Consider the following 85,616-nt stretch of genomic DNA (forward strand, 5'->3'; position numbering starts at 1 on the left):
GGGATTAAATTTATGATCAGTGCTGAGATGGTAAAGGAGCTGCGTGAGAAGACAGGTGCCGGGATGATGGACTGCAAAAAGGCATTGGAAGATGCAAATGGTGATATGGAAAAAGCGATAGAGCTTTTAAGAGAAAGAGGGCTTGCAAAGGCAGCGAAGAAAGCATCAAGAGTTGCTGCAGAGGGTATTGTGGAAAGCTATATCCATGGTAATGGTCGAATTGGCGTTTTGGTTGAAATTAATTGCGAGACAGACTTTGTTGCAAGAAATGAGGAGTTTAGACAGTTTGCAAAGGATATTGCTATGCAGATTGCAGCTGCAAATCCAAAGTATGTGTCGAGAGAAGAAATTCCTCAGGATGTTATTGAAAAAGAAAGAGCAATATTAAGACAGCAGGCGCTGAACGAAGGAAAGCCCGAGCATGTTGTTGATAAAATTGTTGAAGGAAGACTTGAAAAGTTCTTTGAAGAGGTATGTTTGCTTGAGCAGCCATGGATCAAAAATCCTGATATGAAGATTAAGGATTTGCTCACTGAGAAGATTGCAAAGATAGGGGAAAATATTGTCATAAGAAGATTTGCAAGATTTGAGAGAGGCGAAGGGATTGAAAAGGCTGCTTCTTGCTAATGGTTAAATATAGCAGAAGAAGGGAACACTATTTTTTGAAGTGGTGTTCCCTTTTTTTGAGCAAAAACTCTTGATAACCCTGTACTTTTGTTTGTAAAATATTATCATGGAGAAGGAGAAGATAAAAAATGGTTAAGCCCAAATACAAAAGGGTAATATTAAAATTAAGTGGAGAAGCTCTGGGTGGCGAAAAAGGATTTGGCATTGATTGGGAAGTTGTTGAGTCTATTGCTGATGAGATAGCAAAAGTAAGGGAGCTTGGGGTTGAGGTTGCCGTTGTAGTCGGTGGTGGTAACTTCTTCAGAGGAAGGAGCGCTGAACACATCGACAGAGCAACTGCCGACTACATGGGGATGCTTGCAACTGTTATTAATTCACTTGCACTTCAGAGTATACTTGAAAAAAGAGGAGTGCCAACAAGGGTTCAGAGTGCAATTGAGATGAGACAGATTGCAGAGCCCTATATAAGGCGTCGTGCGATAAGGCATTTAGAAAAGGGCAGGGTAGTAATATTCGCATGTGGCACCGGCAATCCGTTCTTTTCAACTGACACAGCAGCAGCATTGAGAGCTGCCGAGATTGACGCTGAGGCAATACTTCTTGCCAAAAAAGTTGATGGTGTTTATGATAGTGACCCCAAGAAAAATCCCAATGCCAAAAAGTATGACTTTATAACCTACCTGGATGTTATCAACCAGCGACTTGAGGTAATGGATTCCACAGCTACCTCTATGTGTATGGACAATGAAATTCCAATTGTGGTTTTTGAGCTTGCAGGAGGAAATATCATTAAGGCTGTTATGGGTGAGAATATAGGAACATTAGTAAATGTAAAGGAGGAAAGGTGATATGGCTGAACCTATACAGGTTGCTGAAGAGAAGATGAAAAAAGCATTGGAAACTTTGAAACAGGAGTTTGCAACAGTCAGAGCGGGAAGGGCAAATCCTCATATCTTGGACAGGGTTATGGTAGACTACTATGGCGTTCCCACTCCAATTCCTCAGCTTGCGAGTATTACTGTTCCAGAGGCAAGGATGATAGTTATCCAGCCATGGGAGGCAAGGATGCTAAAAGAGATTGAAAAGGCAATTCAAAAGTCAGACCTTGGGGTGAACCCATCAAATGATGGCAAGGTTATAAGGCTTATATTCCCTGAACTTACCGAAGAAAGGCGAAAGGAGCTTGTAAAACAGGTAAAAAAGATGGCAGAAGATGCAAAAGTTGCTATCAGAAACATCAGAAGAGAGGCACTTGATGAGTACAAGAAGATGAAGAAAAACAATGAAATTACAGAGGATGACCTGAAGGATGCTGAGGAAGATGTCCAGAAGCTGCACGACAAATACATAGAACAGATTGAGAAACTTTTGAGCGCAAAAGAAAAAGAAATAATGGAAGTATAAATGAAAAGGATTTGGCGGGGTTTTTTCAAAATCCCCGTTATTTTTTTAAACTTTGGACCGGGGTAAAAAAGAAAGAGAGGGTTTTTAGAAGATATGTTTGAATTTCTTAAAAAGAAAAAAATGTACATTGATAAAAGTAAAATGCCAGCACACATTGCAATTATTATGGACGGAAATGGCAGATGGGCGAGAAAAAGAGGACTGCCACGCTCAGCCGGGCACAGGTTTGGTGCACAAAAATTAAAAGAGATTGTATTGTTTGCCGATGAAATTGGCTTAAAGTATCTAACAGTATATGCTTTTTCGACAGAAAACTGGAAGAGACCTAAAGATGAAGTAGAAAATCTTATGAATCTTCTTCGAGAGTTTTTTGACACAGAGATAGAAAATCTCATCAATAAAACACAGATAAAAATTAGAGTTATAGGTGATATTTCAAAGCTTGACAGGGATATTCAAAATAGAATTTTAAGTGCTGAGGAAAGGACAAAGGACAAAACTGGACTTTGTGTTGTTATAGCACTCAATTACGGTGGCAGAAATGAAATCATAAATGCGGTAAAAAATTTGGCTATGGATATCAAGAGTGGTAAAATTGATATCAAAGATATTGATGAAAACCTTTTTAGAAATTATCTTTACACAAAAGATATTCCTGACCCTGATCTTTTGATTCGTCCAAGCGGGGAGATGAGGGTGTCTAATTTTCTTTTGTGGCAGATATCTTATACTGAATTCTGGTTTTCAAATGTCCTGTGGCCAGATTTTAAAAAAGAGCATCTTTTAAAAGCTATTGAGGATTATCAAAAAAGAGAAAGAAGGTTTGGCGGTGTGAAATAGATTTTTGGAGGCATGATTGATGAAACAAAGAATAATTACAGCTATCTGGGGAATAGGTTTGGTTGCTGCAGCTAATTTTCTGGGTGGGATTGTTCTTAAACTTTTCGGAATTGCTGTTGCAATAATTGCTATATATGAGTTTTTGGGGATTTATAAAGTAGAAAAGTACATGATTTATACAACCTGTGCTTTTGCTGTTATTTTTTTTATTGCCCGGTTTGACTTTTTAATAAAACTCTTTATTATTTTCATCGCCCTGTTTTTATTTTCGTTTATAAAGAGCTTCAAAAACGAGATTGCAGCAAAAAGCATAGTCTATTCGATTTTTGCTTTTATATACATTGTTCTGCCTATTTTCTTTTTGGTTTCTCTTTATGAACTCGAAGATGGGCAAAAGCTCATTTGGCTTCCATATCTTGTGTGCTGGGCGAATGACACCTTTGCGTACTTTGTTGGCATAACCTTTGGAAGACGGAGAATATGGAGCAATGTAAGTCCTAAAAAGAGTTTGGAAGGATTTTTAGGTGGTATAACCGGTGGTGTGATTGCTGTTTGGTTTTACTTTTTCATCTTGAATCACAGAAGTTTCAATTTTGATGTCTTTCTTACTGGAATAATTGCAGGTGCAGGTCTTTCGATTGTTGCCCACACAGGCGATTTATTTGCTTCTATGTTGAAAAGAGAGCAAAACAAAAAAGATTTTGGATTTATTTTACCGGGTCATGGCGGTGTTCTGGACAGATTTGACAGTCTTATAATGGTTGTACCGGTAATATACCTTCTTGCAAGAATAGGAATACTTTGATTTTAACCTGTTTCAAAGGAGAGTAAAGATCATGACAAAAAGGATTTGCATCTTAGGGTCAACTGGATCAATTGGCAGTCAGACCATTGAAGTTGCAAAAATGCTGGGAATAGAAGTGGTTGGAATTGCTGCATATAAAAATGTTGATATACTCATAAATCAAGCAAGAGATCTCAATCCTGAAATAATTTGTATAGGTGATGAGAGGTATTATTCAATTTTAAAGCAGCAGTTTCCCGATAAAATAGTGGTGGCAGGCAATAAAGGGTTGGAAGAGGTTGCTACCTATTATAATGCTGACATGATTGTGAATGCACTTGTTGGTATATCGGGGCTGGTTCCTACTATTGAGGCTATAAAGTCGGGTAAAAGGGTGGCACTTGCCAACAAAGAGACACTTGTTGTAGGTGGAGAAGTTATAAAGGAGATGATCTATACAAAAGAAAAAGATTACCAGCAGCAAGTTTTGATTCCTGTTGATTCTGAGCACAGTGCAATTCTGCAATGTCTTGTGGGTGAGAATAAAAATGATGTAAAAAGAATAATATTGACAGCCTCAGGTGGTCCGTTCAGGGGTAAAAAGCTATCTGAACTCAAAAATGTGAAATTAGAGGATGTGCTTTCACATCCCACATGGCGCATGGGAAAGAAAATAACGGTGGATTCTGCCACTTTGATAAATAAGGGTTTTGAAGTTATAGAAGCTATGTTTTTCTTTGAAAAAAGGGTGGATGAAATTGATGTTGTAATTCATCCACAGAGCATTATTCATTCAATGGTTGAGTTTGTTGACGGTTCAATAAAAGCACAGATTTCAAATCCGGATATGCGTCTTGCCATTGAATACAGTTTGACATACCCTGAAAGAAGTAGGTGTCTGATAGAGCCTCTTGACTTTAGCAGGGTAAAGCAGCTTACATTTGAAGAGCCGGATTTTGATACATTCTTTTTGTTAAAGCTTGCCTATGAATGTGCAAAAGAAGGTGGGAGCTATCCAGTTGTTTTGAATGCAGCAAATGAAGAGGCTGTAAAATTCTTTTTGGAAGGAAAAATGGGCTTTATTGATATAATGAATTATGTGAGGGAGATTGTTGAGAATCACAAACCACAAAAAGTTACTTCGGTTGAAGACATCCTGGAGATTGACAGAATGGTAAGATTGGAATTCAAAAAATTGCTGGAAGGTGAGCTGTAGTGGTAAATCTTTTGATAGCTTTGATAGTACTTACAATTGTAATACTTATCCATGAATTTGGTCATTTTATTGTTTGTAAATTATCAGGAGTGATTGTGCAGGAGTTTGCAATCGGTTTTGGTCCCAAGATTTTCAGTATCAAGGGTAAAGAAACAGAATACTCTGTGAGGGCGTTTTTGATAGGTGGGTATGTAAGACCTCTTGGTGAAGATCAGGAAGTGGATCATCCACGTGCACTGAATAATGCAAAAGTTCACAAAAGAATTTTAATGGTTTTAATGGGACCTGTTATGAACTTTGTCCTTGCCATTGTTATCATGATGGGAATAGCTTATTTTGTGGGATTTGGAACCAATACAATTGACAAAACAGAACCGAACTTTCCTGCCCACATTGCTGGAATAAGACCGGGTGACCGCATAGTTGAGATGGATGGCAATAAAGTGTTTGTATGGGATCAGGTTAGTTTTTATTTGGCTGTTCACAATATGCTTTATAAAGACAAACCACTTGAGGTTAAAATTCAAAGAGATGGTAAAGAGTATAAGTTTTATATTACTCCCAAATACGATCCGAATACAAAGAGAAGACTCATAGGTATATCACCGAGGATTTCGAAAAAAAATCTTGTGGATAGTCTTTATTACAGTATATTTGCAACATATGCAGAGATAAAAGAGACAATCTACGGTGTTGTCCTGATGCTATCAGGAAAGGTCTCGGGTTCTGAGATTATGGGACCTGTTGGGATAGTAAAAACAATTGGGCAGGCGGCAAACGCTGGATTTAAGCAAAACTTTGTAAGTGGACTTTTGAACATTCTATGGCTTATGCAGCTTATTTCAGTAAACCTCGGTGTAATAAATCTTATTCCATTTCCAGCACTTGATGGAAGCAGACTTGTATTTTACCTGTATGAAGCGATTGCAGGCAAGCCTTTTAATAGAGAAAAGGAAGCCCTGATTCATACTATTGGATTTGTACTTTTGCTTTTGCTGCTTGTAATTGTTACCTTCAATGATATTAAAAACATAATAATGCCCGGAAGGTGAATTTTTTGACAAAGAAGATAAAAATAGGGAGCATATATATTGGCGGTGGCGAGTCGGTCAAAATCCAGTCGATGACAAACACAAAGACAAAGGATGTTGAAAAGACGGTTGAACAAATATTAAGGCTTGAGAGCCTTGGGTGTGAAATAATAAGAGTAGCAGTACCTGATGTGGAAAGTGCAAAGGCTATTGGAAAGATAAAGCCAAGAATTCATATTCCCATTGTTGCCGATATTCATTTTGATTATAAGCTTGCACTTGAGGCTGTTTACAATGGGGCTGATAAGATAAGGATTAATCCTGGTAACATTGGGGATTCAGAAAAGGTAAAAATGATAGTTGATGAGGCAAAAAAGAGCGGGGTTCCTATTAGAGTTGGGGCGAATTCCGGCTCACTTCCCAAGGAGATTCTGGCAAAATACCATTCGCCTACACCTGAGGCAATTGTTGAGGCAGCTTTGAAGCAGGTTGAGCTTTTGGAGAGTTTTGATTTTGATGATATTGTAATATCTGTAAAGTCTTCTGATGTGCTGACAACCATCAAAAGCTATGAGATTTTATCAAAAAAGACAGTCTATCCTCTTCATGTTGGGCTTACAGAATCAGGTACCTTTATTTCCGGGTGTGTAAAGTCGAGTATGGCAATAGGGTATTTACTCCTTCGGGGAATTGGAGATACAATTAGAGTCTCGCTCACAGATGACCCTGAAAAAGAGGTGATTGTTGCAAAGAAGATTTTACAGGGGTTAAAATTAAGAAAGGGTGTAAATATTATTTCATGCCCAACCTGTGCAAGGTGCAATGTGGATTTGATAAAGATAGCAAATGAAGTTGAAAATAAAGTGGGAAATCTGGACCTTGATATTAACATTGCGATTATGGGCTGTGCGGTAAATGGACCGGGCGAGGCAAGAGAAGCTGATATTGGAATTGCCTGTGGTATTGGAGAAGGGCTTTTGTTCAAAAAAGGAAAGATTGTTAAGAAAGTCAAAGAGGATGAACTTGTTGATGAGCTGATACGGGAGATTTACTCTTTTTATGAAACATGAGGTGAAATTTTATGAAAGACAGGGTTGTCTGTTTGATTCCGGCATACAACGAAGAAGAGAGAATAGGTGCTGTTATAGATGTTGTAAAAAGCTGCAGGTTTGTTGACAGGGTTTATGTTATAGACGATGGGTCATCGGACAGAACAGCAGAAGTTGCTCATGAAAAAGGTGTAAATGTTTTAAGACTTTCTCAAAATATGGGGAAGGCTTATGCAGTTTTTTTTGGTGTTGAAAATACACAAAGTAGCATAGTTTTGCTGCTTGATGCTGACCTTGTAAACCTTAAGGTTAAAGATGTTGAAAATCTTCTTTTACCTGTTTTGGAGGACAGAGCTGACATGACAGTAGGCGTATTTTCAGAAGGCAGATTTTCCACAGATCTGGCTCAAAAAATATCTCCGTTTTTGTCCGGGCAAAGGGCGATAAAAAGATGGGTGTTTGATAGAATACTGGAGTCAAGAAAGGATATTAAAGAATCGGGCTATGCCATTGAGATTATTCTGACAGAATATGCAAAAAAGTTAAAACTTAGAGTTGAAACTGTACAGCTGCCGCAGGTTTCCCATGTAATGAAGGAAGAAAAACTTGGGCTTTTGAAAGGTGCTCAACATAGAATGAAGATGTACAGGGAGATTCTTAAAGGTTATGTCAATCTCAGGAAAAGTAGGGATGAGATATGAGTGAGGTTGCTTTTTTATCACTGAAACCTGTGAAGCTTGAGTTTGACAGATCAAATAAGCTTCTGAAGATATATATGGATAGTCTTGAGGGGCTTAATGAAATCAATCTTATTGAGATTGAAAACAGGATCAAAAGTTCTGTAGATGCTTCTCTGGATATAGAAATTAAACTTTTAAATAATAGGAATTCAAATATGCAGGAAATTTTACAAAATTACAGATGGTTTTTGATGCACAAAATTTTAAAAAAATGTAATGGGCTTAAACCATTTTTGAAAGAGTGTGAGGTTTTCTTTGAAGAAGGAAATCTTGTGTTTATGGTTCCAAACGGAATTAGAGATATAATGCTGGAGAGAAAATTGGATGTGCTAATTGAGGAGATTTTAAATGAGGAATTTGGGATAAAGTGCAATGTCGAGTTTAGAATAAAAGAATTTTATATTCACTTTGAGTTAAATGGTGAAATTGAAAACTATTTAAAAAAGTCCAAAGAGAAGGAAAAAGAAAAGGAATTGAAAGGCACGCAGAAAGAAAATTCCACACAGGATTCAGATATAATATTTGGCAGGAAAATAAACGAAAAAGAGAAAATAACACCTATTTCTTTAGTAAAAGTAGATACCAGCTGCATTATTGAAGGTGAAGTATTTAATATTGAAATAAAAGAGACCAGAAATCAAAATATACTTATCTACAAATTGTATGTAACTGATTACACCACATCAACCTATGTTAAAATTGTTGCCAGAAAAGACAACATTCCCAGTTCCATTTCGGTAGGGGATTATATCAAAGTTGAAGGAAAGGTTGAATTTGACGAATTTGAAAAAGCTATAGTTGTAAATGCAAAGAATATAAACAGGTCTGTAAAGCTTGAAAGGCTTGATACAGCAGAGCAAAAAAGAGTTGAACTTCATGCTCATACAAAGATGTCTGCAATGGATGCTGTGAGCTCGGCCGAGGAACTTATAAAAACTGCTGCAAAGTGGGGACACAGAGCAATTGCAATTACTGACCATGGTGTTGTGCAGGCATTTCCGGAAGCACAGGAAGCAAGCAAAAGTGCCGGAATTAAAGTTATCTATGGGATGGAATGCTATTTGATTGACGATGGTGTACCTGTCGTTTATAATCCGAAAGAAGACCAGGACTTAAATGGTAAATATGTTGTTGTTGATATTGAGACAACAGGTTTTGACAATCAAAGAGATAGAATAATTGAGATAGGAGCTGTCAAAGTAGAAAATGGTGAGATTGTAGACAAATTCTCGACATTTGTCGACCCGCAGGGCAAGATTCCAGTCAGAATATCTGAGTTAACGGGAATTTACCAGGATATGGTTGATGCTGCGCCAAAACTTGAGGATGCTATTTTAGAGTTTGAAAAGTTTTGCAGTGGCAGTATCCTGGTTGCACATAATGCGCAGTTTGATATTGGGTTTTTGAAGAGAGCTTATCAGGAATGTGGTCTTATCTTTGATTATACATATGTTGATACATTGGAACTTTCAAGAAGAGTACTTACTGAATTGTCTTCACACAAATTAAACAAAGTGGCAGATTTTCTAAATATAGAGCTCAGGTCCCATCACAGGGCAGATTCTGATGCCGAAACTACTGCAAAAATATTTATAAATCTTATTGAGAAATTGAAAAGCAGAGGATACAAGTTTTTAAAAGAACTCAATGCTATTGAGACAAACACAAAGGCAGATTTAAAGTCGCACAGTTACCATGCTACAATACTTGTTAAAAATAAGCAAGGTCTTAAAAACCTGTATAAGCTTGTTTCATATTCTCATCTTGAATATTTTTATAAACGACCAAGAATACCAAAAAGTTTGCTGATTCAGTTAAAAGATGGTCTTATTTTGGGAAGTGCCTGTGAATCAGGAGAGGTTTTCAGGGCTATTGTGGAGGGGAAAAGTGACGAAGAGATAGAAAAGATAGCTTCGCTTTATGATTTTCTGGAGATAATGCCGGTTGAGAATAACTCTTTTCTGATTAGAGAAGGATATTTGAAAGACGAAGAACAAATAAGAGAAATCAACAGGAAGATATATCAGCTTGGAAAGAAACTGAACAAATTGGTTGTTGCAACATCTGATGCGCATTACTGCCATCCACATCAGAGAATTTTGCGCCAGATTCTAAAGCACAACCAGGGATATGATGATGTAGATAGTGATCCTTATTTATACCTGAAAACAACTGATGAGATGTTGAAAGAGTTTGAATATCTTGGCAAGGAAGCAGCGTATGAGGTTGTTGTTGAAAATACCAACAGGATTGCTGATATGATAGAAGATGTGAAACCAATACCTGATGAGACATTCCCGCCCAAGATTGAAGGTGCCGAAGAAGAGATTTACAACATGACAATGAAACGTGCACACGAGATTTACGGGGACCCACTTCCGGATATTGTAAAGCAAAGACTTGAAAAAGAACTGAATTCTATCATAAAAAATGGATTTGCTGTTATGTATTTAATTGCACAAAAACTTGTGGCAAAGTCACTTTCGGATGGGTATTTAGTTGGTTCTCGAGGTTCTGTTGGTTCATCGCTTGTTGCTACAATGTGTGGTATTACAGAGGTAAATCCACTGCCACCGCATTATGTGTGTCCAAACTGCAAATATTCTGAGTTTGTGACAGATGGAACTGTTGGATGTGGATATGACCTTGAGGATAAAAACTGTCCAAGGTGCGGAGAAAAGCTTAAAAAAGATGGACATGATATACCATTTGAGACTTTCCTGGGGTTTGACGGTGATAAAGAGCCTGATATAGATCTGAACTTTTCAGGAGAGTATCAGCCGGTTGCACACAAATTCACAGAAGAGCTTTTTGGACAGGGATATGTTTTCAGAGCAGGGACAATTTCAACAGTTGCTGAAAAGACTGCACACGGATTTGTCACAAAATATGCAGAGGAAAAAGGCTTGAGCTTGCACCCGGCAGAAATTTTAAGACTCTCACAGGGCTGTACAAGCGTCAAACGTACAACAGGTCAGCACCCGGGTGGGCTTATGATTGTTCCCAAAGACAAAGAGATTTTCGATTTTACACCCATTCAGCACCCTGCAGATAGCGAAGACAAAAGTGTAATTACAACCCACTTTGACTATCATGCAATTTCAGGAAGACTGCTGAAACTTGATATACTCGGGCATGATGACCCAACTGTGATAAGAATGCTTCAGGACTTAACAGGAGTTGATCCGCGAACAATTCCGCTTGATGACAGAGCGACTTTGTCAATCTTTACAAGCACAGAAGCTCTTGGAATTTCGCCCGAAGATATTGACTGTGAGGTTGGAACTTTTGGAATACCAGAGTTTGGAACAAGATTTGTAAGGCAAATGCTAATAGAGACAAAGCCAAAATCGTTTGCAGAACTTGTAAGAATTTCTGGGCTTTCGCACGGGACAAATGTGTGGACAAACAATGCACAGGACCTTGTTAGAAATGGCATTGCAACCCTAAAAGAGGTAATTTCCACCCGCGATGACATAATGCTTTACCTTATTCAAAAAGGTGTGCAGCCAAAGGATAGTTTCAGGATAATGGAGGATGTTCGAAAAGGTAAAGGTTTAAAGCCAGAAGATGAAGAGCTTTTAAGGGCTCATGGTGTGCCCGAGTGGTATATAGAAAGTTGTAAAAAAATCACATATATGTTTCCAAAAGCTCACGCAGCGGCATATGTTATGATGGCGTTCAGGATTGCATATTTTAAGGTGCATTACAAAGAAGCCTTTTATGCCACCTACTTTACAGTCAGAGCAGATGACTTTGACTATGCAACAATACTAAAGGGAAGAGAATTTATAAGACAGAAGATCAGGGATATGGAGAATAGAATAAATACACTGTCTCCGAAGGACAAAAACCTTCTTACCGTGCTTGAGATAGCAAATGAGATGCTGGCAAGGGGGCTTAAGTTTTATCCGGTTGATTTAAATGAATCGGATGCAGAGAGGTTTATAATAAAAGATGGTGGGCTTTTGATTCCATTCAATGCTCTGCCGAATGTTGGAGTTGCTGCTGCACGCAATATTGTTGAGGCAAGAAAAGAAGGAAGGTTTTTATCGGTTGATGACCTTCAAAGAAGAGCAAAGCTGAACAAACAGGTAATTGAAATACTTGCACAGTACAGGGTTTTGAAAGACTTGCCACAGACAAGCCAGCTGAGCTTTTTTTAAATTACAAACGGAAGGGATATAGAGATGAGAGCAGTTATTATCTCAAGTGGCAATGTAGAAGACAGGGGTTTTTATGAAGAATATATTGAAAATGCAGATTTTTTAGTTTGTTGTGATGGGGGCGCGAATATTGCATACAAGTACAATTTTTTGCCAGACTTAATAGTGGGAGACTTTGACTCTGTTGATGGAAGTGTTCTGGAATATTTTAGAAACAAAAATGTGAAGATTCTGGAATATCCGTGTGAAAAAGACAAAACCGATACACAGATTGCTGTTGAAATTTTAGCAGAAAAAGGATTTGATGAAATTGTCATGCTTTCCTGCACAGGGAAAAGGATAGACCATGTGTTAGCAAATATAACACTTTTATACTACCTTCTTGAGCGCAATATAAGTAGTTTTATTGTTGATAGAAATAACATGATTACAATGACAAAAGATAAAATAAAGATCGAAGGGAAAAAAGGATGTATTTTATCTTTGCTACCATATACCAAAACTGTAAGAGGCATTTCAACAAAAGGATTGTATTATGTACTAAAAGATGGTAGCATGGAGTTTGGCAATCCTTATGGTATATCAAATGTTATTATAGAAGATGAAGCAATTGTTGAAGTAAAAGAGGGAGTATTATTGGTAATATTATCAAATGATTAAACTTAGAGAAAAATAATCATACTAAAAAGTAAAGCTGCTATTAAAAAAAGGTCAAATATTATGATTGGATTTATAATGACCCTGATTGTTGCAGCAATTGCAGGTTATATTGGTGATGCGCTGACCAAATACAAGATGCCTGGCGGCTTTATTGGAGCCATGATTGCAGGGCTTGTTGGTTCCTGGATTGGTGCATATATTCCATTTTTCAGAAGGTTAGGACCTGTTATTGCCGGGATTCCTATTATTCCAACTATACTTGGTGCAGCAATATTTATATTCATACTGGGACTTTTCAGGAAAGGTGCTGAAGAGGTAACCAAATCATAACAATAGTAATAATTGGCTGATAAGGTACAACTCCTTATCAGCCTTTGTTTTTGGTAAGATAGTTTAGACATGTTACCTAAAAGGTTTTTAAAAAGTTTGTTTAAAAAATCAATAGTTTTTGGTCGCAAATAATTGTATAGTCTATATTAGAAGAAAATTTTTGCGAATTTTATATACAATACTATGTAGGAGGTAAAAGAGAAGTGGCAAGTGTAAGATTAAAAGGTGTTTACAAAAGATATCCTGGTGGTGTTACTGCTGTTTCAGATTTTAACCTTGATATTGAAGACAAGGAATTTATAGTTCTGGTTGGTCCGTCTGGTTGTGGTAAAACAACAACTCTTAGAATGATTGCAGGGCTTGAAGAAATTACAGAGGGCGAAATCTATATAGGGGACAGGCTGGTAAATGATGTTCCTCCAAAGGACAGAGATATTGCAATGGTTTTCCAGAACTATGCTTTGTATCCACATATGACTGTATTTGAAAACATGGCATTTGGTCTTAAACTGAGAAAGTTTCCAAAAGATGAGATAAAAAGACGAGTTCATGAAGCTGCAAAAATTCTGGGTATTGAACACCTGCTTGACAGAAAGCCAAAGGCTCTGTCCGGTGGTCAGAGGCAGAGAGTTGCACTTGGACGTGCGATTGTCAGAGAGCCAAAGGTGTTTTTGATGGATGAGCCGCTTTCAAACCTGGACGCAAAACTCAGAGTCCAGATGAGAGCTGAGCTTTCAAAACTTCACAAGAGACTGGGAACAACATTTATTTATGTTACACATGACCAGACAGAAGCTATGACAATGGGTACAAGAATTGTTGTTATGAAAGATGGATTTATCCAGCAGGTAGACACACCGCAGGTATTGTATGAGCAACCTGCAAACTTATTTGTTGCTGGTTTTATTGGTTCACCGCAGATGAACTTCATTGAGTCAAGGATTGAGCAAAAGGACAAGAGCCTTTATGTTGTATTTGGAAACAATGCAATAAAACTTCCGGAAGGAAAGGCTAAAAAGGTTGAAGAGCTTGGCTACGTTGGTAAAGAGGTAATACTGGGTATCAGACCGGAAGATTTACATGATGAGGAGATATTCCTGCAAACAGCTCAGGATGCTGTTGTTGATGCAGATGTTGATGTTGTTGAGATGCTTGGTTCAGAAACACTCCTGTATGTGGTTGTTGAGGGGCTTAACCTCGTTGCAAGAGTTGATCCAAGGTCAAAGGCAAAAAGCGGCGACAGGATCAAACTTGCGTTTGATGTTAATAGAATTCACCTCTTTGATAAAGAGACAGAAAAGGCTATTGTTCACTAAGCAAAAGAAGAAAAAGCCCTTGCCAGGAATTCAATGTGGCAGGGGCTTTTTGTTTTCAAAAACCTTTTACAATTGCAAAGAAAAAAAGTATAATAGATTTATAAAATACTATTATGGAAAAGGGTGAGGTATAGCGTTATGATGACACAGAAGGTTATTGATGTATTGGAGCAGGCAAAGGATATTATAGATGATGAATTCGGATATATAGAAGCTGATGGAAGAGTTGTTTACAGTTCAAATCCACTTTCTCAGAACAGAATCAACACAGTTGCAATTGACATGATAAAGATGGACACCGATCTTGAAATCTTTGAGGGACGCACATATAAAGTTTACAGAGGGCAAACAGACACATATGTGCTGTATATAAACAATACAGAACCACATGCTGAAAAACTTCTGGACATGCTAAACCTTGTTGTGATGAAGGCAAAAGAACCGGCTTCTGCCTATGATAAAAAGCTATTTATAAAGAATCTCCTGTACGACAATATCTTGCCTGGCGAGATTTACACAAAAGCAAGAGAACTTCATATCGCCACAGGTGCTACAAGAGTTGTTTTTGCTATTTATATTCCAAATGCAAAAGAAATCAAGGATATCAACATTGCAGAGATTTTAACAAGTATCTTTCCAAAAAGTACAAAGGATTTCATTATACAACTGGATAATAACATAATTGTTTTCATAAAAGAGTTAAAACCGGGGTCTGGTGACGAAGATGCGTACAAGGTGGCAAGGATTATACTTGATACCCTAAACTCTGAACTTCTTTTGAAAGCATATATTGGGATTGGTTCTGTTGTTGATGATATTAAAGAGCTTTCAATGTCATACAAAGAGGCTGAAGCAGCGCTTAAGATTGGTTATATCTTTGAAAAGGACAAGTATATAGTAAGTTATCATAAGCTTGGGCTTGGAAGGCTTATATATCAAATGCCAACCAAGTTATGTGAGATGTTTTTAGAAGAAGTGTTCAAGGATGTGAAGCTTTCTGACTTTGATCCAGAGCTTATTCAAACTGTTGAAATGTTCTTTGAATGCAATTTGAATGTCTCTGAAACAGCAAGGCAGCTTTACATCCATAGAAATACATTGGTCTACAGGCTTGATAAAATTGAGAGAATGATAGGTCTGGATTTGAGAAAATTTGAAGATGCTATTATCTTCAAGATGGCTATGCTTGTAAATCAGTATCTTGAATATACAAAAGGGAATATCACATTTTAAAAAATATTGCAGGTGAATATAAATGGTAAAATTTATAAATGTGAGCAAAAAGTACCCCAATGGTGTACTTGCGCTCAGTGATGTGACCTTAACAATTGATAAAGGTGAATTTGTCTTTTTAGTAGGTTCAAGTGGAGCGGGTAAATCTACATTAATAAAACTGCTTTTAAAAGAGATTGATCCGACTGAAGGAGAAATAATTGTCGGGGAGTACAATTTAAATAAGCTTCCCAAAAAAGAAATACCTTACTACAGAAGAAAGATTGGCATTGTATTTCAGGATTTTAGACTTCTGCCAAACAAAACAGTATACGAAAATGTTGAATTTGCAATGCAAATAACAGGAGCACCTTCAAAGCTTATCAGAAGGCAGGTCCCTTTTGTACTGTCTCTTGTTGGGCTTGCGCACAAGGCAAAGTGTTACCCGCATGAGCTGTCCGGTGGTGAGCAGCAGCGGGTTGCCTTGGCGCGAGCAATTGTCAACAAGCCCACTTTACTGATTGCTGATGAGCCAACCGGGAATCTCGACCCTGATACCTCATGGGAGATAATGAAACTTTTGGAGGATATAAATAAAAGAGGAACAACAGTGCTGGTTGCAACACATGCAAAAGAAATTGTGGATAGCATGAGAAAAAGAGTTGTTGCAATTGACAGAGGTAAAATTGTTAAAGACCAACCCAAAGGAGTCTACAGCTATGAGGCTTCAGACGCTCAAGTACTTTTGCAAAGATGGATTTAAGAATATATTTTTGAACAAAACTATGGCTGCTGCTTCTATTTCAATTGTGGTGGCAGCCTTAACTGTAGTTGGTATATTCATTGCAGTGGGGATCAATTTGAACTACATTGCTCAGCAAATAGAGAAAACTGTTGATATAAGAGTAATTCTTCAAAAAGGACAGGAAGATAAAGTTCCTGTAATTGAAGAGTTTTTAAGAAAGAATGCTTATATTCGAAATTTTGATTATATAAGTCCTGAGATGGCACTTGAAGATTTCAAAAAAAAGCTTGGGAAAAATTCCTTTCTTTTAGAAGGTCTTGAAAAGGATAATCCGTTGCGGGGCTATTTTATTGTAAGGCCTGTAAAGTTAGAATATACAAAGGATCTTGCAAAGCAGCTGGAAGCTTTAGAAGGAGTTGCACAGGTTTATTTCCCCTCTCAGACAGTTGATAGGTTAAAGGGGATAATAAGAGTACTCAATGTACTTTGTATAGCGTTAATTTTAGGACTGTACATAATAGCAATATTTATAATAGCAAATACCATAAAGATTACCCTTTTTGCAAGAAGAAGAGAAATTTCAATAATGCGATATATTGGTGCGACAAATAGGTTTATAAGTGGTCCTTTTGTAGTGGAAGGTTTTATAATTGGAATACTGGGAGCAACTTTTGCATATGCTATAGTGCTTCTGATATATCACTACTCGATAAAATATCTTTCAGAGACAATTACATTTGTAGACTTTGTCAATATTTCGATGTATAAATACAAGATATTGGGGCTGTTTATTTTAACTGGGAGTACGGTTGGTATTCTGGGCAGTATAATTTCTTTGAGAAGATATTTAAAAGTTTAGGTCAACCTCTTTTTCTTTTTTAAGAGGGGGTTTTCTATTTTGTTTAAAAAGAGCAGTTTCTTAGTGCTGTTTTTGGTTTTTGTTTTAATTTTTGAAGTTGCTGTATCCGACACATTAAGGGATTATCAGAACAAGCTAAAGTCGGTTGAAAAGGACAAAAAGGTAACTCAGAAAAAGATTGTGGAAATAAAAAACAGGCAACAACAGCTGCTTGACCAAATAGATGAAATTGATAAAAAGATTGACAGAACAAAAAATCAGATTGAGTTTTTAAAGAACAATATTCTCATTGTGGAGAACAAAATTAAAAATACTGTAAAGCAGCTTCAAATTCAGCAAGCCAAAAAGGAGGCATATTATCAGAAGTTTAAAGATAGAATCAGGGCAATATATGAGATGAACAACGTCTCGGTTTCGTACGTAGAGATCTTGCTTGATTCAAAAAATCTTTCAGATTTTTTTACAAGAATGTATCTTTTTAACGATATAATTGAGTATGATAAGCAAATACTAAATGAGTATACTAAGACTATTGAGGAAATAAAAAAGAAAAAGACAGAGCTGGTTTTGCTAAAACAGGATTTAAATGAAAAAAAGAAAGAGCTTGAAGTAAATCAGTATTCACTTATTGCTGAGCAACAGGAAAAGAAGAAACTGTTGACTTACCTTGAAAAAGAACAGAACAGGTTGGAGAAGATACTTGATGAACTGGAAGAGATTTCTAATGAACTTTCTAAAAAGATAAAGGAAATCCTGGCAAAACAGAAAACAAAACGAATATATTCAGGTGGTAAACTTTTGTGGCCAGTTGATGGCTACTATGATATAACCTCCTATTTTGGAATGAGATTTCATCCTATTTTGAAGAAAAACAAGATGCACACAGGGATAGACATTGGTGCACCTTATAATGCAAGGGTTTTAGCAGCAGCTGATGGTGATGTGATTTTAGCCGGTTGGATTTCTGGATATGGAAAAACCATTATTTTGGACAATGGAAGTGGTATAAGTACGCTTTATGCGCATCTTTCCTCAATAAATGTTTCTGTTGGGCAAAAGGTGAAGAGAGGCGAATGCATAGGCAATGTAGGTTCAACGGGGTATTCAACAGGTCCACACCTTCATTTTGAAGTGAGAATAAACGGAGATGTTGTTGACCCATTGAATTATCTGAAATAAGGAGCGAAGGTAAGCATGAAAAAAAGACTCAATACCATAGCAATAATTGTGATAACTGCGCTGGCAACATATATTTTTACAACGTATCTTTATTTTGGAAGTCCATTTTATGCTAACAACCCGGTAACAAATCCTAAACTTTCTAAAGTGATTGGACTTTTGAAAAAGTACTATTATGAGCCAAAGGATATTACAGATCAGAAGTTGATAGATGGCGCAATTGATGGAATTGCTGCAAGTGTAAATGATCCTTACACCGAATACTTTACAAAAAAGGAATTTGAGGAATTTATGATACAAAGCAAGGGAACATACTTTGGAATAGGTGTTACCATAGAGCCAGGCGAACATTATATTGAAGTTGTAAATTCGTTTGAAGGTTCACCTGCATATAAGGCAGGTATTAAACCGGGTGACAAGATTATAAGAGTAAATGGGATTAGCTTAACTTCGAAAGATATAGAAAAAGCAGTGAGTCTTATGAGAGGACCGAAAGGTACGCCTGTTACTGTTACAATTCTTCGAGAGGGGAATTCAAAACCAGTAGATTTAAAGATACTCAGAGACGAAATAAAAATAAAGACAGTGAGCACCAGAATTTTTAACAATATCATCGGGTATATAAAAATAACAAACTTTGATGAAAATACCCCGCAGGATTTTATGGATGCATATGATAAGCTCAAAAGTAGCGGATGCAGAGCTTTGATTATTGATCTCAGATTTAACCCGGGTGGGCTTTTGGAGTCTGTGGTTGATGTTGCAAGCAACTTTCTCAAAAAAGGGCAGCTCATAGTCTATCTTAAAGATAGATACAATAACAAGCAGTATTTTAAATCATATAAAAATGGCGATACTGTAACACCTCTTGTTGTATTGACAAATAAATATTCAGCTTCGGCGTCAGAAATTTTAGCAGGATGTTTAAAGGACCAAAAAAGAGCCAGAATTGTAGGTGAGAAGACTTTTGGGAAAGGTGTAGTTCAGCAGATATTTGAACTTGGTGACGGGTCAGCAATAAAGATAACTGTTAGCCAGTACCTTCTCCCAAGTGGCAGTTATATTCACAAAAAGGGCATAAAGCCTGATATTCAGGTTTTACAGCCCAAAGAATATCAGGATAAAATAAATGTGCCACTGGATAAGGATTTGCAACTTAAAAAAGCAATTGAAATTTTGAAAAGCAGTATTTAAAGAAAGGTTTGAGGTGCAGTTTATGTTTAAGTTTTTCTGGCAGATATTTGAGCTGACAGGACTCAATATCTTCAGTCTTCTTTTTAGCTGGAATTTCTGGGTAATAGTTATTTTGATAGCATTTCTATATAAAAGAGAGCAGGAGTTTGAGCAAATTGTCCTGGGTTATAATCGAAGGACTCTTGTTTACAAGGTAGTTGAAGCATCTGTGGCAGGACTTGTAGGCGGGTATATAGTTAGTTTGATTACCTTGCTTTTTGGGGTTGTGGTTGATGTTGATAGCTTTCTTTATCTCTGGTATATCGCTCTTGTGCTTGCTCTTATAAACCCAAGGTATCTTTGCTTTTCATATTCAGCAGGTATTATTTCGATTGTGTCTTTAATATTTAAAAAACCGGCTGTGGATGTTTCGGGAATTCTATTGGTTGTAGCAATTTTGCACCTTATTGAGAGTCTCTTGATATTTTTGGATGGCTTTAGGGGAGCAATACCCGTTGTAATAAAACGAAAGAAAAAGAATGAATCTTCAGAGTATCAAGATAGCTATTCAATCACAGGTGCTTACCTTATGCAAAGGTTTTGGGCTATTCCCATGGTTATAATTGCATTTAACTTTCAGGTATCTGCATTAGCTGTAAAGATTGATTTGTTTGAACCTTCATGGTGGCCTTTGTTCAAACCACAGCAGGTAACTCCTACTACCTTGCTTCTTTTGACACCTATTGTAGCGGCACTTGGTTATGGTGACTTGGCTATTTCTGATGAGCCACAGGTGGTTAGCAAAAAGAGCGCCTTTGTATTGAGCATATTCAGTATTGTACTTTTTGGTTTAAGTGCACTTTCGTATAGGATTTATGCTTTTAAATGGATTGCAGCTTTGTTTGCACCAGTTGCTCATGAGAGCATAATACTTTTTCAGCAAAAGAAACAAAAAGAGGGAAAATCAATATTTGAGGCAGAGGAGAATACAATCAAGGTATTGTATGTTGAAGAAAATAGCGTTGCTGAAAAGATGGGAATAAGACCTGGTGATATATTGATTTCTATAAATGGGATTTTAATTCAATCTGAAAGTGACCTTGAGAGGATATTTTCAGATGCACAGATTTATATGTGGGTGAAGGTAAAGGATAAAAGAGGGAAAGTAAGAGAGCTTTACTATCAGGACTATGAAAACGGGATAAGAAACCTTGGTATAATAGTCATTACCAAAAACGTGATGCCAAACTATGAAATTGAGACTGAAGGTTATTTTATATTTATTAAAAGTATAGCTAGCAGAATAAAAAGATTTTTGTTCAATAAGACAAATTGATATTCAATAAATAAAATTTTTATTTAATTTATACTTTTAATTAAAATAACATTACCCGCAGTCCAGTAAAAAACGCTTTTTATAGAGAAAAGGGGAATGGGGCATTTTTAGCCTACCATTCCCCTTATAAATTCTACAATCTCAATTGATGAATTTGGTTTTGCCAGAAATGTACATGCAAGTTTCATGTGCTCAAGCCTTTGCGGGTTTTTTATTATTTGATTAAAGACTATATCAAAACTATCAACGTTTTTTACATATGCTGCAGCGCCATTGTTGATAAGATAAAAGGTATTTCTCTCCTCTTGTCCGGGTATAGGAGAAATTAAAATCATTGGAAGTTTACGAGAAAGTGCCTCGGCGCAGGTAAGACCACCGGGCTTTGTAATCAAAATATTACTTATTTCCATGAGCTTGTCTATAAAATCGATAAAACCAAATACGCGTATCTTTTTTCCAAAAGCTCCTCCTTCCAGTGACTTTTTTAAGGTTTTGTTTTTTCCGGCAACAACAATTATTTGGTAGCTTTCATCACATATTCTGCAAACCATTTCAACTATATCCTCAATATTTCCAAGACCAAGGCTTCCTCCCATGATTAAGATTGTAGGTTTGTCTTCAAGGTTAAGTTCAGCAAGAATTTGCTTTTTTTCATGACTTATTGAAAAAGATGGATTGATAGGGATGCCCAGAGGTAACACTTTTTTTTCGACAGCTCCTTTTTTAACAGCTTCATATACCAGGTTTTCGTGATGAACAATTATATAGTCGGTATAATCATTAATCCAGTAAGGGTGTATAGTAAAATCTGTAACTACGCTGATGATAGGTATATTAATTTGTCCACGCTTTTTTAGCTGGCTTACCATATCCACAGGTGATGGATGAGTTCCAATTATAACGTCAGGATTTAGCTGGGTGATTATGTTATAGAGTTTGAAGAATGCAAAGTAAAACTTTTCGTAAATTGTCCTGCTAAAGTGTGTAGGCGGGTCTTTGTCTGTTGAGTCATATACAAGCCCGTATATAAAAGGAACTGTTTTAATAGCTTTCAAGTATGTACCAACCGCGAGCCTGTCGAGTATCGGGCTAATAATTTTGAGTGTGTCTATAATTTCTACTTTTGCCTGTGGATCTTTTTGCAAAAATGCTGTTTTTAGTGCGCTTGATGCGGCAAAATGTCCGCCACCGGCATCAAGACTCAATATCAGGATATTCATGCTCTATTCCCTCAAATCTTTCTAAAATTAATTTAAAGTCATGACAAATAAAATGAGAAGCTCCATCAAATAAAGACGAGGATAAACTACCCATGATTATTATATACTATTTCATTGGTAATGTGAAATATTCAGAAAACAAAATAGTAAAAAATTATATTATATGGGAACGGAAAAATAAATAATTAGCCCTACAAATTGTTGCTGATGATGTGATATCAAAATAGAGAAGCAACAGCATATTTGTACACCATTTTATGATAATAAGTGTAGAGTTAAATTATAATAAACTTCTTAAAAAACAGTTTTTAAGATTAGTTGTGATTCACAGTTTTCAATCAATAATCTTTTTGTAAATATTTCATTTAAATAATTGATTGTTGTGCTACTTTTGATTATACTTATTTTGTACTCATTTACCACTAAGGATAGGGTGTTTAGATTTGAAAGCAAATTTGGACTTATTACAGGGTTAGTAATAATAGTGTTAATGTGTATAATAGTAATAATTGATTATATAGGATCAAGGTTTGCATGTACATTGATTTGAAATTTTATAGGATTAATTTCTGGAATCTATAACAAAGAGGGGATTTGAATATAGATGAGTATAATAGAAGTTTTTCATCAGCATTTGCATCAAAAGCAGAGATTTTCGCAAAATACAATAATGTCTTATATAAGAGATGTAAAAAAATACATAGAGTTTTTAGAAAGAATTGGGATTAAAATTGAAAATACTTCTCAAGCTACTGTTATCACATACATAATTGATATGCAAAAAAACGGTAAGTCTAACAGTACGATAGCAAGAGCAATTGTTTCACTGAAGGTGTTCTATGAATTTTTGAAAGAGCAGAGCATAGTGGACATAGGGAAAATAGAGGTTGATCCACCCAAACTTGAAAGAACGCTTCCTCAAATTTTGACAAAAGATGAGGTGGAGAAACTTTTAAGCTGTCCAAAAGAAGATGATATAAAAGGTATCAGAGACAAGGCAATGCTTGAGGTGCTGTATGCAACAGGCATCAGGGTAAGTGAGCTGATTAGTCTTAACCTTTCTGATATCAACCTTGATCATGGATACATTATATGCAGAAACAAAAAAAGAGACAGGGTTATTCCAGTTGGCAGTTATGCAATTGAGGCAGTGGAGAAATATCTAAAATATTCAAGACCATATCTTGCAAGAAATAAAGAGGAAGAAGCTCTTTTTTTAAATTTCAATGGTTCAAGAATGACAAGACAGGGATTTTGGAAGATAGTAAAATTCTATGCTACTGCTGCAGGTATAAACAAGGAGATAACTCCTCATGTGCTGAGACACTCTTTTGCAACCCACCTGATAGAAAACGGAGCAGATGTAAGAGCTGTTCAGCAGATGCTGGGGCATGCTGATATTTCCACCACGCAGCGATATCTTCAGATAGCAAATGTTAAGTTAAAAGAGGTTTATCAAAGAGCGCATCCACGCGCATAGAATTTATAATTTTAACATAAAATAACATATATTGGTTGTAAGAGGTTTGAAAGTTGGCAAGGCTATGCCTTGCTTTTTATCTTTATCAGATAGTATTGGACAGGGAGATGAAGAGTATTGAGAAATTTAAGGTTTTATATTGCCATTTTTGCGGGAAACATGGTTAGATTTTTGCTGAAGCTTTTAAGAAAAGATGCCACAAGTGCGCCTGGTAAAATTGCCTTGAAAATCTATCCAGACATTCTGAAAGAGATTGACAAAAGATGCAAATTGAAAATATTTATATCTGGTACAAATGGAAAAACTACAACCAATAATTTAATACATTGGTTAATAAATGATGATAAAATTGTCCTGTCAAATCTAAAGGGTTCTAATATGGCAAATGGACTTGTCGGAGCTTTTTTAAATAATATTAAAAAAAGCTATGATGTGGGGTGTTTTGAGGTTGATGAGGGGTCACTGCCGAGGGTTACCATGCATTTAAAACCTGACATATTTGTAACAACAAATATTTTCAGAGATCAGCTTGACAGGTATGGCGAGCTTGACAGGGTCAAGGATCTTATCTTAAGTCATATTAATGGTGCCTTGGCGCTTATAAATGCAGATGATCCCAATCTGGCAAGTTACAATGGAGAGAAGAAGTTTTATTACAGTGTTGATGAAAATGCGCTCAGTAGACTGGCAAATGTGACACTTGACTCCCGCTTTTGCCCGATTTGTAATAACCAGCTCGAATATACATTTTATAATGTTGGACATCTTGGAAAATATGTTTGCAACAGATGCGGATACAAAAATCCTGAAAGCAGATTTGTAATCACCGGTATTAAGAATGAAGATGGTAACTTTATATTTGACTTTGTGGATAGGGAAAGTGGCATAACAATTCAGAATATTAGATGGAGAACAGGGGGCATTTATAACCTTTATAATGTATGTGCGGCAATGTCTGTTGGAGTCTTACTGGGGATAGAGACAAATAAAATAAAAGAACGAGTTGAGACATTTATAAACAGACTTGGTCGCATGGAAGAAATAAAAATAGGTGATAAAAAGGTAGTAATATCGCTTGTTAAAAATCCAGTTGGCATGACTGAGACATTAAAAACAATAGCAGAAGACCCCTATCCTAAAGCAATCATTTTCATTCTCAATGACAATGCTGCTGATGGTAAAGATGTTTCGTGGATCTGGGATGCTGATTTTGACATATTGAGTGAAATTAAAGATATTAGATCTTTATTTTTTGGTGGAAAAAGAAAAGAGGATATCGCCCTGAGAGTCAAGTACAGCAGTTTTGAACTTAAAAACTTTGAGTTTATTGATTTTGAAAAAGATTTGAAGAAAGTAATTTCACTTACAGAAGCTTACAAGATTTACATTCTTCCCACATATACAGCTTTGTTTAAGACAAAGAAAATAATAGAGAGTTTGAAAAAGCATTGAGGTGATAGGATTGGAACTAAACATTGTGAATATGTTTCCGGAAGCTTTGAATTTATACGGTGATAGGGGTAATATCATTACACTGCAAAAAAGATGTGAATGGAGAGGTATAAAAGCAAATATAGTTGAATATAGCTTCAATTCAAACCAGGAAATTTTAAAAACTGCGGATATAATCCTGCTTGGAGGGGCATCTGACAGGGAGCAAGCAATTATGTATAGCCAATTGCTAAACTTAAAAGATCTGCTAAAAAGCCTTATTGAGGATGGAGTTTGCCTTCTTGCAATTTGTGGAGGGTATCAGCTCTTAGGGGAGGCTTATATTGATGCTAATAAGAGAGTTATTAAGGGGCTTGGAATATTGGATTTTTATACCCGGTCTGAAGGCAAAAGACTGATTGGGAATATAGTCATTGAAACAACCCTGGATATTTTTCCAAAAACAGTTGTGGGTTACGAAAATCATGGTGGCAGGACATATCATGGTTTTAAGCCCTTTGGTAATGTTTTAAAGGGCTCTGGCAATAACGGGAGGGACGGGTTTGAAGGACTAATTTATAAAAATGTCATAGCTACTTATTTACATGGACCTCTTCTTCCCAAAAATCCGCATATTGCTGATTATATTCTCAAAAGAGCTCTTGAAAGAAAGTATGCTTTAAGCAAATTGGAGTTTCAAAAATTGGATGATGAATTGGAGTATATGGCACACAATAGAGTAAAGGAGTTGTATATGTAATACAGAATCTTTTGCAAAAGACTGCTATTAAGTGGCAGTCTTTTATAATTATAATTTACAAATTTATAAATTTTCATGTTGACTTTTGTAAATAAAAGTTATAAAATAATAATGTCAGACATCTGATGTCAGATGTCTGACCTCTAAAGATTTGAGTCAAAAGGTTTTAGGTTTAATGTCCAGGAAGCTGAGAAGAAGATACTTGAGATATCAAAGAAATACAATTTGGAAATTGACCCAAAGGCAAAAGTTGGAGATTTGAGCGTGGGTATGCAGCAAAGAGTAGAGATATTAAAAGCTTTTTACAGAGATGCAAGGCTCTTGATACTTGACGAGCCTACAGCAATGCTCACACCTCAAGAGACAAGAGAACTTTTTAAGATTATCAATAATCTTAAAACCCAGGGTATATCTATTTTGTTCATAAGCCATAAACTTGATGAAGTTATGGAAATTTCGGACAGAGTAACTGTTATGAGAAGAGGAAAGACAGTCAGGACCCTTAATACCAGAGAGACAAATGAACAGGAACTTGCAAACCTGATGGTTGGAAGGGAAGTTAAGCTTGTGGTTGAAAAAAGTGAGCCACGGTTAGGTGAGACTGTACTGAGCGGACAGAATGTTATGGTTTATATTATGTTTGTTTTGATAGTACTCAGCCAGTGGTTTTTGTTTAAAACAACTGTTGGGCTTAGACTAAGAGCCGTAGGTGAAAATCCTGAAGCAGCCGAGACAGCAGGGATTGATGTTGTAAAAATGAAATATTTGGGTGTGATTTTAGGTGGGGCATTTTCAGCACTTGGTGGAGCATATCTTTCAATTGGGGCACTGAATAGCTTTTCGCCCGAAATGTCATCCGGAAGAGGTTATATCGCTCTGGCTGCCATGATATTTGGAAGATGGACACCGGTGGGATCTTTTTTGGCATCGCTTTTGTTTGGTTTTGCAACAGCTTTGAGCTACAGCTTGCAGGAATTTACAGTGTCCAAAAACATTATTATGATGCTGCCATATATAGTTACAATACTTGCGCTTGTAGGTATAGGTGGTAAGAGTGTAGCTCCGGCAGCTGATGGTGTGCCTTACAGACCCAAAAAATAGAAGAAAGGAGTGGGTGGAGCATGGAGGATTTAGAGAATATGGGTTATCCACCCCGATATGAGCTGGTACTGAAAAGATTAAAACATCTTATTGAAGAAAGGTTCAAGGAAGGAGATAGACTTCCGTCTGAAATAGAGTTAGCAAAACTTTTTGGAGTCAGCCGTGCCACTTTAAGAGAGGCGATGAGAATATTAGAAGAGGAAGGATATGTTGTTAGGAAGCATGGAATAGGAACTTTTGTTGCGTCAAGACCAATTTTACAAACAGGTATGGAAGAATTGCAAAGCATAACAAAGCTCATGGAGAAGCAGGGGTATCAGCCGCACACAAAAGATGTAATTATTACACGAACATATCCGAATGCTAAAGAAGCACATATGTTGAAAATTGATCAAAATGAAGAGATTATAAAGATAGAACGTGTAAGACTTGCAGATAACATCCCGGTTGTGTACTGTGTAGATAGACTTCCTGCCAGATTTTTTGGTGATAAATTTGAATTTAAAGGTGAGTCTTTATTCGATTATTTAAGTGCCGAGCTTGGGATATATATTGCTTATGCAGTTTCTGATATAATTCCAATGCTGGCTGAAAAAAATGGTGTATATAAAAAATTGGAGCTTGAAAAGAATGATGTTGTACTTTTGCTTGACCAGATACATTTTGACCAGAGTGATACTCCCATATTGTATTCCTCCAATTTCTTTTCGCCCAAAAAATTTAGATTTTACATTGTAAGAAAGAGGGTATGAAAAGATGAGATACTTAACCGAAATTGACCCTGCACTGAAAAATATTTTGAATTTGGCAAAAGAACAGCAAGACAAAGCATATGCTCCTTATTCAAATTTTAAAGTTGGAGCAGCTGTTTTAACACAAAGTGGAGAAATATATTTGGGCTGTAATATTGAAAATGCATCCTATTCTCTGACAATCTGTGCTGAAAGAGTTGCTCTTTTCAAAGCAATTTCAGATGGACACAGGGATATTAAAGCTATTTTTGTAATCGGTCCTCAAAATGAACCCATTTCACCCTGCGGTGCGTGCAGGCAGGTTATGCTTGAACTTGCAAAAGATGCTACGATATATCTTTCAAACTCTGATATGAGTAAAATTATTGAAACTAATACAAAAGATCTCTTGCCCTATGGCTTTGATTTATAAATGCTTTAAGCAAAATGATTTTTCAGGAGGGAAGACAGGAGTTGAAGGCAATAGTTCTTTCAATTATCACAGGCTTTGTAGTTGGAGCAGTATTTAAACTTCTCAAACTTCCTATTCCGGCGCCAAATGCCCTGGCAGGTGTTGCCGGAATATTTGGAATATTTCTGGGTGCTTTTGCTATAGAACAGATTTTGAAGCTTATTACAAAATAGATCAAAATAAAATAAGAAGGTGTGAATCAAAATGCTTGTTACTGAGATTATTCGCAAAAAGAGAGATGGACTTGAGCTTAGCAAAGAAGAAATGGAATTTTTAATAAATGGATATATCAATGACCAAATACCCGACTATCAGATGTCAGCTTTTTTAATGGCGGTTTATTTTCGTGGAATGACCAAAAATGAACTGACAACCTTTACAATGCTCATGGCTCAGTCAGGTGAAATGGTGGATTTGAGCAAAATAGATGGTATAAAGGTTGACAAACATTCAAGCGGTGGAATAGCTGACACAACCACTCTGGTGCTAATACCACTTGCAGCATCAGTTGGAGTAAAGGTTGCTAAAATGTCAGGAAGAGGACTTTCGCACACAGGCGGCACTATTGACAAGTTAGAATCAATCCCCGGTTTTAAAACAGAGCTTTCTAAACTTGAGTTTATTGAAGCTGTAAACAAAGTCGGAGCAGCCATTGTTGGACAGTCAAAAGACCTTGTTCCAGCTGACAAAAAGATCTATGCTTTGAGGGATGTGACTGCAACAGTTGAGTCAATTCCACTTATTGCTTCATCTATTATGAGCAAAAAGATAGCTTCAGGAGCTGATAAAATAATTCTTGATGTCAAATTTGGAAAAGGTGCTTTTATGAAAAAATATGAGGATGCAAAAGAGCTTGCTAAGACCATGGTTGAGATTGGCAATCTGGCTGGCAGGGAAACTGTAGCATATGTGACTGATATGAATCAGCCACTTGGTTTGATGATAGGGAACTCCTTAGAGGTTATTGAAGCTATAGAGGTATTAAAAGGAAGAGGACATGAGGATTTGAGAAATCTTTGTATTGAATTTGCCACAGAAATGATGATTCTTTCAGGTGTTGAGAGAAATAGAGAAAGAGCAAAAGAAAAGTTAATTGAGAGCATTGAAAAGAGCTATGCACTGAATAAATTTAAAGAGATCATTCAAAATCAGGGTGGAAACCCTGAGGTTGTAGATGATTATTCGCTTTTACCACAGGCAAAATATGTTTATGAACTGAAATGTGAAGAAGATGTGTATATCAAGGATATTGATGCACTAAAACTTGGAATAGCTGCTTTGAAACTTGGCAGTGGCAGACAGAAAAAAGACGACATCATAGACTACGCAGTTGGGATTGAGCTGTTTGGCAAGACAGGATGTAAAATTGAAAAGGGCAAACCATATGCAAGAATTTATGCTAACCAGGAGAGTAAATTAAATGAAGCAATTTCGGATGTAAAAAGCGCTTTTGAGTTTTCACGTGAATATGTAGATAAGAAAAAGGTTATATATGCCAAAATAACAAAAGATGGAATTATTGAAATGTAAAATAATATTAGAGGAGTGAATTGACAAAATGACAAGAATTGAAATAGCCAGGTTTATTGACCACACTTTACTCAGGTCAAACGCCACCCATGCAGAGATAAAAAAGCTTTGTGATGAAGCACTCATGTATTCTTTTGCTTCAGTTTGCGTCAATCCATACTATGTGAAGGTTTGCAAAGAGTATTTAAAAGATTCACCAGTGAAAGTTGCAACTGTTATAGGTTTTCCACTTGGTGTAAACACCAAGAAAACTAAGATCTTTGAAACAAAAGGGGCATTTGAAGATGGAGCAGATGAAGTGGATATGGTAATAAATATTGGAGCTTTGCTGGAAGGGAATTATGATTATGTATATGAAGAGATAAAGAGTATTGTTGATGTTGCAAGGGAGTATAAAAATAAAATAGTAAAAGTAATTATTGAAACATCTGAGCTAAATGACCAGCAAAAGATAGAAGCCTGTAAAATAGTTATGGCAGCAGGAGCAGATTTTGTCAAAACATCCACCGGATTTTCTAAAAGTGGAGCTAAATATGAAGATATAATTTTGATGAGAAAAGTGGTTGGTGATAAGGTTAAAATAAAAGCTTCGGGTGGTATAAGAACATATGAAGATGCACTTAAAATGATTCAAGCAGGTGCAAGCAGGATTGGCACAAGTTCCGGTGTTGCAATTGTTTCGGGCAACTAAATTTAAATTTTTACTATTTTGAGGGAAGGAGACTTTCTGTCATGAAGGTAGTCCTAATTGTGCTTGACAGTGTGGGGGTTGGTGAGTTAGAGGATGCAAAATTATACGGCGATGAGGGAAGCAACACACTTTCAAATACTTCATATGCAGTAGGTGGCCTGGATCTCAAGAACTTGTATAAGCTTGGAATAGGGAATATTACAGATATAAAAGGTACCCCTCCAAATCCCAATGCGATTGGTGTTTTTGGGAAGTCCAGGGAAAAGTCAAAAGGTAAAGATACAATAACAGGGCACTGGGAGATAGCAGGGGTTATATTGGAAGAGCCATTTAAAACTTTTCCTCAGGGATTTCCTGAGGAGTTAATTGAGGAGTTTGAAAGGCGGATAGGTAGAAAAGTGCTTGGTAACAAAGTGGCTTCTGGAACAGAAATAATAAAAGAGCTCGGAGAAGAACATATGAAAACTGGCTATCCTATTGTGTATACCTCTGCCGATTCTGTCTTTCAGATTGCTGCTCATGAAGAGGTCATTCCTTTAGAAAAGCTTTATGAAATATGTGAAATAGCAAGGGGAATGCTGGTTGGTAAGTGGCTTGTTGCAAGGGTTATTGCCCGACCTTTTGTTGGAAAAGACAGAAATAGCTTTGTCAGGACTTATAACAGGAAGGACTTTGCAGTTGAGCCTCCTTATGAAACCCTGCTTGATAATGTGAAGGACTCAAGCCTTGAAGTTGTTGGTATTGGCAAGATTGAAGATATATTTGCAAAAAGAGGGTTGACTGTAAGCATTCATACAGAGGGTAACATGGATGGAATTAATAAGACCTTAAAAGCAATGGATGAGGTAAAAGATGGGCTTATATTCACTAACCTTGTTGATTATGACATGCTCTACGGACACAGAAATGACCCGATAGGCTATGCCAGGGCTCTGGTTGAATTCGATGAGAGACTTCCAGAGATTTTTGAAAAACTCAAAGAGGATGATATTCTCATAATTACAGCTGACCATGGATGTGACCCTACAACACCGAGCACAGACCATTCACGTGAACATGTGCCAGTATTGATATATGGTGAGAAGATTAAAAAAGGTCACAATCTTGGTACAAGAGAAAGTTTTTCTGATATTGGTCAGACCATTGCTGAGTATTTGAATGTAAAGCCTCTTAGAAATGGGAAGAGCTTTTTAAAAGAGATTTTGATATAATTTTAGGGTGGAATTTTTATGAAAACATAGAGGTGATTTTTATGTATTACCAGAGAGTTAAAGAAGCCGCTGAGTTTATCAAAAATCATATTCCTGAAATCCCGGAAATTGCTATCATATTGGGAAGTGGACTTGGAGAGTTTGCAGAGACAATGGAAAACAGAGTTGTGCTAAAATATTCTGAGATACCGCACTTTCCTGTATCAACAGTAAAAGGTCACAAAGGTAACCTGGTATTTGGAGAAGTAAAGGGAAGAAAAATTTTAGCATTTCAAGGAAGATTTCATCTTTATGAAGGGTATAAAGTGCATGAGGTTGTGTTCGGTGTAAGAGCAGCGGGACTTTTGGGGATTAAAAGTTTGATTGTGACAAATGCAGCGGGAGGAATCTCACAGTTTTTATCACCCGGTGATTTGATGGTGATTAAAGACCATATCAATCTGTCAGGTGAAAATCCGGCAATTGGTGAGGATGCACAGTATTTTGGCGAAAGATTTTTTGATATGACATATGCATATGATAGAGAGATCATTGAAAAAGCAAAAGATGTCTATAAGAAAAACCGGGTTGACTACAAAGAGGGAGTGTATGCATTTTTAAAAGGACCTTCATATGAAACACCTTCTGAAATAAAGATGCTCAGAATTCTTGGTGCTGATGCTGTTGGCATGTCGACCGTGCCAGAAGTGATTGCAGCAAGGCAGATGGGACTCAAGGTATTCGGGATTTCCTGCATCACAAATATGGCAGCGGGAATTTTGGATAAGAAACTTTCACATCAAGAGGTTATAGAAGTATCAAATATGGTAGCAGAGAAGTTTAAAAAGATAATTGTTGATCTTATTGAAATAATATGAAAAAGTCCTGCATCGCTAAATAAAAGCGGTGCAGGATTTTTTGTTTGTTATATAAAAAAACTGGGTAAATATCAAAATAGGAGAATTTTTTGCTGCGGGGAGAGAGAATAGCCTTATGAAAAGGGTTTTGATTGTGGATGATGCAGCGTTTGTCAGGTATTCGTTGAAGCAGACGTTGGAAAAACATGGATTTGAAGTGGTTGGTGAGGCATGTGATGGAAAAAGCTGTCTTAAGATGTTTTCAGCTCTCAAACCTGACATTGTTACACTTGACATTACTATGCCCGAAATGGATGGTATAGAAGTTTTAAAAAGGATTATGCAAATTGACAGGAATGCAAAAGTGGTTATGATAACAGCTCTTGGACAGGAAGAAAAGGTAAAAGAAGCAGTTTTGAATGGAGCAAAAGGTTTTATTGTAAAACCTTACAAAGAAGAGTATCTTGTAAAACTGCTAAACTCTCTGTAAAAAAAAAAAGAAGGTGAAAATGTGAATGAGCTAAGTAAAGACCCCATGTTTGAAATATTTATTTCTGAAGCAAGAGAAATTATAAATGGTTTGGAAAAGATATTTATAGAACTAAAGGAAGGAAATGTTGAGGAAAAGTTTGCTATTGAAGAAGCATTGAGATTGCTGCATACCTTGAAAGGTTCATCGGCTATGATGGGTTATCAGGATATTTCAAAAATCTGTCACAAATTAGAAGATATATTTGTTAATTTAAAATCAACCAGTATTTCAACGAAAAATATTGACAAATTCATATTATATATGTTAAAAATTACTGATTTTTTAAACTCCCAGATTGTTTCAATTGAAAATATGTTACCGCTGTCTTCCTATGAAGATATTGAAAATGTTTTATTGGAGTTAGAAAGCGCTTTGCTGCAAGAACCAGAAGATATCAATAATGAAAAGGGCAAAAAATATTTGATTGTTTTGTGCTTTGAAGATGGCTGGGAAATGGAAAATTTACGTGCATTTTTGATTGTTCAGAAGCTAAAAGAATATGTAAATGTTTTAGAATATTTCCCACCCAATATAGAGACTGATACTTCAACTGCTGAAACTATAAAAAGAGAAGGTTTTAAAATACTAATTGAGACCTCAATTAGTAAAGAAGATATTTTATGTCTTTTCAATGATTTTGCATGGGTTAAAAGTATCAAGATAGAAGAAAAAATGGAAAATGAAAAGAACATTTTTGAAAAGAACAATGAAAGAGAGGAGAACTGTGCAAAGAGTGTATCTGCAGCAGGACGACTTATCAATGTCAATATTGAAAAGGTAGATAAATTGGTTGATTTAATTGGCGAAATGGTTGTGACGTTTTCTATGTTAACTCAACATCCAGATATCGAAAAGATAAAGACTGAAAGTTTTAAAAGCATAGCCCTGCAGATGTCAAAACTCATACGGGACATACAGGAAATAGCTATGTCCATGAGAATGGTGCCTCTTTCCAGTACCTTTCAAAAACTAAAAAGAATTGTAGTTGAAATGTCTGCAAAGCTAAACAAACAGGTTGAGGTGCATATAAGTGGTGAAGAAACAGAACTTGACAAGACTTTAATTGAGCATTTGACCGACCCTCTGATTCACTTAATCAGGAATGCAGTTGATCATGGTATAGAAGAAAAAGATGAGCGGCTAAAGAAAGGGAAAACACCTCATGGTAATATCTATATAAGTGCTAAAAATAGTGGTTCTGATGTTTTAATAACCATTGAAGATGATGGCAGAGGTCTTGACAGATCAAAGATTATAAAAAAGGCTCTGGAAAGAGGACTTATTTCTGAAGAAAATGATGTAGATGAACAGCTTGTATATGACCTAATATTTCATACAGGTTTTTCTACAAAAGAAGAAGCAACAGAGTATTCGGGCAGAGGAGTTGGGCTTGACATTGTAAAGAGTAATGTTCAGAAAATAGATGGCACAGTATTTGTGGACTCTCAAAAAGATACAGGAACCAGATTTACCATTAGAATTCCACTTACACTGGCTATTATTGATGGGATGCTTGTGAAAGTAAATGAACAGATATTTGTTTTACCTCTGTCCAATGTTATAGAAACATTTAAGGTTGAAAAAGAAGATATAATTGCTGAAGGGGATTATCAGTTTATATACAAAAGAGGAGCTTGCTATAAAGTTATTGACCTGCGAAAGGTTTTTTATAGTAAAGAAGCTCTGGAGGACCAAAGAACATTTTATATAGGAGTTCAGGTAGGCAGTAGCAATAAAATGGCAGTGCTACTGGTAGATGAGATGGTTTCTCAGCAGCAGGTTGTTATAAAGTCGCTGCCTCAGATTGTTGACAGAATAAAAGGAATTTCAGGATGCACGCTTTTAGGAAATGGTGGTATTGCTATGATTTTAGACGTTGATAGCTTGATAGAAAGGTGGTGAGAATTATGCAGGACAGAGTAATAAATGAAAGCTTAGAGGAATTGGAAGAGGGTATGAAGGATAGATACCTTATTTTTACAGTAGATAACCAGTACTATGGGATAGAAATAAAATATGTGATAGAGATTGTAGGGCTTTTACCCATTACTTATCTGCCTCATCAGCGGGACTACATCAGAGGAATTGTCAATTTAAGAGGTAAGATAATACCTGTAATTGATGCGAGAATAAGGCTTGGGAAAGTATATAAAGAATATCAAGAAAGAACATGTATAATTGTTGTTAGCATAAATGGTTTTCAGGTTGGAATTATTGTTGATTATGTTAATGAGGTTGCGATTATAAAAGAGGAGGAGATTACATCTCTTCCGGAAGTGGAAAGACAGGATGATAAAAGATTTGTAAAGGGTGTAGCAAATTCCTCTGGAAGACTAATTCTTCTGCTGGATTGTGAAAAGTTTGTAAGCCCCGAAAAGATTGAACTTTAAAAATAAAAAGAAAGGGAGTGGGAATATGAAGTTTTTTAAGAATATGAGAATTTCATTAAAGATTTTATCAGGATTCTTTATAATTTTGGTTCTATTCTCTATTATGGGGATTATAGCAATAAATAGCTTGAACAAAATTCATGACGAATTTGATACTATGTATGAAAATAATGTAAAGGCGTTTATGTATATAAGTGAAGTACTGAACGGATTTCAAAGGCAGAGAGTAAATTATAGAAATGTTTTACTTTCTCGAAATGCAAGTGAAATGCAGTCTTATATTCAAAGAACAGGCGAAATAACCAATCTTTACAAGTCAAGCTTACAGGAGTTTTCAAAGATAATAAGAGAAAGGGATATTTTAGATGAATATCAGAAGCTTGAAAGTTATCTTGTCCAGTACGATCAGCTTACAAATCAAATATTGGAACTTGCCAGGACAGACAAAAAGGCTGCAATTGACCTTTTGTTTGCGCAAAGTTCAGCTCAACTTGTAGCAGATGTTCAGAATTCAATAAACAATTTATACAACCTGGAACGCAAATACATTGAAAAGTTGAATAAAGATGCTTCTCAGTTGGCATCTCAAACCAGAGCTTTGCTAATAGTTGTAATTGTTGTGTCAATAGTTGCTGGAGTGATCCTGGCTTTACTTATCTCAAATATGATTAGCAAACCTTTGAACAAAATGGTTTTTGTTGCCGAAGCAATAGCAGATGGTGATTTGACAATTGAAATAGAGGATGATTCTAAGGATGAAATAGGGAAGCTGGCTGGTGCATTTAATAAAATGGTAAATGGTTTGAACCAGCTTATTTATGGGATTAAAACAGCTGCAGAGCAGGTTGCACTTGGAGCAAAACAACTTTCTGACGCATCACAGAGTCTTGCACAGGGTGCAACAGAGCAAGCATCAGTTGTGGAGCAGCTTAATGCTTCTGTTGAAGAAGTTTCTGCTCAGACAAAGCAAAATGCTCAGAATGTTGAAGAAGCATCTAAGTTTGCCAACCAGATTAAGGAAGATGCAAAGACGGGAATGGAGCAGATGGAACATATGATGAAGGCAATGGAAGAAATTAGTTTAGCATCATCGAATATATCGAAAATCATAAAAACAATTGATGAGATAGCATTCCAGACAAATATACTGGCCTTAAACGCAGCGGTTGAAGCAGCAAGAGCAGGCAGTTACGGTAAAGGGTTTGCGGTTGTGGCTGAAGAAGTGAGGAATTTAGCAACGCGAAGTGCGAATGCTGCTAAAGAGACAAGCAGCCTGATAGAATCCACTATAAAAAAGATAGAAGCAGGTGATGCTATCACAAAACAAACACACGCTTCTCTTGACAAGATTGCAAAGAGTATTGACAGGATGGCAATGATTATGAACGATATTTCCTATTCTTCAAAAGAACAGTCAGAGGCAATAACACAGATTTCAGAAGGTATAAATCAGGTGGCAAATGTTGTGCAGAGCAATTCGGCAAATTCTCAGGAAACTGCTGCTGCCTCAGAAGAGCTTTACAGCCAGGCAGATACACTTAAAAGCCTTGTTGAAAGGTTTAAAACAAAAGCATAAAAGGTGTTAAAATAACCTGTCCTGGTTTGAAAGGGCTGTTTACAAAAACAACAAAACAGCCCTTTCATTATTTTGTATCGATACAAATTGGTTAATTGGTTTTGATTTTTATTTTTCATAATAATAAAATTGTTGTTGAACAAAATTCTTTGTTGAGGTGAGAATATGGGACAAAAAACCAGGTTCTGGGTATTTTCAGGGTTGCTTGCTGCAGCTGTTTTTGTTCTGACATTTACAATTAAGATACCACTGCCAGCAGGCTATTTTAATATTGGTGATGTTATTATTATGCTGGCGTCAATTTTGTTTGGCAAAGGGATTGGTTTTTTGGCTGGTTCTTTTGGTTCTGCTCTGGCAGATGTGACATCAGGGTATCTTATCTATGCTCCATTTACATTTATTGTTAAAGGTCTGGAAGGATATATTTGTGGTATTGTATTTGAAAGTTTAAAAAAAGATAAAAAAGAAATTCCTGGTTTTATTATCTCCAGCATTTTAAGTGGTATCTGGATGGCAGCGGGATATTTTCTATCTGAAGCTTTTGTATTAAAATATCTATCATCAGCATTAAATGTTAATAGAGACCTTCAATTTGGTTTGAAAACTGCGCTTGTGAATTTTCCTTTTAATCTACTTCAGGGAATTTTATCGGCAGTGATTACTATAATACTGGTATTTCCGCTGTATAGAAATAAATTTATCGGGAAGATGAGAATTTGAAGTATTTGAGATTTCCCCACCTGCCAGACAATAAAGTAACCCATGTTTTGATTGATAAAAGGGCATATGATAAGACAGTATATCTATTAGAAGATTTGAAGATAAATATAATCTTTTGTGAAAAGTCAAATGACGTATATGAAGCCATATCTTCTCATCCAGATATATTTTATTTTCATTATGAAAGTAATTTAATCTTTGCCGCTCCCAACTCACCAAAGAAGACTACCAGTGAACTTTTTAAGCTGGGGTTCAATATAATATTTGGTGAGAAAGGTATATCTAAAAAATATCCCGAGGATATTGGTTATAACCTGGCGAGAATTGATAAATACATCTTTCACAATTTCAGATTTACTGATAGAATTATTTTAAATTATATAGAAAGAGATAACCTGAGAAAAATACATGTAAACCAGGGATATACAAAGTGTTCAATATTGATTGTAAGCAATAAGGCAATTATAACCTCAGATAAAAAAATATACCAGAAAGCTATTGAAAATAACATGGATGCACTTTTGATAGTGCCCGGATTTATAAAATTGGAAGGGTTAAGCTATGGATTTATTGGTGGTTGTGGAGGACTGATTGACAGGGATGTTTTAATTTTCAATGGTGATATATCAAAACATCCGGATTATAGCAAAATCAAAGAGTTTCTAAAAAAACAAAAAGTTGAATGCTTGTGTGCAGAAGGTTTTGAGCTTTCAGATATAGGTTCAATCATTCCTTTGTGTCAGCAGTAACAAAAAGAACATACTTAAAAAGGTTTTTTGGGGGTATATTTATTATAGTCCCCTTTCTCAGAGAAATTATTTGTTGGGATGTGGTAAGTGTGCAAATATTGAGTTTGGGAGTGGCAGAGGATCCTTTATTTGTATATAGCAGCTTGAAGAAGCAGCTTGGAGAAATTGAAAGTTTAAAAGCTCTTTCGATAGAGCAAAGACAAAGTGGCAAAATAACTTTTTATGGAATATTTTTAAGTGATGAGGAAATAAAGAAAAACCTTGATTTGCACACATATGAAAGAATAAGATATTTTATTGCAGCGGCAATATGCAATGTGATAATTGAATATACCCGGGAAAGGCTTATTGATAAGTTAATAGAGGAGAATTACTATTTTTTAGATAGAATAGAAAGAGAAAAGATCCTATGTGAAAGCAAAAAAAGGGTAAGTGAGATAATTGAAAGCAATGGCTTTTCAAATGTGAAGTATGAGATAATAAAAAAAATTTTGGAGTTTCTTGATTCTAATTTTGAGTTCAATTTTGAAGGCTTTTTAACTTTCAGGTTAAAAGACTATCTAAAAGTTATTAAAGATGTAATTGAAGATGTAGCAAGTAAATACTTTTTTGAAAGAGAATATATTCAATTTGTAAATCTTTTAAAATATTTTGTCAGTCTTCAGAATACAAAAATAGATTTAATTCACATCCTGCCAGATGAAAAAGCATATATCCTGTATGACCGGGAATTTAAAGAGATAAGAGATGAATTTTTTGAGATGCTATCTAAGAATTTGAAGTTGAATCTGGCTAAGGAAGATGTTTTGCTCAGCAGGCTTATTTCTCTTTCACCGCAGCAGATTATCTTTCATGAACATGGTTATACAGACTTTTCACGGGATATTCTGGATTTGCTTTCTCTTATATTCGAAGATAGAATTTGCTTTTGCAGGGAATGTGATATTAAAATTTCAAATCCTTTGCCCAAAAGTGAGGATTAACTCCTCACTTTTTTGCTTTTTAAAAAAGATCAAGTTTACTTCAGCTATTTAAAGTGATATAATTTTGAAGGAATCTCCTCAAAAGAGGTGTAGAAAGTAGCATGAATCAAAAGCTTAAAAATGAAATGACAGACCATCTTTTTGAGGCAATACTTACGCTAAAGTCAATAGATGAATGTTATAATTTCTTTGAAGACCTGTGTACTGTAAAAGAGATACAGGAGCTTTCACAGAGATTTGAAGTGGCAAAATTATTGTTTGAAGGAGCAAAATATAGCGAAATAACCCAGAAAACAGGTGCTTCACCTGCAACTATAAGTAGAGTAAATAGATGCTTGCATTATGGAGCAGATGGATATAAAACTGTATTGGAAAGAATGAAACAAAAAAACAGATTGGATGAGAAAAAGTGATTGAGCTTTTTATTGCTATGCCTTTGGGAGTTGAGGGAATTACAAAAGAAGAACTAATAAGATTGGGATATAAAAACTTGAAAGTTGAAAATGGGAAGATATTTTTAGAAGCAGAGCTTAAAAGTATTCCAAATCTTAACATAAATTTAAGGTCTGCAAACAGAGTTTTTGTTGTTCTTAAAAAATTCAAAGCTGAGACTTTTGATGAGCTCTTTGAAGGTATTTATGACTTTGAATGGCATAATATCATTCCTGAAAATGGGAAGATATTGGTAACAGGCAGGTCAGAAAATTCAAAGCTTTTCAGTATAAGGAGCTGTCAGTCAATAACAAAAAAAAGCTATAATTGAAAGATTAAAGAAAAACTATAATTTATCGTGGTTTGAAGAGACAGGTAATCTTTATAAAATTGAGATTGCTCTTTTGAATGATACAGCATATGTACTTTTTGATACAACTGGAGAGTCTCTTCATAAAAGAGGGTATAGAAAGCTCAAGACGGTTGCTCCTCTGAAAGAGAATATAGCAGCTTCAATGGTTATTTTGAGCAGATGGATACCTCAACAGGAGGTTTTATGGGACCCATTTTGTGGTTCCGGAACAATTCCCATCGAGGCAGCCATGGTTGCTAAAAATGTTGCACCAGGGCTAAATAGGACTTTTTTGGCCGAGCAAAATGGTTTTGTTTCCCAGGATTTGTGGAATAAAGCCCGGCTTGAGGCCATTGAAAGAATTGATTACAGAGCTCGGTTTGAGATTCTGGCTTCTGACATTGACCAGAATGCAATTCAAATTGCAAAAGAAAATGCAAAAAATGCAGGACTGAAAGCGGATATAAAATTCTTCAAAGCTGACGCTCGAAAAATTAAAAGACCTGCTGAAAAAGGAATAATTATTACAAATCCACCTTATGGAGAGCGAATAGGAAATAAAGACATCTTCAATCTATACAGAGATTTCGGAGAGTGTTTGAAAGATTTTAAAAACTGGAGATTTTTTATTTTATCAGGTTACGAGAAATTTGAAAAAGCGTTTGGCAGAAAGGCAAATAAAAATAGGAAGCTCTACAATGGGAAGATTAAAACTTATCTTTATTTTTACTTTTAACTGTGATAGAATTAAAAAAGCTATAAAAGTTAAAGGAGTGCAGAGCCGGGATGAGTGATAGTAACAATATGCTGGAACTGGTAGTAACTTCCCTGCAGACTTTAAATGCAACCTTTGAGAATATGGCAAAAAGACTTGAGGGTGTTGAAAAAAAGATAGAAAGTGTTGAAAAACGGTTAGAAAGCGTTGAAGGACAGCTTCAAGGCATAGGCAAAAGATTGGATAATATGGAAAAGCGACTTGACCGGTTAGAGCAAAGACTGGATAGAGTAGAGCAAAGGCTTGATCTGGTTGAGCAAAGGCTTGATAGAGTAGAACAGAGATTGGATATGGTGGAACAAAGATTGGATAGTCTCGAAATGAGAGTGACAAGATTAGAAGATGAAGTTGGAGAACTAAAAGACAATGTAAAGGAACTTAACAGAAGGATGAATGCAGTGTATGATCAGGTTGCCTTCTTAACAGAATTCAGGACTGAAGTTTTAATGTTTAGAGATGAGACAAATAAGAAGCTTGAAAAAGTTACCAAAGAGCAGGAAGCAATAAAAGACTGGATCAAAGACCAGGAGCTTGAAATAAGGACCTTAAAACTTGCCCAAAACCAGTAAAAACTGGGTTTACATAGAGATAAAAAGAGGCTGCTATAGTATAGCAGCCCTTTATATTTTTAGGCTCTATAATAAATATTGGGGTGGGTAAAAAGGAAAAAATATAGCACTTATTCTGAATGCCTGCTATAATAAAAACTGTTTTATGACAAAAAAAAAACACTCAAAAAGAAAGGAGGCATCCAGAATAAGTGCTTAAATCTAATTATATCACTGAACTTTTAAAATCGAAAGATATTATTCTTCACCAAATGAATGAGAATGAAAATGAAATAGAACTTCACATAAGTCAGGTACAAAAGCCTCACAAATGTCCTAAATGTGGTAATATTACAAGTAAGGTACATGATTATCACACACAGAAGGTAAAAGACGTACCTATAATGGGCAAGAAAACATATTTGATTATAAGAAAGAGAAGATATGTCTGCAAAGCATGTGGGAAGAAGTTTTTTGAACACATAAGTTTTTTAGGCAAATCTCAAAGGATGACAAATAGACTTGCAGCATATATTATAAGTCAACTTGGAAGTTTAACAAGTATGAAAGAGATAGCAAAACACACAAATGTTTCAGTGACAACAGTTATGAGATTGTTTGATAAAGTAAATCCAGGTCAAACTGTAGATGAGTTTTCTTCTGAAGCAATATGTGTAGACGAGTTTAAAGGCAATGCAGGTGGAGCAAAATATCAATGTATAATTGTAGATCCTGTAAAAGGGCAAATAATCGAGATTTTGAAAGATAGAAAGCAAAATATTTTAATTGAGTATTTTAAGAGGCTGAAAGGTAGAGATAAAGTAAAATATTTTATCTGTGATATGTGGAGACCATTTGTAGAGGTAGCAAAAACATATTTTAAAAACGCTAAAATAGTGATAGACAAATTTCATTTTACCCGATACGTTTATTGGGCTTTAGAAAATGTGAGGAAAAGGGTACAAAAGGAATTAGGAAGTAATTTGAGGAGATATTTTAAGAGGAGTAGGAAGTTGTTATTGAAGAATTATGAAGAACTTGAGCCTGAGCAAAGAGAAGAATTAGAAGTAATGTTTTGGTATAGTCAAGATTTGAGGAAAGCCCATCAGCTAAAAGAAGAATTTAAGAGAGTGTTAAAGAGCAGTAATTCTGAAAAAGCAAGACTCGTATTAAAAAAGTGGATAGAGAGAGCAGAGCAAAGTGGACTTTCTGAATTTATGAGATGTGTAAAGGTTTTTAGGAGCTGGTTTTCGGAGATAGTAAATGCATTTGATGTTCCGTATACTAATAGTATGACAGAAGGTTTTAACAACAAAATAAAGGTACTAAAGAGGAATGGATTTGGATACAGGAATTTTGAAAGATTCAGGAAGAGGATTTTGTACAGTTGTGGTAGATAAGTTGAAAAAGTTGAATATTTAAAAACCCACTATATGAGTGGGCAAGAGTGGTATTAGTTTTTTTAGATTTGACTACCTATAATATACATTAATAACATTTAATGTATGCTTGAAAAAGCTAAAAAGGTGGGCATTCAGAATACCCTCCCCACTACTTGACAAAGAGCCTATTTTTATTAATTGTCTTTTTTTCTGAATTTTTCTAAGTCTTCGCTGTTAAATTTGATATTTAACTTGGAAAAGCTTATTTTATCTATTTTAACTGTACTTATTGATTTTGAAAAACTGTCTAATGTTGAGCTGTTCCAGTATAGAACGGGGACAGATAAATCAATTGTGTAGTAGTATTGTCTGTATTTTATCATAAATATGACTCTATTTTGAAGATTCAAAAAATTAAAATCTCTGTTTGGATTTCCCTTTGCCAGCTCGGATAGTTTGTTTATATTATATACATAAGTTAATTTATAAATTGATATATCCTGATTTGAATATTTTTGAAGTTTCATATCAACAGTTTTGCTCTTATATTCACTGCTTTCAACCCATAGCTGCATAGTGTTTTTTATAATTTTATCGACAGTGTCCACATTTATTCCGCCATTTATGGTTAAAACCGAATAAGGGGTGTTATATAACGTCAATGTTTCAACATCTGATATCCCCTGAGATAGCGGGAAGGTAGCAGTACCAATTATTTGTGTATAATATCCATAAAAGTAATAGGGTATATTTGTTTTGTACTCCTTAGGAATATTCATTTCAAACGGTGCTATGTTGAGTTTAACAGTTTTGAAATTATTTTGTGGTTTTAAATCGCCTGTCCAGAGAATGGAATCAAGGTATTTGCTTTTTGTCGGTACAGGTTTAAAAGAATTTATAATTCTATCATATTTCTGCTTATCCTTCTTATACTTGTCTTCAATAACATAGAGTTTTACAAGATACTTATTTTTATCAAAATCCACATACATTCTCTTTTCGACAACTCTTTTTTTAAGACTTTTTTGTATGCTGAGCTCAATAAGTTTTGCTTTTGCACCATTGATGTTTAGGTCTCTGTTTGAGATTATTTTGCACAGAGATTTATTGTAAAGTTCGATATTTTGCATTTCGGTTGCGAGCCATTTGTTAAAGTCTGTGTTTGAATTTGCAACAAAGCTTACAGATAGATATTCATCATAATCTTGTTGCTGAAACTGGTCCTGAGCTGAAATTGCATTTTGCTGGTTTTGAGTATTCAATCCAATTTCTTCATCTGTATAAAGCGGTGCAAATGACTGTGTTGAAGAATTATATTCAAAGTTGTAAATATCGGTTGATTTCCAGTAAGGAGGTAAGTCAATCTGCCATCCATAGCTTGTATTTTTATGGACCCTCCAGCTGGTTACGTTGTCTGCTAAGTCTTTAATATTGGGATTTTTTGAATCAAATTGAAGTTCAAATGAATCAGCTATTTTATACAAAAGATTTTTGTGTTCGGTGTAAAAGTTTAAATCCATGCTGATAGTGAGTCTGTAAATGTAATTATACTTTTTGTTTTTGCTCAGGTAAATTCGCGTAAGGTTAAATGTACCGGAGCTTTCTTCCTCATCTACAAAAACATAAAAAGAATCTGTGTAAACACTTGTAATTTCGATATATTCCTGTCCTTTTTTATCTTTGCCCTTTTTCAGAGAATATATCTTGAATGCAGTATCAGGGCTATTTATTATGTTTGAACCATAAAGCAGGATTTCGTCTAAGGATGAAAAACCTTCTTTGTTCAAAATTGACTCAACGCTTATATTTGCTTTGTAACTGCTACTTGACATTGAAAAATAACTTCCTTTTGGGTCTTTATTAATATATGCGTCTTGAGGCATGTATATTGACCAATTGTATATACTATTACCAACCCTGTTTTTATTGACATCATCTTTTGAAAAAACTGTGTAAAAATCAATAACTCCGTCATCATCCTGCGCAAAAGCCAGAGAAGTAGCTGAAGATACCAGGAAAACAAAAAGAAGTAGAATGGTTAAAAATCTTTTCAAGTTTTTTGTCATCAAACATCATCCTTTCTATGTTTTATTTATTTTCAGGGTATTCCTTTAACATTACTTCTTTTTCGAATGTCCTTGTGTTCCTTTTGATTTTGAGTTTTACCTTATCGCCCGGCAGGTACTTCATAAGAGTTTGGTTATATTCTGCAATTGAGTTTACAGCATAATTGTCAATCGACACAAGTACATCATTTTCCTGGACGAGTCCTTTAAGTGGGCTGTCCTCTTTTACATCGATTATTTTCAAGCCAAGGTTGGAAGGCAAACCCACAATGGAAAGCCAGCTGTCTTCAAATTCAAGTCCCAAATAACATCTTCTTATCTTACCGAATTTTCTGTAATGGTCCAAAAAATAGAGAATATTTTCGACTGGAATTGCAAAATTAATTCCCTGAAAGTATTCGATACCCAGTGTATTAATACCAACCAGTTTTCCTTGCATATTCACAAGAGGACCACCACTGTTTCCGGGATTTATGGCAGCATCTGTTTGTAAAAATGTATAGGCTTCATCAACCGGTCTGTTCAGTCCACTTATTATTCCGTGAGTTACACTGTTCTGCCAGCCCAGGAAAAGCGGAGTTCCTATTGCCAGTACTTCTTGCCCGACTTTGACATTTCTGGGGTCTTCAATTTCTATTGGGTTTAAATTTGCACGGTTTACCTTCAAAAGAGCCAGATCTATATCTTTATTTCTATACAGTATTGTTGCTTTATATGCCTTGGCATCATAGAAAATTACATAGGGTTGTTTCATATCTTCTACAACGTGATTGTTTGTAAGAATTAACCCGTTTTTATCGATGACAACACCGGAGCCGTGCATAAGTCCTGCGGGTATTTTGCTGTAATAAAAGTCGTCAGCTTTTATTTTTTTACTGTCGCCAATTATTGCCACCACAGATTTGTTAACTTTGCTGATTACCTCACTTATGGATAACTCTTTTTTCTGAATGGTTATTCCCTCTTGAGTACTTGTATATTCAAAACCCAAAAAACTTTTTAAAGCTTCTAAATCTACATACATTTTGCCATCGATCACCTTTGGAACTACGGTAATTGACTGAGAAAATCCCACATCAAAAAGAAATAAAAAGGCAATAAAAAGAGCTAAATACATCTTACATAGCTTTTTCATCATAAAACCTCCCGTGTATAAATTTGTTACCATTTAATTATAACGTATTTTATCCAAAAATGTTATACCCTAAAATGGGATTTTCATAACATTGTTTTCTTTTTGGATTGACATTTTTAAATTTTTTATTTATAATAAATTCAGAGCTAAGATACACCCCTATGGTATGGGGTATTAAAATTGGCATTATTTTGTGAAAGGAGTCAAAGCAAAGATATGAAAAAAGCTGTTCTTGATAAAAATCTATGTGACAGGTCACCGTTTTGTCCTGCTTCACGTTCGTGCAGGTTCGATGCAATAAAAAGAAAGGTTTATGGCTTTTTTGATGTTGAAATTGAGATAGATAAAGAAAAATGTACAGGATGCGGGGTGTGTGTAAGATATTGTCCTCAGGGTGCAATTGAACTTGTTGAGGAGTAGGTGTTAGAGATGCCTGAAAAAGAAAGAAAAGAAGAGATTTTAAGCAGGTTAAAGAATATTAAAGGGCATATTGAGGGAATTATTAAAATGGTAGAAGAGGAAAAAGAGTGCGAAGAGATTATGCTTCAGATAGCTGCTGTAAAAAAGGCAATAGAAAAGGTGGGTTATTATATAATTGAAAGTCATGCTACCGAGTGCCTGTCAGGAGTAGCCAATAAAGATGAGGTTCGGAAAGTTTTGAATATAATGATGAAGTTTTTAGGTTAAAGATAATTAGTATTTTTTCTTTTTTTTAAATTAGATTGAGCAGTTATAATTTGTTCAATAGCGTTATTATTTTAACAAAGTATTTATAAACTTTTTAAAGATGGGTAATAGTATAACAAAATTGAAAATAAAATCTCTGGAGGTGTTAAAATTGGCAGAATATTTTGTTGATGCAAAAGGGCTTCAGTGTCCAGGACCAATTACTCAACTTTTTAAACAAATGAAAGAGGCTCAAAGCGGTGACATAGTGACAATTGAGGTTACAGATCCTGCTTTTAAAAGGGATGTGGAGAGCTGGTGCAAAAAGACAAAAAATGAGCTTTTATCTCTGGAAGAATCAAATGGTGTTATCAGAGCAAAAATAAAAAAAGCATGAAGGGTGATTTAAAGAATGAGAGAAGATAAGAAAACAATAATAGTTTTTAGTAACGACATGGATAAGGTCATGGCAGCATTTGTAATTGCAACTGGTGCAGCAGCAATGGGTGATGAAGTCACAATGTTTTTCACGTTCTGGGGGTTGAATGTATTAAGAGATGCCAAGAAGAAAGCTTCAGGTAAATCTTTTTTGGAGAGAATGTTTGGGGTTATGATGCCAAAGGGTGTGGAAAAACTTCCTCTTTCTAAGATGAACTTTTTGGGCATTGGTCCGAGACTTATGAAGTATATGATGAGAAAAAAGAATGTGATGATGTTGCCTGAGATGATAAAGCAGGCACAGGAGCTTGGTATTAAGATGGTAGCATGTTCAATGTCAATGGATGTAATGGGCATAAAAAAAGATGAACTGATAGACGGTGTTGAGATTGGTGGGGTTGCAACATACCTGGGTGAAGCCAGCGAAGCAGGTGTGAATCTGTTTATTTAAATTATTGGTTATAACATTGTTATGGCAGGGTTTTTTAAAGCCTTGCCTTTTTCTTTTTTATATGTGGTATAATTTTAAGAGCAAAATACAGATTTATGAGAAAGTAGTGATATAATGATTTTACTTGTTGCCATAAATTCAAAGTATGTGCATACCAATCTGGCAGTAAGGTACCTGTATCAACTCTGTAAAGAAGTGTGTCCCTGTGAGTATATTGAGTTTAACATTAATCAATCTCTTAACCAGGTGTTGTATGAGATATTATCAAAAAAACCTGAGTATGTGGCTATTTCAACGTATATCTGGAATAGAAGCTATGTAGAGAAGCTTGTTGAAGGTCTCAAAAAGGCAAGAAAAGATATAAAAATTGTCATTGGTGGTCCAGAAGTTTATTTTGATAGTCTCGATGAATGGCCATATGTGGATTATATAATTAGAGGTGAAGGAGAGTATCCATTTTTAGAATTTTGCAGGTGTATTGCATCAGGTATTGAATATGTTGAAAAAAATTTTCCTCCTTTTGATTTAAAAAAACTTCCTTTTGCCTATAGAGATGAAATTTTGGACCAAAATAGAATCTACTACTATGAGAGTAGCAGAGGATGTCCTTTTAAATGCTCTTATTGTCTTTCATCAATTGAAAAAGGTGTGCGCTTTGTACCGCTTGAAAAAGTCTTTGAGGAACTTGGGTATCTTTTTAAGAAAAACGTAAGATTGATAAAGTTTGTGGACAGGACATTCAATGTGAATAAAGAAAGAGCAATTGAGATTATAGAATTTTGCAAAAAATATTCGCAAAACACTCAGGTCCACTTTGAAATGGATCCCACATTATTGGATGATGACTTGATTTTTGCTTTAAATAACTCAAGGCAGGGATTGTTTCGTCTTGAAATTGGAATTCAAAGTTTTAATCCCAGAACCCTTGATGCAATCAACAGAGTTTATGACATTGAAAAGATTGACAGAAACTTGAAAAAGTTACTTTATAATAAAAACTGTATTGTACATCTTGATTTAATTGCAGGGCTTCCTTTTGAGGACTATATGACTTTTAAAAAAAGCCTTGACAGAACTGTTTTGTATTTTGCAGATGAACTGCAGCTTGGGTTTTTAAAGATGCTGAAAGGCACAGAGATAAGGAATGAAGCGGATAAATACAATTATGAATTTTTTGACCATCCACCGTATGAGGTTATTTCAAATATGTTTATGGATTTTGAAGATATTTATAAACTCAAGAAAATAGAAGACCTGATAGACAAAATTTACAACAGACAGTATCTTTACTATCTGCTAAGATACATCTTTAAAAAGATTTTACCTTCGGATTTTTTTGAAAGACTTTCGCAGAAGATTGATAGCAATCTCAATACAAAGGACTTTATAAAAAAGCTTTATGAGGTTATAAAAGATCAGTTTATCTCAGATTCTATGATATTGAATAATCTATTTAAATTTGACATTTTGAGAAAATTTCCTGAGGAATTTCTGCCGGAAGAGCTTTTTACAACAAAAGAGCAAAAGGAAGCTATCAAACAGGCTATTTACAGAATTGATTCTGGCAGACCTGGTATTGAAGATCCAAAAGAAATCCTGAGAAAATCAAGAAGTTGTTTGCTTGAATTTGACATTGAAAAATTTGTGAAAGATAATAATATTGAAAAAGGGAATTTTCTCTATATCTTTTTTGGACAAAACTTCGAAAAATTTAAACTTTAGAAGGGAGGATTTTTCAAATGGAGTGCACAGTTTCCAAAAACCTTTCAATATGCACTTGTACTTATGAACCATGTTCAAGAAAGGGAAGATGCTGTGAGTGCCTGCATTATCACAGAAAAAATGGGGAATTACCCGCTTGCTACTTTTCGAAAGAGGCAGAAAGGACATATGACCGTTCAATTGAAAACTTTATTAAGGATTATTCATCAAGAAAGTAAAAATATACGGGCAGTAAGATACTTCCGGTTACTGCCCGCTTGTTTTTTTAAGTGGAAGTTAAGATCAAATACATATCAAGTCCGATTACAACCGCAGCTACAATTATGAGAATGATTTTGTCAAAAAAAGAATTTGCAAACTTACCCATAACCTTTTTTGAGGATGTCAGATATATTTGGAGTATAATTGTAACTGGTAGCTGCAAACTCAAAAGCATCTGGGATATTATAAGTCCTTTAAAAGGGTCTGAAACGAAAAGAATAATGACCACTGCAAAGACTAAAGGAATTAGAATTCCAAGTCGGGTGTGTTTGTCTTCAATGTTATAGGGTTTTTTATAAAGCCCTGCAAGGATTGTACCACCTGTAAATGCAGCAGTTATACTTGAAGAAATTCCGGAAAGAAGCAGCGCAAATGCAAATACAATAGCCGAAAAATCACCCATAAGTGGTTTTAGCATCTGTTGCGCTTGCTCAAGAGAAGTAACCTGTATATTTTTTGTATGAAAAGTGGCATATGCTATAATAATCATACTGCTATTTATAAGAAAACCGATAAACATGGAAAAAAGTGTATCCACAAACTCAAATTTTAGCTGATGTTTTATTATCTTTTCGTCCTGAATGTTCCATTGCCTGCTCTGAATAATCTCTGAATGCAAAAAAAGGTTATGCGGCATTACAACAGCACCGAGAATAGAAAGAACAATTAAAAGTGACCCGGAGGGCACAGAAGGTTTAACCCAGGACACAATTACTTCTTTTGCCGGCACATCTATAAACAGAAATTCAACCAGAAACGAAAGACCTATGAGTGAAACAAAACCTATTATCCATTTTTCTACTTTTTTATAAGAATTAGAAAACAAGAAAAATATTATAAAAGGCAAAGTCATTAAAGCTCCAGCTTTTACTGGAATTTTGAAAAGCATCTTGATTGCAATGGCAGCGCCAAGTATCTCTGCCATAGCAGTAGATACTGTTGCAAGCATGGCAGAAAACAATACAAATACTGCGAGGTATTTATTTAGATATATTGATGCTGCTTCAGCTAAACACAGTCCAGTTGCAATTCCCAGATGGGCTGCATTGTGCTGAAGAATTATCAGGATTATTGTTGACAGTAGCACCACCCATAAAAGAGCAGTTCCATATTGACTGCCGGCTGAAACATTTGAAGCCCAGTTTCCGGGGTCAATAAACCCGACTGTTACAAGAAGACCCGGTCCTATGTATTTGAGAATCTCTCTTGCGTTTTTCATTTTAAATTTCTACTTTTCCCTTCCTTTCTCTTCAGTATTTTATGATAGGTTATTTAAAATTGTGAATTCTGCCCTGCAGTTCAAAATTTCCTTATTAAAATTAATACCCAAAAAATGAGGGTTGTGATATGATATTTTGTGTGATGCTAAAAAAATACTTTTGGGAGGGGCAGAAAATGGGCGAAAAAACTTACGGACAGGAACTTTCTGAAAAACTATCGTACACCTCTAAAAATGCCTGGGAAGTTGCAACAGAAGAAGATAAACAGAGAGCGTTTGAACTTGCAGAAAGGTACAAGAACTTTTTAAACTGTGCTAAAACTGAAAGGGAAGCTGTTGAATATTTTATCTCAAAAGCAAAAGAGAATGGGTTTTCGGAATTTGAATATGGATGCAGGCTAAAACCAGGTGACAGGGTTTATTTTATAAACAATAATAAAAGTATTTTGCTGGCAGTGATAGGCAAAAAGCCTTTGAAAGAAGGATTTAATTTAATAGGAAGCCATATAGATTCACCGCGGCTTGATTTGAAACCAAAGCCAGTATATGAATCAAACGAACTTGTTTTTCTAAAGACTCACTACTATGGAGGTATAAAAAAATATCACTGGGTGAATGTACCCTTGAGTCTTCACGGGGTTGTTGTAAAAAGTGATGGTTCAAAGGTGAAGATTGTTATTGGTGAAGATGAAAACGACCCGGTATTTTATATCACAGACCTTCTTGTACACCTGTCATCTGACCAGCTTCAGAAAAAAGCAAGTGAGGCTATTCCTGCCGAGAATTTAAACGTACTCATAGGAAGTATGCCGTTTAATGACGAGAAGGTAAAAGAAAAAGTAAAACTTAATATCCTGAGGATTTTAAATGAAAAATATGGTATCACAGAAGAGGATTTTATTTCAGCTGACATTGAAATAGTGCCAGCTGCAAAAGCGCGCGATGTGGGGCTTGACAGGAGCTTAATTGGAGCATACGGTCAGGATGACAGAGCATGCAGTTTTTTGGCAGCTGAGGCTTTGTTCTCAATTAATGACGTTCCAGAAAAGACTGCAATAGTGTATTTGGTTGACAAAGAGGAAATAGGAAGCGTAGGAATATCAAGTGCAGAAGCCAGCTTTTTTGATATATCGGTTGCAAGACTTTTAAAAGCTCTGGGTGAGTATGACAATAGCCTTGATTTGGCTGTTTGCTTTGAAAACTCGGCAGCAATTTCAGGTGATGTTGCAGCAGCACTGGACCCAACATATGAAGGTGCTTATGACAGGCTCAATTCAACATTGATTGGCCATGGTGTTACAATTGAAAAGTATACTGGTGTCAGAGGTAAATACAATGGTTCTGAAGCAACAGCAGAGTATGTTGGGAAAATAAGGAATTTTTTGAATTCAAATAATATTTGCTGGCAAACCGGGCTTTTGGGTAAAGTCGACCAGGGCGGTGGCGGCACAATTGCTATGTTTATTGCAAGAAAGATGATAAATGTAATAGACTCAGGAGTTCCAGTTTTGTCTATGCACTCGACATTTGAGATAACAAGCAAGATTGATGTTTATATGACTTACAGGTTTTACAGGGAGTTTTTGAAAAAATTTAAAAGGGGCTAACTACGCCCCTTTCTTTTTATTTCATACTTTCTATATAGCCTTTTGCATAAACGCTCAAGATGAGCGTTATCAAGCTTTTCAAAACTTTTAAAAAAGTCTTCCTTCCTCCTCATAGATAGTGTAAAATTTATCTATATAAAACATACTTTCTATGAGGAGGAAGATAAAATGTTCAAAAACCAAAACAAACAACTATCTTTTTTAGATCTCTACGAGCACGTTAAAAACGTTGCTTCTTAGCAGCCCTCACACTTTGCTCGGCTTTTTCAGCAATTTCATCGATTTAAACCAGTTCATACCTGCATCCTTCTTCAAAATTTACTACAAATACTTCGGAAGACAAAGAGATTTCTCTTTGCAATCTATGCTCCGTGCTTTCTTTGTACAAAAAATCCTCAAACTCACTACATTAACTTGGCTGCGCGCTATCCTGATCAACTCTTATCAGCTCAGAATCTTTTGCAACTTCAATAAAATACCTTCCATCTTTACCTTCTCAAGATTCAGAAAAATCTTCTGCCATGAGATTGAAAAACTTTTCTACAATATCGCAAACTATGCCCATAATATCGCCCTTAAAATAAACCCTGACCTTGCTTCTACTATCATCTTCGATACTACCGCTTTAGAACCCAGGGTCAAAGAAAATAATCCTAAATTCATTCAATCACAACTTAAAAAAACTAAGTCACAAAACCCTGACCTACAATCTCATCTTGTCTATTCTCTTACATATTCTAATCTCCCTCAAACTGCTTCTGCTTCACCATATATCACTCGTATGTTCGCTAATGGTCATTTCTGCTATGCTTATAAATTCTCTATCCTAACCAATGGCTTTGGTATCCCTCTTGTAATCTCTCCTGCTTTTACTTTCCCTCAAGCTGATACATCTGACCCATCCTGTGCTAAAGCTATCTCCGATTCAAAAGCTCTTATCCCTGCTCTAATTAATTTGAATAAGAACTTCCAAAACCCTTTCTCAACCTTCATTGCTGATAGCGCTCTCGACTCATATGCAATTTACTCTACTTTAATAAATAACTTTAAATTCTCTAAAGCTATTATCCCTATAAACCCAAGGGGCTCAAAATCAAATTCAACCTCGCCTACTTCCGACCCAAATATCTCTATTTCTCCAGAAGGTGTGCCCTTTTGTAATAAGCTTAACAAGCCTTTTATCCGTGAAGGCTTGTGTAATGGCAAAAATCGCTCACCACGTATCAAGTGGCGTTGCCCTTGCTCTCAAATTAAAGATGGTAAACGCTTTTGCAACTGCCCTCATCCCTGTACTTCTTCTAAATCTGGTAGAATGTTTTATACCTACCCGGACTCTGACCTGCGCAACTTCCCTGGCATAGACAGAAATTCTAATGAATTTGAAAAACTTTACAAATCAAGAGTTACTATAGAGCAAACTATCTTCCAGTTAAAGTCTTTCCTCGGTCATGATACATTATTCTCCTATGACCATACTTCACTTTTTTCTGACCTCTTGCTCTCCGCCATCTGTATGCTTTTGATTTTTATTCTCTCTTACTTTATCTTAGAATCTCATAAAAACATTACTTACAAAAAACTTCAAAAACTTAAAAAACTTATAGCGTAAGCCTAACTTCAGCTTCTAACAAATTCCTTTTTGCTTATTCTGCATAAACTTTCTTCTTCATCTAAAATCCCTTTAACAATCACTTTCAAAAGGGTTTAGGATTACTTTGTCTTCTTTTAGTTTGGTATTACTTACCATTTGTCTGGTATATGCTTTTATTGTTTGCAATGCTATATAATGGCATCTGTAAATACTTATACTTATCATCTGCCTTGTTCTCTATTACTTCATTTCCATTTTATTGCTCACATTTTCATCTATTTTGCAAACGCCTATTTTATTTCATACTTTCTATAAGCTTCACAGCCTCATCCAAAAGCCTTTTTACTTCCTCTTTGGTAAACTGTTCTGTGTAAACTCTCAAAACTGGCTCTGTGCCAGATGCTCTGAAGAGTATCCATGAGCCATCTTCAAATATATATTTATACCCATCCAGTGTTTGAACCTCTTTGATTTTTCTACCTGCAAACTCTGTGTTTTGAGAAATCATCTTTAAAGTCTTTTCTTTGATTTCGTTTGGCAGGTGAAGGTCTATTCTGTCATAATAATGGTAACCTATTTCTTTAAAGAGTTCATCAAGTATTTGGCTAATTGGCTTTTGATGGTATGCCATAATTTCAAGAAGAAGTAAACTGCACAGAATTCCGTCTCTTTCAGGTATGTGATTTTTGATTCCAATACCTCCGCTTTCCTCTCCACCAATGAGAATATCTTCTTTTAGGAAAAGTTCGCAGATATACTTAAATCCAATTGGTGTTTCATAGATTTTTAAACCATATTTGTTTGCCAAAATAGGTACCATATTGGTTGTTGAAAATGTCTTTACAACCCCGCCCTTCAGACCTTTAACCTCTACCAGATGTCGCAAAAGCAGTGCATATATTCTGTGTGAATCAATAAACTCACCTTTTTCATCAACAGCGCCGATTCTGTCTGCATCTCCATCTGTTGCAAGACCTATGTCAGCTTTATTTTGGACAACAGCATCAATCAATTTTCCAAGGTTTTTGTAAATTGGTTCTGGATTAACTCCACCAAAGTAAGGGTTTCTTTCATCTCTTATCTGAACATGTTTAATGCCATATTTTTCTAACAGGGTTTTAACATATCCGACTCCTGCTCCGTGCATAGGATCAATTATTGCAAATGGCTTTGCTTTAAAAATAACATCAAAGTTTACCAATTTTTCAATATGTTCAAAATAGTCTCTGTCAGCATCTATAAAAGAGAATAGATTGCTTTCTTCAGGTTCAACAAATTTTACTTCATTTTTGTAAAGGTGTTTTTCAATTTCTGCGATAATAGAAGGAAGAGCAGACCCACCATAATCACCTTTAAATTTTATTCCATTCCACTGCGGTGGATTGTGGCTTGCTGTAATCATTATAGCACCGGCTAAATTCATGTTCTTTACAGTAAATGACACAACTGGTGTTGGAGTCGGCTTTTTTGTAAGATATGTCTTTATGCCGTTTGCAACAAGTACTCCTGCACAAAGCCTTGCATATTCTTCAGACATAAACCTTGTATCATAGCCAACCAAAACTGGTCTTTTATCATCTATCTCCTTTATATAATCGGCAATTGCTTGAGCAACAATCTTTACGTTGTCAAATGTGTAATCCTTGCTGATTACTGCTCTCCAGCCATCTGTTCCAAACTTTATCATCTTTTTTTTCACCTCCTGCATCTGAATTGAAAATGTGCTATAATGAATCTTGAAAAGTGGTCTTGCTGAGAGTGCTTGACCACTATATAGTATACAAGAGTTTCAAAAATTTTTCAAATAGCGGTATATATTTTTCAAAAACATTTTTAAAAGAGAGGAAATGCTGTCAATGCCAAGGTATCTGATATATGTGGTAGATGATGAAAGGGACATTCTGAATATTATTTATGAATATCTTTCAAACAGAGGATACGAAGTTAAAACATTTGAGGATGCAGCAAGTTTTTTCAAAGAATTTGAAAAAAACCAGCCTGATGTTATTATATTGGATATTATGCTACCTGATATGGATGGATATGAGATTTGCAGACAGATAAGAAAAATGAGTAATATACCAATCATCATGCTCTCTGCGAAAGGTGAAGAACTGGACAAGGTTCTGGGACTTGAGCTTGGAAGTGACGATTACATATCAAAGCCGTTTTCACTCCTTGAGCTTGAAGCAAGAATAAAAAAGGTACTGCGAAGGGTTGGGAAAGAGGCTTTTAGAGAAGGGAATATATTGGAGTTTTTTGGAATAAGGGTTGATTTAAATCAAAGAATTGTTTTTTATAAAGACCAAAAGGTTGATTTATCACCCAAAGAGTTTGAAACATTTTTGCTTCTTTTCAAAGAGCATTCAAAGGTGCTGAAAAGGAGCCATATATTGGAACAGGTATGGGGTAACCCGGCTTTATATGACGAAAGAATGGTGGATGATGTTATAAAGAGAATTAGAAAAAAGATTGTACAATACAATCTGCCAGTAGAAATAAAAACTATGTGGGGACTTGGATACAAATTAGAGGAGAAAAAAGATGAAGATTAGACTCAAAATATATCTTTCGTATCTGGCTATTATAGTGTTTATATTCGTAACATTCACTATAATTTTTTATGCTTCTTTTAAAAATAACATAATCGAACAAGTAAAAACCGATAATCTCAAATTTGCCAGACTCTTTGAGTCATTTTTTGTATTTCAGGATGGTAGTGCAAGGGATTTAAAGAATTTTGAGCTACAATTTGAAGCAATAGACTATAAACTTTTTCAAGATTATATAACAGTAATCAACAAAGATGGTTCAATTGAATATACAAACAAAAATCTAACTGTAGAAGCAAGAGTGAAAGTTATGAGTTTTTTTGAAGAAAACAAAGATTTAGACCATAGCTTTAAAATTGGAGAATTGGACGGAAAACCTTATCTATTTACGCTGTATAGAAGTAAATCCAGCAGTCACTTTTATGTGCTCATTATTAGTAATTTAGAAAGAATTTCAATATTCCAAAAAAGATTTTTTACTCTAATCTTTCAGATAGTGATTTTTACGTGTTTTGTCGCAGCTATAATTGGTATATTTATGTCAAAACGCATGATACAGGGGCTTTTAAAGTTAAAAGAAGGGATAGAACAAGCTTCAAGCCTTAATTTTAGCAGGAAGGTTGAAGTATATACAAAAGACGAAATAGGGATGATAGCTCATGAGTTCAATAAACTTATAGAAAAAATTGATAAATACAATAAGATGCAGATAGAGTTTTTACAGAACATTTCTCATGAACTAAAAACACCGCTAACCTCTATTCGTGGATACGCTGAAATGATAAAATTTGGACTAAATAGTCAGGAAAAGTTGGAATATGCAACACAGAGGATAATAGAGCATGTGGATAGACTGAAATATTTAATAAACCAGATTATTGATCTGACAAAAATAGAATCTCTTGAAAGTTATTTTATTTTTGAAAAAGCAAACATTGAAGATATAATTTTTGATGCTATTTTAAGCAATGAAGGATTTGCTCTCTCAAAGAATATAGAGATAATATATGAGCCAAAGGCTAAAACCGAAATTATTTGTGACAAAGATAAATTAAAAGAAGCATTTTCTAATTTAATTTCAAACTGTATAAGATATGCAAAGAGCAAAGTTGTGATAAATGTAATATGTCAGAAGGAATTTTTTGAAATTACGGTAGAAGATGATGGAGAAGGTTTTAAAGATGAAGAAGTTGATAGGATATTTGAAAAGTTCTATAAAGGCAGGAGAGGAGAAAGCGGCTTAGGGCTTTCAATTGCCAAAGCAATTATACAAAAGCATGGTTTTTCTTTGGAGGCTGAAAACAAATACTCAGGTGGAGCAAGATTTATAATAAAAGGCAAAATCTGTAAAGAGCAGTAGTTAAAAGAGAATTACCCTACTGCTCTTTTTAATAGTTCAAATTCCTCTTTCAAGAACAATCCATTGTTTACCATATCAGATATTATACTGAATGCCTCTTTTTGAGGTAAACCTTTTCGGTATGGTCTATCTTCAGTCAGAGCTTGATATACATCACATATTCCCACTATTCTATCAAACAAGGAAAGTTGATTTATTCCAAGTTTTTCTGGATATCCGCTTCCATTTACCCTTTCATGGTGATTTCCTGCCCATTCTGAAATTTCGCCTTTAAAAGCAGGTATTTTAGAAAGAATTAGTTTTGTATAATAAGGATGCGACTTTACTATGTAAAATTCTTCCTTTGTCAGCTTATCGGGTTTATCTAAAATTTCATTTGGTATAATCATCTTTCCCAAATCATGTAGGTATCCAGCAATCCTGAGTTTATTGGCTGTATCAAAATCCAGGTCCAAAATTTGAGCGATGTTAAATACGATATTTGAAAGACCTTGAGAATGCAAATGCGTAAACTTACTCTTATTGTCAATCAGCAGTGCAATTGCTTCAGAGAATTTCAACATGTTTTGGGTATCAAAATAGACCTCTTCTTCGTAAGACAACTCTAAAACAATATCCCTCAATTGAGGATTATAAAGGTCAAGCCAGAACTTATCCTTCTCGGCAATTTCCAAAAAGGCTTCAACAAGAACTGGATTAAACAATACACCTTTATTTTTAAGCAGCCAGTTTTTTAAATCCTCAAATTGAAGATAATATGCTTTTGTCCAATCAAATCTGATGTCAATTTGGTCAGCTATGTTTATAATCTGTGAGGCCAATGGTATTGAGCTGTGGTCCTGACCAAATGCACCAGAACCGTCATAAAAGTCATGATGATACTTAATGAACTCTGCAACATCTTGGTCTATTGGTAGTTTTCTTACAAACTCATATCCTAAAATACAATGATTTTTTGCAAGTTCTATATCCGTATGAGCAGAGTAAAAACCACTGCCGGCTACAGTTATACCAATATCATGGAAAAAAGATGCATAGAAAATCTTTTTGGTATCAGTTTTTTTAAGATTGAGCTGATTTGCAATTTGGAGAGATATGTATGTAACCTTTGGTGCATGTTCTTTCCTTCCCTGTGCAATATCAATTAGATGTGAAATTGCAGCAAGCAAATTTCCTACTCCAATCTTCATATATACATCTACCACCTTAAGAAATTTTGCAGAATCCTAAGAAGTATTATATCTCAAACAAGAAAAAAATTCTTACTAAAAATTTTTACTTTGCAATTTTGTATTTTAGAAAAGTTTTTTAAGATGGTTCTTTGAAGTAGCAAAAGAGGCAATTAAGAATTATAAGAGACATATAGAAATGATAGATGATAGGTATATCAAAAAGCTGCTTGAGAGAATAATTCTTGATGAGGAGAAACACATCAAATTGTTAAAAGATTATCTTGATAGAAAATTTTAATTTGTGGGTATTAAATAATTAACAAAGGAAATAGAATATACTGAGGAGGGAAGAAAACTATGCAAGAAAAATATGTATGTGGAATTTGTGGGTATGAAATTGTGGATTTAAATTCCCCGTGTCCATATTGCGGTGCTGAACCAAATCATTTTGTAAAAGCAGATGAAGTGGATGTTGAGCTAATTAAAAAAATTTATCAAGAAGGCGGGGCAACTTATTAAAATTTCTCTTGCAAACCGCCTTTTTTTATTATAAAATTATAAAGTCGTTGTGTGGGTAAAAAGAGATATCAAGAAGTTGGATTGCGATGAGGCAAAAGGTTGCTGCAAAGCAGATAGCTTTGCAGGGAATTTTTGCTGAGTATGTCTTGTCCTTTGAGACGGGCGACACGGGGAAGGTATGAGAGAATATTTCCATACCCGGTGTTTTCATGCCCGAAGTCAAAAAACTCCGGGTATTTTTATATAAAGGTTTTCGACACACACGGCTAAGTTGCAAAGTTCCCCTGTCGCAAGAAGAATAAAATAATACTATTTTTGAGGAGGGGAATATATGTCAAAAGCTCAGAGAATGAGAATTAAGCTAAAATCATTTGATTACAAGCTATTAGAACAATCAGCCAAAAAGATTGTAGAAACAGCTAAGAACACGGGCGCAGAGGTATCAGGACCAGTACCGCTGCCAACAGACAGAGAGGTTATTACAATCATCAGAGCACCGCACAAATACAAGGATTCACGTGAACAGTTTGAGATTAAAACTCACAAAAGACTTATTGATATTATCAAGCCCACACAAAAAACAGTTGATGCACTTATGCGTGTAGAGCTCCCTGCAGGTGTTGACATCGAGATTAAGCTAAAGGAGGTGTAAGTGTATGACAAAAGGTATACTTGGTAAAAAAATAGGCATGACACAGGTTTTCGATGAGACAGGGAAAGTAATACCTGTTACAGTAATTGAAGCAGGTCCGTGTGTAGTTGTCCGGAAAAAGACTGTAGAGAAAGACGGCTATTCTGCTATTCAAGTAGGTTTTGAAGATATAAAAGAAAACAAGTTAAACAAGCCGCTAAAAGGGCACTTTGCCAAACACGGAGTAAAACCAAAAAGATATTTGAGAGAATTGAGGCTCAAAGATGCAGATAAGTATGAGGTTGGACAGGAAATAAGAGTGGATATCTTTTCACCTGGTGAGAGAGTAGATGTAACTGGTATTTCAAAAGCAAAAGGTTTTCAGGGTGTTATCAAAAGACACGGTCAGCAAAGAGGTCCTATGAGCCATGGTTCTATGTATCACAGAAGGGTAGGTTCAATGGGTTCTAACACATTCCCTGCAAGGACATTCCCGGGTAAAAAGATGCCTGGTAGAATGGGCGGGGAAAGAGTAACAGTTTTAAACTTGCAGGTTGTAAAAGTTGACCCGGAGAGGAACTTGCTTTTGGTTAAAGGAAGTGTTCCAGGTAACAAAAATTCACTTTTAATAATCAGAGACTCAGTGAAAAGCAAATAAGAGCTAAAGCTTCAGGAAGGAGGAAGAGAAATGCCAAAGGTTCCGGTTTATAACATAGAAGGTCAGCAGATTGGTGAGATTGAGCTCAGCGACTCAATATTTAATGTGCCAGTAAATACCCATGTTCTGCACCAGGCTGTTGTTGCGCACCTTGCAAACAGACGCCAGGGAACATTTGCGGCAAAGACAAGAGCAGAAGTTCGTGGTGGTGGTCGAAAGCCCTGGAGGCAGAAAGGTACAGGTAGAGCAAGGCAGGGTTCTATCAGAGCTCCAACATGGAGAAAAGGTGGCGTTGTATTTGCTAAAAAACCAAGAGATTTTTCAATAGACCTGCCAAAGAAGGTAAGAAGACTTGCTTTGAAATGTGCACTGTCTTCCAAGGTAAAAGAGAACAATCTCATTGTTCTTGACAGGTGGGACATGAATCAGTACAGAACAAAAGAAGTGATAAGAGTTTTGAAAAATTTAGGGCTTGAGAATGAAAAAGCGTTAATAGTTATTCCAGAGAAGAACGAGTATTTGCAAAAATCGACAAAGAACATTCCAGAAGTCAAGACTCTTCAGGTAGGAAACTTGAATGTATTTGACATACTGAAATATGATAAATTTATAATCCTCCAGGATGCTGTGAAGAAAGTAGAGGAGGTGTATGCATAATATGTTGCCAGAAGAAATAATCAAAAGACCGATTGTGACTGAAAAAAGCATAAGCATGATTCCACAGAAAAAGTACACATTTGAAGTTGACAGAAGAGCAAATAAAATTGAGATAAAAAAAGCTGTTGAACAGCTTTTTGGTGTTGAGGTAGAAAAGGTGTGGACAATGAACGTAAAGCCAAAGAGAAAGAGAGTAGGGAGATTTGAAGGAAAAACAAAGGCATGGAAGAAAGCCATTGTAAAGCTGAAGGAGAATAGCAAAACAATAGAATTCTTTGATAGTTTGATATAAATTAAAGCTTGAAAGCAGATAAGGAGGGGAAAAAGGTGGGTATAATAGTCTACAAACCTACATCACCGGGCCGCAGAAACGCATCAGTTTTGAATTACAAAGAAATTATTACAAAAACTGAACCTGAAAAATCATTGGTATTCACAAAAAAGAAATGGGCAGGTAGAAACAATCAGGGAAAAATCACTGTTCGACATAGAGGCGGCGGACATAAGAAAAAAATAAGAATTGTTGATTTCAAAAGAGATAAAGATGGGATTCCGGCAAAGGTAGAAGCAATTGAGTATGACCCAAACAGAACAGCTTTTCTTGCACTTTTGTGCTATGCGGATGGTGAGAGAAGATATATCTTGGCGCCTGAAGGCTTAAAAGTTGGGGATACTGTAATGTCAGGACCTGATGCTGATATCAAGGTTGGTAACGCATTGCCGCTCAAGAATATCCCTGTTGGAACAATGATACACAACATTGAGCTGCATCCAGGAAGAGGCGGGCAGCTTGCAAAGAGTGCAGGAGCTGTTGCACAGCTTATGGCAAAGGAAGGCAAGTATGCGCTGATAAGACTTCCATCCGGTGAGCTCAGATATGTAAGCCAGGAGTGCCGGGCTACAATAGGTCAGGTTGGAAACTTGGACCATGAGAATGTCAGATTAGGAAAAGCAGGACGTAAAAGATGGATGGGTATCAGACCAACAGTTAGAGGTTCTGCGATGAACCCTGTTGACCATCCACACGGTGGTGGTGAGGGTAAAGCACCAATTGGGCATCCAGGACCGCTAACACCATGGGGTAAACCTACACTTGGTTACAAGACAAGAAAGAAGAACAAACCGTCAGATAAGTTTATTGTCAAGAGAAGAAAGTAATCTTTTGAAAGTAAGCACTATTTTGAGTCTTAAGGAGGGATAAAACGTGGGTAGATCTTTAAAGAAAGGTCCTTATTGTGACCCAAAACTATTAAAAAAGATTGAGAAGTTAAATCAAAACAATGAAAAGAAAGTTATCAAGACATGGTCTCGAAGATCAACAATTTTACCTCAAATGGTTGGGCATACAATTGCTGTTTATGACGGTAGAAAGCATGTACCTGTTTATATAACAGAGGAGATGGTGGGGCATAAGCTTGGTGAGTTTGCTCCCACAAGAACATTTAAAGGACATGGTCATCATACAGAAAGGTCGACTGCATTGAAGTAAAAATGAAAAAAGTTATGGTGTGCAATTGTTAGAAGGGAGGAGAAGTTTGTGGGAAAGGCAGTAAATGCAACCAACAGCGAAAAAAAAGCAACTGCTACCTTGCGCTATGCGATGATATCGCCAAGAAAGGTTAGAATAGTAATTGACCTTATCAGAAATAAACCTGTTCAAGAAGCTTTAAATATATTAAAATTTATACCAAAAAGAGGCGCAAGATTTGTAGAAAAGGTTTTAAAGTCAGCAATTGCCAATGCAGAAAACAATCATAATATGAATGTTGAAAAACTCTATATAGCTGAGATTTATGCAAATGGTGGACCAATGCTCAAGAGAATAAGACCAAGAGCGCAGGGAAGAGCATTCTTAATTAGAAAGAGAACAAGCCATATTACAGTTGTACTCAAAGAAAGAGAGTAACTTTTAATAAGGAGGGAAATAAATGGGTCAAAAGGTTCATCCGAAGGGCTTCAGGATTGGGATTATAAAGGATTGGGATTCGAGATGGTTTGCTACAGATAAAGATTTTGATAAGTATGTAATTGAAGACTACAAAATCAGGCGCCATATTAAAGAAAAGCTTTATAATGCCGGTATTTCAAAAATTGAAATAGAAAGAGCAGCAAAGAGAATAAAGGTTGTAATTCACACAGCAAAGCCAGGTATTGTAATAGGAAGAGCAGGCTCTGGCGTTGAGGCTTTGAGGAAAGAACTTGAAAAGATTACAGGTGGGAAGACAATCTCGCTTGATATAAAAGAAATAAAAGTACCCGAGCTTGATGCACAGCTTGTAGCCGAGAACATTGCTGCTCAGCTTGAAAAACGAGTTTCGTTTAGAAAGGCTATGAAACAGGCAATGGCAAGGGCGCTTAAAAGCGGTGCGAAGGGTATCAAGACAATGGTATCAGGACGTCTTGGCGGAGCTGAAATTGCAAGAACTGAATGGTATAAAGAGGGAAGAATTCCTCTTCAGACATTAAGGGCAGACATTGATTATGGATTTGCAGAAGCTCACACTACTTATGGAAGAATTGGTGTGAAGACCTGGATATACAAAGGCGACATTTTGCCACAAAAAGGAGCAGGTGCTGAAAAAGGGGGAGATAAATAATGCTTATGCCAAAGCGAGTTAAGTGGAGAAAACAACAAAGAGGTAGAATGAAAGGGAAAGCAACAAGAGGCAACTTTGTTGCATATGGCGATTATGGTATTATGGCTTTGGAGCCGGGCTGGATTACAAGTAACCAGATTGAAGCTGCCAGAGTGGCTATTGCAAGGCATATAAAAAGAGGCGGTAAGGTTTGGATAAAGATATTCCCGGACAAGCCTGTGACCAGAAAGCCTGCTGAGACGCGTATGGGTTCTGGTAAAGGTTCACCTGAGTACTGGGTTGCAGTGGTAAAACCGGGAAGAGTTATGTTTGAGGTTGGCGGTGTTGATGAAGAGGTTGCAAAAGAGGCACTGAGGCTTGCTATTCACAAACTGCCAATAAAGTGCAAGATAGTTTCAAGACAAGATGTAGAAACGGGTGGTGAGGTAAATGAAAGCGTCTAAGCTTCGTGAAATGACAACTCCAGAACTTCATAATGAGTTAAAAAAGTTGAAAAGTGAACTTTTTAACTTGAGGTTTCAGCTTGCAACAAACCAGCTTGAAAATCCAATGAGGATTAGAGAAGTCAAAAGAACAATTGCAAGAATAAAAACAATCTTAAGAGAAAGAGAACTTGAGCAAGAAAGAGCAAGTAAAAATGCAAAATAAAAGCAGGCTTTAAGGAGGGAATTTAAGTGGAACAAAAAAGAGGTTTGAGAAAGACAAGGATTGGTGTTGTTGTGAGCGATAAGATGGATAAGACTGTTGTAGTTGCAGTAGAAACTTTAGTTCAGCACCCTCTTTATAAAAAGACTATAAAGAGAACTACTAAATTTAAAGCTCATGACGAGAACAATGAATGCAGAGTTGGTGACAAGGTATTAATTATGGAAACAAGACCACTTTCAAAAGAAAAGAGATGGAGAGTTGTAAAGATATTAGAAAAGGCAAAGTAAATTTAAGCAAACCTTAGGTTTTAGAAGGAGGGACATAAAAGATGATTCAACCACAATCAAGGTTGAGAGTTGCTGATAACACAGGTGCAAAAGAGGTAATGTGTATAAGAGTACTTGGTGGTTCAAATAGAAAATTTGCAAATATAGGTGATATCATAGTATGTTCTGTTAAAGATGCAACACCAGGTGGCGTTGTTAAAAAAGGTGATGTTGTGAAAGCTGTAATTGTCAGAACAAGAAAAGGAATCAGAAGAGAAGATGGAACATACATCAGGTTTGATGATAATGCAGCAGTCTTGATAAGAGAGGATAAAACTCCAAGAGGAACACGTATATTTGGACCTGTTGCAAGGGAACTCAGAGATAAAGACTTTATGAAGATTGTTTCGCTTGCACCAGAAGTTCTGTAAGCTTTTGATTGAAGGAGGGAAAGATATGCCAAATAAGGTTCATGTAAAAAAAGGAGACACAGTTGTAGTTATTTCGGGTAAATACAAGGGCAAACAGGGCAAAGTATTAACAGTTTTGCCAAAGGACAAGAAAGTGGTTGTTGAAGGTGTTAATATAGTAAAGAAACATGTAAGGCCGAATCCCAAAATGCCACAGGGCGGTATAATTACTCAGGAAGCACCAATCTGGGCATGCAAAGTAATGCTTGTCTGCCCGAAGTGTAACAAACCAACACGAATAGGGCACAGGTTTATCCAAGAGGGAGATGAAGAGAAGAAAGTAAGAACCTGCAAGAAATGTGGCGAGATTATAGATTAATTGTCAAAGTGAGGGGAGGTAAAATTTTATGGCACCGAGACTTAAAGAGAAGTACTACAAAGAAGTTATTCCCGCAATGATGCAGAAGTTTGGATACAAGAACATTATGCAAGTGCCAAGACTCGGCAAGATTGTAGTAAATATTGGACTTGGTGAAGCCAAGGATAATCCCAAGGCGCTGGAAGCAGCTGTTAACGATTTGATGGCGATTACAGGACAAAAACCAGTTGTTACAAGAGCCAAGAAGTCTATTTCAAACTTCAAACTGAGAAAAGGAATGCCAATAGGCTGTATGGTGACTTTAAGAGGAGATAGAATGTATGAGTTTTTAGATAAGATGATAAATCTTGCTCTTCCAAGGGTAAGAGATTTCAGGGGTGTTTCAGATAAATCTTTTGACGGAAGAGGAAATTATACAATTGGGTTTAAAGAACAAGTTGTATTTCCAGAAATTGATTATGACAAAGTGGATAAGATTAGAGGACTTGAAGTTACAATTGTTACCTCTGCAAAGACTGACGAAGAGGCAAAAGAACTTTTGAGATTATTGGGCATGCCATTTGTAAGCTAAATTTGAATTAGAAAATAGGGAGGGGAATTCATGGCAAGGAAAGCTTTGATTGTAAAGCAGCAAAGACCACAGAAGTTTTCAACAAGATATTACAATAGGTGCAAAATCTGTGGAAGACCGAGAGCGTACTTGAGAAAGTTTGGGGTTTGCAGACTCTGTTTTAGAAAGCTTGCGCATAACGGAGAGATACCGGGTGTTAAGAAAGCGAGCTGGTAATTTTTAATTCGGAAGGAGGTAATAAGATGTACGTAATAGATCCTATTGCAGATATGCTCACACGCATCAGAAATGCAAATAATGCTCGCCATGAATATGTAGATATTCCGGCTTCAAAAATGAAGAAGGCTATTGCACAAATCTTACTGGAGGAAGGTTTTATAAAAGAATATGAAATAATTGATGATGGCAAGAATGGGATTATAAGAATAAAATTAAAATATGGTCCTAACAAAGAAAGAGCAATTACCGGTCTTAAAAGAATCTCGAAACCAGGACGTAGAGTATATGCAGGTAAAGATGAGCTTCCAAGGGTTCTGGGTGGACTTGGTATAGCTATTATCTCAACATCCAAAGGTATAATGACAGATAAAAAAGCAAGAAAAGAAGGAGTTGGCGGAGAGGTACTCTGCTACGTCTGGTAATAAGACTTTATTTTTGTTGGAGGTGAAATGATGTCAAGAATAGGGAAAAAAACTATTGATATACCAAATGGTGTAGAGGTTAAAATAGATGGCAATGTCATTACAGTAAAAGGTCCAAAGGGTAGTTTGACAAGAGAAATTCATCCTGAGATGATAGTTAAAATAGAAAACAATCAGATTTTGGTTCAGAGACCTTCTGATGAAAGATTTCACAGAGCACTTCATGGTCTTACAAGAACGCTTATTGCCAATATGGTTGAAGGTGTTACAAATGGTTTTGCAAAGGAATTGGAAATTGTCGGGATAGGATACAGGGCACAAAAACAGGGCAAAAAACTTATTTTAAACGTGGGATATTCTCATCCTGTGGAATTTGAAGAGCCAGCAGGGCTTACTATTGAAGTGCCTGATCAAAACAGGATAATTATAAAAGGAATTGATAAACAGCAGGTTGGTAACTTTGCGGCAGTCATCAGAAAAGTTCGTGAACCTGATCCATACCTCGGTAAAGGTATCAAATATGCAAATGAGGTATTGAGACTCAAAGAAGGAAAAGCCGGTAAAGGCGGTAAGAAATAGAGGGGAGTGATTGGGCTTGTATAAAAAGGTGAATCGTAATGAAAAAAGATTAATACGTCACAAGAGAATTAGAAAGAAAGTGTTTGGTACAGCTGAAAGACCTCGTCTTTGTGTGTATAAAAGTTTAAAATATATATATGCCCAGATAATTGATGACGAAAAAGGTCATACCCTGGTTGCAGCATCATCTCTTGAACCTGAGATTAAATCAAGGCTTTCCTCTACAAAATCTGTTGAAGCTGCGCAGTATGTAGGAAAAGTTATTGCTGAAAGGGCAAAAGAAAAGGGAATAACCAGGGTTGTGTTTGACAGAGGTGGATATCCATATCATGGCAGGGTAAAAGCCTTGGCTGAGGCTGCAAGAGAAGCCGGTCTTGAGTTTTAATTTAAAAGGAGGGGTAGAGCTTGGCGCAAAAAAGAATTGATCCAACAGGCTTGAACTTGAAAGAGAGAGTTGTTAATATAAACAGGGTTGCAAAGGTTGTAAAGGGTGGAAAAAGACTCAAATTTTCTGCTATTGTTGTGGTTGGTGACGAGAACGGGCATGTTGGCGCAGGGCATGGAAAAGCTGCTGAAATACCTGATGCTATAAGAAAGGCTATTGAAGATGCAAAAAAGCATCTTATCGAAGTGCCAATTGTTGGTACAACCATACCTCATGAGGCAATTGGTGATTTTGGTGCTTCAAAGGTACTGATTAAGCCTGCTCCGGAGGGTACTGGTGTTATTGCAGGTGGTGCTGTGAGAGCTGTTTGTGAGCTTGCGGGCATAAAGGATATAAGAACAAAGAGCCTTGGGTCAAATAATCCTGCAAATGTTGTGCATGCTACAATAGAGGCTTTAAAGCAGCTCAAAAGACCCGAAGAGGTTGCAAGACTCAGAGGCAAGACCTTAGAAGAGATACTCAAATAAAAAGGAGGGCAAACCTGAATGAAACTTTATGAGCTAAGACCTGCTCCAGGTGCTAAGAAAAAGCCAAAGAGAGTTGGAAGAGGCGAAAGTTCTGGTCATGGTAAGACATCCACAAGAGGTCATAAAGGGCAGTGGGCTCGTTCTGGTGGTGGTGTAAGACCCGGGTTTGAAGGCGGTCAGATGCCGCTTACCAGAAGAATTCCCAAGAGAGGCTTTAAGAATATAAATAAGAAAGTTTATACTGAAGTCAATGTAGAGAAACTCGAAAGATTTGATAATGATACAGTAATCACTCCGGAACTTTTACTCAGAGAAGGGGTTATTAGCAAGATAGAAAAAGACGGTGTAAAGGTGCTTGGCAGAGGAAAGCTGACAAAGAGACTGATTGTGAGGGTGCAGAAAGTATCCGAGGGTGCGAGAAAGAAGATAGAAACAGCCGGAGGAAAGGTAGAGGTGATTTAAAGTGTTTGAAACAATAAAAAACGCGTGGAGATTACCTGACCTGAGAAGAAAGATCCTTTTTACCCTCTTTATGATACTAATTTTCAGACTGGGGGCTTTCATCCCAGTCCCCTATATAGATAGGGATGCACTGGCAAAGGTTATAGACGACCTGACAATGCTTGGATTTTTTGACGTTGTTGCCGGTGGAACTTTTAAAAATATGAGTATTTTTGCGATGAGTGTAACACCATATATTAACTCTTCAATTATTATGCAGCTTTTGACAATTGCAATACCTGCTTTGGAAGAGCTTGCAAAACAGGGAGAGGAAGGTAGAAAGAAGCTTGCTGAATGGACCAGATACGGTACTGCAATTTTGGCTTTCTTGCAGGCAGTAGGAATCTATTTTGGATTGAAGAATGCATCAAGCTTGACAGGTGGAATTCCTGTTATAACAACACAGGGTCAGGGATTTTTGGGATTTATAACAATAACAGTTGCTTTGACAGCCGGCACTGTGTTTTTAATGTGGATAGGTGAACAGATAACAGAAAATGGGATTGGGAATGGAATATCGCTTTTGATTTTTGCAGGAATTATTTCAAGAATTCCAAATGGTGCTGTATCACTTTGGAACTATGTAGCAAAGCTGAATGAGTTTTCGCTGACAAGCATTATAGGTGTAATATTATTCCTGGTAATGGCATTGGCAATAATAGTTTTTATAATCATAATTCAAGAAGGCGAGAGAAGAATCCCTGTTCAATACGCAAAGAGAATAGTGGGAAGAAGAGTATATGGTGGTCAAAGCACACATATTCCTATCAAGGTTAATATTGCTGGAGTCATTCCTATTATCTTTGCTATATCGCTTGTGATGCTGCCAACCACAATAGCTCAGTTTTTCCCAAACTCTGGCTTTTACAAATTTGTAAAGGCATATTTCTCCTCTGGGTCGTTGTGGTATACATTTTTCTATGCTTTGTTTATAATAGGTTTTACCTACTTCTACACAGCAATAGTTTTCAATCCTGTTGAGATAGCAAATAACTTGAAAAATTATGGAGGATTTATACCTGGTATTAGACCCGGGAAACCAACAGTGGATTTTATTACACGTGTGCTTTCTAAAGTCACTTTTGCAGGGGCATTGTTCTTAGCATTCATTGCAATTCTGCCAACATTGGTTGGACTTATGTTCAAACATCAGCTTAACATTTACTTTGGCGGAACAAGCTTGCTGATTGTTGTTGGTGTGGCTCTTGAGACAATCCGACAAATGGAAGCTCAAATGCTTATGAGGCATTACAAGGGATTTTTGAGCTAAGTGATTTTAAAGATTAAGGTGGATGGTGATATGGATATGAGGCTTATTATTTTAGGTGCGCCGGGTGCGGGGAAAGGCACACAGGCAGAGTATCTTAGCAATAGATTTGGTATTCCTCATATTTCAACAGGAGATATTTTGAGAGAAAATGTAAGAAACCAAACAGAACTTGGTAAAAAGGCAAAAGAATATATGGACAAAGGGCTTTTAGTACCAGATGAGATAGTTATTGAACTTGTTAAAGATAGGCTTGCTCAGGATGATTGCAAAAATGGTTTTTTGCTTGATGGATTTCCAAGGAATATTTCTCAAGCTGAAGCACTGGAAAAGGTTCTGGCTGATCTTGGTCAGAAGATAGATAAGGTTTTGAACATTGAGGTACCTGATGAAAAAATCCTGGAGCGAATGTCAGGCAGAAGAATCTGTAAAAATTGTGGTGCAAGTTTCCATATAATTTACAGACCACCCAAGAAAGAAGGCATTTGTGATGTGTGTGGTGGAGAGTTATATCAGCGAGAGGATGACAGGGAAGAGACAGTAAAGAGACGTTTAGAGGTTTACCATGCACAGACTCAGCCTTTAATAGAATACTATAAAAATAAAGGTTTGCTTGTAACAGCTGTGGGTCAGGAAGAAATTGCTGATACCACAAAAGAGGTGCTAAAAGCGCTGGGGGTTGAGTAAGGAGCAAGGGAAGAAAAATGATTACTATTAAATCTGAAGCTGAACTTGACAGCATGAGATCTGCAGGTAGAATTGTTGCAAATGTTTTAAAGGAATTGGAGAAGATAATAAAACCTGGGATTACAACAAAAGAACTTGATGAATTTGCCGAAGAATATATAATTAAAAATGGCGGGATACCATCATTTAAAGGGTTGTACGGGTATCCTGCCTCAATATGTACTTCAATTAATGATGAGGTAGTTCATGGAATTCCAGGTTTGAGAAGGCTTGAAAATGGAGATATTATCAGTATAGATGTGGGAGTATGTGTTGATGGGCTTCATGCCGATGCAGCGAGGACGTTTGCTGTTGGGGAAATTTCCGAAACAGCAAAGTTGCTTATAAAAACTACTGAAGAAAGCTTTTTTGAAGGGATTAAAAACGCGGTTGCTGGCAGAAGAATAGGTGATATTTCAAATAGTATTCAGAAATATGTGGAAAGCCGTGGCTTCAGTGTAGTGAGGGATTTGGTGGGACATGGAATTGGAAGAAAGTTCCATGAATCACCTCAAGTCCCGAATTTTGGGAAAGCTGGAGTTGGGATAAGGCTTATCAAGAACATGACTTTGGCGATTGAACCCATGGTAAATGAAGGAACTTTCAGGGTTTACACAGCAGAGGATGGGTGGACAGTTAAAACACTTGATGGTAAGCTCTCTGCCCATTATGAAAACACTATTGTAATTACAGAGGGTTTACCGGAGATAATTACATTATGAGGTGTTTTTAAAATGGATCTTCAAATAGGGCAGATAGTTCTGTCCAAGATGGGTAGGGATAAAAACAGGTTCTTTATCATATTTGACATAACAGATGATGGTTATGTATACCTTGTAGATGGGAAACTGAGAAAGATCAAAAAACCCAAAAAGAAAAAGATTAAACACATTGCACCAACCAGATTTGTTTCTGAAGAGATAAAAGAGAAAATACTGAAGAAAAAGCTAACAGATGCGGAGGTTGCAAAGGTGATAGAGGAATTTGAGAATAGAAAAGAGTAGGGGGTTGATAAGCCTTGTCCAAGGAGGATGTTATTGAAGTAGAAGGGACTGTTATTGAGGCATTACCGAATGCTATGTTTCAGGTTCAGCTTGACAATGGGCATAAAGTTCTTGCACATGTGTCCGGTAAATTAAGAATGAATTTTATCAGAATACTACCAGGTGATAGAGTTGTGGTACAGCTCTCACCTTATGACCTTACACGCGGCAGAATTGTCTGGAGGTCTAAATAAACTCTTTTTAAAAAGGGAGGAACTGGAGAATGAAGGTACGACCATCTGTCAAACCTATCTGTGAAAAATGCAAGGTTATAAGAAGAAAAGGGAAGATTAGAATAATCTGTGAAAATCCAAAGCACAAACAAAGACAAGGTTAAATTTGTGGAGGTGAATTTTTAGAATGGCGAGAATTGCAGGTGTTGACTTACCAAGAGAGAAAAGAGTCGAGATTGCACTGACATATATTTTTGGTATAGGACTTTCAAGATCAAAACAGATTTTGAGAGATACTGGCGTTGACCCGAACAAGAGAGTAAAAGATTTGACTGATGATGAAATTGCAAAGATAAGAGACTATATAGATAAAAACTTCAAGGTTGAAGGTGAGCTCAGAGCAGAGATAGCAAGAAATATTAAAAGACTAATTGATATTAGATGTTACAGAGGTTTGAGACACTTAAGAGGTCTTCCTGTTCGTGGTCAGCGAACAAGAACAAATGCAAGGACAAGAAAAGGTCCAAGAAAAACTGTTGGTGTCATGAGAAAGAAATAATAAAAAGGAGGAGTAAATAAGAATGGCAAGACCAGCAAGAAGGACAGTAAGACGTTCTGAAAGAAAGAATGTAGAAAAAGGTATTGCTCATATACATTCAACATTTAATAATACTATTGTGACAATTACTGACCCATCTGGGAACGCAATAGCATGGGCAAGCGGAGGAACATGTGGATTTTCAGGGACAAAAAAAGGAACACCATTTGCTGCTCAACTTGCAGCAGAAAAGGCTGCAAAGATGGCAATGGACCATGGCATGAGAACAGTTGAGGTTTATGTAAAAGGACCTGGTGCTGGTAGAGAAGCGGCAATAAGAGCACTTCAGGCAGCAGGCCTTGAAGTAACCCTTATAAAAGACGTTACTCCAATTCCTCACAATGGCTGCAGGCCACCGAAAAGAAGAAGAGTGTAAAAATTTTTATTGGGAGGTGCTTTGACCTTGTCAAAATATATTGGACCTGATTGCAGATTGTGCAGAAGAGAAGGAATGAAATTATTTTTAAAAGGTGATAGATGTTATACCGAAAAGTGCGCTTTTGCAAAAAGACCATATCCACCCGGTCAGCATGGACAGGAAAGAAAGAAACTTTCCGAGTATGGTATGCAGCTTAGAGAGAAACAAAAGGTAAAGAGGATCTATGGTGTTTTAGAAACTCAATTCAGAAGATATTTTGAAATGGCTGAAAAGATGAAAGGTATTGCCGGTGAAAACCTTTTGTCATTGCTTGAAAGAAGACTTGATAATGTTGTATACAGGCTTGGTTTTGCTTCATCACGAGGAGAGGCAAGAGTACTTGTTTCACATGCTCACTTTTTGGTAAATGGTAAACCTGTTAATATTCCTTCTTATCTTGTTGAGGTTGGAGATGTGATTGAAGTTAGGGAAAAGAGCAAATCAAAGCAAAGATTTATTGAAATAAAGGAAAAGTACGCAAAAAAACCATCACCAAAATGGCTTGAAAAGGATGCTGAAAATCTTGTGGGTAGAGTAATAGCTCTGCCAACAAGAGAAGATATCGATATGCCAATAAGAGAGCACTTGATAGTAGAGCTTTATTCTAAGTAATAAATGCCCTCACGAAAATGGTGGTTGTGTATTACTTTTAAGGAGGGTATATTAAGTTGATTGAAATACAAAAACCAACAATTAGGTGTGAAGAACTGAGCCCTGACCAAAAATACGGGCGATATGTAATTGAACCCTTAGAAAGAGGGTATGGGATCACAATTGGGAATGCCCTGAGAAGAACTCTTTTATCATCAATACCAGGTGCTGCTGTGACAGCGGTTAAGATAGATGGGGTTTTGCATGAGTTTTCGACCATTCCGGGGGTATTGGAAGATGTTCCTGAGATTATTCTTAACCTGAAAGGTTTGGCAATCAAAATGTCATCCCCTGGACCAAAAATAATCTACATTGAAGCGCAGGGTGAGTGTGAGGTAAAAGCAAAGGATATAAAAGCAGATGCTGATATAGAGATTTGTAACCCTGATCATCATATTGCAACACTCAACTCAGATGCAAGACTTTTTATGGAGATAACAGTAAACCAGGGCAAAGGCTATGTACCTGCAGAAAGAAATAAACAATCAAACCAGCCAATAGGTGTGATTCCTGTTGATTCTATCTATACACCTGTTACCAAAGTGAATTACAGAGTTGAAAATACAAGAGTTGGTCAAGTGACAGATTATGACAAGCTCACAATGGAAATTTGGACCAATGGCACTATCAGACCTGATGAGGCTTTAACAGTTGCTGCAAAAATTTTAATTGAGCATTTTAACCTGTTTACTGATCTTTCTAATATTCCAACTAAAATTGAGACGGTTGTGAAGCAAGAACCGCCGAAGAGGAATAAACTTTTGGATATGACTATAGAGGAACTTGAGCTTTCTGTCAGGTCATACAACTGTCTAAAGAGGGCTGGTATAAACACTGTTGAAGATTTGGTCAACAAGACAGAAGAAGAAATGATGAAAGTAAGAAACCTTGGTAAAAAGTCCTTGGAAGAGGTCATCCAAAAGCTTCATAGCTTGGGGTTGAGTCTCAAAAAGAGCGATAGCACGCCGAAGGAGGAGGAAGAAGAGAAATGAACAAGCTGAGAAAACTTAAAAGAGACATTGACCACAGAAAAGCACTTATGAGAAACCTGGCAACATCCCTGTTCAAGCATGGAAGAATTATGACCACAGAAGCAAAAGCAAAAGACTTGAGAAGAGTGGCCGAAAAACTGATCACTATAGCTAAAAAAGGCGACCTTGCATCATACAGAAGAGTTTTAGCCTACCTGTATGAAGAAGATGTTGCTTATGACCTTTTTCAGAAAATAGCACCGAGATATCAGGGTCGAAATGGCGGTTATACAAGGATAATTAAAGTGGGTCCCAGAAAAGGTGACGGTGCAATGATGGTTTATATAGAGCTTGTGTAAGGTCAAAGAGGACTTTACCTCTTTGACCTTTTCTGGTTAATTTGTGTTTTAGAAAAGCTTAGTTTTAAAATATGTTTGCTAAAAACGAACATATTTTTGCTATTTACAAAATTCAAAGTATATGCTATTATAATTAATGCGTTTTGATTGTTGCGGGATGGTGTAATGGTAGCACAGGTGACTCTGGATCACCTTGTCTAGGTTCGAGTCCTAGTCCCGCAGCCAAAATGGCCCTATCGTCTAGAGGCCCAGGACACCGCCCTCTCACGGCGGAGACAGGGGTTCGAATCCCCTTAGGGCTACCAAATTTTATATTTACCTGTAAAAAACGAGCTTGAGATAAAACTCAAGCTCGTTTTTGTATTTTATTAACTTTTAAACGAATGGAATGTTGAAAGTTCACTTCGAGTTATAGAACTCTAATGTTAAATCTTCAATTTTGATAAAATCAAAAAAATTCCCCCATTTTACTTGTATTAAGTAAAATGGGGGCAAGATCTTAATAAAACTAAGAATTTGCTTTTACTGCATTTTTTATAGCCTCAATTGCCTGTTGTGTATCCATATTTCTGATTTCTACCCCAATGTGCTTTTCTTTTGGGAAACCAACTGCTTCAAATGCATCCCTGTACATTTTTCTTTGCATGGTTGGATCGCAGCCTGCAACATATAGCTGATCAATTTCAGCACCATTTAACAGTTCTCTCAAGTATTTGTCACAATCAATGGTGAGCATCATGTTGCTCACCTTGTTTGTTTTATGGTGCAGATAATTTATATAAACAACTTTGTATTTATTGATAATAATTTTGAATTTAACTGACCATCAAATTGTTACTTATATCCAATTTTTGTAGTTACCATTGCAAAACTATTAACAATATGATAATATATGAGTAAATTCAAATATACTCATATAGAAAGGAGTGAAATGAAATAAGTCTTGCTGAAATTTTTAAGGCTTTGAGTGACTCAAATAGGCTTAGGATTTTCAGCCTGCTTTTAGAAAATGAACTCTGTGTATGCGAAATGGAAAAAGTTTTAGGGCTTACTCAGTCCAATGTTTCAAGGCATCTTCAGATACTGAAGAGCAGGGGAATGGTTTCTTGCAGAAAAACTGCTCAGTGGATTTACTATCGCATATCTGATGAGTTTTGCAGAGAATATGGTGAGCTTTGTGAGTTTTTGAAAACAAAATTTCTATCTGAGGAACCTTTCAAAAGTGATTTGAAAAAACTAAAAGAAGAAAAGGTAAAAGGATTTAGCTGTGAGAAAGCAATAGAAGAAGTTAACAGTAGCCTTGCAAGAAGGAAAAGAAAGGAGAGATCTTCTGGTATGAAGCCAAAAGTTGCTTTTGTGTGTGTTGGGAATTCCTGCCGAAGTCAAATGGCAGAGGGTTTTGCCCGCTACTACGGCAGCGACTTAATTGATGTATACAGTGCAGGTACAGAGATAGCAGATAAAGTCAATCCCCTGGCAATTGAAGTAATGAAAGAGAAGGGAATTGACATTTCACATCAATTTCCAAAAACCATTTTTGATATTCCCAAAGAAGTGGACTATTTAATTACAATGGGTTGTGGAGTTGAGTGTCCATATATTCCATGCAGACACAAAGAAGATTGGGGTTTGAGCGACCCAGCAGGAAAGCCTATTGAGGAGTTCAGAAAGATTAGAGATGAGATAGAAAAAAAGGTTTTGCATTTACTTGAAAGAGTAAAAAAAGAATATTATTATGGGGAGGCGAAATAACTATGGAGCACAGAAAAGGACTTTCATTTTTAGACAGGTTTTTAACTCTTTGGATTTTGCTTGCAATGGTTGTGGGAGTTCTAATAGGTTACTTTTTTCCAAACTTTGCAAATATATTGAATAAGCTAAGTATTGGCACAACATCAATTCCAATTGCAATTGGTCTTATATTGATGATGTATCCCCCTCTTGCAAAGGTGAGGTATGAAGAGATAAACAAAATGAAACAGGGTCGAAAACCTTTTGGAATTGCTATAGTTTTTAACTGGTTTATTGGTCCTGTTGTGATGTTTTTACTGGCAATAATACTTTTAAGGGACTATCCACACTATATGATTGGAGTTATTTTAGTAGGTTTGGCAAGGTGTATTGCTATGGTACTTGTGTGGAATGACCTTGCAGATGGTGATAGAGATTATGTGGCTGTGCTTGTTGCTTTGAATGCACTATGGCAGGTGTTGACATATTCAATTTTTGCATATGTTTTTATAAAAATCCTGCCACCTGTTTTTGGTGTTGATACGAAAAACATTGCTCTTCATATTTCAATGAAAGACATTGCAATTTCTGTATTTATTTATCTTGGCATTCCGTTTATTGCAGGACTTTTGACAAGACTTATACTGGTAAAGAAAAAGGGTAGAGAATGGTATGAAGAAAGCTTTGTGAAGAAAATAAGCCCTGTCACCTTAATTGCACTGCTATTTACAGTCATTGTGATGTTTTCTCTAAAAGGTAAATACATTGTTGAACTTCCTCTGCATGTAATAAGGATTGCAATACCTCTTACTTTTTACTTTGTAATAATGTTCTTGATAACCTTCTTTGCTTCGTATAAGATGAAATATTCCTATCCGGAAAGTGCAACTGTTGGTTTGACTGCAGCCAGCAATGACTTTGAACTTGCAATTGCTGTTGCTGTTGCGACATTTGGTCTGGGTTCAGGAGAAGCTTTTGCAACTGTAATTGGACCGCTGATTGAAGTGCCTGTTATGCTCATGCTTGTAAATGTGGCTTTGTATTTTAAGAAGAAATTATTTGGAGTAAACGAATCAGAAGAGTATAGAGTGTACAGATTAAAACAATCTGTTGAGGAGACCTTTATTGAATAGTGTTATGAGGTTTTCGTTTTACCAAGATTCGGATGGTTATTTTTATTTTCCTTTTAATTTATTCCTTCATGTTATAATTTAGAAGATAGATGCTATAATTTATTCAACAACAATTTTTGGAATGCGAAAAATAGTATTGTTCCGACTTTCAATTTTTCATAAAAAAGTTTTTTTGAAGAAGAAACCATCCAACTGGTCAAAGTAAGATTTGCAACAATGACTATTTTATGTTACAATAAAATTAGCTAAGTTTTAGGATGAGGTGATAGCTATGATTGTGAATGCAACAGAATTTAAAATGAGAGTGGGGAAATATTTGAAACTTGCTGAAAAAGAGGAGATTATTATTACAAAAAATGGAAGACAAGTTGCTAAACTTACACCGATTAGAAAGAGTGGTACCTCAGCTGTAGATTTTTTATATGGTTTGCTGGAAAATTATAGTAATAAAGATATAGATGTAAAACAATTAAGAAATGAGAGGCTAAAAAAGTATGAAGGTGTTAATTGACACTAATGTTATTTTGGATGTTTTATTAAAAAGAGCACCATTTGACACCGATTCATATACAGTGTTAAAATTCTGTGAGCAAAACATTGTGGAAGGTTATGTTGCTTCTTTTGCTGTTACAGATATTTATTATTTTATCTCCAGGAATTTAGGGAGTGAAAAAGCACGTCAAGGTATTGAAGCATTGCTTGGTATAGTAAAACTTGTTAGTATAAGCAAGAGAGATATAGAAGATGCTTTGAGAAATTCAGATATAAAAGATTTAGAAGATGCCCTGCAAATTCAATGTGCAAAAAAAAATCAAGGCAGAGTGGCTAATAACAAGAGACGATAGGTTAAAAAAGTTTATATCAAGAGCGATAACTCCTTTTGATTTTGTTCATAAGATTATCAAGCCATAAACAAGTTCTCAAGGTAGCACTTGTAATGCTGCTCTCTTTTGCAAAGATCTTTAAAAAGTGATAGATGATATAAAAAAGTGATAACAAAAACTCAAAAAAAGGCCATCTAAAAAAGATGGTCTTTTTTGTTTGGCAAAAGTATTGACAAAGACAACTTTAAAATGCTATCATATAATAAAACCGAGTATACAAGTCGGAATTGGAGAGATAGAGATGTTCAGACTATCGACAAAAGGGAGATATGGTGTAAGAGCAATGCTTGATCTGGCGCTGCACTATGATGAGGGGCTTGTATCACTAAAAAATATTGCTGAGCGACAGGAAATTTCCGAACACTATTTAGAGCAGCTAATTGCAACTTTGAAGAAAGCCGGGCTTGTTAAGAGTATAAGAGGTGCGCAAGGGGGATATATGCTATCTCAGGAGCCTTCTAAAATAACAATTGGGGATATTTTAAGGGCACTGGAGGGTTCGTTATCTCCTGCAGAATGCATTGATGATATTCAGAAGGTTGACTGTCCACGAAAGGACTTTTGTGTTACCAAAAAAGTTTGGGAAAAGGTAAAAGAAGCTATCGAAAGTGTTGTAGATTCAATAACGTTGCAGGACCTTGTTGATGATTATAGAAAGATGGCTGCAGATGAGTCTTATATGTTTTATATTTAAAAAAAGAGGGTATAATAGATTTAGAAAACCTACTATTAAGATAAAAATAATAGAAGTTGATATAAATGCAGGGAAGAAGTGTTTATTTTGATCACGCTGCAACAACACCGCTAAAAAGAGAAGTTTTAGATGAGATGATGCCGTATCTTACAGAACAATACGGTAATCCATCTACTATCTACAAACTTGGCAGAGAAGCAAAGAAGGCAATAGAGAATGCAAGGGAAAGGGTTGCTAAAGCTCTGAATGCTGATGTACAGGAGATATTTTTTACCTCCGGTGGCACAGAGTCAGATAACTGGGCGTTAAAAGGGGTAGCATTCGCAAATAAAGATAAGGGCAGGCATATTATAACAACCACTATTGAGCATCATGCAGTTTTACACCCACTTAAGTATCTTGAAGGATTGGGCTTTGAAGTGACATACGTTCCTGTTGAGCCAAACGGTATTGTGGATCCTCAGAAAATAAAAGAGGCAATAAGAGATGATACTATATTGATTTCTGTAATGCTCGCAAATAATGAAATTGGTACAATTCAGCCAGTTAAACAAATAGCAAAAATAGCAAAAGAAAAAGGGATAATTGTTCATACAGATGCCGTGCAAGCTGTTGGTCAGATTCCTGTTGATGTAAAAGATTTGGGTGTTGACCTGCTGTCACTTTCTGCTCATAAGTTCTATGGACCAAAAGGGGTAGGAGCGCTGTATATAAAAAAGGGAACAAAAATTCATCCGTTTTCACATGGCGGTGCTCAAGAGAGAAACAGACGTGCAGGCACAGAAAATGTTGCCGGGATTGTTGGACTTGGTAAGGCAATAGAGCTTGCAACTGCGAATCTTTCAGAGTATGCAAACAGGCTTCAAAAGTTAAGAGATAAGCTTATTGACGGGGTTTTGAGTAAGATTGACCATGTTCGTTTAAACGGGGATAGGCACAACAGACTTCCAAACAATGCTAATTTTTCGTTTGAGTTTATTGAAGGAGAAAGTTTGCTTCTGATGCTTGACATGAAAGGTATTGCAGCATCAAGTGGTTCTGCTTGTACATCTGGATCTTTGGACCCATCACATGTGCTTTTGGCAATAGGGCTTGAGCATGAAGTAGCACATGGTTCTTTGCGAATAACCTTAGGTGAGGACAATACAGAAGAAGATATAGATTATCTTTTAGAGGTGCTGCCTGAGATTGTATCAAGGCTCAGAGAGATGAGCCCACTGTATGAAAAGGTGAAAAAAGGGGGTAATTAAGGATGTACAGTGAAAAGGTTTTGGATCATTTTATGAATCCCAGAAATGTTGGAGAAATTGAAGATGCAAATGGCGTTGCTCAGGTTGGAAATGCTAAGTGTGGGGATATAATGAAGATGTATCTTAAGATAGAAAATGGTATAATAGTTGATGCAAAATTCAAAACATTTGGGTGTGGTGCTGCTGTTGCAACAAGTTCAATGGCAACAGAAATGGTAAAAGGGAAAACCATTGAAGAGGCTTTGCAGATTACAAACAAGGCTGTTGCAGAGGCTTTAGATGGTCTGCCGCCAAATAAGCTTCATTGCTCTGTTCTGGCTGAGGAAGCTATAAAAGCTGCAATTGAAGACTATTTAAGCAAACAGAAACAAAAAGTATAGCAACTACAAAACAGATTTGTGCAAAAGGGTGAGTTTTTTTGAAGAAAAAAGTTCTTGTTGCAATGAGCGGCGGAGTTGATTCTTCTGTTGCTGCTGCCATATTAAAGGAAGAAGGATATGAAGTATACGGGGCTACAATGCAGATCTGGCAAAGCGAAAGTGAATATGAACAGCTTGCAGGAAACAGTTGCTGTTCGATTTATGCAGTGGAAGATGCTCGTAAAGTTGCTGATATACTCAATATTCCATATTATGTCTTTAATATGAAAGATGATTTTAAGGAAAAGGTAATTGACTATTTTATTGAAGAATATATAAAAGGAAGAACTCCTAATCCTTGTATAATGTGTAACAGAAAGATCAAATTTGAACTCTTTTTAAAAAAAGCTATTGCTATTGGTATGGACTATATTGCAACCGGTCATTATGCAGTTGTGGAGTATGACAAAAATCTTAACAGATATCTTTTGAAAAGGTCTTTGGCCAGAGAAAAAGACCAGACTTATGTTTTGTATAATATGACGCAGGATATTTTATCAAGAACCCTTTTCCCATTGGGGAGATTTTCAAAGGATGAGGTTCGCAGGCTTGCAGAGAAATTTAAACTACCTGTTGCGAAAAAGCCCGATTCGCAGGAAATTTGTTTCATTCCGGACAATGACTATGGCAAATTTATAGAGAAAGAGACAGGAATCAAAGAAAATGGTGTATATGTAGATTTGGAAGGGAATATACTTGGCAAAAGCAGGGCTTACTACAATTACACCATTGGGCAAAGAAAAGGACTTGGTATTTCAACCGGTAAAAGAATGTATGTAATTGATATAAAGCCAGAAGAGAACAAGGTTGTTCTGGGTGAAGAAGACAGGATATTTGCAGATAGACTTATTGCAAGTGATTTAAATTTTATTCCGTTTGACAGGTTGGAATCTGAAATAGAAGTTATGGCAAAGATAAGATATACAGCCAGAGAAGCAAAAGCCAAGGTGGTGCCTATAGAAAATAATAAGGTGCTTGTTAAGTTTTACGAAAAGCAGAGAGCAATAACGCCTGGACAGTCTGTGGTATTTTACAGTAATGATATTGTGATAGGTGGCGGTATAATAGAGAAAGCCCTCGTGTGAGGGCTTTTTATATTTTTATAAATACTGGTTTAAGGTTTTCGAATTTTGTTAAATATTTAAAACCGATGTCTTTTAACATTTCAATGGTTGGCTTGAACATGTAAGCAATAAAGTCAGGAGAATGAGCATCAGAACCAATTGTAATAATCTTTCCACCAAGTTCATAATATCTTTTTAAGATTTTGAATTCAGGATGAGGCGTATCAAGACCATATCTGAATCCAGATGTATTAACTTCAATTCCTTTTCCTTTCTGTATAAGCAATTTTAAAATCTCATCAATAAGGTCCCAGTATTCTTTTCTGTCAAGTTCTTTGTCTTTATAATTTCCGTAGCGTTTTACGATATCAAGATGGCCATATACACAGAACTTATCAAACATTTTTATAAGATTTAAAGTTTCCTCGAAATATCTTAAAAAAGCCTGTTCTTTGGTTTTCCCGTTGTAGTAAACACCATCTGCTAAATCCTGAAAATCCACAGCATGTGTTGATGCAATAATGAAATCAAATTGATAACTTTGCAGTATTTCCAGACTTTTTCCTATTGAATGAGGCTGAAGACCAACTTCAGCACCCAATTTGATTTTAATTTTGTCTTTGTATTTTTCCTTAACCGAGTAGAACTCTTTTGTATATTCTTCATAGTCTATGTCCCATACAGGGTATGAAACTGGTGGATACAAAAGGTCCATATGGTCAGTAAAAGCAATTTCATCAAGTCCGATTTCTAAAGCTTTTTTTATAGCATCTTCCATGCTCATATTTGAGTCAGATGAAAAGTTTGAATGAATGTGATAGTCAAACATTGTCAGGTCATCCCCTTTTACCGTAGTTCTTATAAGTAAGAATAATTTAAAATTTAGATGGAGTCTTTGCACATAATCAAATTGTATGATATTTTATAACCGATGACAATAATAAGTTTAAGGGTGATTTTATGATAATAAAGTTAAAAGATGAACCAATGCAGGTGATAAAAAAGCTAAATCATCACAATTTCAGGGCATACCTGGTTGGAGGATCATTAAGAGATTATTTGCTTGGTAACACTCCGCAGGATTTTGACATCGCAACAGACGCAAAACCTGAAGATGTGATGAGACTTTTTGAGAAAGTAATTCCAACAGGGATAAACCATGGAACTGTTACAGTAATAATAAACGATGTGAAAATAGAGGTCACAACTTTCAGAATAGAAAAAGAATATCAAAATCACAGATGGCCTTCTGTAGAGTTTACAGACAGTCTTTACGAAGACCTCAAAAGAAGAGATTTTACCATAAATGCCATGGCTTATCATCCTGATGAAGGGCTTATTGACTATTTCAACGGACTTGATGATCTGAAAAACAGGATTGTGCGCTGTGTTGGGAATCCCCAGGAGAGATTTTTTGAGGATGCTCTCAGGATTCTGAGATGTATAAGGTTTGCAGCTCAGCTGAATTTTAGCATAGATACAATGACTTTTCAAGGAGTTGTTCTTTTAAAAGATCTTTTAAAGAAAATATCTATGGAAAGAATAAATACCGAACTTTCTAAAATATTAAAGAGCAAAAATCCTTTGTATGGTATTCAATTGCTCTATGAAAGCGGTGTTGGAGAGGTTGTAATACAGGAATACGAAAGAATTTATAAATTTTTACATTCAACAAAATTTGATTTAATCCCTTTTAGTTTGAAAATTCCGGCTTTTTTTGCTGCTTTGAGGGATGCAAAAAAGGTGGAGACTTTGATGAGAAAACTCAGATTTGACAGGAAAAATATTGCTCTGGCAATAACATTGTGTAATTATCTTAACTCTGAATATTCAACAGAATACCTTGTAAGAAAAATATTTTTTGAAGAAGAGAAGGCAGAAGAGATAATTATTGCACTTTCGATTTTGAATAAAGATGATACAATGGTAGAGCTATTTAATAAATTGAGGGTGAAAAACCGACTTGTTAAAAAAGAAGATGTAAAGATAAAAGGCGAAGATTTATTGGAGCTTGGGTTAAAGGGCAAAGAAATAGGAAATGTATTGCAAATGGTATATGAATATATTCTATACAATCCTGAAAAAAATAATAGAAAAGATATATTGGATTTTGTTAATTCACATCTTAAAAAGGGTAAAAATTAATAAACAAATATTTAGCTGAGGAGATGAACAATGCTACCAGCTACAAACGAGTTGGGATATTATGAAATTCGACTTGAAAGTATAGGTGGGCTTGGTGCCAATGTTGCGGGTAAAATCCTGGCTGAGGCAGGAGTTGTCGGCAGTAACTTTAATGCTTTGAACTTTGCAAGCTACGGTTCTGAGAAAAAGGGGACTCCTGTAAAATCATACATTAGATTTGCACCGAAAGAAAAACAAATAAGGATTAACTCTCCTGTTGTTAAGCCTCATTTAGTAGCTATATTTCATGAAAATATGGTAAACACAAATCCTGTAACTCAGGGGCTTTATAAAGATGGCATAGTCATTCTGAATACCAATAAAGAAGTTGACCAGGCACGTGACTTTTTGAAGCTTGCAAGTGGTACTGTTGCGGTGGTTGATGCTATCAAAATAGCTCTTGAACTGAAGACAAGAATAAATATGGTAATGTTAGGTGCAATAGTCAAAATGCTCGGATTTATAAACCTTGATAGCGTAAAAGAGTTGGTCAAAGAAACCTTTGGGAAAAAATACCCCCAAACAATTCCATCAAATATTGCTGGACTTGAAGCAGGTTACAATGAAGTAAAGTTTAAATATTTTGAGTATGATGGGAAATATCCCTATGTGGAATATCGTGAAGAAAGGCGTCCGGTTGGCTACAGCAATGCTCCAATCGGGGGTACAATTATTGAATACGGAAATACTATTACAAAAAACAATATTACAAGCAGAGTAGGGAAAATTCCTGTCTTTATAAAGGAAAAGTGTATCAATTGCGGTCTTTGTGAAACAACATGTCCTGACTACGTTTTTGTATGGGACAGAAAAGTGAAAAATGGAAAACCCAGGATGTTCAATATGGGTTTGGATTATCAATACTGTAAAGGGTGTCTGAGATGTGTGGACATCTGCCCTGCAGGTGCACTTGTTGAAGGGATTGAAAGAGAATATGATGTTGAGAAAATAACTGTAAAACATGATTTTGATATATATAAAAAATGGTATGAGGAAGGTGAAAATTTATGATAAAACCTCAGGAAACAATATTTGAAAGTGGCAATGAAATGGCGGCTTTAGCCGCATCGCAAATAAATTATCATATTATGGGATATTACCCTATAACACCTTCAACCCAAATTGCAGAAGAGCTTGATAGCATGAAAGCAGACGGCCTGCATGATATTTTGCTAATTGCAGCAGATGGAGAACATGGGGCTGCCGGGATTTGTTATGGTGCAAGTTTGGGTGGAGGAAGGGTTTTTAATGCAACCAGTGCAAACGGGCTTAT

At 36.0% G+C, this 85,616-nt stretch carries 99 protein-coding genes, 2 tRNA genes and 5 pseudogenes (1 of these 106 cut by a window edge); 98 read left to right on the plus strand and 8 right to left on the minus strand.

Annotated features, from left to right (window positions below):
* Positions 1-12: 12 nt before the first annotated feature.
* The 19 genes from tsf to OTK00_RS04095 all read left to right on the plus strand — a co-directional run bounded on the left by tsf (position 13) and on the right by OTK00_RS04095 (position 20,667).
* On the plus strand, positions 13-627 hold the full coding sequence (tsf, locus tag OTK00_RS04005) for a translation elongation factor Ts (RefSeq protein ID WP_045169154.1): 615 nt from the start codon (positions 13-15) through the stop codon (positions 625-627).
* 128 nt (positions 628-755) lie between these two features.
* A complete protein-coding gene (gene pyrH / locus OTK00_RS04010) occupies positions 756-1,475 on the plus strand; it encodes a UMP kinase (protein WP_045169155.1) in 720 nt (239 codons plus the stop codon).
* A gap of 1 nt (position 1,476) precedes the next feature.
* Positions 1,477-2,031 (plus strand): ribosome recycling factor, encoded by a 555-nt coding sequence (gene frr, locus OTK00_RS04015; RefSeq protein ID WP_045169156.1) that lies wholly within the window; start codon positions 1,477-1,479, stop codon positions 2,029-2,031.
* Between the two features lie 93 nt (positions 2,032-2,124).
* On the plus strand, positions 2,125-2,871 hold the full coding sequence (locus OTK00_RS04020; protein WP_045169157.1) for an isoprenyl transferase: 747 nt from the start codon (positions 2,125-2,127) through the stop codon (positions 2,869-2,871).
* 19 nt (positions 2,872-2,890) lie between these two features.
* Entirely contained in the window at positions 2,891-3,676 is a 786-nt protein-coding gene (locus OTK00_RS04025) for a phosphatidate cytidylyltransferase (RefSeq protein ID WP_045169158.1), read from the plus strand.
* A 31-nt stretch (positions 3,677-3,707) separates the two neighbouring features.
* The gene (gene dxr, locus OTK00_RS04030) at positions 3,708-4,871 is read left to right on the plus strand and encodes a 1-deoxy-D-xylulose-5-phosphate reductoisomerase (protein WP_045169159.1); all 1,164 of its coding nucleotides are present in this window, start codon (positions 3,708-3,710) and stop codon (positions 4,869-4,871) included.
* On the plus strand, positions 4,871-5,923 hold the full coding sequence (rseP, locus tag OTK00_RS04035; RefSeq protein ID WP_045169160.1) for an RIP metalloprotease RseP: 1,053 nt from the start codon (positions 4,871-4,873) through the stop codon (positions 5,921-5,923). Before dxr ends, rseP begins: the two co-directional genes overlap by 1 nt.
* Positions 5,920-6,972, plus strand: a complete 1,053-nt coding sequence (ispG, locus tag OTK00_RS04040) for a flavodoxin-dependent (E)-4-hydroxy-3-methylbut-2-enyl-diphosphate synthase (RefSeq protein ID WP_045169161.1) — start codon at positions 5,920-5,922, stop codon at positions 6,970-6,972. The genes rseP and ispG overlap by 4 nt, the downstream gene beginning before the upstream one ends.
* Positions 6,973-6,983: 11 nt before the next feature.
* On the plus strand, positions 6,984-7,652 hold the full coding sequence (locus OTK00_RS04045; protein ID WP_045169162.1) for a glycosyltransferase family 2 protein: 669 nt from the start codon (positions 6,984-6,986) through the stop codon (positions 7,650-7,652).
* On the plus strand, positions 7,649-11,857 hold the full coding sequence (locus OTK00_RS04050) for a PolC-type DNA polymerase III (protein ID WP_045169163.1): 4,209 nt from the start codon (positions 7,649-7,651) through the stop codon (positions 11,855-11,857). Before OTK00_RS04045 ends, OTK00_RS04050 begins: the two co-directional genes overlap by 4 nt.
* A 24-nt stretch (positions 11,858-11,881) precedes the next feature.
* Entirely contained in the window at positions 11,882-12,517 is a 636-nt protein-coding gene (locus OTK00_RS04055; RefSeq protein ID WP_045169164.1) for a thiamine diphosphokinase, read from the plus strand.
* 60 nt (positions 12,518-12,577) lie between these two features.
* Positions 12,578-12,847, plus strand: a complete 270-nt coding sequence (locus OTK00_RS04060) for a GlsB/YeaQ/YmgE family stress response membrane protein (RefSeq protein ID WP_045169165.1) — start codon at positions 12,578-12,580, stop codon at positions 12,845-12,847.
* 203 nt (positions 12,848-13,050) lie between these two features.
* Positions 13,051-14,163 (plus strand): ABC transporter ATP-binding protein, encoded by a 1,113-nt coding sequence (locus OTK00_RS04065; protein ID WP_045169166.1) that lies wholly within the window; start codon positions 13,051-13,053, stop codon positions 14,161-14,163.
* 138 nt (positions 14,164-14,301) lie between these two features.
* The gene (locus tag OTK00_RS04070; protein WP_045169167.1) at positions 14,302-15,396 is read left to right on the plus strand and encodes a PucR family transcriptional regulator; all 1,095 of its coding nucleotides are present in this window, start codon (positions 14,302-14,304) and stop codon (positions 15,394-15,396) included.
* Positions 15,397-15,418: 22 nt separating this feature from the next.
* Positions 15,419-16,138, plus strand: coding sequence for a cell division ATP-binding protein FtsE (gene ftsE, locus OTK00_RS04075; RefSeq protein ID WP_045169168.1), 720 nt, complete (start codon positions 15,419-15,421; stop codon positions 16,136-16,138).
* A complete protein-coding gene (gene ftsX, locus OTK00_RS04080) occupies positions 16,095-16,979 on the plus strand; it encodes a permease-like cell division protein FtsX (protein WP_045169169.1) in 885 nt (294 codons plus the stop codon). The genes ftsE and ftsX overlap by 44 nt, the downstream gene beginning before the upstream one ends.
* A 39-nt stretch (positions 16,980-17,018) precedes the next feature.
* The gene (locus OTK00_RS04085; protein ID WP_052670869.1) at positions 17,019-18,158 is read left to right on the plus strand and encodes a murein hydrolase activator EnvC family protein; all 1,140 of its coding nucleotides are present in this window, start codon (positions 17,019-17,021) and stop codon (positions 18,156-18,158) included.
* A gap of 15 nt (positions 18,159-18,173) precedes the next feature.
* Positions 18,174-19,352 (plus strand): S41 family peptidase, encoded by a 1,179-nt coding sequence (locus tag OTK00_RS04090; RefSeq protein ID WP_045169170.1) that lies wholly within the window; start codon positions 18,174-18,176, stop codon positions 19,350-19,352.
* Positions 19,353-19,374: 22 nt separating this feature from the next.
* Positions 19,375-20,667, plus strand: coding sequence for a PDZ domain-containing protein (locus OTK00_RS04095; protein ID WP_045169171.1), 1,293 nt, complete (start codon positions 19,375-19,377; stop codon positions 20,665-20,667).
* A gap of 107 nt (positions 20,668-20,774) precedes the next feature.
* On the opposite strand, the gene OTK00_RS04100 is transcribed toward OTK00_RS04095, so the two are convergent.
* Entirely contained in the window at positions 20,775-21,887 is a 1,113-nt protein-coding gene (locus OTK00_RS04100) for an MGDG synthase family glycosyltransferase (protein ID WP_045169172.1), read from the minus strand.
* 604 nt (positions 21,888-22,491) lie between these two features.
* Here OTK00_RS04100 and xerD point away from each other — a divergent pair.
* The 23 genes and pseudogenes from xerD (at position 22,492) to OTK00_RS04215 (ending at position 42,587) form a co-directional block, all read left to right on the plus strand.
* On the plus strand, positions 22,492-23,367 hold the full coding sequence (xerD, locus tag OTK00_RS04105; protein ID WP_045169173.1) for a site-specific tyrosine recombinase XerD: 876 nt from the start codon (positions 22,492-22,494) through the stop codon (positions 23,365-23,367).
* Between the two features lie 117 nt (positions 23,368-23,484).
* Positions 23,485-24,819, plus strand: coding sequence for a MurT ligase domain-containing protein (locus OTK00_RS04110; protein ID WP_045169174.1), 1,335 nt, complete (start codon positions 23,485-23,487; stop codon positions 24,817-24,819).
* A 25-nt stretch (positions 24,820-24,844) separates the two neighbouring features.
* The gene (locus OTK00_RS04115) at positions 24,845-25,558 is read left to right on the plus strand and encodes a type 1 glutamine amidotransferase (RefSeq protein ID WP_045170130.1); all 714 of its coding nucleotides are present in this window, start codon (positions 24,845-24,847) and stop codon (positions 25,556-25,558) included.
* Between the two features lie 195 nt (positions 25,559-25,753).
* Positions 25,754-26,659: pseudogene (locus OTK00_RS12230) on the plus strand (ABC transporter permease subunit); the annotation flags it as partial.
* 20 nt (positions 26,660-26,679) lie between these two features.
* Positions 26,680-27,411 (plus strand): GntR family transcriptional regulator, encoded by a 732-nt coding sequence (locus OTK00_RS04125; RefSeq protein ID WP_082054615.1) that lies wholly within the window; start codon positions 26,680-26,682, stop codon positions 27,409-27,411.
* Between the two features lie 4 nt (positions 27,412-27,415).
* Entirely contained in the window at positions 27,416-27,823 is a 408-nt protein-coding gene (gene cdd / locus OTK00_RS04130; protein ID WP_045169175.1) for a cytidine deaminase, read from the plus strand.
* 41 nt (positions 27,824-27,864) lie between these two features.
* A complete protein-coding gene (locus OTK00_RS04135; RefSeq protein ID WP_045169176.1) occupies positions 27,865-28,035 on the plus strand; it encodes a XapX domain-containing protein in 171 nt (56 codons plus the stop codon).
* A gap of 31 nt (positions 28,036-28,066) precedes the next feature.
* Positions 28,067-29,392 carry a pyrimidine-nucleoside phosphorylase gene (locus OTK00_RS04140; RefSeq protein WP_045169177.1) on the plus strand — a complete coding sequence of 442 codons (1,326 nt, stop codon included), beginning with the start codon at positions 28,067-28,069 and terminating at the stop codon, positions 29,390-29,392.
* Positions 29,393-29,420: 28 nt separating this feature from the next.
* Positions 29,421-30,083 (plus strand): deoxyribose-phosphate aldolase, encoded by a 663-nt coding sequence (deoC, locus tag OTK00_RS04145; RefSeq protein ID WP_045169178.1) that lies wholly within the window; start codon positions 29,421-29,423, stop codon positions 30,081-30,083.
* Between the two features lie 41 nt (positions 30,084-30,124).
* A complete protein-coding gene (locus OTK00_RS04150) occupies positions 30,125-31,294 on the plus strand; it encodes a phosphopentomutase (RefSeq protein WP_045169179.1) in 1,170 nt (389 codons plus the stop codon).
* A 41-nt stretch (positions 31,295-31,335) separates the two neighbouring features.
* Positions 31,336-32,151, plus strand: a complete 816-nt coding sequence (locus OTK00_RS04155) for a purine-nucleoside phosphorylase (protein WP_045169180.1) — start codon at positions 31,336-31,338, stop codon at positions 32,149-32,151.
* 115 nt (positions 32,152-32,266) lie between these two features.
* Positions 32,267-32,620 (plus strand): response regulator, encoded by a 354-nt coding sequence (locus tag OTK00_RS04160; protein ID WP_045169181.1) that lies wholly within the window; start codon positions 32,267-32,269, stop codon positions 32,618-32,620.
* Positions 32,621-32,641: 21 nt separating this feature from the next.
* Positions 32,642-34,564: a chemotaxis protein CheA gene (locus OTK00_RS04165; RefSeq protein WP_045169182.1), complete on the plus strand. Its 1,923-nt coding sequence runs from the start codon at positions 32,642-32,644 to the stop codon at positions 34,562-34,564.
* Positions 34,565-34,569: 5 nt separating this feature from the next.
* The gene (locus tag OTK00_RS04170) at positions 34,570-35,052 is read left to right on the plus strand and encodes a chemotaxis protein CheW (RefSeq protein WP_045169183.1); all 483 of its coding nucleotides are present in this window, start codon (positions 34,570-34,572) and stop codon (positions 35,050-35,052) included.
* Positions 35,053-35,077: 25 nt separating this feature from the next.
* A complete protein-coding gene (locus OTK00_RS04175) occupies positions 35,078-36,628 on the plus strand; it encodes a methyl-accepting chemotaxis protein (protein WP_045169184.1) in 1,551 nt (516 codons plus the stop codon).
* A 165-nt stretch (positions 36,629-36,793) separates the two neighbouring features.
* Positions 36,794-37,348, plus strand: coding sequence for an ECF transporter S component (locus OTK00_RS04180; RefSeq protein ID WP_045169185.1), 555 nt, complete (start codon positions 36,794-36,796; stop codon positions 37,346-37,348).
* Entirely contained in the window at positions 37,345-38,097 is a 753-nt protein-coding gene (locus OTK00_RS04185; protein ID WP_045169186.1) for a DUF6873 family GME fold protein, read from the plus strand. Before OTK00_RS04180 ends, OTK00_RS04185 begins: the two co-directional genes overlap by 4 nt.
* A gap of 89 nt (positions 38,098-38,186) precedes the next feature.
* Positions 38,187-39,080 carry a putative sporulation protein YtxC gene (ytxC, locus tag OTK00_RS04190; protein WP_045170133.1) on the plus strand — a complete coding sequence of 298 codons (894 nt, stop codon included), beginning with the start codon at positions 38,187-38,189 and terminating at the stop codon, positions 39,078-39,080.
* Between the two features lie 101 nt (positions 39,081-39,181).
* Positions 39,182-39,493, plus strand: coding sequence for a YerC/YecD family TrpR-related protein (locus OTK00_RS04195; protein WP_045169189.1), 312 nt, complete (start codon positions 39,182-39,184; stop codon positions 39,491-39,493).
* The gene (locus OTK00_RS12155) at positions 39,490-39,843 is read left to right on the plus strand and encodes a THUMP domain-containing protein (RefSeq protein ID WP_241765473.1); all 354 of its coding nucleotides are present in this window, start codon (positions 39,490-39,492) and stop codon (positions 39,841-39,843) included. The genes OTK00_RS04195 and OTK00_RS12155 overlap by 4 nt, the downstream gene beginning before the upstream one ends.
* A 73-nt stretch (positions 39,844-39,916) precedes the next feature.
* Positions 39,917-40,600 carry a THUMP domain-containing class I SAM-dependent RNA methyltransferase gene (locus OTK00_RS12160; protein ID WP_241765474.1) on the plus strand — a complete coding sequence of 228 codons (684 nt, stop codon included), beginning with the start codon at positions 39,917-39,919 and terminating at the stop codon, positions 40,598-40,600.
* A gap of 50 nt (positions 40,601-40,650) precedes the next feature.
* A complete protein-coding gene (locus OTK00_RS04210) occupies positions 40,651-41,208 on the plus strand; it encodes a coiled-coil domain-containing protein (RefSeq protein WP_045169190.1) in 558 nt (185 codons plus the stop codon).
* A 191-nt stretch (positions 41,209-41,399) separates the two neighbouring features.
* Positions 41,400-42,587, plus strand: a complete 1,188-nt coding sequence (locus OTK00_RS04215) for an ISL3 family transposase (RefSeq protein ID WP_082054616.1) — start codon at positions 41,400-41,402, stop codon at positions 42,585-42,587.
* Positions 42,588-42,763: 176 nt separating this feature from the next.
* Here OTK00_RS04215 and OTK00_RS04220 read toward each other — a convergent pair whose 3' ends face one another.
* Together OTK00_RS04220 and OTK00_RS04225 are read right to left on the minus strand one after the other, a co-directional pair.
* Positions 42,764-44,635 carry a hypothetical protein gene (locus OTK00_RS04220; protein WP_045169191.1) on the minus strand — a complete coding sequence of 624 codons (1,872 nt, stop codon included), beginning with the start codon at positions 44,633-44,635 and terminating at the stop codon, positions 42,764-42,766.
* 22 nt (positions 44,636-44,657) lie between these two features.
* Entirely contained in the window at positions 44,658-45,770 is a 1,113-nt protein-coding gene (locus OTK00_RS04225; protein WP_045169192.1) for a S1C family serine protease, read from the minus strand.
* A 216-nt stretch (positions 45,771-45,986) separates the two neighbouring features.
* Here OTK00_RS04225 and OTK00_RS04230 point away from each other — a divergent pair, with 216 nt between their 5' ends.
* The 6 genes from OTK00_RS04230 (at position 45,987) to OTK00_RS04255 (ending at position 49,265) form a co-directional block, all read left to right on the plus strand.
* On the plus strand, positions 45,987-46,190 hold the full coding sequence (locus tag OTK00_RS04230) for a 4Fe-4S binding protein (RefSeq protein ID WP_045169193.1): 204 nt from the start codon (positions 45,987-45,989) through the stop codon (positions 46,188-46,190).
* A 9-nt stretch (positions 46,191-46,199) separates the two neighbouring features.
* Positions 46,200-46,457: a metal-sensitive transcriptional regulator gene (locus OTK00_RS04235; RefSeq protein WP_045169194.1), complete on the plus strand. Its 258-nt coding sequence runs from the start codon at positions 46,200-46,202 to the stop codon at positions 46,455-46,457.
* A 142-nt stretch (positions 46,458-46,599) separates the two neighbouring features.
* The gene (locus tag OTK00_RS04240) at positions 46,600-46,833 is read left to right on the plus strand and encodes a sulfurtransferase TusA family protein (protein WP_241765530.1); all 234 of its coding nucleotides are present in this window, start codon (positions 46,600-46,602) and stop codon (positions 46,831-46,833) included.
* A gap of 15 nt (positions 46,834-46,848) precedes the next feature.
* Positions 46,849-47,325, plus strand: coding sequence for a DsrE/DsrF/DrsH-like family protein (locus tag OTK00_RS04245; protein ID WP_045169196.1), 477 nt, complete (start codon positions 46,849-46,851; stop codon positions 47,323-47,325).
* A gap of 114 nt (positions 47,326-47,439) precedes the next feature.
* Positions 47,440-49,047, plus strand: a complete 1,608-nt coding sequence (locus tag OTK00_RS04250) for a B12-binding domain-containing radical SAM protein (RefSeq protein ID WP_045169197.1) — start codon at positions 47,440-47,442, stop codon at positions 49,045-49,047.
* Between the two features lie 17 nt (positions 49,048-49,064).
* A complete protein-coding gene (locus OTK00_RS04255; RefSeq protein ID WP_045169198.1) occupies positions 49,065-49,265 on the plus strand; it encodes a DUF6485 family protein in 201 nt (66 codons plus the stop codon).
* Positions 49,266-49,312: 47 nt separating this feature from the next.
* Here the strand turns inward: OTK00_RS04255 and OTK00_RS04260 are convergent, their stop codons facing one another.
* The gene (locus OTK00_RS04260; protein ID WP_045169199.1) at positions 49,313-50,527 is read right to left on the minus strand and encodes an Nramp family divalent metal transporter; all 1,215 of its coding nucleotides are present in this window, start codon (positions 50,525-50,527) and stop codon (positions 49,313-49,315) included.
* A gap of 176 nt (positions 50,528-50,703) precedes the next feature.
* Here OTK00_RS04260 and OTK00_RS04265 point away from each other — a divergent pair, with 176 nt between their 5' ends.
* Positions 50,704-52,134: an aminopeptidase gene (locus tag OTK00_RS04265; RefSeq protein ID WP_045169200.1), complete on the plus strand. Its 1,431-nt coding sequence runs from the start codon at positions 50,704-50,706 to the stop codon at positions 52,132-52,134.
* 168 nt (positions 52,135-52,302) lie between these two features.
* Positions 52,303-53,743, plus strand: a pseudogene (locus tag OTK00_RS04270) (transposase).
* Between the two features lie 277 nt (positions 53,744-54,020).
* Here OTK00_RS04270 and OTK00_RS04275 read toward each other — a convergent pair.
* Complete coding sequence (locus tag OTK00_RS04275) at positions 54,021-55,412, minus strand: phosphoglucomutase/phosphomannomutase family protein (RefSeq protein WP_045169202.1); 1,392 nt, start codon at positions 55,410-55,412, stop codon at positions 54,021-54,023.
* A 169-nt stretch (positions 55,413-55,581) separates the two neighbouring features.
* Here OTK00_RS04275 and OTK00_RS04280 point away from each other — a divergent pair, with 169 nt between their 5' ends.
* Both OTK00_RS04280 and OTK00_RS04285 read left to right on the plus strand, forming a co-directional pair.
* On the plus strand, positions 55,582-56,280 hold the full coding sequence (locus OTK00_RS04280; protein ID WP_045169203.1) for a response regulator transcription factor: 699 nt from the start codon (positions 55,582-55,584) through the stop codon (positions 56,278-56,280).
* The gene (locus OTK00_RS04285) at positions 56,270-57,637 is read left to right on the plus strand and encodes a sensor histidine kinase (RefSeq protein ID WP_045169204.1); all 1,368 of its coding nucleotides are present in this window, start codon (positions 56,270-56,272) and stop codon (positions 57,635-57,637) included. The genes OTK00_RS04280 and OTK00_RS04285 overlap by 11 nt, the downstream gene beginning before the upstream one ends.
* 11 nt (positions 57,638-57,648) lie before the next feature.
* Here OTK00_RS04285 and OTK00_RS04290 read toward each other — a convergent pair whose 3' ends face one another.
* Positions 57,649-58,827 carry an HD-GYP domain-containing protein gene (locus tag OTK00_RS04290; RefSeq protein WP_045169205.1) on the minus strand — a complete coding sequence of 393 codons (1,179 nt, stop codon included), beginning with the start codon at positions 58,825-58,827 and terminating at the stop codon, positions 57,649-57,651.
* Between the two features lie 339 nt (positions 58,828-59,166).
* On the opposite strand from OTK00_RS04290, the gene OTK00_RS04295 reads away from it, so the two are divergent.
* The 34 genes from OTK00_RS04295 to OTK00_RS04460 all read left to right on the plus strand — a co-directional run bounded on the left by OTK00_RS04295 (position 59,167) and on the right by OTK00_RS04460 (position 75,289).
* On the plus strand, positions 59,167-59,328 hold the full coding sequence (locus tag OTK00_RS04295) for a hypothetical protein (protein ID WP_011917794.1): 162 nt from the start codon (positions 59,167-59,169) through the stop codon (positions 59,326-59,328).
* Positions 59,329-59,659: 331 nt separating this feature from the next.
* A complete protein-coding gene (rpsJ, locus tag OTK00_RS04300) occupies positions 59,660-59,980 on the plus strand; it encodes a 30S ribosomal protein S10 (RefSeq protein ID WP_013290149.1) in 321 nt (106 codons plus the stop codon).
* A gap of 4 nt (positions 59,981-59,984) precedes the next feature.
* Positions 59,985-60,617, plus strand: a complete 633-nt coding sequence (gene rplC, locus OTK00_RS04305; protein ID WP_045169206.1) for a 50S ribosomal protein L3 — start codon at positions 59,985-59,987, stop codon at positions 60,615-60,617.
* 30 nt (positions 60,618-60,647) lie between these two features.
* Complete coding sequence (rplD, locus tag OTK00_RS04310) at positions 60,648-61,274, plus strand: 50S ribosomal protein L4 (RefSeq protein WP_045169207.1); 627 nt, start codon at positions 60,648-60,650, stop codon at positions 61,272-61,274.
* Position 61,275: 1 nt separating this feature from the next.
* The gene (rplW, locus tag OTK00_RS04315; RefSeq protein WP_045169208.1) at positions 61,276-61,566 is read left to right on the plus strand and encodes a 50S ribosomal protein L23; all 291 of its coding nucleotides are present in this window, start codon (positions 61,276-61,278) and stop codon (positions 61,564-61,566) included.
* Between the two features lie 35 nt (positions 61,567-61,601).
* A complete protein-coding gene (rplB, locus tag OTK00_RS04320; RefSeq protein WP_045169209.1) occupies positions 61,602-62,432 on the plus strand; it encodes a 50S ribosomal protein L2 in 831 nt (276 codons plus the stop codon).
* 46 nt (positions 62,433-62,478) lie between these two features.
* Positions 62,479-62,763, plus strand: a complete 285-nt coding sequence (rpsS, locus tag OTK00_RS04325) for a 30S ribosomal protein S19 (RefSeq protein ID WP_011917787.1) — start codon at positions 62,479-62,481, stop codon at positions 62,761-62,763.
* Between the two features lie 48 nt (positions 62,764-62,811).
* Complete coding sequence (rplV, locus tag OTK00_RS04330; protein WP_045169210.1) at positions 62,812-63,180, plus strand: 50S ribosomal protein L22; 369 nt, start codon at positions 62,812-62,814, stop codon at positions 63,178-63,180.
* Positions 63,181-63,202: 22 nt separating this feature from the next.
* Entirely contained in the window at positions 63,203-63,871 is a 669-nt protein-coding gene (gene rpsC / locus OTK00_RS04335) for a 30S ribosomal protein S3 (protein WP_045169211.1), read from the plus strand.
* A complete protein-coding gene (rplP, locus tag OTK00_RS04340) occupies positions 63,871-64,314 on the plus strand; it encodes a 50S ribosomal protein L16 (RefSeq protein WP_045169212.1) in 444 nt (147 codons plus the stop codon). Before rpsC ends, rplP begins: the two co-directional genes overlap by 1 nt.
* A complete protein-coding gene (rpmC, locus tag OTK00_RS04345) occupies positions 64,301-64,519 on the plus strand; it encodes a 50S ribosomal protein L29 (protein ID WP_045169213.1) in 219 nt (72 codons plus the stop codon). The genes rplP and rpmC overlap by 14 nt, the downstream gene beginning before the upstream one ends.
* A 26-nt stretch (positions 64,520-64,545) precedes the next feature.
* Positions 64,546-64,806, plus strand: a complete 261-nt coding sequence (rpsQ, locus tag OTK00_RS04350) for a 30S ribosomal protein S17 (RefSeq protein WP_052670871.1) — start codon at positions 64,546-64,548, stop codon at positions 64,804-64,806.
* 41 nt (positions 64,807-64,847) lie between these two features.
* Positions 64,848-65,216, plus strand: a complete 369-nt coding sequence (gene rplN, locus OTK00_RS04355; protein WP_045169214.1) for a 50S ribosomal protein L14 — start codon at positions 64,848-64,850, stop codon at positions 65,214-65,216.
* Positions 65,217-65,241: 25 nt separating this feature from the next.
* Positions 65,242-65,574 (plus strand): 50S ribosomal protein L24, encoded by a 333-nt coding sequence (rplX, locus tag OTK00_RS04360; RefSeq protein WP_045169215.1) that lies wholly within the window; start codon positions 65,242-65,244, stop codon positions 65,572-65,574.
* Between the two features lie 28 nt (positions 65,575-65,602).
* Entirely contained in the window at positions 65,603-66,145 is a 543-nt protein-coding gene (rplE, locus tag OTK00_RS04365; RefSeq protein WP_045169216.1) for a 50S ribosomal protein L5, read from the plus strand.
* Positions 66,146-66,175: 30 nt separating this feature from the next.
* Complete coding sequence (locus tag OTK00_RS04370) at positions 66,176-66,361, plus strand: type Z 30S ribosomal protein S14 (RefSeq protein ID WP_045169217.1); 186 nt, start codon at positions 66,176-66,178, stop codon at positions 66,359-66,361.
* A gap of 26 nt (positions 66,362-66,387) precedes the next feature.
* Positions 66,388-66,786 carry a 30S ribosomal protein S8 gene (gene rpsH, locus OTK00_RS04375; protein ID WP_045165002.1) on the plus strand — a complete coding sequence of 133 codons (399 nt, stop codon included), beginning with the start codon at positions 66,388-66,390 and terminating at the stop codon, positions 66,784-66,786.
* Positions 66,787-66,816: 30 nt separating this feature from the next.
* On the plus strand, positions 66,817-67,365 hold the full coding sequence (gene rplF, locus OTK00_RS04380) for a 50S ribosomal protein L6 (RefSeq protein ID WP_045169218.1): 549 nt from the start codon (positions 66,817-66,819) through the stop codon (positions 67,363-67,365).
* 16 nt (positions 67,366-67,381) lie between these two features.
* On the plus strand, positions 67,382-67,750 hold the full coding sequence (gene rplR, locus OTK00_RS04385; protein ID WP_045169219.1) for a 50S ribosomal protein L18: 369 nt from the start codon (positions 67,382-67,384) through the stop codon (positions 67,748-67,750).
* Between the two features lie 20 nt (positions 67,751-67,770).
* A complete protein-coding gene (gene rpsE, locus OTK00_RS04390) occupies positions 67,771-68,277 on the plus strand; it encodes a 30S ribosomal protein S5 (protein WP_045169220.1) in 507 nt (168 codons plus the stop codon).
* 18 nt (positions 68,278-68,295) lie between these two features.
* Positions 68,296-68,739 carry a 50S ribosomal protein L15 gene (gene rplO, locus OTK00_RS04395; protein ID WP_045169221.1) on the plus strand — a complete coding sequence of 148 codons (444 nt, stop codon included), beginning with the start codon at positions 68,296-68,298 and terminating at the stop codon, positions 68,737-68,739.
* A gap of 1 nt (position 68,740) precedes the next feature.
* A complete protein-coding gene (gene secY, locus OTK00_RS04400; protein WP_045169222.1) occupies positions 68,741-70,048 on the plus strand; it encodes a preprotein translocase subunit SecY in 1,308 nt (435 codons plus the stop codon).
* Positions 70,049-70,084: 36 nt separating this feature from the next.
* The gene (locus tag OTK00_RS04405) at positions 70,085-70,732 is read left to right on the plus strand and encodes an adenylate kinase (protein ID WP_045170136.1); all 648 of its coding nucleotides are present in this window, start codon (positions 70,085-70,087) and stop codon (positions 70,730-70,732) included.
* Between the two features lie 17 nt (positions 70,733-70,749).
* Positions 70,750-71,493, plus strand: coding sequence for a type I methionyl aminopeptidase (gene map / locus OTK00_RS04410; protein ID WP_045169223.1), 744 nt, complete (start codon positions 70,750-70,752; stop codon positions 71,491-71,493).
* 12 nt (positions 71,494-71,505) lie between these two features.
* Positions 71,506-71,775: a KOW domain-containing RNA-binding protein gene (locus tag OTK00_RS04415; protein WP_045169224.1), complete on the plus strand. Its 270-nt coding sequence runs from the start codon at positions 71,506-71,508 to the stop codon at positions 71,773-71,775.
* Positions 71,776-71,789: 14 nt separating this feature from the next.
* Positions 71,790-72,008, plus strand: a complete 219-nt coding sequence (infA, locus tag OTK00_RS04420; protein ID WP_045169225.1) for a translation initiation factor IF-1 — start codon at positions 71,790-71,792, stop codon at positions 72,006-72,008.
* Between the two features lie 29 nt (positions 72,009-72,037).
* On the plus strand, positions 72,038-72,151 hold the full coding sequence (gene rpmJ, locus OTK00_RS04425) for a 50S ribosomal protein L36 (RefSeq protein ID WP_011917767.1): 114 nt from the start codon (positions 72,038-72,040) through the stop codon (positions 72,149-72,151).
* A 23-nt stretch (positions 72,152-72,174) separates the two neighbouring features.
* Positions 72,175-72,546, plus strand: coding sequence for a 30S ribosomal protein S13 (rpsM, locus tag OTK00_RS04430; RefSeq protein ID WP_045169226.1), 372 nt, complete (start codon positions 72,175-72,177; stop codon positions 72,544-72,546).
* Between the two features lie 22 nt (positions 72,547-72,568).
* A complete protein-coding gene (rpsK, locus tag OTK00_RS04435) occupies positions 72,569-72,961 on the plus strand; it encodes a 30S ribosomal protein S11 (protein ID WP_045169227.1) in 393 nt (130 codons plus the stop codon).
* Between the two features lie 27 nt (positions 72,962-72,988).
* Entirely contained in the window at positions 72,989-73,615 is a 627-nt protein-coding gene (gene rpsD, locus OTK00_RS04440; RefSeq protein ID WP_045169228.1) for a 30S ribosomal protein S4, read from the plus strand.
* A gap of 56 nt (positions 73,616-73,671) precedes the next feature.
* A complete protein-coding gene (locus tag OTK00_RS04445) occupies positions 73,672-74,646 on the plus strand; it encodes a DNA-directed RNA polymerase subunit alpha (protein WP_045169229.1) in 975 nt (324 codons plus the stop codon).
* Entirely contained in the window at positions 74,643-74,984 is a 342-nt protein-coding gene (rplQ, locus tag OTK00_RS04450; protein ID WP_045169230.1) for a 50S ribosomal protein L17, read from the plus strand. Before OTK00_RS04445 ends, rplQ begins: the two co-directional genes overlap by 4 nt.
* Before the next feature lie 151 nt (positions 74,985-75,135).
* Positions 75,136-75,209 (plus strand) — tRNA-Gln (locus tag OTK00_RS04455).
* A 4-nt stretch (positions 75,210-75,213) separates the two neighbouring features.
* Positions 75,214-75,289, plus strand: a tRNA-Glu gene (locus OTK00_RS04460).
* Between the two features lie 203 nt (positions 75,290-75,492).
* Here OTK00_RS04460 and OTK00_RS04465 read toward each other — a convergent pair.
* Positions 75,493-75,708 (minus strand): annotated as a pseudogene (locus OTK00_RS04465) (heterodisulfide reductase subunit A-like protein); the annotation flags it as partial.
* Between the two features lie 227 nt (positions 75,709-75,935).
* Between OTK00_RS04465 and OTK00_RS04470 the strand changes: the two are divergent.
* The 9 genes and pseudogenes from OTK00_RS04470 to mnmA all read left to right on the plus strand — a co-directional run.
* A pseudogene (locus OTK00_RS04470) lies at positions 75,936-76,133 on the plus strand (ArsR/SmtB family transcription factor); the annotation flags it as partial.
* A gap of 186 nt (positions 76,134-76,319) precedes the next feature.
* Positions 76,320-76,736 carry an arsenate reductase ArsC gene (locus OTK00_RS04475; RefSeq protein ID WP_045170138.1) on the plus strand — a complete coding sequence of 139 codons (417 nt, stop codon included), beginning with the start codon at positions 76,320-76,322 and terminating at the stop codon, positions 76,734-76,736.
* Between the two features lie 2 nt (positions 76,737-76,738).
* Positions 76,739-77,848 (plus strand): ACR3 family arsenite efflux transporter, encoded by a 1,110-nt coding sequence (gene arsB / locus OTK00_RS04480; RefSeq protein WP_045169232.1) that lies wholly within the window; start codon positions 76,739-76,741, stop codon positions 77,846-77,848.
* Between the two features lie 271 nt (positions 77,849-78,119).
* Positions 78,120-78,359: a type II toxin-antitoxin system Phd/YefM family antitoxin gene (locus OTK00_RS04485; RefSeq protein WP_045169233.1), complete on the plus strand. Its 240-nt coding sequence runs from the start codon at positions 78,120-78,122 to the stop codon at positions 78,357-78,359.
* Positions 78,343-78,760, plus strand: a pseudogene (locus tag OTK00_RS04490) (type II toxin-antitoxin system VapC family toxin). Before OTK00_RS04485 ends, OTK00_RS04490 begins: the two are co-directional and overlap by 17 nt.
* Before the next feature lie 213 nt (positions 78,761-78,973).
* Positions 78,974-79,426, plus strand: a complete 453-nt coding sequence (locus OTK00_RS04495) for an RrF2 family transcriptional regulator (RefSeq protein WP_045170139.1) — start codon at positions 78,974-78,976, stop codon at positions 79,424-79,426.
* A gap of 65 nt (positions 79,427-79,491) precedes the next feature.
* Positions 79,492-80,676 (plus strand): cysteine desulfurase NifS, encoded by a 1,185-nt coding sequence (nifS, locus tag OTK00_RS04500; RefSeq protein ID WP_045169234.1) that lies wholly within the window; start codon positions 79,492-79,494, stop codon positions 80,674-80,676.
* A 2-nt stretch (positions 80,677-80,678) separates the two neighbouring features.
* Positions 80,679-81,056: a Fe-S cluster assembly scaffold protein NifU gene (nifU, locus tag OTK00_RS04505; protein WP_045169235.1), complete on the plus strand. Its 378-nt coding sequence runs from the start codon at positions 80,679-80,681 to the stop codon at positions 81,054-81,056.
* Between the two features lie 38 nt (positions 81,057-81,094).
* Positions 81,095-82,180 (plus strand): tRNA 2-thiouridine(34) synthase MnmA, encoded by a 1,086-nt coding sequence (gene mnmA / locus OTK00_RS04510; RefSeq protein ID WP_045169236.1) that lies wholly within the window; start codon positions 81,095-81,097, stop codon positions 82,178-82,180.
* A 7-nt stretch (positions 82,181-82,187) separates the two neighbouring features.
* Here mnmA and OTK00_RS04515 read toward each other — a convergent pair whose 3' ends face one another.
* Entirely contained in the window at positions 82,188-82,988 is an 801-nt protein-coding gene (locus tag OTK00_RS04515) for a histidinol-phosphatase HisJ family protein (RefSeq protein WP_045169237.1), read from the minus strand.
* Between the two features lie 131 nt (positions 82,989-83,119).
* Between OTK00_RS04515 and OTK00_RS04520 the strand changes: the two genes are divergently transcribed.
* The 3 genes in view from OTK00_RS04520 to OTK00_RS04530 are tightly spaced (at most 30 nt apart) and all read left to right on the plus strand, a layout consistent with a single transcriptional unit that may run on beyond the window.
* The gene (locus OTK00_RS04520) at positions 83,120-84,304 is read left to right on the plus strand and encodes a CCA tRNA nucleotidyltransferase (protein ID WP_241765475.1); all 1,185 of its coding nucleotides are present in this window, start codon (positions 83,120-83,122) and stop codon (positions 84,302-84,304) included.
* A 30-nt stretch (positions 84,305-84,334) separates the two neighbouring features.
* Positions 84,335-85,354 (plus strand): 2-oxoacid:acceptor oxidoreductase family protein, encoded by a 1,020-nt coding sequence (locus OTK00_RS04525; RefSeq protein ID WP_045169238.1) that lies wholly within the window; start codon positions 84,335-84,337, stop codon positions 85,352-85,354.
* On the plus strand, positions 85,351-85,616 hold the 5' portion of the coding sequence (locus OTK00_RS04530) for a thiamine pyrophosphate-dependent enzyme (protein ID WP_045169239.1). The gene runs 1,942 nt beyond the window's last position; 266 of the gene's 2,208 nt are visible here — the first part of the coding sequence; the start codon lies at positions 85,351-85,353; the stop codon falls past the right edge of the window. The genes OTK00_RS04525 and OTK00_RS04530 overlap by 4 nt, the downstream gene beginning before the upstream one ends.

The sequence above is a fragment of the Caldicellulosiruptor morganii genome (genome assembly GCF_026810225.1).
Classification (GTDB): Bacteria; Bacillota; Thermoanaerobacteria; order Caldicellulosiruptorales; family Caldicellulosiruptoraceae; genus Caldicellulosiruptor; species Caldicellulosiruptor morganii.

What these genes read in the sequence shown, in the direction of transcription:
- ftsE (WP_045169168.1), top strand. Translation starts at nt 15,419, where the DNA reads ATGGTAAAATTTATAAATGTGAGCAAAAAGTACCCCAATGGTGTACTT.
- OTK00_RS04255 (WP_045169198.1), top strand. Translation starts at nt 49,065, where the DNA reads ATGGAGTGCACAGTTTCCAAAAACCTTTCAATATGCACTTGTACTTAT.
- rplO (WP_045169221.1), top strand. Translation starts at nt 68,296, where the DNA reads ATGAAACTTTATGAGCTAAGACCTGCTCCAGGTGCTAAGAAAAAGCCA.
- OTK00_RS04280 (WP_045169203.1), top strand. Translation starts at nt 55,582, where the DNA reads ATGCCAAGGTATCTGATATATGTGGTAGATGATGAAAGGGACATTCTG.
- OTK00_RS04150 (WP_045169179.1), top strand. Translation starts at nt 30,125, where the DNA reads ATGAAGGTAGTCCTAATTGTGCTTGACAGTGTGGGGGTTGGTGAGTTA.
- OTK00_RS04485 (WP_045169233.1), top strand. Translation starts at nt 78,120, where the DNA reads ATGATTGTGAATGCAACAGAATTTAAAATGAGAGTGGGGAAATATTTG.
- OTK00_RS04520 (WP_241765475.1), top strand. Translation starts at nt 83,120, where the DNA reads ATGATAATAAAGTTAAAAGATGAACCAATGCAGGTGATAAAAAAGCTA.
- OTK00_RS04225 (WP_045169192.1), bottom strand. Translation starts at nt 45,770, where the DNA reads ATGAAAAAGCTATGTAAGATGTATTTAGCTCTTTTTATTGCCTTTTTA.
- rplD (WP_045169207.1), top strand. Translation starts at nt 60,648, where the DNA reads ATGCCAAAGGTTCCGGTTTATAACATAGAAGGTCAGCAGATTGGTGAG.
- OTK00_RS04050 (WP_045169163.1), top strand. Translation starts at nt 7,649, where the DNA reads ATGAGTGAGGTTGCTTTTTTATCACTGAAACCTGTGAAGCTTGAGTTT.
- OTK00_RS04195 (WP_045169189.1), top strand. Translation starts at nt 39,182, where the DNA reads ATGAATCAAAAGCTTAAAAATGAAATGACAGACCATCTTTTTGAGGCA.
- rplX (WP_045169215.1), top strand. Translation starts at nt 65,242, where the DNA reads ATGCCAAATAAGGTTCATGTAAAAAAAGGAGACACAGTTGTAGTTATT.
- rplC (WP_045169206.1), top strand. Translation starts at nt 59,985, where the DNA reads ATGACAAAAGGTATACTTGGTAAAAAAATAGGCATGACACAGGTTTTC.
- OTK00_RS04495 (WP_045170139.1), top strand. Translation starts at nt 78,974, where the DNA reads ATGTTCAGACTATCGACAAAAGGGAGATATGGTGTAAGAGCAATGCTT.
- OTK00_RS04160 (WP_045169181.1), top strand. Translation starts at nt 32,267, where the DNA reads ATGAAAAGGGTTTTGATTGTGGATGATGCAGCGTTTGTCAGGTATTCG.
- OTK00_RS04100 (WP_045169172.1), bottom strand. Translation starts at nt 21,887, where the DNA reads ATGAATATCCTGATATTGAGTCTTGATGCCGGTGGCGGACATTTTGCC.
- OTK00_RS04090 (WP_045169170.1), top strand. Translation starts at nt 18,174, where the DNA reads ATGAAAAAAAGACTCAATACCATAGCAATAATTGTGATAACTGCGCTG.
- OTK00_RS04265 (WP_045169200.1), top strand. Translation starts at nt 50,704, where the DNA reads ATGGGCGAAAAAACTTACGGACAGGAACTTTCTGAAAAACTATCGTAC.
- pyrH (WP_045169155.1), top strand. Translation starts at nt 756, where the DNA reads ATGGTTAAGCCCAAATACAAAAGGGTAATATTAAAATTAAGTGGAGAA.
- rpmC (WP_045169213.1), top strand. Translation starts at nt 64,301, where the DNA reads ATGAAAGCGTCTAAGCTTCGTGAAATGACAACTCCAGAACTTCATAAT.
- tsf (WP_045169154.1), top strand. Translation starts at nt 13, where the DNA reads ATGATCAGTGCTGAGATGGTAAAGGAGCTGCGTGAGAAGACAGGTGCC.
- OTK00_RS04045 (WP_045169162.1), top strand. Translation starts at nt 6,984, where the DNA reads ATGAAAGACAGGGTTGTCTGTTTGATTCCGGCATACAACGAAGAAGAG.
- OTK00_RS04210 (WP_045169190.1), top strand. Translation starts at nt 40,651, where the DNA reads ATGAGTGATAGTAACAATATGCTGGAACTGGTAGTAACTTCCCTGCAG.
- OTK00_RS04250 (WP_045169197.1), top strand. Translation starts at nt 47,440, where the DNA reads ATGATTTTACTTGTTGCCATAAATTCAAAGTATGTGCATACCAATCTG.
- OTK00_RS04260 (WP_045169199.1), bottom strand. Translation starts at nt 50,527, where the DNA reads ATGAAAAACGCAAGAGAGATTCTCAAATACATAGGACCGGGTCTTCTT.
- nifS (WP_045169234.1), top strand. Translation starts at nt 79,492, where the DNA reads ATGCAGGGAAGAAGTGTTTATTTTGATCACGCTGCAACAACACCGCTA.
- OTK00_RS04175 (WP_045169184.1), top strand. Translation starts at nt 35,078, where the DNA reads ATGAAGTTTTTTAAGAATATGAGAATTTCATTAAAGATTTTATCAGGA.
- OTK00_RS04525 (WP_045169238.1), top strand. Translation starts at nt 84,335, where the DNA reads ATGCTACCAGCTACAAACGAGTTGGGATATTATGAAATTCGACTTGAA.
- rplW (WP_045169208.1), top strand. Translation starts at nt 61,276, where the DNA reads ATGTTGCCAGAAGAAATAATCAAAAGACCGATTGTGACTGAAAAAAGC.
- OTK00_RS04055 (WP_045169164.1), top strand. Translation starts at nt 11,882, where the DNA reads ATGAGAGCAGTTATTATCTCAAGTGGCAATGTAGAAGACAGGGGTTTT.
- OTK00_RS04125 (WP_082054615.1), top strand. Translation starts at nt 26,680, where the DNA reads ATGGAGGATTTAGAGAATATGGGTTATCCACCCCGATATGAGCTGGTA.
- rpsJ (WP_013290149.1), top strand. Translation starts at nt 59,660, where the DNA reads ATGTCAAAAGCTCAGAGAATGAGAATTAAGCTAAAATCATTTGATTAC.
- OTK00_RS04235 (WP_045169194.1), top strand. Translation starts at nt 46,200, where the DNA reads ATGCCTGAAAAAGAAAGAAAAGAAGAGATTTTAAGCAGGTTAAAGAAT.
- OTK00_RS04155 (WP_045169180.1), top strand. Translation starts at nt 31,336, where the DNA reads ATGTATTACCAGAGAGTTAAAGAAGCCGCTGAGTTTATCAAAAATCAT.
- OTK00_RS04070 (WP_045169167.1), top strand. Translation starts at nt 14,302, where the DNA reads ATGATGACACAGAAGGTTATTGATGTATTGGAGCAGGCAAAGGATATT.
- dxr (WP_045169159.1), top strand. Translation starts at nt 3,708, where the DNA reads ATGACAAAAAGGATTTGCATCTTAGGGTCAACTGGATCAATTGGCAGT.
- rplQ (WP_045169230.1), top strand. Translation starts at nt 74,643, where the DNA reads ATGAACAAGCTGAGAAAACTTAAAAGAGACATTGACCACAGAAAAGCA.
- rplE (WP_045169216.1), top strand. Translation starts at nt 65,603, where the DNA reads ATGGCACCGAGACTTAAAGAGAAGTACTACAAAGAAGTTATTCCCGCA.
- OTK00_RS04405 (WP_045170136.1), top strand. Translation starts at nt 70,085, where the DNA reads ATGAGGCTTATTATTTTAGGTGCGCCGGGTGCGGGGAAAGGCACACAG.
- OTK00_RS04020 (WP_045169157.1), top strand. Translation starts at nt 2,125, where the DNA reads ATGTTTGAATTTCTTAAAAAGAAAAAAATGTACATTGATAAAAGTAAA.
- OTK00_RS04515 (WP_045169237.1), bottom strand. Translation starts at nt 82,988, where the DNA reads ATGTTTGACTATCACATTCATTCAAACTTTTCATCTGACTCAAATATG.
- OTK00_RS04170 (WP_045169183.1), top strand. Translation starts at nt 34,570, where the DNA reads ATGCAGGACAGAGTAATAAATGAAAGCTTAGAGGAATTGGAAGAGGGT.
- OTK00_RS04295 (WP_011917794.1), top strand. Translation starts at nt 59,167, where the DNA reads ATGCAAGAAAAATATGTATGTGGAATTTGTGGGTATGAAATTGTGGAT.
- OTK00_RS04245 (WP_045169196.1), top strand. Translation starts at nt 46,849, where the DNA reads ATGAGAGAAGATAAGAAAACAATAATAGTTTTTAGTAACGACATGGAT.
- rpsM (WP_045169226.1), top strand. Translation starts at nt 72,175, where the DNA reads ATGGCGAGAATTGCAGGTGTTGACTTACCAAGAGAGAAAAGAGTCGAG.
- OTK00_RS04140 (WP_045169177.1), top strand. Translation starts at nt 28,067, where the DNA reads ATGCTTGTTACTGAGATTATTCGCAAAAAGAGAGATGGACTTGAGCTT.
- OTK00_RS04275 (WP_045169202.1), bottom strand. Translation starts at nt 55,412, where the DNA reads ATGATAAAGTTTGGAACAGATGGCTGGAGAGCAGTAATCAGCAAGGAT.
- OTK00_RS04060 (WP_045169165.1), top strand. Translation starts at nt 12,578, where the DNA reads ATGATTGGATTTATAATGACCCTGATTGTTGCAGCAATTGCAGGTTAT.
- rpsH (WP_045165002.1), top strand. Translation starts at nt 66,388, where the DNA reads ATGTACGTAATAGATCCTATTGCAGATATGCTCACACGCATCAGAAAT.
- ftsX (WP_045169169.1), top strand. Translation starts at nt 16,095, where the DNA reads ATGAGGCTTCAGACGCTCAAGTACTTTTGCAAAGATGGATTTAAGAAT.
- OTK00_RS04285 (WP_045169204.1), top strand. Translation starts at nt 56,270, where the DNA reads ATGAAGATTAGACTCAAAATATATCTTTCGTATCTGGCTATTATAGTG.
- OTK00_RS04025 (WP_045169158.1), top strand. Translation starts at nt 2,891, where the DNA reads ATGAAACAAAGAATAATTACAGCTATCTGGGGAATAGGTTTGGTTGCT.
- nifU (WP_045169235.1), top strand. Translation starts at nt 80,679, where the DNA reads ATGTACAGTGAAAAGGTTTTGGATCATTTTATGAATCCCAGAAATGTT.
- frr (WP_045169156.1), top strand. Translation starts at nt 1,477, where the DNA reads ATGGCTGAACCTATACAGGTTGCTGAAGAGAAGATGAAAAAAGCATTG.
- map (WP_045169223.1), top strand. Translation starts at nt 70,750, where the DNA reads ATGATTACTATTAAATCTGAAGCTGAACTTGACAGCATGAGATCTGCA.
- rplP (WP_045169212.1), top strand. Translation starts at nt 63,871, where the DNA reads ATGCTTATGCCAAAGCGAGTTAAGTGGAGAAAACAACAAAGAGGTAGA.
- xerD (WP_045169173.1), top strand. Translation starts at nt 22,492, where the DNA reads ATGAGTATAATAGAAGTTTTTCATCAGCATTTGCATCAAAAGCAGAGA.
- deoC (WP_045169178.1), top strand. Translation starts at nt 29,421, where the DNA reads ATGACAAGAATTGAAATAGCCAGGTTTATTGACCACACTTTACTCAGG.
- OTK00_RS04180 (WP_045169185.1), top strand. Translation starts at nt 36,794, where the DNA reads ATGGGACAAAAAACCAGGTTCTGGGTATTTTCAGGGTTGCTTGCTGCA.
- rpmJ (WP_011917767.1), top strand. Translation starts at nt 72,038, where the DNA reads ATGAAGGTACGACCATCTGTCAAACCTATCTGTGAAAAATGCAAGGTT.
- OTK00_RS04095 (WP_045169171.1), top strand. Translation starts at nt 19,375, where the DNA reads ATGTTTAAGTTTTTCTGGCAGATATTTGAGCTGACAGGACTCAATATC.
- rplN (WP_045169214.1), top strand. Translation starts at nt 64,848, where the DNA reads ATGATTCAACCACAATCAAGGTTGAGAGTTGCTGATAACACAGGTGCA.
- arsB (WP_045169232.1), top strand. Translation starts at nt 76,739, where the DNA reads ATGGAGCACAGAAAAGGACTTTCATTTTTAGACAGGTTTTTAACTCTT.
- rpsK (WP_045169227.1), top strand. Translation starts at nt 72,569, where the DNA reads ATGGCAAGACCAGCAAGAAGGACAGTAAGACGTTCTGAAAGAAAGAAT.
- OTK00_RS04290 (WP_045169205.1), bottom strand. Translation starts at nt 58,827, where the DNA reads ATGAAGATTGGAGTAGGAAATTTGCTTGCTGCAATTTCACATCTAATT.
- OTK00_RS04475 (WP_045170138.1), top strand. Translation starts at nt 76,320, where the DNA reads ATGAAGCCAAAAGTTGCTTTTGTGTGTGTTGGGAATTCCTGCCGAAGT.
- cdd (WP_045169175.1), top strand. Translation starts at nt 27,416, where the DNA reads ATGAGATACTTAACCGAAATTGACCCTGCACTGAAAAATATTTTGAAT.
- OTK00_RS04230 (WP_045169193.1), top strand. Translation starts at nt 45,987, where the DNA reads ATGAAAAAAGCTGTTCTTGATAAAAATCTATGTGACAGGTCACCGTTT.
- OTK00_RS04220 (WP_045169191.1), bottom strand. Translation starts at nt 44,635, where the DNA reads ATGACAAAAAACTTGAAAAGATTTTTAACCATTCTACTTCTTTTTGTT.
- rpsC (WP_045169211.1), top strand. Translation starts at nt 63,203, where the DNA reads ATGGGTCAAAAGGTTCATCCGAAGGGCTTCAGGATTGGGATTATAAAG.
- OTK00_RS04370 (WP_045169217.1), top strand. Translation starts at nt 66,176, where the DNA reads ATGGCAAGGAAAGCTTTGATTGTAAAGCAGCAAAGACCACAGAAGTTT.
- OTK00_RS04415 (WP_045169224.1), top strand. Translation starts at nt 71,506, where the DNA reads ATGGATCTTCAAATAGGGCAGATAGTTCTGTCCAAGATGGGTAGGGAT.
- rplF (WP_045169218.1), top strand. Translation starts at nt 66,817, where the DNA reads ATGTCAAGAATAGGGAAAAAAACTATTGATATACCAAATGGTGTAGAG.